This is a genomic window from Variovorax robiniae (assembly GCF_037889955.1).
Classification (GTDB): domain Bacteria; phylum Pseudomonadota; class Gammaproteobacteria; order Burkholderiales; family Burkholderiaceae_C; genus Variovorax; species Variovorax robiniae.
On the sequence record NZ_JBBKZS010000001.1, the window covers coordinates 1 to 115,343 of the forward strand.

Here is a 115,343-nt window from a genome sequence, read left to right on the forward strand (position 1 = left end):
AATCCTCATACCCCCGCCGCTTAAAAAAGCAGCAGGGTAGGCTGAACACCCGGGTCAAATTTGAACCGGCACAACCCTCACAGGTGGGTCAATTTTCGGCCGGCGCCAACACGCCTTGTCACATCGAGGGCACGATGAAGCGCAACGGCGAGGCTTGCGATTGGAAGATCCGGCCGGGGGCGACCGGCAGCATCCGGTGCAGGGAGAAGACCGAGTACTTCGTGTGCGACACCTGCACGGATTTGTTTGGCAACTGAAGGATCAGCCGATGCAATCGAGACAGGTCAGGAGAGCAATCGAGCCGATTGACCTCGTTCGTTGGCGAGCTTCACGGCTTGCTTATCGAACGACACGAAGGTCTCTCCGCCCAGCCATGAACCTTCGTAGGCCATGATGCCATCCGCGAAGTCGCCACCGCCTTCCAGAAAGGACAAGCCGAATTCCACGGCGGGGCGATTCATCACCACGTTGCCGGCATCGAACAGCAACCGGATGGCGTGTCCGATGCTGGCGCCATCGAGTTTGTAGCCACGGCTCAGCACCCAGACGAATTCGCACAGGGTGGGCAAGGACACAGCAACCAGTTCAGCAGATTGCAGAAGTTTGTCAGCGGCTCGCGTCTGCTTTGCGTCGTCGCGAACGGCCGCCCTGACCAGCACGTTGGTATCTACGATGACTTTCAACGCTCACCGGCCCATCCGGCCGCGATGGCCTCGTTGATTTCCTCGATCGTGAGTTTCCTTGTGGTCTTGTCTGCGAGGCAACCGAAGAATGCGCGAATATCGCCGGCAGGGCGCGAGGCCTTCACCCGCAGTTCGCCACCCGGCATCTTGTCGAACTCGATGCGCTCGCCAGGCTTGATGCCGAGGTGCTGAAGCAAGTCGCGCTTGAGCGTGACTTGTCCTTTCATGGTGACGACCAACGAAGTCATGGAAATCCTCCTGATGCAATTGGTGCAATGGTAATTGAAATTTGCATTACATGCAGGGTTCTGGATGCCATACGCCGAAACGCCGGCTCGTGCTCACCGCGCCCGCAAATGCAGCGCCCGCTGAATCTCCTCCAGGCGCTGCCCGCGCGTCTCGATCCCGCTGCGGATCAGCAGCGCGGCGGCCACCGCCATCGGCACCGCGATCAGCAGCGCCGAGGTCCCGAAATGGGTGAACACACCCATCACGCCGAGTCCCGCGCCCACGATGCCGCCGAACTTGGAACTGGCCGCGATCACGCCTGAGCCCGTGCCGCGCAGGTGCACCGGATAGATCTCGGCGGCATACGGAATCAGCATCGCGATCACGCCGCTGGAACTGACCAGCAGCAGCGCGGTCGCGGCGACGATGGCGAGGCTCGATTGCACCTTCACCATGCTCATCGCCACGAAGAGCAACAGGGTCGCGGTCGTGAGCACGATGAACAGCACCAGCGCCTTGATGCTGCTCCAGCGGTGGTAGAGCCAGATGACGAGGCCGATGCCCGGCAGCGCCAGCAGCGCGGAGCGTGCAAGCAGGGCGCTGGCGGCGCTGGTGTCCATGCCCATGGTGCCCAGGTTGGTCGGCAGCCACAGCAGGAATCCGAAGTTGACCAGGCCCCAGGCGATGCCGCAGACCATCAGGCCCCAGGTGATGCGGGCATGGCTGCTTCGGAGCAATTGGGCGAGGCCGGCGCCTGGCTCGTCCTCCACGGCCTCGACGACAACTGCTTCGCCCGTCGTGCCGGCGGCGCCCGCACCGGTGAATCGTTCGAGCACCTCGCGCGCCTCGTCCACAAGCCCCGCATTCGACAGGAAGCGTGGCGACTCCGGGATGTAGCGGCCGAGGAAGACGATGACCAGCCCGGTCGGCAGGCCCAGCAGCCACAGCGCCCGCCAACTGAATTCCGGCACCAGCCAGGCGGCCGAGCCGGCGGCCAGCAGGTAGCCGGCGGAGGTTCCGACACCGCCGAGCGCCACCAATAGCCAGCCGCGATGCGCCGCAGGCACCGACTCGGCCATCAGCGTGAACGTGATTGGCAACAGGCCACCGGCCGAGGCACCCATCAGGAAGCACATGGCCAGGTTCCAGCCGAAGGCCGGCATCGCGCCGCAGATGGCCGTGCCGATGAACATCAGCGCCGACAGCAGGATCGCCGCACGGCGTCCGAACACATCGGCGATTCGGCCCCAGACCACCGAGCCGACGGTCGTGCCGGTGAGCGCGACCAATGCCAGCACGCCGGCCGTCTCCTTCGAGATTTCATACTCGCGGGTCATGCCCGGCATCACGAAGCCAAGCGTGGCCGGCTTCAGCACGTCGACCGCGAGGGCGATGACCAGCACGATGACGAGCTTCCAATGCTCCGCATTGAGCGGCACGCCGTCGGCCACATGGAATTGCAGGTGGCTGCCGCCGTGCTCGCTCTTCGCCATGCGCCCGATGCGCGGCATGAGGCCGTAGGCCGACAGCAGCACTCCGAACGGGACCATCGCCATGCCAATGAGCATCGGCGTGTCCATCGGCATGCCGACCATTTGGTAGCCGTTGTGGCGGCCCATCATGAACATCGGCATGTGCGAGAGCACGCCGCCGATGATGGCAATGCAGCCGATCCAGAAGGCGACCGGGTGGTGGAAGGAGATCGAGCGGTTGCGGTTCATTCGAAGCGCCGTCCGCCCTGTCCGGTCAGCCCAGCGCCTTGTCCACGATCGCCTGCGCCTCGCTGATGATGCTGCGCAGGTGCGTCTCGCCCTTGAAGCTCTCCGCGTAGATCTTGTAGATGTTCTCCGTGCCCGATGGCCGCGCGGCGAACCATCCATCTGCCGATATGACCTTGATGCCGCCGATGGCCGCGCCGTTGGAGGGCGCATTCGAGAGCACCTTCTCGATCTTCCCGCCAGCCAGCTCGGTGCTGGTGACCTGCTGCGGCGTGAGCTTCGACAGCCTGGCCTTCTGCTCCGGCGTGGCCGGCGCGTCGACGCGGTCGTAGGCCGGATCGCCGAATTCCTGCGTCAGTTGCCGATACAGCTCGCTCGGGTCGCGTCCCATCTTCGCGGTGATTTCCGCCGACAGCAGCGCGGGAGCGAGGCCGTCCTTGTCGGTGGTCCAGACCGTGCCGTCGCGCCGCAGGAAGGAGGCGCCCGCGCTCTCCTCGCCGACGAATCCGAGGCTGCCGTCCATCAAGCCGTTCACGAACCACTTGAAGCCGACGGGCACCTCCTGCAACGGCCGGCCGAGCCGCGCAGTCACGCGGTCGATCATGGTGCTGCTGACCAGCGTCTTCCCGACTGCGGCGTTGGGGCTCCAGTTCGGTCGGTGCTGGAACAGGTAGTCGATCATCACCGCCAGGTAGTGGTTCGGGCGCATGAGGCCGCCGCTCTTCGTGACGACGCCGTGGCGGTCATGATCGGTGTCGCAGCCGAAGCCGACGTCGAACTTGTCCTTCAGGCCGATCAGGTTCTGCATCGCATAGATGGATGACGGGTCCATGCGCACGCGGCCGTCCCAGTCGCGCGGCATGAAGGCGAAGGTGGCGTCGACGTCGGGGTTGACCACGGTGAGGTCGAGCTTGTAGTGGTCGGCGATGCGGCCCCAGTAGTGAACGCCCGCGCCGCCCATCGGGTCCACGCCCATGCGCACGCCGGCGGCGCGGATCGCGTCGAAGTCGAGCACGTTGCCGAGCTCGGCGACGTAGTGGCTGAGGTAGTCGTGGCGATGCGTGGTCGCAGCGCGCAGGGCTTGCGCGTAGGGCATGCGCTTCACACCTTGCAAGCCCGCCTTGATGAGCTCGTTGGCCCGGTTCTCGATCCACTTGGTGACGTCGGTATCGGCCGGGCCGCCGTTGGGCGGGTTGTACTTGAAGCCGCCGTCATCGGGCGGGTTGTGAGAAGGCGTGATGACGATGCCGTCGGCCAGGCCGGCCGTGCGACCGCGGTTGTGGACGAGGATCGCATGCGAGATGGCCGGTGTCGGCGTGTAATCGTCGTCGGTGGCCAGCATCAGCTCGACGCCATTGGCCGCCAGCACCTCGATGGCGCTTGCAGCTGCCGGCTCGGACAAGGGATGCGTGTCGATGCCCAAGTAGAGCGGCCCGTCGATGCCCTTTTGCGCGCGGTATTCGCAGATCGCCTGCGAGATGGCCAGCACATGCCACTCGTTGAAACCGGCGGTGTAAGAGGAGCCGCGGTGGCCGGAGGTGCCGAAGGCCACGCGTTGGGCTGCCACCCCCGGGTCGGGCACCAGCGCGTAGTAGGCGGTGACCAGGCGCGGCAGGTTGGCGCGTAGGGAGGCGGGGGCGATCTTGCCCGCGAGTGGACTGTCGGCCATGGGTTTGCTTCTCCTTTGGGTGCTGTCGGCGAGATTGCTTTCGGACAGGAAGGCTGTCTTGGGCATGGCAGACATGCGCCGAGGTTAACGCCAATGGCCTACGCTCTCCTATACGAATCAGCGGGGTGCGGCAGCATCGGCAATCTGCTTGCGCCGATTGGCGCCCTGGCGTTCAAACATCCAGCCGGGGTATTCCGCGGGCAATTGGCCGGCGTCGGCGATCTGCTGCAACTCGGCCGCGCTCAGCGCCACTTGCGTGGCTGCCATGTTGTCGGCCAGTTGCTCGGGCCGCTTGGCGCCGACGATCACGCTGGTCACCTGCGGCTGGTGCAGCAGCCAGGCCAGCGCGACCTGCGCGACCGACACGCCGTGCGCGGCCGCAATCGGCCGCATCGCGTCGACGCAGGCCCAGGCCCGGTCGCGATTGACCGGCGGGAAGTCGAAGGTGGTGCGACGGCTTCCTTCCTCGCCCTGGTGCTCGCGGTCGTACTTGCCGCTGAGCAGGCCGCCGGCCAGCGGGCTCCACACCATGAGGCCGAGGCCTTCGCTTTCCAGCATCGGCACGATCTCGCGCTCCAGGTAGCGGCCGGCCACGGTGTAGTAGGCCTGCAGCGATTCGAAGCGCGACAGCCCCAGCAGCTCCGCGATGCCCAGTGCCTTGACGATCTGCCACGCTGCCCAGTTCGACACGCCCACGTAGCGCACATGGCCCTGGCGCACGAGCTGGTCCAGCGCCCGCACGGTTTCCTCCACGGGTGTGGCCGGGTCGAAGCCGTGGATCTGGTAGAGGTCGATGTGGTCCAGTTGGAGCCGGCGCAGGCTGCCCTTGACGCCGTCCATGATGTGGCCACGCGAGGCGCCGCGCGCATTGGGGCCGGCACCGGTCTCGCCGAAGACCTTGGTTGCGATCACCACGTTCTCGCGCGGTACCTTGAGGTTCTTCAGCGCCTGGCCGGTGATCTCTTCCGACTGGCCTTCCGAATACACGTCCGCCGTGTCGATGAAGTTGATACCGCCGTCGAGCGCCGCGCCGATCAGGCGTTCCGCATCCCCTTGCTGCACCTCGCCGATCTTGTTCCAGAAGCCGCCGGTGCCGCCGAAGGTCATGGTGCCGAGGCAGAGTTCCGACACGTAGAGGCCGGTGCGGCCCAGGGGATGGTTGCGCATGGGAGGGGCTCCGTTGGGAAAGCCCCGCAGCATAGGGCGATCCCGCGGATCCTGCTCTCACACGACTTCGCCTTCAGCCGCATCACTGCGTTGGATCGCCTTGCCGTGCTACAGCACTGTCTGCGGCGCTCCGCCTTGTCCTGCGACTGAATGCAAAGTCGTGTCAAACGCTGTCATAGGCTGATTTCAACGCTGCAACATCCAGCTTGACCATCTTCAGCATCGCCGTCATGACGGCGTTGGCCTTGCGCGGATCCTTGTCTTCCAGCATCTGGCCGAGCGCCTTGGGCACGATCTGCCAGGACACGCCGAACTTGTCGTCGAGCCAGCCGCACTGGCTGGGCTTGCCGCCTTCGAGCAGCCGGTGCCAGTAGTGGTCGACTTCATCCTGGGTTTCGCAACTCACGAAGAGCGAGATGGCCGGCGTGAACTTGTACATCGGGCCGCCGTTGAGGGCCATGAATTCCTGCCCGTCGAGCGAGACGTTGGCAGCCAGCACCGAGCCCTTCTTGCCGGGGCCGGCATCGCCGTAGCGCTTGACGTTGTAGACGCGCGAGTTCCTGAAGATGCCGGCATAGAAGTTGAGCGCTTCTTCGGCCTGGCCGTCGAACCAGAGGCAGGGGGTGATCTTTTGCATCGGGCTTTCCTTGGGTTGATCAGGGTTGCTGGAGGTGATGCGCGAGCTTTTCGAAGGACAGGGTCCATCCGCCTTCATGGCCGTCGCGCGCGGCCTGGTCGAAGAACTGGGTGTGCACGAAGTTCATCCGCGTGCCGGTCGGCGTCTTCACGAAATCGATGGTGACGAGCGACTCGCGTTCCGGCGTGCTGCGCCAGGCCCAGCTGAATTGCAGGCGCCGGTGCGGCACCACGTCGAGGTAGAAGCCGCTCACGCTGTGCAGTTCGCCGTCGGGCGTGACGAACTCGATGCGGAAATAGCCGCCCATGCGTACGTCGGTCTCGGCATGCGTGACCGAACCTGGCTCGCCGGTGCCGAACCAATGGACTAGCGCTTGCGGGTCGGTCCAGGCGCGCCAGACTTTTTCGGGCGGGACCGGGAAGTGGCGTTCGAGGCGGAGTTCGGGACGCTCGCGGATGGGGGCTTCGTCGAGGGCGTTGAAGTTGGGCATGGCGGGACTTCTTCCGTTTGTTGGAGGTAGCGGCCGAGCGCGTCGAAGCGCGCGTTCCAGAACTTTTCATAGCGGGACAACCACACAGCCGCCTCCTGCAATGGCGCGGCCGACAGCTCGCAGCGCACCACGCGGCCTTCCTTCGAGCGGGCGATCAGGCCGGCCGCTTCGAGCACGCGCAGGTGCTTCATGAAGCCGGTCAGCGACATGCCGTGCGGCTGTGCCAACTCCGAGATGCTCTGGTCGCCCTGGCCGAGCGCGGTCAGCACGTCGCGCCGCGTGCGGTCGGCCAGCGCGGTGAAGACGAGGTCGAGATCGGGATCTGATAGCTGAACCATTTGGTTCAGTATTGAGCCGATGCGCCCGGCTTGTCAAGCGGGCGTTGATTTCAGCCGCGCACGCGTCGGACGCGAACCGTCGCGGTCAGGCCTTCATAGGCCTCGGGCTTGCCGAACCAGCTTCCCGCGATGGGCGTGGCCAGGGCCGGGTCACGCGCCACGCCGACACGGATCAACTGGCTGCTGCCCATGAGGTTGTTGGTCGGGTCATAGGCGACCCAGCCGGCGCCGGGCAGGTAGGCGTGCAGCCAGGCGTGCGTGGAGCCGGCGCCGACCGTGACGCCGGTGTCCGCAGTCTCGTCCACTTCCGTGCCCGGCTCCACGTCTTCCGCGACCTCCGCATCCTTCGAAGGCGCGGGCTTGTCCAGCGCCGCGTCGTAGAGGTAGCCCGAGACGAAGCGCGTCGCCACGCCGAGTCGCCTGGCGGCTTCCATCATCAGCAATGCATAGTCGCGGCAACTGCCGGAGCCGAGGTTGAGGGTTTCGAGTGGGCTCTGCGTGCCTTCCTCGTCGCGCGCCTTGTAGGTCAGCGTCTTGCCGATGTGCGCGTTCATGCGGGCCAGGACCTCGCGCGTGCTGTTGGGCTCGTCGGTGTAGAGGAACTGGTGCGCCCAGCGGATCAGCGTGCCGTCGGGGTCGGGATGGTGCGGGCGCAGGTAGTGCTCGAGGTCGAGGCGGTCCTCGATCGAATAGGCGAAGGGCAGGAATTCGGCGGCAGGGTCGAGTTCGCTCAGCGGGTCGTCGGCCGCGGGCACCTGTTCGATGGTGAAGGAGCACACGACCTTGAGTTCGGTCGCTTCGCCGAGCGGCTGCACCAGCGCAACGGAGTTGGAGTGGGGGTCCTGGATCAGGCGCACATTGGCGGTGGGGCTGACTTGCAGGTCGGTGGCGAGCACGCGCAGGTCGTGGCTGTCGCGCGGGCGGAACATCACGCGGTGCAGCCCGAAGGTGACGGGCTGGTTGTAGCTGTAGATGGTGGTGTGTTCGATGTCGTAGCGGGTGGGCATGAGGGATTCTGACGGTTGGTCGGCGCCGCGGGCAACGGCAGAATGCGCGCACCGCATGACAAGCCTTTTGCTCTTCTACATCCTCGACCTGGCCGGGACGTTCGCGTTCGCCTTCAGCGGTGCCGTGGCGGCGCGCAACCGGGGGCTGGATGTGTTCGGCATCTTCGTCGTGGCCTTCCTGGTGGCCTGTGGCGGCGGCGTGCTGCGGGATGTCTGCATCGGCGCGGTGCCGCCGGCGGGGCTGTCGGATTGGCGCTACCTGGCGATTTCATCCGTGGCGGCGGTGATGGCGATGTACTCGCGCATCGTGCGGGAACGGCTGGAGGCACCCATCGTGCTGTTCGACAGCCTGGGGTTGGGGCTCTTTGCCGTGACCGGGGCGCAGAAGGCGATGATCTATGGGCTGACCTCGGAAGGTGCAGTCATCCTCGGCGTGTTGACAGCGGTGGGCGGCGGTATCGCGCGGGATGTGCTGCTCAATCGCGTGCCGGCCATCCTCAAGGGACAGATCTATGCATTGGCGGCGCTGGCCGCGGCCTTGATCGAGGTGGTGGGCCACCGGGCGAGTTGGCCGGCGGACCGGCGCGCGATGGCGGCGCTCGCGACCTGCTTCGTGCTTCGCTTCCTCGCCGTGCGCTATGACTGGCACCTGCCGCGCTTCGTCACGCCGCCGGACGACGAGGATCCGAGGAAGTAGCGCCTGGGCTTATCTCAGCACGAGCACCGGCGTGGTCGAGTGCGTCAGCACGTGAAGGGTTTCGCTGCCCATCAGCAGGCGCTTCAGGGTCCGTCGCCCATGCGAGGCCATCACGATCAGGTCGCAGTTGTGCGTGGTGGCCGTCTCGATGATGGACTCTGCCACCTGGTTCGAGGCGACGACCGCCACTTCGACATTGCGCACGCCCTTGTTCATGGCATTGGCCTTGACCGCGTCGACCAGGCCATGCGCTCCCGCGACCGACCGGGCGCGCACTTCCTCGACCTGCATCTGGCTCAGCACCGGAGAGCCTTCAAAATAACTGTGCGGTTCCAGGTGCGCCACGGTGACGACGCACAGGTCGCCGCCGCACAGCAGGGCCAGTTCGACAGCCTTGTCGACGGCCTGCTCGGACAGGGGGGAACCATCCGTGGCCACAAGAATTCGCTTGAACATGTTGCTTCTCCTCCGGGTGAATGGGGGATGCATTTGACAGCGATCTTCCGGGGAGCGAAAGCGATATTCGGTGGGGTACGGGCTTTGTTCGGGCCGCGGGGTCAGGGAAGGCGGCGCGTGTCGAGGGCTTGGGCGAGTGTTGCCGGCACGGGCAGGGGCTCGGCCTGCCAGTGCGCGGCCAGCAACTCGGCGCACAGTGCTGCAAAAGTCAGGCCGCGCGAGCCGAGCGCGGTGCAGGCCCACAAGCCCGGCCGACCGGACAGCGGGCCGACCAGCGGGCGGCGGTCTGCGGAGGCGCAGCGCACGCCGGTCCAGGGGGTCGCTGCTTCGAACTGACTTTCCAGCACCGATGCGGCCAATGGATGCAGGCGGGCGAGTCGTTCGCGATTGGCCTGCGTGTCCGTGGCGTTCGGTGCCAAGTCGGTGCTGTCGCGGTCGAAGGTGGCGCCGGTGAGCCACAGGACGCCATCGCCATCGGGGACACCCGCGATCAGGTGGCCGTCGCCGTTGATCGGGACTTGCGGCATGTTCGTGCCGGGCGGCAGGCGCCCCCATTGGACCTGGCCGCGCACCGGTTGCAAGGGCAGCGATGGCGTGAAGCGGGCGCTTTCGAAGCCTGCGGCGATCACCACGCGGTCGAATTCACCCAGTGATTGATCACCCCCGGCGAAGAGCTGCCAGTGGTCGCCGGTGGGCGCGAGGCGTTCGATGTCGCAGTCGGGGATCAGGTGTACGCCGGGTGTGGCCAGCCACGCTTCGACCAGCGCCCGTGGGCGCACCCAGCCGGCGCGACGGTGCCAGAGCGAGGCGGTATCGGTGGGCAGGTGCGCGGCCCCGAGTTGCGATGCACCTGCGGGCCACGAGAGGTTCGGGCCTTCCGCGTTCCAGCCTGCCGGCAGGCGTATGTCGCCATCGGGCCGGCGCTCCAGCACGCCGCTGGCGCGCCAGTCGTGTCCTTCGACGAGTCGCTCTTGCAACTGTTGCCACGTCGCGCGGATGCCTGCGCGCGTGAGGCGCGAGAGCAGGGCGTCGTCGGGCGAGGCATGCGGCGCGAGCACGCCGACCGGCAGGCCCGAGGCACCTGCCGCCGCGTGTGCGGCCTTGTCGAATACGTCGACCTGCCAGCCTCGTCGCGCCAGGCTGGCTGCGACGGCCGCGCCCGCGAGACCGGCGCCGATGACGGCGCAGCGCCCCGGCGTCGCGCATTCCGCGGGCGGGGTACGGCGGCGCGGTGTCCAGGCCGGGTCGAACACGCCGCGCAGGCAATCGCGCTTGGGTGGCAAGCCGGGCGACTTGCGCACCTGGAAGCCGTTTTGCGTGAGCGCATCCCGCACCGCGCGGGCAATGGTCCAGGTGGCAATGCCGGTGCCGCGCCGGGCAAAGCGCGAGACGGCCTTGAGCGTCTCGGGCGACCACATGGCGGGATTGCGGTCGGGGCTGAAGCCGTCGAGGTAGATGCTGTCGGCCTCGAAGCGCTGGGCGCGCAGCATGGCCTGCACGTCGCCGATGCACAGCGTCAGCAGCACATGGCCGCCTTCGAAGCTCATCCGGTGAAGGCCGGGCAGGAGTTCCGTCCATTGCGCGGCCAGCGACTGGGCGAGTTCAGCCAGTTCCGGGTAGGCCGAGGCGGCACGCAGCAGATCGTCGACGCCGACCGGATGTGCCTCGATCGAGACGAAGTGCAGCATGCGCGGCCGTGCCGGGTCCGTGCGCCAGGCCTGCCAGGTTGTCAGGAAATTGAAGCCAAAGCCGAAGCCGGTTTCGAGAATCCGCCATTGCGGCTGATCCTGCCAAGCCTCAGGCAGGCCGCAGCCGTTGAGGAACACATGGCGGGACTGGGCGAGGGCGCCGGTTTCGGTGTGATAGATGTCGTCGAAGCGCTCGCTGCGCGGAACGCCATCGGCGCGCCACTGGACGGGTTCGGGCATCAGGAGACGGGAACAGGGAAGCGGGCAATGCCCGCTTTCAAGGGAATGGGATCAGGCGCTCGGCGGCACGTAGCCTTGCGCCACGTCGGCGCCATCGCCGAAGAAGTGCTTTTCCATCTGGCGCTTCAAGTATTCGCGGGCGCGCTGGTCGGCCAGGTTCAGGCGGTTTTCGTTCACGAGCATGGTCTGCTGCTTGAGCCAGGCGGCCCAGGCTTCCTTGCTGACGCTTTCCCAGATCTTCTTGCCGAGTTCGCCGGGGTAGGGGGGAAAGTCGAGTCCCTCGGCTTCCTTGCCGAGCTTCACGCACTGAATCATTCGTGCCATTTGGAAGGGTCCTTAGTTGATTTGGCTATTTGGAACTGTGAAAACGGTAGTTCCAGTTTTGTAGGGTGGCTTTCAGAATCGGCAGCTTCTTAGTCAGATTGCCTTTCGAAAGACCGCCATGAGCCTTCGCCGCGACTTTATCAAGCTTTCCCTCGGTGCCACGCTGGGCGCGAGCATGGCCCTGACGGCGCTGCCGTCGTTCGCCCAGACCATCAACCTGCTCAACGTGTCCTACGACCCGACGCGCGAGCTCTACGTCGACTACAACAAGGCCTTCGCCGCCTACTGGAAGGGCAAGACCGGCCAGGACGTGGTGATCAAGCAGTCGCATGGCGGCTCGGGCAAGCAGGCCCGCTCGATCATCGACGGCATCGACGCCGATGTGGCCACCCTGGCCTTGGCCGGCGACACCGATGCGCTCGTCACGCACGGCGGCCTGGTCAAGCCGGACTGGCAGAAGCGCCTGCCGCACAACTCGGCGCCCTACACCTCGACCATCGTGTTCCTCGTGAAGAAGGGCAACCCCAAGGGCATCAAGGACTGGGACGACCTGGTCAAGCCTGGTACGCAAGTGATCACGCCGAATCCGAAGACCTCCGGCGGCGCACGCTGGAACTACCTGGCCGCGTGGGAGTTCGCCAAGCGCAAGTACGGTGGCGATGCGAAGGCGAAGGAATTCGTCGGCAATCTCTACAAGAACGTGCCGGTGCTCGACGCGGGCGCACGCGGGTCGACGATTACCTTCGTGCAACGCGGCGTCGGCGACGTGCTGCTGGCCTGGGAGAACGAGGCCTACCTGGCGCTGAAGGAATTCGGTGCCGACAAGTTCGACATCGTCGCGCCCTCGATCAGCATCCTGGCCGAGCCGACCGTGACGGTGGTCGACAAGGTGGTCGACAAGAAGGGCACGCGCGCCGTGGCAGAGGAATACCTGAAGTACCTGTATTCCGACGAGGGCCAGGACATCGCGGGCCGCAACTACTACCGGCCGACCTCGGACAAGGCCAAGGCCAAGTACGACAAGCAGTTTCCCAAGCTGACGCTGTTCACCATCGACCAGGCCTTCGGCGGCTGGGCCAAGGCGGACAAGGAGCACTTCGCCGATGGCGGCTCCTTCGACCAGATCTACACGGCGAAGCTGAAGTAGGCCGGCCGCCTCATTCCCTGATCGCCCCGATTCGTAGTGCGCCTGCACGGCAGGCGCCGGGGGCGAACTCACCTTGAAATTCCCGGAAAGTTTTGCGTGACCGTCCTCCTGATTGCCGGCAGTCCCTCGACGCCGTCCCGATCCACCGCCTTGCTCGAATCGGTGGGCGACCGGCTCCAAAGGCGCGGTGCGCGCATCGAGCGCATCACGGTGCGCGACCTGCCGGCACAGGCGCTGGTGCGCGCCGAGTGGGAGCATCCCGACATCGCGCATGCCATCGCCCAGGTGGCGCAGGCACGCGTCGTGGTGGTGGCCACGCCCGTCTACAAGGCGGCCTACAGCGGCGCGCTGAAGGTGTTCCTGGACCTGCTCTCGCAAGGTGCGCTGAAGGGCAAGACGGTGCTGCCGCTGGCCACCGGCGGCAGTGCACATCACATGCTGGCGCTCGACTATGCGCTGCGGCCGGTGCTGCAGGCGCTGGCGGCGCGGCACATCCTGCCGGGCATCTACGCGACCGACGCGCAGATCACGGCATCGCCGCAAGGCGAGTTCCGGGTGCATGACGACCTGGCGCATCGACTGGACGACGCGGCCGAGGTGCTGGCCGCCGAAGGGCTGAAACTGCCGCCGATGCGGGGCTTCGAGCCGATTCATTTCTCGCGGGTGCGATGTAGCGTCTGACGCCATCGCCGCGCCTGGGCTCCGAGGCGCGGCAACCGATTCCCCATTCATCGTCCCGATTTTTTCGCCGCTCGCTTGCGGCGCGGGACAAGGCTTGCCTGAAGGAATCCATCATGACCTCTTCGACTTCGATCCAACGCCGTCGCCTGCTTCAGGGCGCGGCCACCGCCATTGCGCTGCCGTCGTTTGCGGCGCTGGCGCAGGGCCCCTCGCGCACGCTGCGCGTCGGCAACCAGAAGGGCGCGCTGACCGTGCTCAAGGGCCGCGGCACGCTGGAGAAGCGTCTCGCGCCGCTCGGCGTGAACGTGACGTGGACAGAGTTCAACGCGGGGCCGGTGCAGCTTGAAGCGCTGAACGTCGGCTCCATCGACTTCGGCGACGTGGGCGAGGCGCCGCCGATCTTTGCGCAGGCCGCCGGCGCGCCGCTGGCCTATGTGGCCGCTACCGTGCAGCGGCCGAGCGCCGAGGCGGTGCTGGTGCCCAAGGACTCTGCGATCAAAAGCGTGGCAGACCTCAAGGGCAAGAAGGTCGCGCTCAACAAGGGCTCGAACGTCCACTACTTCATCGTCAAGCTGGCCGAGCAGGCCGGGCTGAAGTACAGCGACCTGAACGTCGTGTTCCTCGCGCCGCCCGATGCGCGCGCTGCCTTCGAGAAAGGCTCGATCGATGCGTGGGTCATCTGGGACCCGTTCCTCGCCTCCGCCGAACTCACGCTGGGCGCGCGCATCCTGGCCGATGGCAAGGGCGTGGTCGGCAATCGGGGCTACTACTTTTCATCGCTGCCCTATGTCGCGAAGAACGCCGACGTGCTCAAGCTGGTGGTCGAGGAGATCGACAAGCTCGACCAGTGGGCCGTGGCCAACAAGAGCGCCTATGCGCAGGAGCTGTCCACGCTGTGGGGCTTGCCGAAGCCGGTGGTCGACGTGTCCGTGGGCCGTGCGGCCTATGGCACGGCGCCGATCACCAAGGCCATCCTGGCCGAGCAGCAGCAGATTGCGGACACCTTCTTCGAACTGAAGCTGATCCCGAAGAAGATCAACCTGCTCGAGGCCGCTGGAGCGGGGATCGCATGAGCGTCTTGCACACATTCGGACGACGCGGCCTGCTGCGTCTGCTGGCCGTCACCGCGCTGGCCTGGGGCGTTGGCGGTCCCATCGCGCTGGCGCAGCCCGGGGGTACTTCAAAGCCGCTGCAGCAACTGCGCATTGGCTACCAGAAGTCGGCGGCCAACCTGGTGATCGTCAAGCAATCGGGGTGGCTGGAGAAGCGCTACCCCAACGCAAAGATCGCCTGGATCGAATTCCCCGCGGGTCCGCAGCTGCTGGAAGCGCTGGCGGTGGGCAGCCTCGAATTCGGGCTCACAGGTGATTCGCCGCCGGTGTTCGCGCAGGCGGCCGGCAAGGACCCGCTCTACGTCGGTGCCGAGCCATCGAAGCCCGACAGCTCGGCCGTGCTCGTGCTGAAGGATTCGCCGCTGAAGACGCTGCAGGACCTGCGCGGCAAGAAGATCGCGCTGCAGAAGGGATCGAGCGCGCACTATCTTCTGGTGCGTGCCGTCGAGAAGGCGGGGCTCCAGTGGTCCGACATCCAGCCCGTGTACCTCACGCCCGCCGATGCGCGCGCCGCCTTCGAGCGCAAGGCCGTGGACGCGTGGGTGATATGGGACCCGTTCTATGCCGCGACCGAGTTGGCCATCCAGCCGCGCGTGCTGGCCAACGGGCGCGGGCTGTCGGGCAACAACTCGTTCTACCTCGCCTCGCGTGCCTTCACCGAACAGCATGCGGACGTGCTCAATGCATTGTTCGAAGACCTCACCCGCGCCGACAAGCTGGTGCAACAGGACCGTGCCGGTGCGATCAAGCTCGTCGCTGATTTCAGCGGCCTCGATGCTGGCGTGGTGAGCCTGTTCCTGCAACGCCGCCCGCCGTCGCCCGTCGGCCCGATCCAGCCTGCCACGGTGCGCGACCAGCAACGCGTGGCCGATGCCTTCCATCAACTGGGGCTGATCCCCAAGCCCGTGAACGTGGCGCAAGCCGTGTGGCGCGGCACGCAACCTTGAACGCATCAACATGAAGATCTTCTGGTTCCTCCCCACCCATGGCGACAGCCGCTACCTCGGCAGCAGCGAAGGCGCGCGGCAGGTCGACCTGCCGTACCTGCAACAGATCGCCGGCGCCGCCGACCAGCTCGGCTATGAAGGCGTGCTGATCCCGACCGGCCGCTCCTGCGAAGACCCGTGGGTGATCGCGTCCAGCCTGATCGGCGCCACGCGCAAGCTCAAGTTCCTGGTCGCGGTGCGTCCGGGCCTGCACCAGCCGAGCCTCGCCGCGCGCATGGCCGCGACCTTTGACCGGCTCTCCGGTGGAAGGCTGCTGGTGAACCTGGTCACCGGCGGCGACCAAGCCGAGCTCGAAGGCGACGGCGTGTTCCTCGACCATGCATCGCGCTACGAGCAATCGGCCGAGTTCATCCGCATCTGGCGCGAGATCCTGGCGCGCAGCCATGACGGCGAGGCCTTCGACTACGAGGGCAAGCACTTGAGCGTGAGGGGCGCCAAGCTGCTGTACCCACCGGTGCAGGCGCCGTATCCGCCGGTGTATTTCGGTGGATCCTCGGAGGCGGCGCATGAGTTGGCGGCCGAGCAGGTCGACACCTACCTGACCTGGGGCGAGCCTCCGGCCGAGGTGGCGAAGAAGGTGGCCGACGTGCGAGCCCGTGCCGCGCGACGGGGCCGCACGGTGCAATTCGGTATCCGCCTGCATGTGATCGTGCGCGAGACCGAGGACGCTGCCTGGCAGGCCGCCGAAGAACTGATCAGCCGCGTCGACGACGACACCGTGATCCGCGCGCAAGCTGCTTTCGCGCGCATGGACTCCGAGGGGCAGCGCCGCATGGCCGCGCTGCATGCCGGCGGCCGGAAGCGCTCGCGCGCCGACCTGGAGGTGTCGCCCAACCTGTGGGCCGGCGTGGGCCTGGTGCGCGGCGGCGCGGGCACGGCGCTGGTCGGCGATGCGAAGACCGTCGCCGCCCGCATCGAGGAATACGTGGCGCTCGGGCTCGACAACTTCATCCTCTCCGGCTATCCGCACCTGGAGGAGGCCTACCGCTTCGCCGAGCTGGTGTTCCCGCTGTTGTCGCAGCGCGTGAAGCAGCAACTGCGCGGCGGGCCGCTCGGTGGTCCCTTCGGCGAAGTCGTCGCCAATCTCGATGCGCCATCGCGCCTTCACTCGCAAAGCTGAACACCATGAACGAACAAGTGCATACCTTGCCTGTCGAATCTCCATCGCCGACGGGAGCGCTCAAGGCCTTTGCCGGCAGCGTCGGCGCGCGGCTGGTGCCATGGCTGGTGCCCATCACGCTCATCGTCGTCTGGCAGATCGCCTCGTCGCTGGGCTGGCTGTCCACGCGCGTGCTGCCTGCTCCGATCGACGTGGTGAAGGCCGCCTGGAACCTGGCGCTTTCGGGCGAACTGTGGACGCATGTGAAGGTGAGTGCGGGCCGGGCGCTCGCGGGGCTGGCCATCGGCGGCGGACTCGGGCTGGCACTGGGGCTGCTGACCGGCTCGGTGAAGTTCTTCGAGACGCTGCTCGACTCCACCATCCAGATGGTGCGCAACATCCCGGCGCTGGCGTTGATCCCGCTGGTGATCCTGTGGTTCGGCATCGACGAGTCGGCCAAGCTGTTCCTCATCAGCGTGTCGGTGTTCTTCCCGATCTACCTGAACACCTTCCACGGCATCCGCAATGTCGATCCGCAACTGATCGAGATGGGGCGTACCTACGGGCTCAGCCGCTGGCAGCTGTACCGCGAGGTGATCTTGCCGGGGGCGTTGTCCTCGATCCTGGTGGGGCTGCGCTTCTCGCTCGGGCTGATGTGGGTGATCCTGATCGTGGCCGAGACCATCTCGGCGCAGGCCGGCATCGGCTACCTCACGATGAATGCGCGGGAGTTCCTGCAGACGGACATCGTGCTGGTGGGGATCCTGTTGTATGCGCTGTTGGGCAAGCTGGCCGATCTGTTTGCCCGAGGGCTCGAACAGTGGTGGCTGCGCTGGCATCCTGGGTATCAAAAGAAGACTGCTTGAAAGAAGCGCAATGACCGATCAAACGAATTCCAATGAGGGCGGCGTCAAGCTCGAAGTGCGCGGCGTCCACAAGCGCTACGGCCAGCGCGAGGTGCTGCGCAACACGCGGCTCGTCGTCGAGCCGGGCCAGTTCATCGCCATTGTCGGGCGCAGCGGATGCGGCAAGAGCACCCTGCTGCGCCTCGTCGCGGGCCTGGAGCAGGCGAGCGAAGGCGCGCTCTTCACCGATGGAAAGGCCATCGACGGCCTTCACGACGACACGCGGATCATGTTCCAGGAGGCACGCCTGCTGCCGTGGCGGCGTGTGCTCGACAACGTCACGCTGGGCCTGCCGGCGGAGGCGAGGGTGCGCGGCAAGGAAGTGCTAACGCAGGTCGGCTTGGCCGACCGCGAGAACGAATGGCCGGCGCGTCTGTCGGGCGGGCAGCGGCAACGCGTCTCGCTGGCGCGCGCGCTCGTGCACCACCCGCGGCTCTTGCTGCTGGACGAGCCGCTGGGTGCGCTCGACGCGCTGACGCGCATCGAGATGCACCGCCTCATCGAGGACCTCTGGCAGCGCCACCGCTTCACCGCGCTGCTGGTGACGCATGACGTGCAGGAAGCCGTGGCACTGGCCGACCGCGTGATCCTCATCGAGGACGGACGCATCGCGCTCGACGAGAACATTGCGCTGGCCCGGCCGCGCTCGCAGGGCGACCCGGCCTTTGCCGCGATCGAGAAACGCATCCTGGACCGCGTGCTGCAGAAGCCCGACGGCGAGCCGGCCAATGATCTTCACTGGGCCGACGGCCCGGCCCATGCATTGCGCTGGGCGCTCTGATTCATTTTTCAAACCAAAGGAGTAATCCATGTCCATCCAAGCCATCAACGTCCGCAACCAGTTCAAGGGCAAGGTCAAGGAAATCATCCGCGGCGACGTCGTCTCCGAAGTCGATGTCGAGACCGCCTGGGGCGTCGTCACCTCGGTCATCACCACGCGTTCGGTGGATGAACTGCAATTGCGGCCTGGCTCCGACGTCGTTGCGCTGGTGAAGTCGACCGAAGTGTCGATCGCCAAGCTGTAGCAGGCCGGACGCTCGCTTGCGCCGTGTAGGAACTTGCGAGCATCGACCTACGCGCATTGCGCCCCGGCACCCACATGGTGCCCGGGGTCGCGTGGCAACAGTGATCCATCGACACGGCGTGTTGCCGTTCGGAAATCACAGGAGTTGCCAAATGGATGAATTGCAGACGTACAAGACCCCCGCTCAATTGGCCGAAGATGCCCGCCGCGCAAGTCACGACGCCACGCTCGCCGCGTGGAATGTCGCGGCCGAAGCACGGACCACGGGGCAGCATGCCGCGCGCGTGGCACGGGATGCGGCCAGCGATGCCGGCGACATCGCATCGGACGCCGCGACGACGGGGCGGGTTTACGCAAGGAATGCGGCTGTCGCTGCGAGCGAGAAGTTCAACGAGAAGTTCGGCCAGTTGAGGCGCAGGGCGCACGACTTGAGGACGAACAGTGCGAGCTACGTCGCCAACCAACCGGTGCGCGCCGTCGCTTGGGCAATGGCAGGCGGCGCTGCCTTGATGGCCGTGCTGGTGGCGACTCGTCCGCGCCGGTACTGAAATAGCGCTCAGCGAGGCCGGCGCGCCCGGTCTGCCAGTACCCGCCGGATCCGCTTGGCCAAGGCGTCGTGCGTGTAGGGCTTGCCCAGCAACTCGACTCCGCTGTCCAGGCGCCCGCCGTGGACGATGGCGTTTTGCGTATAGCCTGAGGTGAAGAGCACGGCGATCCCGGGCAGCATCTGCTGCGCCATGCGCGCCAGTTCCGGGCTGCGCAGCTTGCCCGGCATGACCACGTCGGTGAACAGCAGGTCGACCTGGGCGCCGTCCTCGAGGATGGCCAGCGCGGCGCTCGCGTCGCGGGCCTCCAGGACGTTGTAGCCCAGTTGCCCGAGCAACTCGACCACCGTGGCGCGCACCGCATCGTCGTCCTCGGCGACCAGGATGGTCTCGTCACCGCCATCCATCGTGTCAGTCTCCACCGTGGGCGCGGTCACTTCGCCAATGGCGCGCGGCAGGTAGAGCTTCACCGTGGTGCCGTGCCCCGGCTCGCTGTAGAGCTTCACGTGTCCGCCCGATTGGCGCACGAAGCCATAGACCATCGACAGCCCCAGCCCGGAGCCCTTGCCCTCCGCCTTGGTCGAGAAGAAGGGCTCGAACACCTTGGTGAGGAGTTCGGGTGAGATGCCGCTGCCGGTGTCCGTCACCGCCAGCATCACGTACTGCCCCGCTGTCACGCCGGGATAGTCGCGCACGTAGCGCTCATCGAGCGAAGCGTTGCCGGCCTCGATGGTGAGGCGCCCTGAACCGTCCATGGCATCGCGCGCGTTGAGGGCCAGGTTGAGCAGGGCGTTCTCGACCTGCGCCGCGTCGACGTAGCAGTTCCAGAGTCCGCCCGAAATCACGCTCTCGATCTCGATGGCATCGCCGAGCGTGCTGCGCAGCATGTCTTCCATGCCGCGGATCACGCGGCCAATGCTGACCACCTTGGGGTCCAGCGGCTGGCGCCGCGCGAACGCAAGCAACTGGTTCGACAGCCGCGCGCCGCGTTGCGTGGCGGCGATGGCGTTCGCCACATAGCGCTCGGATGAGCCATTGGCGGCCATGGTCCGCGAGAGCAATTGCAGGTTGCCGGAGACCACCTGCAAGAGGTTGTTGAAGTCGTGCGCCACGCCACCGGTGAGCTGGCCGACGCTTTCCATCTTCTGCGACTGGTACAGCGCGGCCTGGGTGCGCTGGAGGGCCTCGGCGGCCTCGCGGTCGGCGGTGATGTCGCGGGCCACGGCATGGATGATCCGGCCTTCAGGCACGGCGGTCCAGCTGAGCAGGCGGTAGCTGCCGTCCCTGCAACGGTAGCGGTTCTCGAAGCCCAGGGTCGCGACGCCGTCGGTCAGTTCGGAGACCCCCGCCACCGTGGCGCTGCAGTCGTCCGGATGCACGAATTCCATGAAGCTGCGGCCGACGAGTTCGGCTTCGGTCCATCCGAGCACCCGCGTCCAGGCCGGGTTCACCGCGTGGATGCGTGCGTCGAAATCGGTGACCAGCATGATCTCTGTCGACAGGCGCCACATGCGGTCGCGGTCCGCGGTGCGCTCGGCCACCTGCTCCGCGAGCATCTGGTTCAGGTTGGCCTGCATCAGTGCGGCGGCCTTCTGGTCGTCGATGTCGGTGTTGGTGCCGACCCAGTGAATGATCGTGCCGGACTCGTCGCGCAGGGGCACTGCGCGGGTGATGTGCCAGCGGTACGCACCGTCGGCGCGGCGCAATCGGGCTTCGACCTCATGGGCGCGGCTCGCGGCCCGCGAGCGTTCCCATTCCTCGGCCACGCCGGGGATGTCCTCGGGATGCACCATGCTCGCCCAGCCATGGCCGGCCAGTTGCGCCTGTGTCATGCCGCTGTAGGTCTCGGCGGCGTGGTTGAACCAATTGACCAGTCCATCGGCCGGGGCGGCCCAGACGTGGCTGGGCACGGCTTCGGCAAAGGTCCGGAAGCGCGCATCGCCGTCGCGCACGGCCTGCTCGGCCCGCACCTTGCCCGTGGTCTCGATGACGATGGCCATCACGCCCGCCGGCTGGCCGGACTCGTCCAGCAGCGGCGAGTAGTCGAGGTTCATGAAGACCTGCTCGGCGACGCCTTTGCGGTAGAGCGTCAGCTCCTGGTCCAGGTAGCTGAGCGTGCCGCCCGCCAGGCAGACCTTCAGCACGTTGTCGTTGAAGTCGGCGACCTCGGGCCAGCCCTCGCGCACGTTCGAGCCGAGCACTTGCGGATGCCGCGCTTGCGCGAAGACGGCAAAGCCGTCGTTATAGACCATCACGCCATCCGAGCCCCAGAGCATGATGATGGGAACGGGCGAGCGCAGCATCAGCGATACCGCCGCCTTCATGAATGGCGGCCACCCGTCGATCGGCCCCACACCAGTGCTTGCCCAGTCGAAGTCAGCGATCAGACGCGCAGCCTCCCCACCACCATGGAGGAATGGATGCGTCGAGCTCTTGGGCTTCATGGCGTTCTACAGACGAAAGGTGTGACAGCACCTCGATTTTTAGCACCGCGCGGCGCGAATCCGAAGGGATAAAGCACGCGACCGTGCATTGAATTTTCAAGGCGGTGCGCAGCTGAGAACCATTGGCCTAAGAAGCTGCCGAGGCTGTGTCGCGCACAAGCATCGACCGTGTGACTGCGGGCTGCGCCTGGGTCCGCGGGCGCTCAGCGCGCGCGTCGCGCCTTGTCCGCCAGCACCCGGCGAATCCGCTTGGCCAGGGCGTCGTGGGTGTAGGGTTTGCCCAGCAGCTCCACGCCGCTGTCCAGTCGCCCGCCATGGACGATGGCGTTCTGCGTGTAGCCGGAGGTGAACAGCACCGCGATGTCCGGCAGAAGCTGTTGCGCCTTGCGCGCGAGTTCCGGGCTGCGCACCTTGCCTGGCATGACCACGTCGGTGAACAGCAGGTCGACTTTCGCGCCCGCTTCCAGAATGGCCAGCGCCGCGGCCGCGTCGCGTGCCTCCAGCACCGTGTAGCCCAGGTGCCCGAGCAGCTCGACGACGGTGGCCCGCACCGCATCGTCATCCTCCGCGACCAGGACGGTCTCGCTGCCACCATCCAGTTCGTCGACCTCCGCCGCGATGGGCGTCACTTCGCCGGCGGCGCGCGGCAGGTAGATCTTGACGGTCGTGCCGTCGCCCGGTTCACTGTAGAGCTTCACGTGGCCGCCCGATTGCCGCACGAAGCCATAGACCATCGACAGTCCCAGGCCGGACCCCTTGCCCTCTGGCTTGGTCGAGAAGAAGGGCTCGAAGACTTTCGCGAGGATCTCTGGCGGGATGCCGGTGCCGGTGTCCGTCACGGCCAGCATCACGTACTGGCCAGGGGCTACGCCGGGATAGTCGCGTACGTAGCGCTCGTCGAGCGACGCGTTGCCCGCCTCGATAGTGAGGTGGCCTGAGCCTTCCATCGCGTCGCGCGCATTGAGGGCCAGGTTGAGCAGGGCATTCTCCACCTGGGCCGCGTCCACGAAGCAGTTCCAGAGCCCGCCGGAGACGATGGTCTCGATCTCGACCGCATCGCCGAGCGTGCTGCGCAGCATGTCGCCCATGCCGGCGATCACGCGGCCGATGTTCACCACCTTGGGGTCCAACGGCTGGCGCCGCGCGAAGGCGAGCAACTGGTTCGACAGCCGGGCGCCGCGCTGCGTGGCGGCCACGGCATTCGATACATAACGCGCGGCCGACCCATCGACCCCGACGGTGCGCGACAGCAACTGCAGGTTGCCCGAGATCACCTGCAGCAGATTGTTGAAGTCGTGCGCCACGCCGCCGGTGAGCTGGCCGACGCTTTCCATCTTCTGCGACTGGTAGAGCGCCGCCTCGGTGCGCTTGAGCGCCTCCGCCGCCTCGCGGTCCGCCGTCATGTCGCGGCCCACGGCATGGATCAGGCGATCGTCCGGCACGGCGGTCCACATCAGCAGGCAGTAGCTGCCGTCCTGTCGGCGGTAGCGGTTCTCGAAGCGGAAGGTGGTGGCGCCACCGGCCAGTCCGGCGACTTCCGCGAGCGTGGCGCTGCGGTCGTCGGGATGCACGTAGTCGATGAAGCTGTGGCCGATGAGTTCGGTCGCGGACCATCCGAGCAGGCGTGTCCACGCCGGGTTCACGGAGACGATGCACGCGTTGAAATCGGCCACCAGCATGACGTCGGTGGAAAGCCGCCACATGCGGTCGCGGTCCGCGGTGCGCTCGGCCACCTGCTCCTCCAGCGTCTGGTTCATGTTGGCCAGCATCAGCGCGGCGGCCTTCTGGTCCTCGATGTCCGTATTGGTGCCGATCCAGTGGACGACGGCGCCGGCATCGTCGCGCAGCGGCACCGCACGCGCGATATGCCACCGATACGCGCCGTCGACGCGGCGCAGCCGGAACTCCACCTCGTAGCTGCTGCCATCGGTACGCGCGCGCTCCCATTGCTGCGCGGCATGGGGCAGGTCGTCGGGATGCACGATGGCGGTCCAGCCGTTGCCGGCCAGTTGCTCCTGCGACAGGCCGCAGTAGGCCTCGACGTTGTGGTTGAACCAGTCGAGCAAGCCATCGGGTGCCGACGCCCAGACGTGGTTGGGCATGGCCTCGGCAAAAGTCTGGAAGCGCGCATTGCGCAGGCGCACCGCTTCTTCGGCGCGCACCTTGGCCGTGGTCTCGACCACGATGGCGATCACGCCGGCGGGCTGGCCGAACTCGTCCAGCAGCGGTGAATAGTCGAGGTTCATCCAGACCTGCTCCGCCTGCCCCGTGCGGTAGAGCGTGAGTTCCTGGTCCTTGTAGCTGAGCGTTCCGCCTGCGAGGCCGACCTTCATCACGTTGTCGTTGAAGTCGGCCACCTCGGGCCAGCCTTCGCGCACGTTCGAGCCCAGCAACTGCGGATGGCGGGCGCTCGCGAAGACGGAATAGGCGTCGTTGTAGATCATCACGCCGAGCGGCCCCCACAGCATGACGATGGGAACGTCGGAGAGCAGCACCATCGAGATGGCGGCCTTCATGCCCTGGGGCCAGTCGCCGATGGGGCCGACGCCAGTGCGCGACCAGTCGAAGTCCGCGATCAACTGCGCTGCTTGCCCGCCGCCGGTGAGGAAGGGGTGCTTGGCGGGGCCGGTTTTCATAAGAACTTTGGCGTTCAGTTGGGGATGTGGATCGGATTTGTAACACTGGGGTGCGCGAATTCAGGTAGGCCAAATTCGCATCACGATCGCTCGCCCTTAAAGCATTGGTGCGGAGTGCCGAGGCCGGCCCCGGCCATGCGTCGTAAGAACAAGCCCACGAGGTGTCGCGGACAAAGTGGCCGGCGCTGCCATGCGGCGGCACTGCATGCTGTGCGGCTTCGGCCAAACAGTGAAGGACCACACCATGCGCAACCCCTGGACCACCAAGAACCCCTTCATGAGCATGTGGCTGAGCGCCGCGAACCGAGCGGTTGGATCGGCCAAGGGCCAGGCCACCGCTGCAACCAGGCGCAACATCGCGACAGCGCAGGCGGAAGCCACGCGGCAGGTGCTCGACTTCTGGGGCGGCAAGACGGCCACCAAGGCCGCCACGAGAAAGAAGACGCGTCGCTGAACGCGGATATGGCAAGGCGAAAACCAGTCCCGTCGTGGGCCTCCATCTTCCAGCGCAGCCTCGCCTCGATGACCCGGCTGGGCATGCGCGCGGGGCAGAGCGCGATGGCCTCGGTGGTCAATCAGGCGGTCAAGCAAACGGTGAAGCAGACGCTCAAGAAGCGCAAGCCGCCTGCGGGCGCCGGGCAATGGCTGCAAGGCGTGGCGATGGGGGCGGCCGGCATGCGCCGCTATCGACTCTACCGCCCGCCCAACGTCAAGGTGGGTGAGCGCCTGCCGTTGATGGTCATGCTGCACGGCTGCAGCCAGGACGCCAGGACCTTCGCCAACAGCACCCGCATGAATGTGATTGCGGCGCGCGAGCGCTTCATGGTGCTCTACCCGGAGCAGGACCGAGTCTCCAATCCGCAGGGATGCTGGAACTGGTACGACACCTCGGGAGGCAGGGCGTATGGAGAGGCCGCGCTCATCATGAGCGCCATCGACCAGGTGACGCTGCTGTACGGGGCGGACCGCGCGCGCGTTGCCGCGGTCGGGTTGTCGGCAGGAGCCAGCATGGCGGCACTGCTGGCCAGCCGGCATCCGGAGCGGTTCAAGGCGGTGGTGATGCACTCCGGGATTCCGCCCGGCACCGCGCATTCGACGATGTCCGCGGTGGGCGCGATGCACGGCCTGCGCTCCACCAAGACGCTGGCGGCCAGGCCGCTGACCGTGGTCGAGTCCTGGCCGCCGCTGATGGTGATCCACGGCAACCTGGACCGCGTGGTTTCCCTGCACAACGGCCACGCAGCCGTGCAGGCCTGGGCGAAGGCCAGCGGCGCCCGCGCCACCGCCACCCGCAGCGTGCAACGCGGCACACGCTATGCCACCAGCGTGACCGACTACAAGCGAAAGGGCAGCACCGTCGCCACATTGGTGGAGGTCGCGCGGCTGGGGCATGCGTGGAGCGGCGGAGCGGCGACGGAGCACTTCAGCGACGACAAGGGGCCGGATGCGTCGCGCATGGCCTGGACCTTTGCGTCGAAGCAGTTCCGCCGTTGAGGCTGGGCGCTGCGCGCCCGGCATTCCTGCCGAGACCCGGTGCGGGTCCGACGCCTGCCTGCAAGCGCCTTCATGACGCGCCGTGCGCCGAGGCGATTTGTCTGCCCGCGACTACAGGCCCCGCCACGTCGGGCGCACAGGATGGCCCGTCTTCACATCACCGAGTCCAGCATGACCTCACCCCGTCGAACGTTCCTGATGACCGCCGCCGGCCTTGCCCTTGGCACCACGCCCTGGCTGGCAATGGCCGCACAACGACAGCCTGCGGCTGGCCCCGCGTCGCTCGACACGCTCAACGCAGCCCGCGACACACCGCGCCTGGCGCAAGGCTCGCGGGGCGCAGCCGTCATGCGTGCACAGATCCTGCTCGACCGCGCCTGGTTCTCTCCCGGCGAGATCGATGGCGGCTTTGGCGCCAACATGCGGCGCGTCGTCGCGGCCTACCAGAAGGCCAACGGTCTCGCGGCCAGCGGCAAGATCGATGCGGACACCTGGGCTGCGCTCAACGCCGACACCACGCCGCCGTTCGCGCTGTACACGATCACCGCGAACGACGCGGCAGGCCCGTTCACTCCCACCCCCAAGGACATGACCGAGCGGGCCACGCTGAAGTCGCTGGACTACGAGAACCTCCAGGAGGCGCTCGCGGAGAAGTACCACATGTCACCCCGGGCGCTGCATGATCTCAACCGCGGAGGGCGCTTCCAGGCCGGCGATGAGATCATCGTCGCCAACGTTGCCGGCGCGGCGGATGCGGGCATCGTCAAGGCGGCCAGGTCCATCGAGATCGACAAGGGCGATCACATGCTCTACGTGCTGGACCGCGACGGCAAGCCCCTGGCCGGCTTCCCGATCAGCATCGGCGGCCCGCTTGATCCGTTGCCGCTGGGCAAGATGAAGATCACCAACGAGGTCGACAACCCGACCTTCACCTATGACCCTTCGATCCTCAAGAAAGTACCTGCGGACGCGAAGAAGGTCAAGGTCGCGGCCGGCCCCAACAATCCGGTCGGCAACGTCTGGATGGGCCTTTCGAAACCGCACTGGGGCATCCATGGCACGCCGACGCCGGAGCGTGTGGGGGATGAGGAAACGAATGGCTGCATCCATCTGACGAACTGGGATGCCGCGCGCGTCTCCAGGCTTGCCAAGGCCGGGTTTGCGGTCGAGGTGAAGGCTTGAGGTGAAGGTGATGGAACGGGCTGGGTGGGGGGCAGTGCTGTGCAGCCTGATGTCGGCAGGAGCGATGGCGCAGGGCATCGCTCCTGTGCTGCCGTCATCTCCGGCGTCGATTGCCGCCGACGGCTCTGCGCTGCTGGCCGCACGACCGCTTCGGTTCCCCCTCCAGGGCATGAATGCGGACAAGCTCAGGGACACCTTCGACGATGGACGGCCCGGTCACCGCCACGAAGCCATCGACATTGCAGCGCCGCGCGGCACCCCGATCCTTGCCGTGGACGATGGGACAGTGGTGAAGCTCTTCAGCAGCAAGCCCGGCGGCCTGACCATCTACCAGTTCGATCCGGGCGGAAGGCTGGCGTACTACTATGCGCACCTGGACCGCTACGCGGACGGCCTGGAGGAAGGCAAGGTATTGCGGCGTGGCGAACTCATCGGGTACGTCGGCACGACCGGCAACGCGCCACCGGATGCGCCCCATTTGCACTTCGCCGTGTTCCTGCTGGGGCCTGCGAAGCAATGGTGGAAGGGCGAGGCGATCAATCCCTACGAGGCACTGCGGCAAGCGGGTCACTGACACCCGGCACACGGCTGGCCGCGATCGCATTGCCTCGCGGAGAATCCCCGCGTGTGTTTGCAGTTCGCATGAACAAAAGGCCAGAAAGACCACGATGCCCGCCTCCCCCTTTGAGCCCACCGACCCGCCCGACAACTCCGGCATGCGCAAGGGCCTGACCAGCTACGGCGACCAGGGCTTCTCGCTGTTTCTGCGCAAGGCCTTCATCAAGGGCGCGGGCTTCACCGATGCGGCCCTCGACCGCCCCGTCATCGGCATCACCAACACCGGCAGCGCCTACAACCCCTGCCACGGCAACGCGCCGCAACTCATCGAGGCGGTGAAGCGTGGCGTCATGCTGGCGGGCGGGCTGCCGATGGACTTTCCAACCATCTCCATCCACGAGAGCTTTGCCGCGCCGACCAGCATGTTCCTGCGCAACCTCATGTCGATGGACACCGAGGAACTGGTGCGCGCCCAGCCGATGGACGCGGTGGTGCTCATCGGCGGCTGCGACAAGACGGTGCCCGCGCAGCTCATGGGTGCGGCCTCGGCAGGCATTCCGTCGATCCAGCTCATCACCGGCTCGATGCTGACGGGCAGCCATCGCGGCGAGCGCGTCGGAGCGTGCACCGACTGCCGGCGCTACTGGGCCCGCTACCGCGCGGACGAGATCGACGCGGAGGAGACGGTCGACGTCAACAACCAGTTGGTCGCGAGCGTCGGCACCTGCTCCGTGATGGGCACGGCCAGCACGATGGCATGCATCGCCGAGGCGCTGGGCATGACCGTGCCCGGCGGCGCATCGCCGCCGGCCGTCACCGCGGACCGCATCCGCATCGCCGAGCAGACCGGTGCGCAGGCGGTGCAAATGGCGCGCGACCGGCGGACCATCGACAAGGTGCTGACGCCGGCCGCCTTCGAGAACGCGATGCGCGTGCTGCTGGCGATCGGCGGCTCGACCAACGGCATCGTCCACCTCACGGCGATCGCCGGCCGCATGGGCCTGGAGATCGACCTGGCCGCGCTCGACCGCATGGGCCGCGACACGCCGGTGCTGCTGGACCTGAAGCCGTCGGGCCAGCATTACATGGAGGACTTCCATGCCGCGGGCGGCATGGCGACCTTGCTGCGTGAACTCAAGCCGCTGCTGAAGCTCGACGCCATGACGGTGACCGGCCGCACGCTCGGCGAGGAGATCGAGCGGGCCGGGCCGGGGTTCAGGCAGGACGTGGTGCGCTCCATCGCGAACCCGATCTATCCGCAAGGCGGCATCGCCGTGCTGCGCGGCAACCTTGCGCCCGGCGGCGCGATCATCAAGCAGTCGGCCGCCGATCCTAAGCTCATGGAGCATGAAGGCCGTGCCGTGGTGTTCGAGAACATCGAGGACCTGGTGACGCGCATCGACAGGGACGACCTCGACGTGACGGCGCAGGACATGCTGGTGCTGAAGAACATCGGGCCGAAGGGCGCGCCGGGCATGCCCGAGGCCGGCTACATCCCGATCCCGCGCAGGCTGGCACGGGCAGGCGTGAAGGACATCGTGCGGATTTCCGACGGGCGCATGAGCGGCACGGCCTTCGGCACCATCGTGCTGCATGTGACGCCGGAGTCCGCGATCGGTGGGCCGCTGGCGCATGTGCGCAATGGGGATCGCATCCGGCTGAGCGTTGCGAACCGCGAGATCAGCTTGCTGGTGTCGGACGAGGAATTGGCGCGACGCGCCAAGGAATCGCCGGTGGTCGAGCCGACGGCCGAGCGCGGCTATCGCAAGCTGTTCCTGCAGTCGGTGATGCAGGCCGACAAGGGGGTGGACTTCGACTTCCTGCGGGCGGCGAAGATGGCGGGCAAGGCGCCACGCGAGGGTTGACGCGCGTGCCCGCAGTGCTGCAAACCTGAACCATTGCGCCTACATTCACGCTACCAATCGACTGCTCAACGAAAGTTCTCATGAAGATCAGCGCGCGCAACGTTCTCACCGGCAAGATCGTCAAGATCGTCAAGGGTCCTGTCACCACAGAGGTCACCCTCGAAATCGCTGACGGCGTCCAGATCGTCTCGACCATCACCTCCACCTCGGCCGAAAGCATGAACCTGGTCGAAGGCGGCAAGGCCCACGGCGTCATCAAGGCGTCCAGCGTCATGATCGCCACCGACTGAAGAAGGCGCGAATCTTCCTACTGCGGACGCCGATCTCGGGCCTGGCGTCCTCACCGCACGAGAGTGCGGTTCCGGGCGCCAGACCCGACCTCGGCGCCCTCGCTACCGAATCTTCACGCCTTCTTCGGCTCAGCCGTGCCGGAGGCACATCCTGAAGGCGGGCCTTGCCGGAACCTGTTCCTCTGCGAGCGCGAGGAGCGCCGCCGCGAAGCAGGTCACGCTGGCGGTGCGCAGCGGCAGGAACGGAACCTCGTGGCGGGCGCAGAGGCGCTTGAGGTTGGTCACGGAGTCGTGGTCGACGCAGTCCACGGGAAACGCGACCACGTGCGCGCCGGCGAGAGCGCTGGCGAGGAGGCCCTTGCGGTCTTCCATGCCGCCGTCGTGATGGACGAATTCACCGCCGGAGTCGGTCACCAGCTTGCGGATGGCGGGCGTCGAACTGGGGCGACCGCCGACGTAGAGGATGCGCTGGCCCTGGATGGCTGGTTGCAGGCTCTCCGAGGTGCCGTGTCCGGGTGCGGCGAGCGCTTGCAAGTGCGCTTCCGCGCCACGGAGTTCGCGGCTCAGCATGTCGATCTGACGCCTCGCGCCATCGAGTTCGGCCTGAAGACGTTGCTCGTTGGCTTCGCTGGCGGCCTGCTGGCGCTCCGCCGCTTCGCACCGCTGCATCTGCAAAGTGCTGAATTGCAACTGCGCCAAGAGCTCTTGCTGCAATGACTCGACTGCGCCCGCGGGCTCCGTCGGCTTGGCGCGGGCCAACGTGATGTCCATCTCCAATTCTCCGACCCGGCGTCGCAGTTGCTGGTTCTCCTGAAGCAGCTCGGCGATGCGCGCCTGCTGGTGTTCGGACTGTTCGCGCCAATCCCCTGTTTCCTGTTCCAGCGCGGCCAGGCGCCGGATGTCGGCCCGGTTGGCGGCGCCAACGAGGTGCGACAGCATGTGCACGTCGCCGAAGGCGCGTTGCCGCAGCTCGGCCGTCACGTGGCGGTGCGACATCAGCGCCCAGTAGGCCCCGGCGATGGAGCCGCCTTGCAGCGCCTGCTGCCAGAGCGCCTCCAGTGCCTCGGCATCCTTGGCCTTCTCGAAGCTGCGGATGACGAGTTCATGGCGCTTGTCCAGCGCCTTCGACAGCGCCTTGCCACCGCCGGTCTGGCTGGCGATCGACACGCCTTCATGATGAATCTCGACATCCGACGCACGCGCCGCATCGATGTGGCCGTGCTTCGCGACGATCTTGCGAAGCTCCGCCGTGCTGAGGCAGGTGCCGATGACCGAGCAATGCACATGCGGGTTGAGTTGCTGCACACGTGATCTTCCCTTGCCTTCGGGCTCGGCCTCGGTGGTGTTGTCCTCGCAGCAGGCGACCTGGCGATAGACATTGGGAACAGGTCCCGTGGCAAAGCCGGAAGAACGCGACAGGTTCAGCGCGAAGGGGGCGGACATGCATCGGACGCTCCATCGATACACGGAAGAATCGCGCAAGCTTGCCACGGCGTGGAGTCTGTGCGATATGTTTTGCCGGATATTACGATAACTCTGCCGATTCGAGTTGTTGCCACTCCTTGTCCATGAAAAGGCGGGACCGCGCGAGGAGGGCCCGTCCGGACCTTCCAGCGAGAACATTCGCTGCGCGCCGGCACAGATTTCCCCTATGTTCCAACGCACCAAGGTCGGGGTAACCTGCGGGGCAACAACTCCCACGATCCGCCGAAATGCCCAGAGCCCCTGCGAAATCCGCGCCCCCGACTGCAAAAGCCGCCAAGGCCGCCGTCAAGCCCGTCAAGTCCGCGAACGCGACGCCGGTCAAGCCGAACGTCCGCTTCCGTATGCGCATCACCACCGGCGACACCATTGCCATCGGCCCGGGCAAGATCCAGTTGCTCGAAGCCATCCTCGAGACCGGTTCGCTCACCGCCGGCGCGAAGAAGATCGACATGTCCTACCGGCGTGCCTGGCTTCTGATCAACGAACTCAACAGCGCCCTGAAGAAGCCGGCCGTCGAGTCCGGCAAGGGTGGCGAGCACGGTGGCGGCAGCGTGGTCACCGACGTGGGTTGCCGGCTGATCGAGCACTATCGCAACATCGAGACGACGGCCGCGGAGGCCTGCAAGGCGGAGATTCGCGCGCTGACCGGCCTGATGGCGGCCGTTGATTCGCAGGTAGCCTTCAAGCCGCCGGCGCGGCGCCCGGCGTGAAGCTCAGCGCCAGCCCATTCATGCAATAGCGCAGCCCGGTCGGCTTCGGCCCATCGTCGAACACGTGCCCCAGGTGCCCGCCGCAGCGCCGGCACAGGACTTCGTCGCGGCTCATTCCGAAGCTGTTGTCGGCGGCCTTGACGACGGCATTGTCGAGCGGCTTCCAGAAGCTGGGCCAGCCGGTGCCGCTGTCGAATTTGGTCGCGGACGAGAACAGCGGCAATTGGCAACCCGCACAGGAGAACACACCGGCGCGGTGCTCCTTGTTGAGCGGGCTGGTGAAAGGCGCTTCCGTGTCGGCCTGGCGCAGCACGGCGTATTGTTGCGGCGACAGGCGCTTCTTCCATTCGGCGTCGCTGAGCGTGACCTCAAAAGTCGCCTTGGCGGCCCGCGCCGTGGGGGTCAGCAACATGCCTGGCAGCGCGGCCAGCGACGATGCCGCGAGGGTGTTCAGGAAATGCCTGCGGTGGTACATACGAAGTCTCCGGGGGGTCCGTTGAATTGGACTCGCGTGGCAATGGTCCGCGCTCCGGAACAACCCTGTGGCTGCAAAGGAATCGGAATGACGGATGTACACGGTGAAAAGGCGCGCGACTTGGCGGCGGCGGTGCTGGAGCAGGTGCTGAAGTGGAAGGATGGCGGCGCCGGCGTGGTGCTGGCCACGGTGGTGAAGGCATGGTCCACCGCCCCGCGGCGCGCCGGCACGCAGATGGCCGTGCACGAGAACGGCACGCACTTCGGAACCCTGTTCGGCGGCAGCGTCGACACGCTGGTGGTGTCGGCCGCGCTGGGGGTGCTGGCGGAGGGCAAGGACGCGATGGTCAACGTGTCGGTGGACGACGCGACCGCCTCGGCCGCTGGGATGGCATGTGGCGGCGGGTTGGAGATCCGGCTGGAATGCATCGATGGCATCGGCAGAGGTGGGCAGGGCGGGCAGGTCGACGTGCTGCGCGAGGCTTTGGATGCGATGCGCAGCGGCCACAGCGTCGTGCTGTGCACCGGGCTGGCCGACGGGCGGCGCCTGCTGATCTCGGGGGACGGGCCGGCGTCGGGCGCATGGGCGAGCGAGGCGCACAAGCGGGCGCGCATGGACGACACCGCCATCGCGCTGGTGGATGGGGACGAGGTGCTGTTCCAGGTGTTCAACGCGCCCTTGCGGCTGTTCGTGGTGGGGGCGGTGCGCACGGCCCGGGCACTGCGCGATGCGGCGCAACTGATCGGCTTCGAGGTGACCATCATCGAGCCGCGAGACGCCCATGCGGCAGGGACGGAGTTCGCGGGCGCCAACATGCTGGTGGGCGACGTGGGCGCGACCCTGCGCTCCCTGCACCTGGACAGCCGCTGCGCGGTGGTGGTGCTGGCGCACATGCCGGAGATCGACGACCCGGCGCTGATCGAGGCGGTTCGCAGCCACGTCTTCTATATCGGTGCGCTGGGCAGCCGGAAGTCGCATGCGGCCCGGCTGGCGCGGCTGGAGCAGGCGGGCGTGACGGCGGAGCAGAGCGCGAGGATCCATGGGCCGGCGGGGCTGGACATCGGTGCGATCGGGCCGGCGGAGATCGCGGCGTCGATCGTGGCCGAGATGGTGTCCGTATTGCGCAAGCCGCATTGAGGGCGCTATTCGATCAATACATCCGCGCGCAGCAGTAACGCTTGGCGCAGCGTCAGCCCGATCGCCTTTGCGGTCTTGCGGTTGATGACCAGTTCGAAGGTGGTGGGTTGCTCTACCGGAAGATCGGCGGGATGCGCGCCGCGAAGGATCTTGTCGACGTAGCTCGCGGCCCGGTAGAACTGCTCGGCCAGGTTGGGGCCGTAGCTCATCAGCCCGCCGGCCTGCACGGGCTCGCGCGTCGAGAACAGCGTGGGCAGGCGTTGCGGGATGGCCAGGTCGGCAATGCGGCGCGCCTGTGCGAAGAACAACCCGTCGCCCAGAACGATCAGCGCCTGCGCGCGACCCTGCCGGATCGCGTCGAAGGCCGCGTCGATCTGGCCGGGGTCCGCCGCCTGGAGCGGCAGCACGCGCACCGACGCGGGGGCTGCCGCCTGGATGCTGCGCAGGTAGTCGGGGTGGCCCGGATGCCCCGGATTCATCAGCACCGCGACCGTCGAGAGGCCCGGCAGCGCTTCGCGAAGGAACTCCAGGTACTTGCCGCTGAGGTCGGCGCCGACGCTGGACACGCCGGTCACGTTGCCGCCGGGCCGCGACAGGCTCTGCACGAAGCCGAAGACCAGCGGATCGCCGCTGGCCGCGAACACGATGGGCACGGTGCTCGTTGCCTTGCGCATGGCCTGGATGGCGGCCGGCCCCGCGGCCACGATGAGGTCCGGCTGCTGCGCCAGCAAGGCCGCGGCGAGGGCGGGCAGGCGGTCGTACGCGCTCTCCGCCCATTGCGCATCGATGGCGATGTCCTTGCCTTCCGCGTAGCCGAGGTCGCGCAGTCCCGCGCGGAGCCGATCCAGCCGCTGGCTGCCGATGCTGGCCGAACTGGTGTCCACGTAGCCGATGCGCAGCGGCCTCGACGCCTGCCGTTGCGAGAGCGAAGCGCGGGGGACGCAGGCCGCGCCCATCGTGAGCGTGAGGAGGATTCTTCGGTGCATGTTCACGACCGTCACGTCCCTTTCTTCCGGAAAGAGTGCGGCGAGTATGGGCCGTGATGGGTCATTGCGCCACGTCAAACCCCGTGGAAGCACGACTGCGATAGTCGCCAAGCCCACCTATATTCGACGATCGCAACGGTCCACAGGAGCAACTGCATGTCTTTCGAGGCGCTGTACCAGGAAAAGCGGACTTCCGCGGCGCAGGCCGTGCGGCATGTCCGCGATGGCGATTTCATCATCGTGCCCACCGGCGTCGGCGAGCCGCCGGCCTTGCTGACGGCGCTGTCCGAGCGGCGGCTTGACTTCCGCGACGTGAAGGTGGCCCAGATCCTGGCCGTCCGCAAGTACGCATACATCGACCCTGAGACGACTCAGCATGTGCGGCACGTCGCCTTCTTCTACGGCGGCGCGACGCGTGCCGGTGGGCAGGCCGGCTGGATCGATTTCATCCCCAACTATTTCTCCGAGATCCCGCGAATGATCGAGCGCGGGCAGATCCCGGCGGATGTGGTCTTCAGCATGGCCTCGCCGATGGACGAGGAGGGCTACTTTTCCCTGAGCCTCGGCGCCGACTACACCATGGCCGGCGTCGCCAGGGCACGCGCGGTGGTGCTGGAGGTGAATCCGAACGTGCCCTTCGCCTTCGGCGATTGCCGCGTGCACGTCTCGAAGGTCGCGGCGCTGGTGGAGAGCAGCGAGCCGGTGCTGGAGGTCGGCCTGCCGGTCATCGGCCCGGTGCAGGAGGCGATCGGCAAGCATGTGGCCGAACGCATCGACGACGGCTCGACTTTGCAGATCGGCTATGGCGGTATTCCCGATGCGGTGGTCATGCAGTTGACGCACAAGCACGACCTCGGCATCCACACCGAGATGATCGGCGACGGCATCCTCTCGCTGCTGGAAAGCGGCGCCGTCACCAACAAGCGCAAGAACTACCTGCCGGGCAAGTCGGTCGCGACCTTCGCGCTCGGCTCCCGCAGGCTGTACCAGTACATGCACCGCAACCCGGCGCTGGAAATGCACCCGGTGGACTTCACCAACGACCCGGCGCTGGCGGGGCTGAACGACAACCTGGTCTCCATCAACGCCACCTTGCAGATCGACCTGCTGGGCCAGTGCGGCTCGGAGAGCCTGGGGCTGTCACCCTATTCAGGCACGGGCGGGCAGTCGGACTTCGTGCGCGCGGCCAATCGCTCGCGCGGCGGCAAGTCCTTCATCGTGCTGCCGTCGACGGCCAAGGGCGACACCATTTCGCGCATCGTGCCGGTGCTGTCACCGGGCACCCATGTGACCACCAGCAAGAACGACATCAGCTACGTCGTCACCGAATACGGCGTGGCCCAGTTGCGAGGGAAGTCGGCGAAGCAGCGGGCGCTGGAACTCATCGGCATCGCGCATCCGGCGTTCCGAAGCGAGCTGACGGATCAGGCCAGGTCGCTGCGCATCCTCTGACCTTCACTTCATGTTCCGCAACTTCACGAAGGCCAGGCCCGCCATCACGGCGTCGTTCAGCGCATCGTGCGCGTCGCGCAGTGGCAGGCCCAGGTCATTCATGATGGTCTGGAAGCGCAGGTCGATCGTGCCCCCACGCTCGTGGGCGGGCAACTGGCGGCTCTTGTAGTCGTAGTACATCGCCGAGACCTCGACCATCGGCTGTGGCAGGCGCACGCCGAGCATGGGAAAGACTTCGCGGTTGAGCATGGCCACGTCGAACTCCAGGTAGTAGCCCACCAGCGGCCGGCTGCCGATGAAGTCCAGCAACCGGCGCACCGCTTGCGCCGGGTCCATGCCGAGCGCGACGTCCTGCTCGCGCAGCCTGTGCACGATCACGCTCTCGCTCTTCAGCGCACGCTCGGGCCGCACCAGCAGTTGGAGCCGCTCGCTGGTCAGCAGGCGATTGCCGACGATGCGCACCGCGCCGATCGAGATGATCCGGTCGCGCCGCACATCGAGGCCGGTGGTCTCGCAGTCGAGCGTGACCCACTCGTCCTTCGGGGGCGTGTCGTACATGAAAGCGAAGTGCGCATCCGCCAGGTGATGCAGCATCCAGCGACGGCGCAGCGCGCCCAGCCAGCGCGGCGTCATGCCGTGTCCAGGTGGAACTGGTGGCGCACCAGCAACTTGAACCGCTTGACGACCGCCAGCGCATCCTTCAGCAGATCGCGTTCGAGGCTGCTCAGCCGGCGGGTCGAGATCGCGCTGCTGACCGCATGCCCCGCGTCCAGTTCGGCCAGGCCGGCCTCCAGCTTCAGCCCCATCATGAAATGCAGGCTGTCGAGCAGGTCGTCGGCAAGGTCCTGCGACAGGCGGCCGATGGCGACGAGCGCGTCCAGGCGCGCGGCCGTGCCGGTGGCCTGCACATGGTCGCGCAATGCCAGGCTGCGCACGCCGTGCACGATCGGGAAGATGCCGGCCTTCTTCAGGTCGAGTGCCTGCTTGTCGTGTTCGCCGAGGAGCAGCCTGTTCCACCAGCCTCCGCCCGCGTCGGGGAACGCGTCGATTGCCGCAGCAAAGCGGCTGAGCCATGCGTCGTCCGACGCAACGAGCTCATCGACCTGCCTGCGCACGCCGGCCAGCAGCGCCGCGTCGCCTGCCACGGCATGCGCGTCGATGAAGATGGCAAGCGCCATCAGGCCCTCGGCATCGGGCTGCCTCAGCCAGTGGCGCACGACGGCCGCGAACTCGTTCGCGCCGTGGCGCCAGGCGGGGTTGCTGACCATGATCCGGCCCGGACAGTCCGGGTAGCCGAAGTCGCGCAATGCGGCAGAAAAGCGGGCGCAGGCATCCTCCACCACGTCGTCGGCGATGCGGGTGTCGTCGCGCAGGACCAGGCCGTTGTCCTGGTCGGTCTTCAGCAACTGCTCGCCGCGGCCCTCGCTGCCCATGACGAACAGGCAGCTGTCGGCCAGCAGTTTGGGCGGGGCCACCAGTTGCCAGGCGCGCTCGAACAGCTTGGCGTTGAGCGCCTGCACCAGCCCGCCGATCTGGCCGACCCGCGTGCCGCCGCGATGGAGCAGGGCGACGAAGCGAGTGATCTTCTCCGCCTCGGTGCGCAGCGCGTCGAGGTCCTGCGCCCGTACGATCCGCACGGTGATGAGGTAGGAGTGATTCGACAGGAAGCTCAACAGGTCGAGTTGCTCCAGCAGCCCGACGATGCGCCCATCATCCGACACGACCAGGCGGTGCACCTGGTGCTGGATCATGAGGGCCAGTGCGTCGAACAAGGGGGCGGACGGCGCGATGCTGACCAGCGAGAACGCGGCCAGATCGCGCACCGGCCAGGCGGCAAGCGGCCGGCCGTCGGCCACTGCACGCTGCAAGCCGGTATTGGTGAAGATGCCGAGCCGCCCGCCATCGCGCACCAGCACGCTGCTCGAATGGTTCGCCTGCATCACCCGGGCGACCTCGACGATGCTTGTCGTGCCCTCGACGACATGCGCCGGGCGCAGGAATGCGTTCTCGACGCGCGACATCGCCAGCGCCTGCATTTCGCGCTGGCCGTGGCGCTGCGACAGCGCGCCGAGCTTGCTGGACAGGTCGGAGAACAACAGGGCACCAAAGCCCGCGTTGCGCGCGATCAGGTCGCTGACGGTCGCTGCGGCAAGCTGGTAGGCCAACACCTCCTCGGCGGCGACGAAGTGGCTGATGACCCGCCCGGCGACCAGCGCGCGGCCGTCGAAGCAGTCGTTGGGGCCGTAGCTGGCGATGGCTTCATGCCCGTCGAACTGCGCGACGTGGCCCTTGATGAGCACGAACAGGTGCAGCGGCTCGATGCCGGGCGCCAGCAGCGTCTCGCCCTTGCGGAAGTAGGCGATGTCGACGCTGTCGCGAACCATCCGCTGCTCGGTGGCATCCAGGCAGTCGAATGGCGAGGCCGTGAAGTCGAATGCGTTGGGCATGGCTGCCAATGATGGCGGCATTCGACGCGCTTGTCAGTGGCCGGAACGTCCCGGTGCCTGGACACGCCCTCTCGCTATTCCGGCGCCGCAGCGGCATCCCGCTCGCGGCGCCAAACGCCTGGCGGCTTGCCGACCATCCGCTTGAAGGCACGCGCAAAAGCGGCCTCGGAGTCGTAGCCCACGTCCAGCGCAATGGCTGCCACGGTGGCGCGCGTCTCGAGCAGCATTCGCGCGGCGGCCTGCATGCGCCATTGCGCCAGGTACTGCATCGGCGCCACGCCCACCAGTTGCACGAAGCGGTCATGCAGCGCGGAGCGTGACAGCCCGGCGTGCCGGCCGAGTTCCTCGACCGTCCATTCCTTTGCGGGATGCTCGTGCATCAGCGCGAGCGCCCGGCCGACGAAGCGATCGCGCAGGCCGGCCAGCCATCCCGCGCTCTGAGTCGGTAGCTGGTCCGCATAGCGCCGCACCGCATCGACGAACATCATCTCGCTCATGCGCGCCAGCATGGCCTCGCCGCCGGCGCGTTGCGCATGCGACTCGGCCACGGCCTGTTGCGTGAACTTCGCGATCCAGGCGCCGTCCTCGCTGGCGCGCAGGTGCAGCAGGCGCGGCAGTGCGTCGATCAGCGGATTGAAAGGCTGCAGGTCCAGGCCGAGGAAGCCGCAGACGATGTTCACGTCGGCACCGTCGGCGGCCGTCCCTGCCGGCGGCAGCAGCACGTTGTTGCCGTTGTAGTCCACCCGCAGCGGCAGCCGGCCCGCGCCCTCGACTCCGGGGAACCAGCTGAAGTCGCCACTGCCGCGCAGGCCCGGTGCGCTCGACACCACGTGCGCATCGCCATGCGGAAACATCACGACGTCGCCGGCCGACAGTTGCACCGAAGGCCCGCCCGGAATGCCGGCCCAGCAACTGCCTTGCGCCACCGCGTGGTACTCGATCACGTGGTCGACGCCGCGCATCAGCATCGGCGCGAGTTCCTTCGCGGAAGGCGCCTCCGCGGCCCAGTCGCTCTGGGCGCTGATGTTGAAGAACACCGCGCCGCGCAGGCGCACGCCGCGCAGCACGTCGGACAGCGTGTCCTGGCTCATGCGTGCGTCACCGCGGTGGCGTTTCGATCAAGTCGCGCGGACGCGCGATCAAGCCGGCGCCATGCGCACGCACAACAACGGATGCGCGATCAAGTGCGGTGGACGCGCGGTGAAGCGCGCAAACCGCCCCGGCAAAAGAATGACTGCACCCGTCGAGAACCCATCGCGGTGGCTTGTTCTTCAACATGTTTGTCACAGGAGCACCTCATGCAATCTCTCACTTACCTCACGCTGGACAAGGATGTCCGGCAAGTTCGGCAGCAAGACGTCGATGCCTTCGCAGCGCAGGTCAGCGGCGGCGTATTGACCGCCGTCGATGCGGCCTATGACGAGGCACGCAAGGTCTGGAATGGTACCGTCGATCGCCGACCGGCGCTGATCGCGCGCTGCATGAACGACAGCGATGTGCAGGCCGGCGTGCGCTTCGCGGCGGCGCATCGCATGCTGATGAGCGTGCGCGGCGGCGGACACCACATCGCGGGCAACGCGGTGGCGGAGGGCGGCTTGATGCTCGACATGTCGGGCATGCGCGCGATCGAGATCGATGCGGCGAAGCGCACGGCCCGTGTCGGCCCCGGCGCCTTGCTCGGCGATTTCGACCGCGCCGCGCAGGCGCATGGCTTGGCCACCCCGCTGGGCATCAACTCCACCACCGGCGTGGCCGGGCTCACGCTGGGCGGCGGCTTCGGCTGGCTGACGCGCCGCCATGGCATGAGCATCGACAACCTGCTGAGTGCCACCGTGGTGACCGCCGACGGCGCGCTGCGCGTGGCATCGGCGACTTCGCAGCCCGACCTGTTCTGGGCGCTGCGTGGTGGCGGCGGCAACTTCGGCGTGGTGACCTCGTTCGAGTTCCAGCTGCATCCGGTCGGGCCGGAGGTCTACAGCGGCCTGGTGGTCTACCCGTTCTCGCAAGCCCGTCAGGTGCTGCGTGCATGGCGTGATTTCACGATGAACGCGCCCGATGAGTTGAGCGTGTGGGCCGTGCTGCGCAAGGCGCCGCCGCTGCCCTTCCTGCCCGAGTCGGTGCATGGCAAGGAAGTGGTGGTGCTGCCCCTGGTCTACTGCGGCAAGGTCGAGGACGGTGAGCGGGTGGCGGCGCCGGTGCTGAAGTTCGGCGACCCCGTAGGTGTGCATGTCGGCCCCACGCCCTATGCCGGCTTCCAGACCGCGTTCGACCCGCTGCTGGCGGCGGGTGGTCGCAACTATTGGAAATCGAACAACTTCAGCAGCCTGAGCGATGCGGCGCTCGATACGGTCATTTCATCGACCGCCTTCCTGCCGGGACCGGAGTGCGAGATCTTCATGGCCCAGCTCGGCGGCGCGATGGGCCGCGTGAAGATGACGGCCACCGCCTTTGCCGGCCGCGACGCGCGCTACATCATGAACGTGCACGGCCGCTGGTCGGACCCGCAGGACGACGACAAGGTGCGCGCCTGGGCCCGGCGCGCCTTCGAGGAAGCCGCGCCGCACGCCACCGGTAGCGGCTACGTCAACTTCCTGACGGAGGACGAGGCCGAACGCGTGAGCATGAGCTACGGCGTCAACTACGCGCGGCTGCAGGAGATCAAGCAGCGCTTCGACCCGGACAACCTGTTCCGCATGAACCTCAACATCGCGCCGGCGGCGCCTCCGTTTCGGCGGGTGGCGATATGAGTGCGACGCACGGCGTGGAAGCGGCGCGGTGTGCCGCACCTGGGGCACTCATGAGCGGGGCCACGGACGCGCGGGGCTGCCGCATCACCGGCGCCACGCCCGCCGCCCTGCTTGCCTACGAGCGTTCGCTGGCTGCCTTCCAGAACTGGCGCGCCGGCGCTGAGGTGGACGTGAACCTGGCGCTGGAAGCGGCGCCGGGCTTCGTCATGGCGCACGTGTTGAGGGCGTGGCAGTTCCTCTGCAGCCGTGACCCGCGGCGCGTTCGGCTGGCCCGGCCGCTGTTCGCAAGCGCTGCGGCGCTGCCGTCCAGCCTGCGCGAGCAGCGGCACCTCACCGCCATCGCCGCCGTGCTGGGCGACGACTACGAAGGCGCGAAGGCGGCGCTCGGCGCCTTGCTGAAGCTGCACCCGCGCGACGTGCTGGCCCTGCAGGTGGCGCATGCACTGGACCATGTGACCGGCGACCTGGTCGCGATGCGGGAGCGCGTGGCCGCGGTGCTGCCGCATTGGTCGTATTCCATGCCCGGCTATCACGCGGTGCTGGGCATGCACGCCTTCAGCCTGGAAGAAAGCGGCGAATACGAACGCGCCGAGGCCGCGGCCCATGCCGCCTTGAACGCCAATGCGCTGAACGCACGCGCGCACCACGCCCTGGCGCATGTCTTCGAGATGACCGACCGGGCCGACGAGGGCGTGCGCTGGCTGGACCGGCATGCCGACGCCTGGGGCACGGACACCGTGGTCGCGACGCATTGCCGTTGGCACCTGGCGCTGTTCCACCTGGCGCGCGGCGATGTCGATGCGGCGCTGGCACTCCATGACCAGTACATGGGGGCCGGGCCCGCCGCCGACCTTTCCGACCTGATCGACAGCGCCGCGTTGCTGTGGCGCGTGGAACTGGCGGGCGGCGATCCGGGGGCGCGCTGGGCGCCGCTCGCGCAGGCCTGGGCGCCACGCATCGACGATGGCTTCTGCAGCTTCAACGACCTGCATGCGGCGCTGGCCTTCGTCGGCGCGCGCGACTGGGACAGCGCGAAGCGGTTGGAAGAGTCGCTGGTGCGCGCGCAACGGTTGCCCACGCGGCACGGCGAGACGACGCGACAACTCGGCCTGAACGCATGCCGCGCGTTGATCGCCTTCGGCCAAGGCGACGACGCGCTGGCGATCACGCTGCTGGCCAGCCTGCCCTTGATGGCGCACCGGCTCGGCGGCAGCCATGCGCAGCGCGACGTGCTGCACCTGACGCTGCAGAAGGCCATCGATCGCATGCGGCGGCCCGCAAGGCGGCTCGTCCACTTTGGATCGGCAACGAACTGGGAGGAGCCCGAGGCACTTGCGGGACTTCGTTAGCGGGCCTGGCGGCCTAGAATTTTTGCGAACCCTTCCACCTCGCCAGGCCCACCATGACCCAACCCTTCGCCGATACCCCGTTCCTCTGCGGCCCCCTGCGCAAGCCCCGCCAGATGCTGGCCGACCAGCGCTACGACGGCCACAAGTCCATCCACGACGACGCCATGGCGGAAGGCCTGGGCCTGCGCGCGGGTCCGATCGAAGGCCCGACGCATTTCAGCCAGTTCGATCCGCTGCTCTACAAGGTGTTCGGCCAAGCCTGGTTCGAGACGGGCTGCATCAGCGCGCACTACCAGAACATGGTGGTCGAGGGCGAGGAGGTGCGGGCATTCGTCGAAGCGGCGCCGTCGCAGCATCCGCGCTTCGTGCGCATCTGGGCCGAGAAGCGCGACGGCACGCCGGTGCTGACCGGCTCGGCCTCCATCGGCGACGCGAATGGCCTGCCGCACGAGATCCAGAATCGCATCGCCAAGCTGCGGCCGGCCACCGGCTTGGTCATCAACCGCGACCTCAAGGTGGGCCAGCGCGGCGCGGTCGTCGAGAAGATCCGCATGGGCTTCGACGACCACATGGGTGACCACTATCCGTTCACGCTGGCCGACAAGTTGAAGGTCATCACCGAGCCCTGCGCCTGGTATTCGCGTGAGACCGGCGGCCAGTCGCCCTGGGGCCGGCCGATCATCCCGATGGAGATGATCAGCGTGCTGCTCGGGTCTACGTCAGCTCAGGCCCAACTGAGCGGGCGCAAGCCGGCCGTCGGGCTGTTCGCGGGGCAGGAGATCCGCTTGCTGAAGGGGCCGCTGTTCGTCGACCAGGACTACGAACTGGAGCGCGAGATCGTCGCGTTGAGCGAGAGTGCGCGCACGGAGTCGGTGTGGATTCGCACGCGCGTTGTCGAGGCAGGCTCGCGCGACGCGGTGGCGGAGATGATCCTCAACGGCGCGGTGATGAAGGCGTCGTATCCGACCTATGAGGAAGAGGCGCGCGCGCTCGGCTTGGGGTGACCGGACGCTCCGGTTCGCAGCCGGGATGCGATCGACGAATCCCTCTGCTCTGAAAAGCCCAAGCCCGACCGGCAGGAATCGGGCTTGATCGACTGCCTGCCTTCCCGGTTCCCATCGAACGGGTCGTCGCTTCGACACTTGCCGATGTGCGGGTGAGCGCGCAGCGCTTGTTCTCCCCATCGATCGCCAACGCGACTTCTGGCGATCCGAAAGTCTCCGCATCGCACTGAACCCGCCCGGCCGCCCAGGCTGCCGCTGCGGTGCACAGGGTCGTGCGCCATCTCCGGAGCCATACAGAAAACGTTTGCCAAACAGACATAAATGATATTTGTCATATGGATGTAGCTCGCTGACCATCACGGCTCCCAGCGCCCAAACCGGCCGGCGATCGAGTCGGGCCCGGCGCGGCGCACCAGATACGAGAGGCATTCCATGACAAGCGACTGTTCCAACCTTCCCTTCGAGGCCCGTGACGCCTTCCAGAAGCGCATGCCGGGCTTCGTGCCTCGCGTGGCGATGGTGCTGGGCTCCGGCCTCGGTGCGCTCGCCGAGCAGATCAGCGACGCGGTGACCTTCTCCTATGCGGACCTGCCGGGCTTCCCGATTTCGACGGTGCACGGCCATGCCGGCGAACTCGTGGCGGGCCGCCTCGCCGGCGTGCCGGTGGTGTGCATGAAGGGCCGCAGCCATTTCTACGAAGGCAAGGGCACGGCGGTGATGAGCTCGGCGATTCGCACCTTCAAGCTGCTTGGTTGCGAATCGATCTTCCTGACCTGCTCCGCCGGCTCGCTGCGCCGCGAGGTGGGCCCGGGGCAGTTGGTGGCGTTGACCGACCACATCAACACCATGCCGGGCAATCCGTTGGTTGGCCTGAACGACGAGCGCTTCGGCCCGCGCTTCATGAGCATGGCGAACGCCTACGACGCCGGCCTGCTCGCGATCCTCAGGGACGCCGCCGCCGAACTCTCGGTGCCATGGCACGAAGGCGTCTACGTCTCGTACAGCGGCCCCAGTTTCGAGACGCCGGCCGAGATCCGCATGATGCAGGTCATCGGCGGCGACGTGGTCGGCATGTCGACGGTGCCCGAGGTCATCACGGCGCGCCACTGCGGCCTCAAGGTCACGGCGGTCGTGACCATCACAAACCTGGCCGAGGGCCTGTCGGACTTCCAGCTGTCGCATGAGCAGACGCTCAAGTACGCGGCCATCGGTGCCAAGGACCTGACGCGCTTGATCCATGGGTACCTGGCACGGATTGCGCGCATCGAAGCCGTGGCTGCCTGATCCACCATGACACGCAGTTTCATCCTCGTGCTGGATTCGCTCGGCGTCGGCGCCGCACCCGATGCAGCGGCCTTCGGCGACAGTGGTGCGAACACACTCGGAAGCATTGCCGGATGGCGCGCGGCCCAGGGCCAGCCCCTGCGCATTCCGCACCTGGAAAGTCTGGGCCTGGCGGCGGCGTCGCATGCGGCCAGCGGCACCTGGCCAGCCGCATGCGCGCAGCGCGATGGCTTCACCGGCGCATGGGCTGCGGCGGCGGAGCGCTCGCGTGGCAAGGACACGCCCAGCGGTCATTGGGAGATGAGCGGCGTGCCGGTCGATTTCGACTGGGGCCTGTTCCCGGCGCCGGACCCGTGCTTTCCGCCGGAACTGATCCGTGCCTGGACCGAAGCCTGCGGCCTGGACGGCATCCTCGGCGACTGCCATGCGTCCGGCACGGAGATCATCGCGCGCCTGGGCGATGAACACGTCGCCACCGGCCGGCCCATCGTCTACACCTCGGGCGACTCGGTGTTCCAGGTCGCCGCGCACGAAACGCACTTCGGCCTGGAGCGCCTCAACAAGATTTGCAAGGTCGCTTTCGAACTGCTGCAGCCGTACCGCATCGCCCGCGTGATCGCGCGCCCCTTCACCGGCGCCAATGGCGAATACAAGCGCACCGCCAACCGCAAGGACATCGCGGTGCCGCCACCCGGCGAGACCCTGCTCGACGTGGCCTCGCGCGCAGGCCGCGAGGTGATTGCGCTGGGCAAGATCGGCGACATCTTCGCGATGCGCGGGGTGACGCAACTGCACAAGGCGCCGGACAACATGGGCATGTTCGACCACCTGATGACGCAGGTCGACGCCGCCCCCGAAGGCGCGCTGGTCTTCGCCAACTTCGTCGATTTCGACCAGAACTACGGCCACCGCCGCGACCTGGCAGGCTACGCGCAGGCGCTGGAGGAGTTCGATGCGCGCCTGCCGGCCTTCATGGCGAGGTTGCGCCCCGGCGACCTCTGCGCCTTCACGGCGGACCACGGCTGCGATCCGACCTTTCCGGGCAGCGACCACACGCGCGAATACGTGCCGCAGCTCTTCGCCGGCCCCGGCGTGAAATCGCAATCGCTGGGCCTGCGCGAATCCTTCTGCGACCTCGGCCAGACGGTCGCCCACCACCTCGGTCTGCCGGCACTGGCGCACGGCACCCCGCTTTCCCTGAGCGCATGACCATGACTTCCCATTTCCGTCCGGGCGGCATGCCGCTCGACCTGTCGCTCGTCGAATCGGTGCGCGTCAACCAGCCCGCGGTACGGCGCCGCATCGATTCGCTGAACGCCCGTCGCTCGCAGAAGAAGGACTGGCAGGCGGCCTGGCTGGTGAAGGCCATCCAGTGCATGGACCTGACCACGCTGGCCGGCGACGACACGCCCGGCCGGGTCGCGCGCCTGTGCGCCAAGGCGCGCCAGCCGCTGCGCCGTGACCTGATGGCCGCGCTAGGACTGGACGCGTTGCAGACCGGCGCCGTCTGCGTCTATCACGAGATGATCGTGCCGGCCGTGCGCGGCTTGCAGGGCAGCGGCATTCCGGTCGCGGCGGTGTCCACCGCGTTCCCTGCGGGCCTGTCCAGCATGGAGACCAAGCTGCGCGAGATCGAACTCTCCGTGCAGGACGGCGCACAAGAGATCGACATCGTGATCAGCCGCCGCCACGTGCTCACGCAGGACTGGGCCGGCCTCTACGACGAGATGAAGGCATATCGCGCCGCCTGTGGCGAAGCCCACGTCAAGGCCATCCTCGCCACCGGCGACCTGCAGACGCTGGACAACGTCGCCAAGGCAAGCTGGGTCTGCATGATGGCCGGCGCCGACTTCATCAAGACCTCGACCGGCAAGGAAGGTGTCAATGCCACGCTCGACGTATCGCTGGTGATGGTGCGTGCCATCCGCGACTACCAGGCGCTCACCGGCGACAAGGTCGGCTACAAGCCCGCGGGCGGCATCGCCACCGCAAAGATGGCGTTGCAGTACCTCACGCTGATGAAGGAAGAGCTGGGCAACGACTGGCTCCAGCCCGACCTCTTCCGCTTCGGTGCCTCCAGCCTGCTGACCGACATCGAACGGCAACTCGAGCACCACGTCACCGGCAGCTATTCCGCGGCCCATCGCCACGCCATGCCCTGAGCGAGATCCCCATGTCCCACATCAACGAAATCCTCCAGACCATGGACTATGGCCCGTCGCCCGAATCGGCCGCCGCAGCGCAGCAGTGGCTGGACCGCCATCAACGCAGCTTCGGCCTTTACATCAACGGCGCCTGGACGCCCGCGGCCACACAGTTCGAGACGCGCAATCCGGCCACCGGCGACACGCTGGCGCAGGTGGCACAGGCCAGCGACGCCGACGTCGACGCAGCCGTTGCCGCGGCCACCGCGGCGCTCGGCCCATGGCAGAAGCTCGGCGGTCACCGCCGTGCGCGTTACCTCTACGCCCTGGCGCGCGCCCTGCAAAAGCACAGCCGCCTGTTCGCGGTGCTCGAATGCCTGGACAACGGCAAGCCCATCCGCGAGACGCGCGATGCCGATGTGCCGCTGGCCGTGCGGCATTTCTATCACCATGCGGGCTGGGCGCAGTTGCTGGACACCGAGCTGCCGCAGCATCGCGCGCTGGGCGTGGTCGGGCAGATCGTGCCGTGGAACTTCCCGCTGCTGATGCTGGCCTGGAAGATCGCGCCGGCGCTGGCCTGCGGCAACACGGTGGTGTTCAAGCCGGCCGAGTTCACGCCGCTGACGGCGCTGCTTTTCGCCGAGATCTGTACCGAGGTGGGCTTGCCGCCGGGTGTGGTCAACATCGTCACGGGCGATGGCAGCACCGGCCAGCGCATCGTGTCGCATCCGGTCATTGCCAAGATCGCCTTCACCGGTTCCACCGAAGTCGGCCGGCTGATCCGCGAGGCGACGGCCGGCAGCGGCAAGAAGCTGAGCCTGGAGTTGGGTGGCAAGTCGCCCTTCATCGTGTTCGCGGATGCGGACCTCGATGCCGCGGTGGAAGGCCTGGTCGACAGCATCTGGTTCAACCAGGGGCAGGTGTGCTGCGCCGGCTCGCGCCTGCTGGTGCATGAAGCCGTGGAACAACGCTTCCTCGACAAATTGCGCCGTCGCATGGAAAACATCCGCGTCGGCAGTCCGATGGACAAGTCCACCGATATGGGCGCGCTCATCGATGCGAGCCAGCAGCAGCGCATCGCGCGCTACGTGGCGCAGGCACGGGAGGAGGGCGCGACCGTGTGGCAACCCACCGGCGAACTGCCCGGCGCCGGCTGTTTCTACCCGCCGACGCTGATCACCGACGTGAGCACCAGCGCGACCGTGGTGCAGGAAGAAATCTTCGGCCCGGTGCTGGTGGCGATGAGCTTCCGCACGCCGGCTGAAGCCGTGGAGTTGGCGAACAACACGGTGTACGGCCTCGCGGCCTGCGTGTGGTCCGAATCGATCAGCCTGGCGCTGGACGTGGCGCCGCGGCTGAAGGCCGGCGTGGTGTGGATCAATACCGCGAACCAGTTCGATGCGGCCTGCGGCTTTGGCGGCTATCGCGAATCGGGATACGGTCGCGAAGGCGGTCGTGAAGGGCTGCTGGAGTACCTGGTCGCGTGCACCGAGGACGCACGGCCCGCCTCGCCGAAGAAGCTGGCAGCAACGCAAGGCACGACGGTCGATGCAAGCGCCATCGACCGCACGCCCAAGCTCTACATCGGCGGCGCGCAGGTGCGGCCGGACAGTGGCTACAGCGTGGAAGTCCGCCTGGGCGACCAGGTGCTGGGCCAGGTGCCGGAAGGCAACCGCAAGGACATCCGCAATGCGGTCGAAGCGGCACGCAAGGCGGTGGGCTGGGAGCGCAGCACCGGCCATGCCCGTGCGCAGGTGCTGTACTTCATCGCGGAGAACCTCGAGGCGCAGCGCGCGCGCTTCGTGGCGGCGCTGGCGCAAGTGCAGCCCGTCGTGGATGCGCAGCGCGAGTTCGACGCCAGCATCGAGACCTTGTTCCACTACGCCGCGTGGGCCGACAAGTTCGACGGTGCGGTCCACCAGCCTCCGATGCACGGCATCGTCGCCGCGCTGAACGAGGCCCTGGGCGTGATCGGGATCGTGTGCCCCGACGAGGCACCGCTGCTGGGCCTTGTCGCTTTGGCCGCACCGGCCATCGCCCTGGGCAATCGCGTGGTCCTGCTGCCGTCCACGACGCTGCCGACCATCGCCACCGACCTCTACCAGGTGCTGGACACCTCGGACCTGCCGGGCGGTGTGCTCAACATCGTCACCGGGCCCGTGGCGGCGCTGGCCAGCACGCTGGCCTCGCATGCGGACGTGGATGCCATCTGGCGCCACGACGGCGATGCGGCCGGTTGCGCCGAGGTCGAGTGCCTGTCCATTGCCAATCTCAAGCGGACCTGGGTCGGCGGCGGCAAGGGGCGCGTGTGGGCCGATCCGGCGCAAGGCCGCGGTCCGGAATTCCTGCGTCACGCGAGCCAGGTCAAGAACATCTGGGTGCCCTACGGAACTTGACCCGCATCACAAGAAAACGATTCGACAACAAAGGAGGAGAAGACAGTGAGATTCCGTATTCACGTTGCCATGAGCGCGATGGCGCTTGCATCCATGGCCAATATTTCATCGGCCCAGTCACTTGCGACAAGCGGCCCTGCTGGCGATTACCTCAGGTTTTCAGGACTGCTGGACCTCGGCATCGGCCAGGTGATCAACAAGTCGGCTGCGGGAATCAAGGGGACAGTCAACGAAGTGCACCAGGCTGGCAGCGGCGGCTCCGTGCTGGATTGGATGGGACGCGAAAACCTGGGCGGCGGCATGTATTCCGGCTTCTTCCTGGAGACATCGGTCCAGACCGACACGGGCGGCATTGGCAGCCCGCCGCCGGGCCCGTATTTCAACCGGACGTCGGCTGTCTACCTCGGCAACCAGTGGGGCGAACTGGCGCTGGGCCAGGTCCGTGCGCCCACCTATTCGAACCTCGTGTTCCACGATCCGATGTTCAACAACGGCTACAACGGGGGCATGAAGCTTGTCAGTGCACTGGGTACGAAGGTGAACTCGCTCTACCAGAACATCAATTCGATCAACTACTTTCTGCCGCCGGGCGCCGGCGGGGGCTTCTACGGGCATGTGCAAGGGACGCTTGGCGAAGGGCAACCCAACCAGAAATATTTTGGCTGGAACTTCGGCTACGCGAGCGGTCCGGTGGACGTCGGTGTGGCGCGGGGAACGACCCAGACCACGCCGGGCAATCCCAACTACGTGATGACCAACGTGGGCGGTTCCTACGATTTCGGCGTCCTCAAGCTCATCGGCTTCTACGTCAACTCGAAATACGGCGCCGCGTCCCAGAACGTCTATCTTGCGGGCATGACCTTCCCCATCGGAGTCAACCAGGTCAAGCTGACCTATTCCAGGGGTCTGTACTCCGGCGGCATCCTGGACGGTGCGCGAGCGAATGCCGCAGGCGTGCAGGTGATCCACTTCCTGTCGAAGCGGGTGGGCATCTACGGCAACCTTGCCCGTGTCAACAACTCCGGGGCGGCCGCGTTCCGGTTGCCGACGCCGCAGAACACGTCGTCAACGCTCGGGGGCTCCTCGACTGGGTTCGACGCCGGCTTTCGCCTCGCGTTCTAGAAGGGCTGCGGGAGTGCCTTCAAACAGGCGCTCTCAGAGCTTCGCCACGTCCCGCATGACCTCGATGAAGCGTGCGACGGCGGGGGACGGCGCCTGTTCGCGGACATGCAGGTAGAGATCCGCCGCCGGCAGTTCCTCCTCGACCGGCTTGAACACGACGCCCGGCCAGGAGATGCGGGCAAGTTCGCCCGCCAGCAACGCAAAGCCCAACCCGTTGGCCGCTAGTGCCAAGAGGGTCTGGGGTTCGCGCGCCACGTGGGCCACTTCGGGTGTGAGACCGAGGCCGCGCATCGCAGTCATGGAGTCAGCCGCAATGCTCGACATGGTCGTGTTCAACGACAGGTAGGGCAGGGACTTCAGCGCCAGCAGGCTGACCTTGCGTCGGCGCGCCTGCGGGTGGTCGGCCGGCAGCACCACCATCAGCTTGTCCTTGCTGATCAATATGCGTTCGAGGCCGGGAAAGGGCTGGCTGTCGCCGCGCCAGACGCCTACGTCGATGCGGTGGTCGTGCAGCGCTATTACCTGGTCGGCGGGGTTGGATTCGCGCAGCGACCACTGGACCTGCGGATAGCGCAGGTGGAACGCCTTGAGCATCTGCGGGAAGTCGCCCCACATGATCGAGCTGACGATCCCCACGCGCACTTCGCCCATCTCTCCCCGCCCGATCTGCATCACATGCTCGATGCCACGCGCCGCGCGCGCAAGCACCGAGCGCGCTTCCTCCAGCATCGCCTTGCCCGCTTCGGTGAGGAAGATGCCGTTGCGGTGGCGCTCGAACAACTGGACGTCCAGCGTCTGCTCGAGTTCCTTGATCGTCACGCTGAGCGGCGGTTGCGAGAGATGCAGGCGCTCGGCGGCGCCCGTGATGCTGCCAGCCTCGGCCACCGCCACGAAGTAGCGCAGATGGCGCAGGTCGATCCGGCTCGACAGTCGGTTTGCATCGGGTGATGACATATGTGAATCCTATGGCAACGGTACGAATTTGATATTTGATGGAGGCGTGACCACAGCACATCATCGAAGTCCCAAGCGGTCGAGCAAGCATCGCGCCACCCCTGCGGAATCCTACATTCCGTCGCATCGAGGCCCACTGATTCAACATGTCTGCGAACAATTCATCCAACCGGGCCTTGACCCTCCAATCGACCTATCAAGGCGTGTTCCCTGTCGCGCCGACGCCATTCACCGAGGCGGGTGCGCTGGACATCGCCAGCCAGAAACGCTGCATTGATTTCATGATCGACGCAGGCTCCGACGGAATCTGCATCCTGGCGAATTTCTCGGAGCAATTCCTGCTCTCCGACGACGAGCGCGAGTTGCTCACGCGCACTGTGCTCGAACACGTCGCGGGCCGCGTGCCGGTGATTGTCGCGACCAGCCACTTCAGCACCTCGGTCTGCATGGAGCGCAGCAGGCGAGCCCAGGCGATGGGCGCCGCGATGGTCCTGGTTGCGCCGCCCTACCACCGCGCGACATTCCGCGCGACCGAGCCCGACATCCTGAGTTTCTATGCGCGCCTTTCGGACGCACTGGACATCCCGATCATGGTCCAGGATGCAACGGCCAGTGGCGAAGTGCTTTCCGCTTCGTTCCTGATGGAGCTTGTGACGGCAATCGAAAGGGTCGCCTACGTCAAGATCGAGACGGCCGGCGCTGCATTGAAGTTGCGCGAACTCATGCGCCTTGGCGGCAAGGCGATCCAGGGGCCCTGGGTTGGCGAGGAAGCTGTGACGCTGGTGTCGGATTTCGAAGCAGGTGCAACGGGATCCATGACGGGCGCGGCCTATCCGGATGGGATGCGCGCGATTGTCGATGCCTGGCGGACGGGTGACCGCGAAAAGGCCGTGGCGCTGAGCCGCCTGTGGTTGCCGCTCCTGAGCTACGAGAATCGCCAGACCGGCCTGCTGGGAGCCAAGGCCCTGATGAAGGAAGGTGGCGTCATTGCCTGCGAGGCACCGCGCCATCCAACGCCCCTGATCGATCCGGAAAGTCGCAAGGGGCTCATCGAGACTGCAAGCAGGCTCGATCCGCTGGTGCTCCGTTGGGGCCGGTGAGGGCGCAGGGGGATGCGCCGGGCTCGCCAGCGCGCGATGCGGGTGGCGCCGTGCATCGGATGGCCACGCCCCTTCCACTAAGGGATTTCCAGCATACGTATCGCATAGGTCAGATCAATGAACTTGATATTTGATATATGCGATGGCGCCGCGCATCATTGAAACCAAGGTGGTAAGCATGGATCGTGCAACCCACCCAAGGCGTTCCGCATTCCAACTTGAGGCCATCTGATTCATCATGTCTGCTGCCATAACGTACAAGAAGGTGTCACGCCGATACGGCGATGTCATCGCATTGAGTGAGACCGATCTGAACATCGGTGCCGGGCAATTCGTCGCGCTCGTCGGCCCTTCGGGCTGCGGCAAGACGACATTGCTCAGGCTCACCGCGGATCTCGACCAGCCGAGCACCGGCCAGGTCGCGATCGGCGACATGCCACCGGCCGCCGCGCGCAAGCAACGTCGCCTGGGCCTGGTGTCCCAACGGCCCGCGGTGCTGCCCTGGAAGCGTGCGATCGACGATATCCGCTTCACGCAAATCGCCACGCAGAAATCCGGTATTGCCGCGGAGGACCTGCTGCGCGATTTCGGGCTGGCGCAGCACGAGAAGAAGCTGCCGCACCACCTCTCCGGCGGGATGCTGCAGCGGGTCAATTTCGCGAGCGCCATCGCGCATGACCCCGACGTTCTGCTGATGGACGAGCCTTTCTCCGCGCTCGACGAGATGAAGCGCGAGGAACTGGGCCTGTGGCTCGGCAAGGTGCTGGCGGAGCGGCCGAAGACGGTGCTGTTCGTGACGCACCATGTGGACGAGGCTGTGCTGCTCGCCGACCGCGTGCTCGTGTTCTCGGCCTCGCCCGGCCGCATCGTTGCCGACATTCCCGTCACCACCCCGCGCCCGCGCACGGCTGCCTTCCGCACGCACCCCGAGTTCGTCGAATTGACCAACCAAGTGCGCGGCCTGCTGTTCGGCAAGCAGGAGGCTCATGCATGAACGCCGTCCCCTCGTCCCAAGGCATTCGCACCGCAGTACGCAGCACGGAGGTCACCCCCATGAGCCAGGCAACCCACAACAACGAGGCACGCAAGCCCGGCATGCGCGCACTGGCGATCGCCGGCCGCGTGCTGTTCCCGCCGCTGTCGATCTTCGGCTTCTGGTATCTCGCGGTGGCCTTCCTGGGACTGCCCGACTTCGTGATCCCGCGCCCGGGCGCCGTGCTCGGCGTGCTGATCAACGAGAACCACTTCATCCTCGAGAACCTCTGGCCCACGCTGCAAGCCGCGGCGATGGGTTACGTGCTGGCCAACGTGGTCGGCATTGCACTGGCGGTGATCGTGACCTCGGTGCCCTTCCTCAACCAGTTGCTGATGCCGGCCGCGATCACGCTGCGCAATGTGCCCTACGTGGCCCTGGCAACGGTGCTGGCGCTGGCCATCGGCGACACGATGCTGTCGAAGGTGCTGATCCTGACGATCGCCGGCTTCTTCCCGGTCATGGTCAACACGGTGCGCGGCATCCAGTCGGTCGACTCGGTGGTGCTGGACCGCATGCGCATCCTCGACGTCAGCCCCTGGCGCGTGTTCTGGCAGGTGCGCCTTCCATACTCGCTGCCCTTCATCATGGCCGCGCAGGAAATCGTCGGCAGCGCCAGCATCTCGATCGCCATCGCGGCCGAATGGATGCTGTCGTCGAGCGGACTCGGCTACGTCATCAACCGCGCCATGTCGCAGTACCGCGGCGACGAGGTCTATGCGGTCGCGCTGCTGGCCGCACTCATTTCCTACATCGTCTACCTGCTCATCCAGTACGCGAGCCGCAAGCTCGACTGGCTCGGCAAGACACGTCCCACCAAGTAACCCGTTTCCGGAAAAGATAGCCATGTTCAAGATGCTCAAGAAATCCGTGCTGGCCCTCGCCATCGGCACGGCCGCGGCCCTCGGCCTCCATGCGGCGGCGCAGGCGCAGCCCAAGCTCGAGGAGGTCAAGGTGGCCTTGTTCTGGCTGCGCAATGGCGAGGTGTCCGCACTGATGGTGGCCGATGCCAAGGGCTACTTCGCGGAGCAGGGACTGAAGCTCACGCTCGTCGATGGCGGACCAGGCCGCAACCCGGTGCCCACCGTCGGTGCCGGCCAGGCCGACTTCGGCGTGGCGCCGGGCTCGGAGGTGGTTCGCGCCAGGCTGGCGCCAGCGCCGGTGGACGTTGTCGCGATCGGGTCGATGGAGCAGGTCATGCCGCTGGCCTACATCAAGCTGGGCAATCCCGGCGATCCCGATCCGACGCCGAAGGACCTGGAAGGCAAGACAGTCGGGATCCAGGCGCCGGGCAAGTTCTTCCTGGAGTCGATGCTCAAGCGCAACAACATCGACCCGGCGAAGGTGAAGACTTCGATCGTGCTGGGCACGCCCGAGCCCCTGATGGTCGGCAAGGTGGATTACTTCGCCGGCTTCCTCACCAACCAGACCTACCAGATCGAGCAGGAAGCCCTCAAACCGACCGCGCCGCCGGCCGTGAAGGGCAAGACCTGGAAGGCGATCCCGTTCTACAAGTACGGCTTGGCCATGCCGACCAACGTGGTCTTCGCCACCAACAAGACCCTGAAGGAGAGGCCCGAGACCGTCCGCAAGTTCATGCGCGCGCTGGCGATGGGCATGAAGTTCGACCACGAGCACACGGCGGAAGCCATCAAGCTGGTCGATGCCTATCCGGCCCAACTGGAACGCGTCGACAAGCTCGCTTGGCGCGCGAAGATCCAGCATCCGCTGGAAGTGAATGAAGGCACGAAGGCCAACGGCCTCTTGTGGACCGACCCCAAGGTGTGGACAGACATGATGGACTTCTACAAGGAAGCCGGTGAAATCAATCGCGTGGTCCCGGCATCGGAAGTGATGACCAATGCCTTCAACGCCGGCGTCAAGCTCGCGAACTGAAGGCGCCACGACCATGACGACAAAGAAGCCCGCAGCGGCGTCTGCGAACCCGGCTGCGCCCCAATCCGCCGCCAGGCCGCAGGATGATTTCCCCACCAGCGGCCACATCGGTCGCAGCCACCTCGAATCGAGCCCGTGGTTCGATCCCAAGCCCAAGCCATCCGCGGGCGCGCGGAACGTGATCTATGTGGTGCTCGACGATGTGGGCTATTCCGACCTGGGCTGCTTCGGCTCCGAGATCCGTACGCCGCACATGGACGCGCTGGCGCAGAAGGGTCTTCGCTTCTCCAACTTCCACACCACGACGCTGTGCTCGCCGACGCGGGCCTGCCTGTTGACCGGCCGCAACCATCATTCGGTGGGCATGCGCTACCTGTCGAACTTCGACATGGGCTGGCCCAGCGGGCGCGGCGCCATCTCGCACAAGGCCGCGACCATCGCGGAGATGCTGCGCGACGTGGGCTACGGCACCTTCGCGGTCGGCAAGTGGCACATCGCGCCGACCGACGAGGCCAGCGCCGCCGGCCCCTTCGGGCAATGGCCGCTGGGACGCGGCTTCGACCGCTTCTACGGCTTCATGAACGGCAGCACCGATCACTACCATCCGGAACTGATCGAGGACAACCACCCGGTGAAAGCGCCAGACAGCCCGGAAAACGGCTACCACCTGAGCGCCGACCTGGTCGACCAGGCGATCCGCATGCTGTCGAACCAGGTGTCCCTGCTGCCGGCCAAGCCTTTCTTCCTGAATCTTGCGCTGGGCGCGGGCCATTGGCCGCACCAGGCGCCTGCGGAATATCTGGCGCGATACGACGGCGTCTATGAACCGGGCTGGGATCGCATCCGCGAGCAGCGCCTCGCGAAGCAGAAAGCCATGGGCCTGGTGCCGGCGGCGACCGAACTGCCTCCCTCCAACCCGGGTGTGCAGCCTTGGGCTGATTTGAGCGACGACCAGCGCCGCGTCAGCGTGCGCTTGCAGCAAGCCTATGCGGGCTTCCTCGAGCACGCGGACGAGCAACTGGGCCGCCTGTTCGCCTTCCTCGACAAGACCGGCCTGCGCGACAACACGATGATCGTGCTGCTGTCCGACAACGGCGCCTCCACCGATTGCGGCCCTGAAGGCACGACCAACATCCTGCGCTGGTTCAACCAGATCCCGGACAGCACCGAGCGCAACCTCGCCGACCTCGACGACATCGGCGGCCCGCGCAGCGCCAGCAACTACCCCTGGGGTTGGGCACAGGTCAGCAACACGCCGACGCGCCTCTACAAGGGCTACACGCACGGCGGTGGCGTTCGCGATCCGCTCATCGTCTCGTGGCCCGGCCACATCGCGGACGAGGGTGCGATCCGTCACCAGTTCCATCACGTCACCGACGTGGTGCCGACGGTGCTCGAGCTCTGCTGCGTGAAGGCGCCCGAGGTCTACCGCGGCACACCGCAACTGCCGATCCACGGCACCAGCTTCGCTTACCTGTTCGGGAAGGGCGAAGGCGCGTCTCGCAAGGACGTGCAGTACTTCGAGATGTACGGCCATCGCGGCATCTGGCACAAGGGCTGGAAGGCCGTGACCTGCCATGCGCCGGGCCAATCCTTCGAACTGGAGGACTGGGAGCTCTATCACCTCGACGAGGACTTTGCGGAGACCCGCAACCTCGCGAAGGAACATCCGGCCAAGCTGCGCGAACTCATCGAGCGGTGGTGGGCCGAGGCCGGCAAGTACGACGTCATGCCGATGGACGACCGGCGCGACCTGCTGTTCCGCCCGCGCCCCAAGCCGGGCTCGATCCGCGCGCAGACGCGCTTCACTTTCTATCCGGGCATCGCGCCCATTCCGGCAGAGTCGGCACCGCTGACGCAGGACGTGTCGCATCGCATCGCGGCCGAGGTCGAGTTGCGCGAGGGCGACGAAGGCACGCTGGTTTCCTTCGGCAATTGCAATGGCGGCTATTCGATGTTCGTCAAAGGCGGGCAGCTTTTCTACGCCTACAACCGTTGCGGCGAGATGACCCGGCTGGCGTCGAGCGGCGCCTTGCCGCTGGGGCGCGTGACACTGGCCTTCGAGTTCCGCAAGACCGGCATCCTGAAAGGCGTGGGCACATTGCTTGCCAATGGCGAGCAGGTCGCGGAAGCCCGCTTCGACACGACGATGCGGCGCCTGTCGATCCTGCCGATGCACATCGGACGCAGCGGGTTGCCGGCTGTGGCGGATGAGGTGGCGGATGCGTTTCCGTTCAGCGGGCGCCTGGAGAAGATCACTTATGAGCTCGGTGGTGACCGGGACATCGTGCCGCCGGACGGCGACATCGATTGATTTCAGAGCAGTTCGATGCCCGGCAGCGTCTTGAAGCAGGTCTCGCGCGTGATGCGCACGAAGTCGTCCAGCCATGGCCGGCTTGATGTGGCCGCGCTGCATGCCATGTGCAGTTCCCCGGTCAACCCCTTTCGGCCCACCGGCCTTGCTGTCACATAGCCGCGCTCCAGGTAGCCCTGCACCGCCCACAAGGGCAGGGTGGCGATGCCACGTCCGCTGGCCACCAGTTGCAGCATCGCGACCGTGAGCTCGGTCGTGCGGCGATGCGCCGGCTCGACACCGGCCGGCGCCAGCACCTGCCGAACGATGTCGAGCATGTCGTCCGGCACCGGGTAGGTGATCAGCGTCTGGTCGGCGAAATGGCGAGCCGTGAGGTTCTCCTTCGCGGTGAGCGGATGGTCGTTGGCCAGCAGGGCCATGATCTCGAAGCGGAACAGCGCGTGGTAGTCGACGGCTTCGCCCGCGTCCTGCTCGGAGACGATCGCGACCTCCGCGCGGTCCTGCAACACCAGCGCGATCGGGTCCGGGTGGAAGCCCGAGACGATGTCCAGTTCGATCTCCGGCCAGCGGTTGCGGAACTCGTCCATCGCCGGCATGAGCCAGTCGAAGCAGGTGTGGCACTCGACCACGATACGCAGTTGCCCATCCGCGCCCTGCGCCAGTCGTGAGACATCACGCTCGGCCTCGTCGACTAGGGCCAGCGCGGCATCGGCCAGTTGCAAGATGCGCTGGCCCGCGCCGCTGAACTGCGGCGGCACCGACTTGCGCTCGAACAAGGCGATGCCGAAGTGCTCTTCCAGCAGCTTGACCTGATGGGACAGCGCCGACTGGGTCAGGTTGAGCATCTGCGCCGCGCGCACCAGGCTGCCGGTGTCACGCAGCGCGGCCAGCGTGCGAAGGTGGCGGATCTCGAGAATCGAGGAAGGCATCTTGAAATGCTTTCATGTTGTGACGCAATAAGTTTCGTTTGAATCATACGACGTGCCACGGGATGATCGGCGGATGACACGTACACACACCCTCGGCTTCCCTCGCATGGGCGCCCAGCGCGAGCTGAAATTCGCCCTTGAAAAGCACTGGCGCGGCGAGATCGACGCCGCTGAACTCGAAGCCATTGGCGCCGAGCTGCGCGAGCGGCACTGGCAGGCGCAGCGCGATGCCGGACTCGACTTCGTGACCGTCGGCGACTTCGCCTTCTACGACCACGTCGCCAACCACATCCAGCTGCTGGGCTGCGAGCCTTCTCGCTTCGACTTTCCCGGTGACGAGCCCGAGTTGTCGCGCTACTTCACGATGGCACGCGGCGTGGCCCATGAGGCCGGCCACGAAGGCTGCACGCATGGCAGCCACGACAGCTTCGCGCTGGAGATGACCAAGTGGTTCGACACCAACTATCACTACCTCGTGCCGGAGTTCGGCCCCAATACGCGCTTCAGCCTGGCCTCGGTGCGGCTGTTCAACGAGGTGGCGCAGGCGCAGAAGCTGGGCCACCCGGTCAAGGTGGTGCTGCTTGGGCCGCTGAGCTTCCTGTGGCTCGGCAAGGAAAAGCAGGCCGGCTTCGATCGCTTCGAACTGCTCGAGTCGCTGCTGACCGTCTATCAGCAGATCCTGGTCCGGCTGAAATGGCAGGGCGTCGAATGGGTGCAGATCGACGAGCCGATCCTCGGGCTCGACCTGCCCGAGGCCTGGCGCAATGCCTTCGAGCGCAGCTACTGGCAACTTGCCCGGAGCGCGCCCAAGCTGCTGCTGGCGACCTACTTCTCGCCGCTGTCGGAAAACGTGCGCCTGGCCTGCCAGCTTCCCGTGGCGGGCCTGCATGTGGACGCGGTGCGCGCGCCGGCCGAGCTCGTCGGCGTGGCCGACTGGCTGCCGGCGCACAAGGTGCTGTCGGTGGGCATCGTGGACGGCCGCAACATCTGGCGCACCGATGTGGATGCGGCGTTCGCGCGGCTGGTGCCCGTGGCTGCCAAGCACAAGGGCGAGCTGTGGATCGCGCCTTCCTGCTCGCTGCTGCATGTGCCGGTCAGCCTGGAGGGCGAGCATCGGCTCGATGCGGAGGTGAAGTCCTGGCTTGCCTTCGCGATCGAGAAGCTCGATGAACTGCGCGTGCTGCGCGCCGCCCTGGATGGCGAGGAAAGCGCGGTGGAAGCAGAGCTGATCGCCGCCCGTGCAGCAGTCGCCGCCCGCCGCAGCAGCCCGCGTGTGCACCGCGCCGATGTGGCCTTGCGCCTCGCGCGCAGCGTGGCCGGAGATGACCGCCGCGCCTCAGGCTTTGCTGAACGCCAGGCCGTGCAGCGTGTCCGCTTCGCGCTGCCGCCGCTGCCTACCACCACCATCGGCTCGTTCCCTCAGACGAGCGCCATCCGTGCCGCCCGCGCCGCCTTCAAGCGCGGTGAACTCGATGCCACTGCCTACCGCGAGAAGATGCAGGCCGAGATCACCTTGGCCGTGCGCAAGCAGGAAGACCTCGGCATCGACGTGCTGGTGCATGGCGAGGCCGAGCGCAACGACATGGTCGAGTACTTCGGCGAGCAGCTCGACGGTTTCGCCTTCACCGCCAACGGCTGGGTGCAGTCCTATGGTTCGCGCTGCGTGAAGCCGCCGATCATCTTTGGCGACGTGGCCCGTCCCGCGCCGATGACGGTCGAATGGACCGCCTACGCCCAGAGCCTGACGAGGCTGCCGATGAAGGGCATGCTCACCGGCCCGGTCACGATCCTGCAGTGGTCCTTCGTGCGCGACGACCAGCCGCGCAGCGTCACGACCGAGCAGATCGCCTGGGCCATCCGCGACGAAGTGGTCGACCTGGAAGAGGCCGGCATCGGCATCATCCAGATCGACGAGCCTGCGATCCGCGAGGGCCTGCCGCTGCGCCGCGCGGGCTGGAAGAGCTACCTGGAAGGCGCGACGCGCGCATTTCGCATCAGCGCCAGCGGCGTCTCGGACCGCACGCAGATTCACACCCACATGTGCTATTCGGAGTTCAACGACATCCTGCCGGAGATCGCCGCGATGGATGCCGACGTGATCACCATCGAGACCAGCCGCTCCGACATGGAGCTGCTGCGCGGCTTCGGCGACTTCAGGTATCCGAACGAGATCGGCCCCGGCGTCTACGACATCCACTCGCCGCGCGTGCCGACGACCGACGAGATGGTGCGTCTGATGCGCAAGGCCGCCGCCGTCGTGCCGCCTGCCAATCTCTGGATCAACCCGGACTGCGGACTCAAGACCCGCGGATGGCCGGAGACCGAGGCGGCGCTGGCGAACATGGTCGCTGCTGCCAAGTTGTTGCGCAGCGAACTCGCCGCAGCCTGATCAGCCTGCGCCCTTGTCCTTGCGCGCGGCGGCCGGGGTGGTGTCGGCCACCGCATAGGGCGTGAACCGGCTCTCGTTCTCGTTCACGTCCAGCGGCCGGCCGACGAAAGGGAAGGCCCGTTGCGGGCAGGCCGTGCGCTCGCAGACCTTGCAGCCCATGCCGATTGGCGTGGGCACCTCCGGGTCCTTCAGGTCCAATCCCTTGGCATAGACCAGGCGCGGCGCGTAGCGCACATCGCAACCCAGCCCGATCGAGAAGGTCTTGCTCGGCGAGCCGAAGCCGCGCTGCCCATGCGAAACGGTGCGCGCGATCCACAGGTAGGCCCGGCCGTCGGGCATGCGCGCGAGCTGGGGCAGGATGCGGCCCGGTTGCGCGAAGGCTTCGTACACGTTCCACAAGGGGCAGGTACCGCCCGTCTTGGAGAAGTGGAAGTGCGTTGCCGACTGGCGCTTGGAGATGTTGCCCGCCCGGTCCACCCGAATGAAGAAGAAGGGCACGCCGGGCGCATCGGGACGCTGCAGCGTGCTCAGGCGGTGGCAGACCGTCTCGAAGCCGACGCTGAAACGCCGCGCGAGTTGGTCGATGTCGTAACGCTGGGTCTCCGCCGCTTCGAGGAAGGCACCGTAAGGCAGCAGCAGTGCGCCCGCGAAATAGTTGGCCAGGCCGATGCGCGCCAGTCCGTGTGCGGCGGCATCGCCGAAGCCGGCGTCCTGCACGAGTGACTCGATGAGCGTCGATTGCTCGAGCAACGCGAGTTGCGTGGCGAGTTGAAAGGCCTGCTGCCCCGGCTCCAGCGCGGACGACAGCCGCAGCACGCGGCTCGCGGGGTCGTAGCGGCGCTGGCTCGGCTCGGCGCCTTCCTCCGCCGCAACCACGCGCACGCCGTGCTGCTTCATGAGCCGCTGCATCAGCCATTCGCCCAGTGGTCCGCCATGTGCGCGCGCCTCGCCGGCCAAGGCTTCCGCCGACACGTCCAGCGCGTCGAAGTAGTTCTGATGGGCAAAGAAGAAGTCGCGAACGACCTCGAAGGGCATTGGGCGCCCGCGCGCCAGGTCGCCACGCCCGTCGCCCAGTTCGCCCGCCATGGCTTCCAGGCGTTCCAGCGCCTCCTGGTGGCGGCGATGCAGCGCGATGAGGGCGCGTCCCACCGCGGGCATCTGCGAGGCGATCTCGGTAAGTTCGGGCAGCGCGATGACTTCGCCGCCGGGGTTGTCGGCCACGGCATCGCGCATGCCGGCGACCAGGCGCGCTTCCTCGTCGTCGGAGAACTGCTGCACGTCGACGCCGAGCGCGCGGCTGATCTTGAGCAGGACCGCGACGGTCAATGGACGCTGGTTCTGTTCGATCTGGTTCAGGTAGCTGGGCGACAGGTCGAGTGCATTCGCCAGCGCCACCTGGCTCATGCCGCGCTCGCTGCGCAGCTTGCGCAGGCGCACGCCCATGAAGGTCTTGCGCATCATTCGCTCCTGCACGGATTGTTCGCAAACTTCGCAAATTCGAGGCAGTTCATTTGCAATCATTCGCCATTTCAGTCCTTCATTATGGCGCTGCATTTGCGTAAATTGCGAAGCATGACGCAAGACACCCACGCCATCGAGATCACGGAGATCGTGTTCCCCGAGCACGCGAATCACTACGGGACGCTGTTCGGCGGCAACGCATTGCTGCTGATGTCCAAGGCCGCCTTCCTGGCGGCGCGCCAGTACGCGAAATCGGATGTCGTGATGGCACGTTGCGCCGACGCGCAGTTCGTGGCCCGCGTGCCGATCGGCAGCGTGCTGCGCCTGCGCGCCTTCGTGAGCCGCGTCGGACGCAGTTCGATGACCGTCTGCGTCACCGGCATCGCCGAGCGTCTCGGCGAAGAAGCCAAAGTCGCGCTCAAGGGCGTCTTCGAAATGGTGGCCGTCGATGCCCAAGGCAGGCCCGCCAGGATTCCCCACACCTACCTGCACAAAGAACTGGAGACTGCATGAACGCCCTCACTTCGCCCGCCGGCTTCAAGCCGAAGAAGTCCGTTGCCCTGTCGGGCGTGACCGCCGGCAACACCGCGCTGTGCACCGTCGGGCGCACCGGAAACGACCTGCACTACCGCGGCTACGACATCCTCGACATCGCGGAGGTCTGCGAGTTCGAGGAGGTCGCGCACCTGCTGGTGCACGGCAAGCTGCCGACTGCCGCTGAACTGCGCGCCTACAAGGACAGGCTCAAGGCCATGCGCGGCCTGCCTGCCAGCGTGAAGCAGGCGCTGGAGCAACTACCCGCCGGCGCGCACCCGATGGACGTGATGCGCACCGGCGTCTCCACGCTCGGCTGCGTGCTGCCCGAGAAGGACGATCACAACCTGCCCGGCGCGCGCGACATCGCCGACCGCCTGATGGCTTCGCTCGGCTCGATGTTGCTGTACTGGTACCACTGGTCCACGCAGGGCCGGCGCATCGAGGTGGAGACGGATGACGACTCGATCGGCGCGCACTTCCTGCACCTCTTGCACGGCCGGATGCCCTCGGCAAGCTGGGAGCGCGCGATGCACACCTCGCTCAACCTCTACGCCGAGCATGAGTTCAACGCCAGCACCTTCGCCGCCCGCGTGGTGGCCGGCACGGGCTCCGATGTCTACTCGGCCATCACCGGCGCCATTGGCGCGCTGCGCGGCCCCAAGCACGGCGGTGCGAACGAGGTCGCCTTCGAGATCCAGAAGCGCTACGACTCGCCGGATGAAGCCGAAGCCGACGTGCGCCGTCGCGTGGAGGCGAAGGAAGTCGTGATCGGCTTCGGCCACCCCGTCTATACGGTGAGCGACCCGCGCAACGTGGTCATCAAGGGCGTGGCCAGGTCGCTGTCGCAGGAAGCAGGCTCGACCAAGATGTTCGACATCGCCGAGCGGCTGGAGCGCGTGATGTGGGAGGCGAAGAAGATGTTCCCCAACCTCGACTGGTTCAGCGCGGTGAGTTATCACATGATGGGCGTGCCCACGGCCATGTTCACGCCGCTGTTCGTGATCGCGCGCACCTCCGGCTGGGCCGCGCACATCATCGAGCAGCGCATCGACAACAAGATCATCCGCCCGAGCGCAAACTACACCGGCCCGGAAGACCTCGCCTTCGTGGCGATCGGCGACCGCAAGTAATCTCCCTCTGCTCACGATGAACACGAAGCACAGAAAACGACTGCCCCACACGACGCTGGACTACTTCGATGCGCGCGAAGCCGTCGATGCAATCCAGCCCGGCGCCTGGGCCAGGCTGCCCTACACCTCGCGCGTGCATGCCGAGAACCTGGTGCGCCGCTGCGACCCGGCCATCCTCGTCGACTCGCTCACGCAACTGATCGAGCGCCGACGCGACCTCGACTTCCCGTGGTTCCCGACGCGCGTGGTGTGCCACGACATCCTCGGCCAGACCGCGCTGGTGGACTTGGCCGGCCTGCGGGACGCCATCGCCGACATGGGCGGCGATCCGGCGCAAGTGAACCCGGTGGTGCCGACGCAGCTCATCGTCGACCATTCGCTGGCGGTGGAATTCGCCGGCTTCGACCCCGATGCGTTCGAGAAGAACCGCGCAGTGGAAGATCGCCGCAACGAGGACCGCTTCCACTTCATCGAGTGGACGAAGAAGGCGTTCAGGAACGTCGAGGTGATCCCGCCGGGGAACGGGATCATGCATCAGATCAACCTGGAGCGGATGTCGCCCGTGATCCATGCGCAGGGCGGCGTGGCCTTTCCCGACACGCTGGTCGGCACCGACAGCCACACGCCGCACGTCGATGCGCTGGGTGTCATCGCGATCGGCGTGGGTGGGCTGGAGGCGGAGAGCGTGATGCTGGGGCGTGCCTCGTGGATGCGCCTGCCGGACATCGTCGGCGTGGAGCTTGCCGGCAGGCCGCAGCCCGGCATCACCGCGACCGACATCGTGCTGGCGCTGACCGAGTTCCTGCGCAAGGAGAAGGTGGTCGGCGCGTATCTCGAATTCTTTGGTGAAGGTGCGTCGGCCCTGACGCTTGGCGACCGCGCAACCATTTCCAACATGACGCCGGAGTTCGGCGCCACGGCGGCGATGTTCTACATCGACCAGCAGACCATCGACTACCTGCGGCTGACCGGAAGGGAAGACGCGCAGGTGAAGCTGGTGGAGCGCTATGCGAAGGAAGCTGGCTTGTGGGCGGATGCGCTGGTGACCGCGGAGTACGAGCGGGTGATCCGCTTCAATCTGTCCGGCGTGGTGCGCAACATGGCCGGCCCTTCGAACCCGCACAAGCGCCTGCCGACTTCCGAACTGGCCGCGCGCGGCATCGCGGCGCCATGGCAAGAGATGCCTGGCCAGATGCCCGACGGCGCGGTGATCATCGCGGCGATCACCAGTTGCACGAACACCAGCAATCCGCGCAACGTCATCGCGGCCGGCCTGCTGGCGCGCAATGCCAATGCGCGCGGCCTGGTTCGAAAGTCATGGGTGAAGTCGTCGCTGGCGCCGGGCTCGAAGGCCGTGCAGCTCTATCTCGAAGACGCCGGGTTGCTGCCCGAGCTGGAGAAGCTCGGCTTTGGCATCGTGGCCTTCGCTTGCACCACCTGCAACGGCATGTCGGGTGCGCTCGATCCGCAGATCCAGCAGGAGATCATCGAGCGTGACCTGTATGCCACAGCGGTGCTTTCGGGCAACCGCAACTTCGATGGCCGCATCCATCCGTATGCGAAGCAGGCCTTCCTGGCCTCGCCGCCGCTCGTGGTGGCCTATGCGATTGCCGGCACCGTACGCTTCGATATCGAGAAGGATGTGCTGGGCATCGATGCGAACGGCCAACCTGTCACGCTGAAGGACATCTGGCCGAGCGACGAGGAGATCGACGCCATCGTTGCCGCCAGCGTGAAGCCCGAGCACTTCCGCCGCGTGTACGAGCCGATGTTCAAGGTGGGGGTGGCAACCGACGACCAGGTCAGCCCGCTGTACGACTGGCGCCCGCAAAGCACCTACATCCGCCGCCCGCCGTACTGGGAAGGCGCGCTGGCCGGCGAACGCACATTGCGAGGGCTGCGCCCGCTGGCCGTGCTGCCAGACAACATCACGACCGACCACCTGTCGCCGTCCAACGCCATCCTGCGCGACAGCGCAGCGGGGGAGTACCTGCACAGGATGGGCCTGCCCGAAGAGGACTTCAACTCCTACGCCACGCACCGCGGCGACCACCTGACGGCGCAGCGGGCCACCTTCGCCAACCCGCAACTGGTCAACGAGATGGCCGTGGTCGATGGCCAGGTGAAGAAGGGTTCGCTGACCCGCATCGAGCCCGAGGGCCAGGTCGTTCGCATGTGGGAAGGCATCGAGACCTATTTGCAACGCAAGCAGCCGCTCATCATCATCGCGGGCGCCGACTATGGCCAAGGCAGCTCGCGCGACTGGGCCGCCAAGGGCGTGCGCCTCGCAGGTGTGGAGGCCATCGCGGCCGAAGGCTTCGAGCGCATCCACCGCACCAACCTGATCGGCATGGGCGTGCTGCCGTTGGAGTTCAAGCCCGGCGTGAATCGCTTGACGCTGGACCTGGATGGCACCGAGACCTATGACGTGGTGGGTGAGCGTCGTCCGCGTGCCGACCTCACGCTGGTCATCCATCGCCGGAATGGTGAACGCGTCGAAGTGCCCATGTCCTGCCGGCTCGACACGGCCGAGGAGGTCTCGATCTACGAAGCGGGCGGCGTGCTGCAGCGCTTTGCCCAGGACTTCCTCGCATCCGCAGGAGTGCCCGCCTGATGCCACACCTTCCACAGACCAGGATCCCCGCCACCTACATGCGCGGCGGGACCAGCAAGGGCGTGTTCTTTCGCCTGCAAGACCTGCCCGAGGCCGCGCAAGTGCCAGGCAAAGCGTGCGACGCCCTGCTGCTGCGCGTGATCGGCAGCCCCGACCCGTATGGCAAGCAGATCGACGGCATGGGCGCGGCCACGTCGAGCACCAGCAAGACGGTCATCGTGTCGAAGAGCGCGCGGCCCGACCATGACGTCGACTACCTGTTCGGCCAGGTGTCCATCGACCAGCCTTTCGTGGACTGGAGCGGCAATTGCGGCAACCTGTCGGCGGCCGTTGGACCGTTCGCGATCAGCAATGGTCTTGTCGATGCGAGCCGCGTTCCGTGCGATGGCGTCGCCACGGTCCGCATCTGGCAAGCCAACATCGGCAAGACCATCATCGCGCATGTGCCGATCACCGACGGTGCCGTGCAGGAGACGGGCGACTTCGAACTGGACGGCGTGACCTTTCCGGCCGCCGAAGTCCGGCTGGAGTTCATCGACCCGGCTGACGAAGGCGAGGGCGATGGTGGCGGCGCCATGTTCCCGACCGGGCATGTGGTCGATGACCTGGAGGTGCCCGGCATCGGCATGCTGAAGGCCACGCTGATCAACGCCGGAATCCCGACCATCTTCGTCAACGCCGACGCCATTGGCTACACGGGCACCGAGTTGCAGGACGCGATCAATGGCGATGCGAAGGCGCTGGCCATGTTCGAAACCCTCCGCGCACATGGCGCGCTGCGCATGGGGCTGATCCGGCACCTCGACGAGGCGGCCAGGCGGCAGCACACGCCCAAGATCGCTTTCGTCGCCCGGCCCGCCGGCTACACGGCGTCCAGCGGCAAGGCCATTGGAGAGGGCGATGTCGACCTGTTGGTGCGGGCGCTGTCGATGGGCAAACTGCACCACGCGATGATGGGCACGGCTGCCGTGGCCATCGGCACCGCGGCCGCGATTGCTGGCACGCTGGTGAACCTCGCGGCCGGCGGCGGCGCACGCCAGTCCGTGTGCTTCGGCCATCCCTCGGGCACGCTGCGCGTGGGCGCCGAGGCTGCGGTGGTCGACGGCCAGTGGCGCGTCACCAAGGCCTTGATGAGCCGCAGCGCCCGCGTGCTGATGGAAGGCCATGTCCGCGTGCCGTTTTCGAATCCCTGAGGAACCCCGAATGTCCACCCGCAAGCAACTCAAGACCCTCGTCGAAGCCCGTCGCGGCGTGATCGTGCCCGGCGCGTTCAACGCGCTGTCAGCCAAGGTCATCGAAGACCTGGGCTATGAAGCCATCTACGTCACCGGTGCCGGCGTCACCAACATGTGGTTCGGCATGCCGGACCAAGGCTTCATGGGCCTGCACGAGATCGCCGAGCACACGGCGCGCATCCGCGATGCCGTGAGCCTCCCGCTGATCGTGGATGCCGATACAGGATTCGGCAACGCGCTGAACGTGCGCCACACGGTGCGCGTGCTGGAGCGCGCCGGCGCCGATTGCATCCAGCTCGAAGACCAGGTCGCACCCAAGCGCTGCGGCCATTTCTCCGGCAAGGAAGTCATTTCCACCGAGGAGGCTGTCAGCAAGATCAAGGCGGCGGTGGATGCCCGGCACGACCCCGACTTCCTCGTCATGGCCCGCACCGATGCCTGTGCCACGCAGGGCTTCGAGGCGGCCATCGAGCGCGCCGCGAAGTTTGCCGAGGCCGGTGCCGACATCCTGTTCGTCGAAGCAGTCACCACGGCCGAGGAGATCCGCGCCTTGCCGAAGCGCCTGGGCAAGCCCCAATTGATGAACATGGTGATCGGCGGCCGCACGCCGATCTTTGGCGCGGAAGAACTGGGCGCGCTGGGCTACGGCATCGTGCTGTACGCCAACGCTGCGCTGCAAGGCGCGGTGGCTGGCATGCAGAAGGCGCTGACCGTGCTGCGCGAGACGCGGCGCATCGACGAGGATCCGGCCCTGGTAACGCCCTTTGCCGAACGCCAGCGCCTGGTTGGCAAGCCGGAATGGGATGCGCTGGAGAAGCGATACGCCTGATTCAGCAGCGGCGGCTCATTGGACAACGAGCGGCGGCGGGAAGTACGTGCGTGCCGCCACGCCACCCTTGGGCCGATAGAACCGGAACGTCAGGCTGTAGCGCGAGCCCTTGGGCGTGGGCAGCCAGTTGCCATTCGGAACCCCTTCAGGTTGCGCATCGGCGAAGTAGAGCGTCAGCGACCCATCCGCGCCGTATTGCAGCTTGGATTCCTTGTTGAGCAGGTAGCGCTTCAGAGGGTTGGGCAGTACGCGCCGCTGGACCGAATCGACGGCGATCACCGACCAGAAGTGCGTCGCGTACTGGGCGGGCAACTGCTCTTTCGTGAAGTGCAGGATGTAGCCATGGTCCCCCGACAGCGGCTTGCCCGCCGCGTCCGCAAAGGATTTGTAGTAGATGACTTCCTGCGGGGTGTTGGCCCAGATGCCACCGTAGTTGATGAGCGTGCGCACCAGCCAGTCGTCGCCGTAGATACCCGAGGTCGACGGCAGCGACCAGCCATCGCGCGTCGTGCCGTGCCCGAGATTGGGCAGCGCCTTCTTGATGTCGGCGAAGGCCTGGCTTCGGATGACCTCGTCGATGCGCTTGCGCTCCTCCGGTTGCTGGATGGCCTTGGCGATCGCGCGCACGTCGGCTTGCAACTTCTCCATGCCGGGATTGATGTCCGCCTCGCTGTCGAGCGCCAGTTCGGCCGACTCGAAGGCTTCGACGCCCGGCAGCGCATCCATCTCGAACATCACCGTCTCCGGTATGGCGGGCAGGGGCGGTTGACCCGACGCGCGGATCTCGAACTGCTGCTGCAAGGCGATCGCCTCGTCCCAGTTTGCGCCCAGTTCGACCCGCGACAGCACACGCATGGCCTTGACCGGCACGTCGACGCGCTGCGTGTCGGCCGGCACCTCCACGCTGCTTCCCTCCAGGCACACCGCGAACTTGCCGCTCGGGTGTTGGGGGAATACGCGCTCGTTGAGGTTGGCAACGGTCTCGCCCCAGCCGTTGAGGAACTGGACCGTGTAGTAGCGGCCCGTGATCTTCGGCACTGTCACCAGTGCGCAACTCGTCTCGTCGATAGCGACCCAAGCCTCCGAATAGGCGACATCGAGATTCGGGTTGGGCCAGTCGACTTCGCCGGGCTTGCGGTGGACGAGCCCGTTCCATTGGAAGCCCTCCTTGAAGTCCAGTTGCTGCTGCCGAAGCACGAGCAGTCGGCTCAGGAGGTAGATCCAGGCGTCGCTGACCTGCTGGTCCGTCAGGGTCGGGGTGCTCATTGGCGGTCTCCAGTCACTTGGAGCGAACCACGTTCGGCAGCTTGTAGCTGCGGTCGAGCAGTGCTTGCGTCGGCACGTACGCACGCACGAGCAGCGCGAACTGCCCGTCGGGCGCGGGCAGCCAGTTGGCCTGCGCATCCTTGTCGGACGGCGGATCGCGGGACAGGTGCAAGGTCAGCGAGCCATCGTCCGCAAACTTGAGTTCGTTGGCGTCCAGGTTCACCGTGCCGATGTTGGTGCGCCCATTGGGGCTCTTCGCGAGCATGAAGTAGTCGCGGTCGTACATCGTCAGGGACCAGAAGCCGCCGCGCTCGCGATCCACCGGCGGCAGGGCGTCCTTCGGGAAGGTCACGGTGTAGCGGTAGCGCCCTTGCAGCAGCGCGCCCTTGTCGTCGGTGCCGCGGATGAAGTAGATCGCCTCGTGGAAGTCGTTGACGTAGATGTAGATGACGGCGGCCTGGGCGCGGCCGAACCAGTCGGTGCCCCAGGCGCCGCCGTTGTCCTGGCATTGCCAACCATTGCCCGCATCGACACCGACCTGTTCGTATTTGGCGCTGTCGTGCAGTTCGGCATCGGCGGCGAGGGCGGTGCGGTCGAGCAGGGCCTTCCATGCGGGGTCGGAGGCGCGCAGCGCCAGCAGCGTGCGGGCCTGCGCGGCCATCGGCGCGTCGTCGGCGCTGACCTCGGAGTTGAAGTCGAGTGCCTTGGCCAAGGTGTCCCAGAAATGGGTCGGGTCCACGGGCTTCGCACGCAGCATGTCGGGGTCCGCCGCCACCATCTCGGGCGTGACACCGGGCGGGAACACCTTGTTGCGCGCACTGGCCTCGCAATCGAAGCGAAGCGGGCCGGGCTTGTCGAGGCTTTGCGCGACCATGCCGATCTGATTGAGCACGGTCCGCGCAAGCGCCTTCGATTCGCCGGTGTTCGCGGCGAAGCTTCGCCCGAACACACCGACGACGTTGGTGGGACTGCGCAGCACGTCGATGTATCCGCTGGGCGTTTCACCCGTCCAGTTCGGCCCGACCAGCAGGAACTTGCCGCCCGGCGTCTTGCTGGCCGAGCCCAGTTGGTGGATCACGGTGGTAAACAGGTCGCAGATCTGGATCGTCCAGTAGTGTCCTGGGGGTGCGTCGCTGGGTGTCTGGACCACGACCGGTCCGTCGGTGAGATCGGCGAAGCCGGCGCCGTAGATGGTGTCGCGTTGGGCGTGACGACCTTGCGTTGCGCGGATGACATGTGGTCGTCGAGGTAGCCCATCATGTTCTTCGGTGCACCGGGGAACAGGCCCATGGTCGCGCCGGGGCCGGCGGCCTTCATCACATCCCAGCTGCTGGTGCGGCCGAAGGCGTCGACGGCGGGATAGGCCCAGTAGTAGACGATGCGGGCCAGCGATTCGATGTACTTCTCGTTGGCCAGGCGGGCGGGCACGCCGGCCGCATTGGCGAGATCGGGGTGCGCAGGATTCAATGCCCTCACGGCATAGGACGCGTTCATGGTCGACTCCATCAGGACATTCGGGCGCAGGGCTCGGCCCATTGCCGTGGGCTCGGGGCAGCGGACATGCTAGGAGCCGGGAATTCCTTGCGCAACGGCCCTTTGGTGCATGCGGGCCATGCGCGGATCAAGGGTCGCTCGGAGCCGTGTCCAGATCGATGGGATCGCCGCAAGCGGCGCTATGAAAAGCCTGCCAGCTCGCTGGCCACCAACTCGAGGAATGTCTGCCCAAGCTGCGAGGGTGGCCGGTTGACATTGGTCACGCTGTAGATCGCGAACCGGGGCGCGTCCGGGATCTCGATCAGCGTGAGGTTCTCCGAACGATGGGCCCGCGCCGACAGGTTGTCGACGAACGCGACACCTGCGCCGCTCGCGGCCATCGCGCAGGCCGCATAACCCGAGCGCACCTCCACCGCGACCTGCCGCGCAATGCCGAATTTTTCCAGCCAGCCATCGATGACCCGGCTCTGGGGTGCTTCAGGGCTGTAGACGACCAGCCGCTGGCGCAAGGCCGTCGCCAGGTCGAACTTCTTCTTCCCCAGCAATGGGTGGCCCTTGGGCACGACGCACTGCAAGGTCCAGCGCCCGATCTCGCGCACCTCCAGCACGGGATGGTCGAGCGGGGCGCTGGAGATCGCCACATCCGCCTCCTCGGCGACCAGCGTCTGGACGATCTCGCGCGTCGGCAGCGACTCGAAGAACACCTTCGAATGCGTGAAGCGTTGCAGCAGCTTCGCGGTGGCGCCAGGCACGAGTTGCAGGGCGGTATTGGCACTCGACAACACCCGCAGCGTGGCATGGTCGCCGAAGCGCAAATGGGCCGCCACGTTCTGCACATGCTGGACGCCGCGATACACCTTGTCGACCTCAGCCTGCAAGGTGTGCGCCTCCGGCGTGGCGATGAGGCGGGCATTGCGACGTTCGAAGAGCGTGACGCCCAACTGGATTTCAAGGTGCCGGATGAGCCGGCTGACCCCCGGCTGCGACACATGCAGCAGCCTGGCCGCATTGGTCGTGGAGCCGGTCGTCATGACGGCGCGAAAGACGTCGATCTGGCGCAGGTTCACGCTGAGCCTCGTACTACTGTCTGGTCGGTGGAAACCCGGATCAAGAACCTCATGTTATAGCCTGGGCCGTGATTGGTATTGGACCGGGGTGGCATGCGTTCCTAGCATCGATGCCATTCACACCATCCTTGCAAAGAGACAAACATGAACCCGATCTTCCGCCCCGTGGCCAAAGGCCTCCTGGTCGCCGCCGCCGCATTGACGCTTTGCACCACGCAGGCACAGACCTGGCCTGCCAAGCCCGTGTCCCTGGTCGTCGGCTTCGCGGCCGGCGGCTCGGCGGACAACCTGGCGCGCCTGTTGGCGCAGAAGCTCGGCAGTTCGCTCGGCCAGCCTGTCATCGTCGACAACAAGCCGGGGGCGGGCGGCACCATTGCAACCGCTGCGGTGGCCGCGTCGAAGCCGGATGGCTACACGCTGCTGATGGTCACCAGCGGCCATGCAGGCAGCGCGGCGCTGTACCCCAAGCTCAGCTACGACACGCAGAAGAGCTTCGAGCCCGTGGCCAAGGTCGGCGCATCGCCGGTCGTGATCGTGGCGCCGGCCTCGGCGCCCTACAAGCAGTTGAAGGACGTGATCGATGCGGCCCGCAAGAGCCCCGGCAAGCTCAACTACGCGGCGGGCGGCGGCGGCGCGACCACCACGAGCCTGGCGGCCGAGTTCCTGAAGAACGAAGCGAAGATCGACATGGTCATGGTGCCGTACAAGGGCTCCGGCCCCGCACTGACGGCGCTGCTGTCGGGCGAGGTCGACCTGGGCTTCGACATTCCGTCGAGCGCACTGCCGCACATCAAGGCCGGCAAGCTGCGCCCGCTGGCGGTGACCACGAAGACGCGATCGAGCGTGCTGCCCGATGTACCGACGGTGGCGGAGCAGGGCATGGCCGGATTCGAGGTGACCGGTTGGTTCGGCGTGCTGGCGCCGGCCGGAACGCCTGCCGCGGTGGTCGCGCGGCTCAACAAGGAAATCAACGCCGTGCTGGGCGATCCGGAAACGAAGGCCAAGCTCCAGGCCATTGGCGTCGAGGCGGCCCCGGGAAGCCCTGCCGATTTCGGCAAGCTGATGGCCAGCGAGACCGTGCGCTACGGCGACGCCATCCGCAAGCTCGGCATCAAGGCGGAGTGAGCCGCGACATGAATGCCACTGAACGAACTGCCGACGTCGTGATCATCGGCGGCGGCCTGGGCGGCGTCTCCGCCACGCTGGCGGCGGCACGGCTGGAAGCGAAGGTCATCCTGGTGGAGGAACTCGACTGGCTCGGCGGGCAATTGACTTCGCAAGCCGTTCCGCCCGACGAATATCCGTGGATCGAGTACCTGACGGCGTCGCAGAGCTATGCCACGTTTCGTGAAACGATCCGCGACTACTACCGGCGGCACATGCCGCTCACGGACGCGGCGCGCACCCGCATTCGCCTCAACCCGGGGCAGGGCAACGTCAGTTCGTTGTGCCACGAACCGTGGGTTGCGGTGAAGGCGATCGACGAGTTGCTGGCGCCGCACCTTGCGGCGGGCCGCGTGACCGTGCTGCGCAAGCATCGCGTGCTCCAAGCCGAGACCGACCGGGACCGCATCCGCGCGGTGCATGTGCGCGACCTGGAGGCCGACACGGAGCTTGTGCTGACCGCCCCGATCTTCATTGACGCCACGGAGATCGGCGACTTGCTCGAACTGGCCAAGGTCGAGCATGTGTTCGGCGCGGAAGCGCAGTCGCTGACCAATGAACTGCACGCACTGCCTGAAGCGGACCCTTTCGACCAGCAGGCCATCACCTGGTGCCTGGCCGCGGACTACCTGCCCGGCGAGGACCACACCATCGACAAGCCGCGCGACTACGAGCGGCTCAAGACACTGCAACTCGACTGCTGGCCGGGCCCGCAACTGAGCTGGACGCTGAGCGACTTCGTCACGCACCAGCCGCGCGAACGCCCTCTGTTCGTCGGACCCACCGACACCGACTCGCTCTACGACCTGTGGCACGCGCGGCGCATCGCGTACCGGCAAAACTTCGTGCCGGGCAGCTATGCCAGCGACATCACGCTGGCCAACTGGCCTCAGATGGACTATTGGGAAAAGCCAGTCGTCGGCGTGCCACCCGAGGCGCAGGCGCTGGCGCTGGAAGAAGCGCGCCAGTTCAGCCTGGCCTTCTTCTACTGGATGCAGACCGATGCACCGCGTCACGATGGCGGCTACGGCTACCGCGGCCTGAGGTTGCGCGGCGACGTGCTGGGCACGACCGACGGATTGGCCAAGCAAGCCTACTACCGTGAAGGGCGGCGGATCCAGGCGGAGTTCACCGTGCTGGAACAGCACATCGGCGTGGCGGCGCGACCGGGCGAGACACGCGCCGAGCACTTTGCCGACAGCGTGGGCATCGGCGCCTATCGCATCGACCTGCATCCGAGCACGCGCGGACGCAACACGGTGGACATCGACTCGTTCCCTTTCCAGATCCCGCTCGGCGCGCTGCTGCCGGTGCGTGTCGAGAACCTGCTGCCGGCCTGCAAGAACCTGGGCACCACGCGCATCACCAACGGCGCGTACCGCGAGCACGCGACGGAATGGAGCATCGGTGAAGCGGCCGGCACGCTGGCGGCGTTCTCTCTCGCGCGCAAGCAACCCTTGCGTGCAGTCCGCGCCGACAAGGGCCTGCTCGGTGACTTCCAGCGCACGCTGGAAGGGCAAGGTGTGCTGCTGGCGTGGCCAAGCTTCGGTGCATTGACGCCTGTTCAGCGCGTGGGCTACCAGCACGCCAAAAGTTGATGAGACGAACTTGTCAGCCGCTTCAGATGCGCGTGGCGATCAGCGGCGAATAGCGGTTGGACGTGGCGTTCATCTTCGTCGCGCGGGCGTAGGCGTTGTAGAAGGTCTCGCGCGTCGAGCCGCCGTCCATCGGGTTCCAGTCGATGACGATGGTGGCGGGGCTGGCATAGGTGTAGTTGCCGGTGTTCAGCGGATGCGCCGGCGGTGGCGAACTGGAAGTGGGTTGCGTCTTGATGTACTGCACCGTGCCGTTCGGGAAGAAGTAGTAGTAATAGTCGCTGCCATCCCAGACCTTCCACCAGCCGTACAGCCAGGCCATCGCGGCGTCGCCGGCAGTCGGCGAGACAGCGGCATCGAAGTAGGTGTCGAGGTCGATCCAGCCGACCAGCTTCTTGAAGTCGTAGGGGCCGTTGCCGCGCACGCGCTTGATGACGTCGCAGCCCATGCTCTTGCCGCCTTGGCCCCCGGCCGCGCGCAGCAGCACATCGCCATCGAAGCCAAGGCACACGTCCACATGGAAGGACGCGTGGCGAAGAATGTCGCCATAGGAGCCGGTTGTTCTGCCTCGACACCACCCACGATGTCGGCTTGCCGGCCTTCTTCACGATGCCTTCCAGGTCGAAGCCGCCGAGGTAGGTCTTCGAGCCCATCTTTGCGCCGTACCAGCCGGTGAAGCCATTGCAGCCGGTCATGATGCCGCCCTTGGCCCAGTTGTCGGACATGACCTTCTGCGAGAGGCCGGTCATTTCCGTGTACTTGGAAGCCGTTGCACCGTTCGAGGTGATGACGGTGTTGCCGGGCAGGACCGAATCGAGCAGCTTGCGCGCGTTGTCGCGGACAGTGGACATGGGTGCCTCCTTGAAGGTTGACTGATCGCCGGTTCGAAATCAGTCTAGGCAAGGGAGGCCGACACTGAAAGAGCCGAGGGGCTGTTGGGTCACCAATCCATGGGAGGTAATAGTGCCCAAATCGGGCACGTCCGATGGGCGTTCTACCGCGTCATCGGCAGCGCCACGCCCATTGCCGCGAACATCCCGCCGCACACGCGGTTGAAGTTGCGCCCCGCGCGCTCCAGCAGCGGACGGATGCGATGCGCCAGCAAGGCCAGCAGGTATTCCACGATCACCTCGATCGTCACGAAGACCACGGCCATGATGACGAGTTGCGTGGCCAGGTCGCGCGCCGGGTCGATGAACTGCGGCAGGAAGGCGCCGTAGAAGAGCAGGGCCTTCGGGTTGGAGACGGCGGTCAGCAGGCCCTGGCGGAACATCGTGGCGCCGCGCGTGTCGGAGGTCGCGGCATCGGCCCGCAGCTGGATGGCCGGTGCGCGCCAGAGCTGGATGCCGAGCCAGATCAGGTAGGCGCCGCCGACGAACTTGAGCACGACCAGCGCATGCGCCGAAGCTTGCAGCAGGGCGCCGATGCCGAGCATCGAGAGCGCGATCAGTGCCGTGAAGCCGACGGCGCCGCCGGCCACGGTGAACAGCGTCTTGCGGTGGCCGTGCAGCGCGCCATGCGTGAGCACGAGCAGGCTGTTGGGCCCGGGCGTGAGCGACAGGCCGGTGGCGGCGACGAGGTAGAGCAACCAGGTGTGAAAAGTCATGCGGGGATTGTGTGCGTTTTGCGGCGGCGCACATGGACAGCCGGGTCGCCAGCGCCTATTGTTCTGGCCGGAAGTCGACGATGAGGCAACTATTGCGAGGGATGCACGATGAAGCTCCACTACCACCCGATCTCCACCACCAGCCGTCCGGTCATGCTGTTCGCCGCGGAGAGCGGCATTCCGCTGGACATGCAGGTGGTCGACATCTTCACCGGCGAGCACATGAAGCCGCCCTACACCGGCCTCAACCCGAACAAGCTGATTCCGACGCTGGAGGACGGTGATTTCGTGCTGACCGAGAACTCGGCGATCCTCAAGTATCTCGCCGACAAGACCGATTCGCCGGCCTACCCGAAGGACCTGCAGAAGCGCGCCCGCGTCAACGAGCGCATGGACTGGGTCAATACGCAACTGTGCATCGACCTGGTCTACAGCCTGGTCTATCCGCAGATCTTCGACACCCACAAGCGGCGCAGCGACGAGGCGCAGGCCGCCACGCTGGAGCGGGGACGCGAGCGGGCACTGGGTTGGCTGAAGGTGCTGGACGAAAACGTGCTGGGCCAGGGCAACAAGTACCTGTGTGGCGACGACATCACCATCGCCGACTACCACGCCGTGTCCTACGTGGCGCTGGCCGAGGTGATCGGCAGCGACCTGGCGGCGTTTCCGAACGTGAAGGCCTGGCTCGGGCGAATGAAGGCGCTCAAGAGCTGGGGCAAGGTCTTCGAAGTGATCGACGGCTATGCCGCGTCGCTGAAGAGCAAGCAGATGATGGCCGTCTGAGCCATCGTCATTACCGCAGGAGCACCCCATGATCCGCAAGCTGCACCACAACGCCTACCGCTGCCGCGACTCGGAAGAGACGCGCGCCTTCTACGAGGACTTCCTGGGCCTGCCGCTGGTGACCACCCTGGAACTCGGCCAAACCAAGACCGGCCGCGAGACGCATGCGCTGCACACCTTCTACCGGCTGGACGACGGCTCGCACCTGGCCTTCTTCGAAGTCGACGACATGCCTTTCGAGTTCAAGGAGCAGCACGACTTCGACCTGCACATCGCGCTGGAGGTCGGCGCCGATGTGCTGCAGCCGATGATGGCCAAGGCGCGCGAGAAGGGCATGGAATGCCGTGGCCCTTCGGACCACGGCATCATCGACTCGATCTACTTTCGCGACCCCAACGGCTACGTGATCGAGTTGTGCGCCAAGCGCGCCAACCATGACGAGATGATGGACCCGGCGAAGAACGGTGCGCGCGAAAAACTGGAGCACTGGACGGCTGCAAAGGCTGGCACGCCTGCTTGAAGGCTCCCTCTCCCCTCCGGGGAGAGGGCTGGGGTGAGGGGCCACCTCGCCAGCGGTCACCAACCGTCCGTGCACCGCGCTCCACCCAATGGCATGATCGCCGTCCCACCTGGAGCACAACCCCATGATCGTCGAGCGCATCTGGACCGGCAACGCCTATCGCAACTACAACTACCTGATCGCCTGCCCCGAGACCGGCGAGGCCCTGGCCATCGACCCGCTGGACCACCAGAAGTGCCTGGCCGCGGCCAAGGACAAGGGCTGGGACATCACGCAGATCCTCAACACCCACGAGCACCACGACCACACCGGCGGCAACGAGGCCGTGGTCGCGGCGACCGGTGCCAAGGTCATCGCGCACCACCAGTCGGGCTCGCGCATCGCGGGCGTGGACCGCGGCGTCAAGGCGGGCGACATCATCAAGGTCGGGAAGACCGTCGAGCTGGAATGCATGGACACGCCCGGCCACACGATGTGCCACATCTGCCTGCTCGCGCACACCGACCAGCCGGCCCTGTTCTCCGGTGACACGCTGTTCAACGCGGGCGCCGGCAACGTCCACAACGGCGGCAATGTGGAGAGCCTCTACAGCACTTTCGTCGACCAGCTCGCGAAGCTGCCCGGCCACACGCGCGTCTATGCCGGTCACGACTACATCGAGAACAACCTGCGCTTCACGCTGGCGCGCGAGCCGGACAACGCGGCCGCGCAGGCGCTGCTGTCGCAGGTCGCCGGGCACGACCCGGCGACGGTGCATGTGACGACGCTGGACGAGGAGAAGCGCATCAACACCTTTATGCGCCTGGCCAGCCCGAGCGTCATCGCGATCCTGCGCAAGGAGTTTCCGGACCTGCCGGAGCAGCCGGATGCGAAGACGGTGTTTGTGAAGTTGCGCGAGCTGCGCAACAAGTGGTGAGCTGAGTTGGTCGGGCCGGCCGTTCACTCACACCGGAAATCGACGCCGGTATCGCCCGGGGCCTTGCCCAGCATCTTGGCGGTCAGCTGCTTGTTCTCGCAATAGGTCGCGGCGCCGTTGTAGCTCGATGAGCGCAGGTTGCCGTTGCGCAGGTGAATGACGTCGTTCGGCACGACGCCGCAGCCGGCGAGGGCGAATCCGAACAGAAGGGCGGCGAGGTACTTGGTGAGGCAGGTCATGGAGCCGGTGAGGGTCAGGCGGAGATGGGGCGTTGCCCGCATCGTACCGGACCAGGCCGGCGTGCAGGCAACTATGGGCGCGACGGATAGACGCCTGCCGTGCAGATGCAGTAGATCGCACCCGGAACCGGCTCCTTGCCCTTGAGGTTGGGCAAGGCGAAGGTGCTCTTGCCGTCGCCGCCGTACGTGGTCCCCAGCAACGAGAAGAGCGCCGTGTTCTGCCCGATCTGGTGCAGCGATCCATCGCACAGCATCCAATCCTTGGGGGCGTAGTTGAAGGCGAAGAGCTGAATCGATCCGAGGAAGTAGTCCATGTGAGTCCTTTGGGAGGTGGCCGGGGATGCTACTGCTGGGAGCTGGTTTGCCGGGGACTTTGCGGCGGCCTACATCATGTGGCCAGCGGGCAAGGCGACGGCGCTTTCAGGCATCGTGCACCCGCACCGATCGCACCGCCACGTTCGCGTTGTTCATCGCGAGTGTCTGCAATGAACCCGCGGCGAGCGTCACATCCGCACCAGCCCGAATCACCGCCACCAGCAGTACGACCGAATTCGGTGTCACACCGGTCAGGTCCAGGTCAAAGGTCGCGACGCCGGCGTGCAACGCATCGAGGGTCTGGCCCGCAAGGTTGACGCGCCGCGTCGCATCGGTCGTTCCGACAAAGCGCCACCCATCCCCGAAGGTCAGCGCCGTGGTCCCGCCGGCCGAGTTCAGCACCTCGTTGACCGCCCCCGTCCATGGCACCGTCGCCGTCCCCCACGTGGATGCATCGGCCCAGTTCGCCGGGCTGTTCGGATCCGGGTCGACGCGTCGAAGCAGCGTCACGCGCACGTCTGCTCCGGGCCTCGGGGTGAGGCCGCGGTGGTGGACCACGACATCGACCTTCACGGGCGCAGGTGGCAGGGTGCATGACGTGCTGGTCGCCTCGCCTTCGCTGAGCGAGGGCGTCAGTTCGTAAAGGTCCGCCTCGCTCGGCATGCCGGTGCCCCAAGGTTCGGCCAGGGCGTTGGTGCCGGTCACATGGGTGGTCCAGAAGTCAGCGTCGATGCCGACCATGCCGGGCGCCTGCTCCGGTGCGCCGTGGTAGCTCAGCACCTCCTCGAAGTACGGGCTCCATTCGCCGGTCGCGCGAATGCGCGCGTCGCCGGTGGAGGCGCGGAAGGCGGCCTGGAAGCGGCGCAGTTCCTCGGTGTCGAGGATGAAGCTGACGCGGGTCCACGGCAGCGACGTCGGCACCGGGATGACCGCCGGTGCGACGCGCGGTCTCACGTCCGGGCTGCCGTGCCATGAGCGCGCCGTGAGGCCGTCGCGTTGCAGGGCCAGGGCACTGGCGCGGTGGCGCTGGTCGTCGTCGTGTGCGCGCAGGTAGCTGAGCGCTTGCAGGTCCGCGATGTCGAGCCTCACCTCCCACACGCCGCGGCCGGCGATGCCCGCGCGCAGGAGGCGCAGGCCGCCGTCGCTGAAGATGCTCAGGGTCTCGACGGGCGCCTCGGGCAGGCCGTTGAGGCGTGCCTGCCAGGTCCAGGTGGGATCGGCGTCGCCGGCCTGTGCGCGGGTGCCTTTCCACACGCCGATCGTCGTACCGACGAAGACCTCCAGGGGGAAGGCCGGGTCGCAGACGATCGCGGTGACGGGGGCGCCGGCCACGGCCGCGCGCAGGCCCGTGGGAAACCACGTGTCTGTGCCGTTGAACCACCACAGCGTGTCCACCTCCGCCTCGGTCGGGTGGCCGTTGGTGCCGAGGTAGACCGCGCCGCGCGTGCCGTGCATGGCGGGCGGCTGGCCGGCGGCAGGCGGTGCGTCGAGGTTGACGGCGATGTCGGTCCAGATGCCGGCCTTGCGGATCGGGCCTTCCGCGGAGGTGGCGTCCTTCTTGGGCTTGATGTTGCGAAGCAGAATGAGTTCGGAGGTCCAGGTGCCGGGGCCGCTCGTGGCATCCGTGGCAGCAGTGCGCGCATAGCGCACGACGCGCCTTTCGCCGAGCACCCAGGCCACTTCGGAGCCTTGCCAGGTGCAGACGGTGATGGGTTCCTCAAAATCGTCCTGCGTGAGGTTGCCGGGCAGCGGGTCGGTGCCGGTGGGCAACGTGACCCAGCTCAGGCCGAAGTTCTCCGAGTACCACAGGCGTTTGGTGCCGACGAGCAGCTGGCCGACGTTGGGCGTGGTGGGGGCTGGGGTGCCGCGGCTCTTGGCGATGGTGGCGGGCACGGAATAGGGCGCGCTCGAGGTTTGCTCGGTGCGCGCGGACGCGGCGCCGCGCGTGACCAGTTCGTCGCCGGTCAGTTGCCCATCAGACGTGGCCCAGCGCCCGGCGCCGCGCTGCACGATGTAGTCGCGCGGGAACAACGGGTCAAAGGCGATGCCGCCGGCGCCTGTGCCTTCGAGCTGCGTCCACACGCCGCTGGATTGGCGCTCCGCCACCACGTCGCCGCGCAGGCTTGCGACGAGCCGGCCTTCGCAGGTCGGATGGCAGCCGAGTTGCACCACCTCCGCTGCGCCGATGCCGTCGTTGCGGGCGTAGAAGCCCTCCGCCACCGAGGGCAGGTCCGAGCGGAACACGCCGCCGTCGCAGGCGGCCCACAGCCGGTCGCCGTTGTTGCTGAACTTCAGGTCGTGCACGGTCGGGGGCACGCCGATGCCGTTCATGTTGAAGTTGTTGGGCGCGGTGCCGAATTGCAGCGCGCCGGGGATGGCTGTCACATCCGCCCACACGATGGCCGCGTTGCCGCTGACGGGCACGATGCTGTCGGTCAGGGTGTCCATGTCGGCACCGCCGAGCACGACGCGGTCGGGCGTATGCGGGTCGACCGCCATCGCGATGGCGTCGAAGCCTTGTTGTTTCAACACGTCCGGCAGGCCGATCACCCGTTGCGCAACCGGCGTGGCCGCGCCCGCAGCCGACACGCGGAAGAGCAGCGGGCGCTTCATGTTCGGGTAGATGGCGTTGATGGTCGAGATGTCGCCCGCCGACAGGCTGGTCCGCTGCCCGATGGCCTGGCCGCCGAGCGGGACGATCGTGTCCTCGCCGTTCTTGCTGAAGTCCTTGCGGCCGTAATGCATGATCGAGCCGTAGTTGTAGGGGCCGACGTCATCGCCGTCGTCGATCTCCTGGTCGAAGTTGTGCCCCTTGCCGTCGATCACGTTCTCCATCTGCACGCGCACGTAGGTGTCGCGGTCTTCGCGGCTCTGCTCGTGCCACAGGCCCAGCGCATGACCGAGTTCGTGCACGGTGGACATCACGGTGCAACCGGGTGCCAGTTCCAGCACCTGCTGTCCGGTGTTCTGCATCCCCGCGTCCGACGCGCAGCGGGTGCCGACCTGGGCGGAGATGTAGTTCGGATACAGCGCCTGGTTGGTCGCGGTGCGCTCGACGAACGTGATGCGCGATTTCTGCTCCCAATGCGCGATGGCGCCGACGACCCGCGCGCGGGTGTCGGCCTGCGAGTCCCACGGCACGATGCCACCGGGCCACCGGTACTCGTCGCCCGAGCGTACGACGCCGCGCAACACACCTGGAGGTGCGATGTGCGCTTCATCGGGCCGGATGCTGGCGGCGGCCAGGCTCTTGCGCACCTTCGCGCTGAAGGCTTCCACCTGCTTGACCGTGCCGAGATGGATGCAGCCTTGGTAGTAGGCCTTGCCGTTGACTGCTTCGTAGGTCACCGGCTTGATCACGCGGCCGCCGCGCAATCGGATGTAGCCTTCGCGCAGTTCGGCAGGCGGCTCTTCGTTGCACTTGTCGTCTTCGGGTGTCGAATGCTGCATCGCGACGGAGAAGGCGGCGCGCGCGGCGGCACTGGCGCCGACGGCGGCGGTGGGACCGATGGTCGTGTCGTCGGGCTGGTCGGCGAAGACCCAGACCTGGTCGGGTGGCGTCGAGGCCGCGAGCACGGCGCGCCGGCCGCGCGAGCCGGGGGTCTCGATGCGGGAGAAGTTGGCCTGACCCGTGGCGCGCACCCACAGGCCCGCGTTGGCACCGCCCTGCACCCAGGCCCAGACGCGGGCGGGACGTGCGCCCGCAGCGGGCGTCCACATCACGTCGGTGCATTCGACCTCCAGCGTGTCGAAGGGCGTGCCGGTGAGGCGCACCCAGTCGCCGCCTGCGGCAGGGCGCTGGTAGAGGCCGGTGAGCGTGGCTGCGATGGCGCCGGTGCCCCCGGGTTCCAGCGCGATACGGTAGACGCCGTTGCCGACGAGGTTGCTGGCCTCGCGTGTCCAGGTCACGGGTGAGCCCGCAGCCGGCGCGTGGGTGCCGCGCAGGATGCCGATGCCGCCGAAGGGCCTGCCCGTCTGGCCCGACATCCAGTCGCGGGCCTGCACGCCGTAGGGGTGCGTGACCTCGCCGGTGCCGACGTAGACCACGTCCGGGTCCGCGCCGCTGCCGAAGGCCACGGCGATCGCGCTGCAGGCGTTGCGTGTCACGGCGCCATTGATGCCGGCGATGGGCGTCGCATCGGTGCCGCCGAGCGACTCCCAGCTTGTGCCGCCATTGGCCGAGTACCAGACGCCGCCGTTGGCCGAGGCGGCGTAGATGCGGTCGCCGTCCGGGTGCACGCAGAGGGCGTTGATTCGGCCGGTGACGCGGGGCTTGCCGGTGGCGTGGCCACCCAACATCGTCGCGGGGCCGAGGGGTTGCCAGAGATTGGCGAGGCCGCTGGCGGGGGCGCGTGGGGCGACGGGCGTCTTGCCTTTCGTGGCGGTCGCGGGGGCGGTCGGTTCAACGCGGTCCGGCGATGAACGACGGCGCGCAATGAAGCGGTCGCGTTGCAATGCCTTCTCGAGGGCTTTCGCGTCGGTGCCGGCTGGCGGCCATTGATAGCGGCTCATGTGGAAACCTCCGCGCAGTGCGCTGCGGCATTCGTCTCGGGAGCGGCCCGGCGGCTCATGTCGCACTCCCCGGTGTCGTAGGCGCCACCCGGATCCACCCCTCGCGCAACTCGGCCGGCGTGTCCGGCAGCAAGGCGGTCTGCGTGGCGGCCAGGATCGCATCGGTGCGCCAGGTCGCGGGCGTGTCGCGCCACAGGAAGTTCTGGTCCTTGCCGAACACCGACACCTTGGGCAGCCGCACCTGGCCTTGCGGGTCGAGGTCCGTCTCCACCATCACCGGCCCGGTGCGCAGCGAGGGCGCGATGGCCGCAAGCCCCGGCCCGACCCAGTCGCGCGCCAGCGCCACCGCCTTGCGCGGCAGCAGGCCCGAGGTCAGCGAAGCCTTGCCTGCAGGGTGCATGAAGATCGTCAGCGTGACCGTCTGGCCGATGTGCAGGTTGAGCGTGTCGGCATCGTCGGTACCGGCGATGTAGGGATGCTTGATCGTGGTCTTCGGCGGCATGCCGGTGACGGTCGAATACAGGCCCAGTTGGCCGCGGCTGCGCCCGGCATCGGTGGCGGTGCCGGCGATGGCCTTGTCGACCAGGCGGAAGCGCGAGTAGTCGTCGTCGACGAAGAAGCCGAGCACGCCGTCGTCGCTGCGCGTGAGTTCGCCGATGCGCACCGGAAAAGCGAAGCGCGCGGCCTCGCGTTCGGCATCGGCCCATTCCTTGGCGCGGTCCGCGTTGCTGAGGTTGACGTCGTCCGGCGGTTTCAGCTCCAGCCGCAGTTGTGCACGGACTACCGCGGCCGGGCGGCCCACCAAGCCTGCGACATGCTCGCTGCCCATCGATGCGAAGGTGTCGACGGTCCACAGCGTGGTGTCGATCGCGCGCAGCAAGGCCGACAGTGCGGACTCGGGGCTGACGTCAGGAACTAGCGGCGCACCGGCGCGGCCGGCCGCATCGGCAGCGACCAGGCCGGCGGCAAAGCGGCCGAGCGCCAGTTGCTCGGGGGCCAGGCCATACAGCGGCCCCGAATCGGCCGGGCCTTCGCGGCCTGCCGCGATCTCCCACATCACGCCGCCGCTCACGGCCTCGTGCAGCAGTTCGCCGACGGGCGAGCCGTCGACGCTGAACACTTCGAGGCTTTCATCGAGATGGTCGGGCATCACGAAGCCGGCGACAGGGTTCACCTGCAATGAGGCCTCGATCTGGTCGACGCGCGCCTCCGTGCCTTCGGTGCCGACAGCGGTCTTCGCATCGACCAGGCGGAACTGCCAGCGCGAGGGCCGCAGCAACCGCGGCGCGACGGCGAGCGCGCCAGGGGCAGAGGGCAGGGTGCCGTGCATCGGCGTGGACACCTTGTTCACCGGCACGTCGAGCGTGCGGCCGAACACGTCGAGCAGGCGGGCGCGGCTGAGTGTGACCGCACCCGCCAGCAGCATGCGCGGCGCGCCAGTGGGCGCTGGATTGTTGACGGTGCCGCCGCTGCCCGGACGGCGCAAACCATCGCTCACCGGAAAGCCGAGCAGTTGGGTGCGCACGCCATCGAGCGCGGCGGTGACGATATCCAGGTTCTTGATCGCCTCATCGAGCGTGCGGAAGGCGTCCTCGGTGGCTTCGTCGACCAGGCCCGCGCCGACCTTGTCGAGCGCATCCTCGCGCTTGAGCCAGTCGGTGATGGCATCGTGCAGCGTGCTGGCCGCGCCGGTGGTGAGTTGCGCGCGGCCGCTCAGTGTGACGCTGTCGCCATCGAAGGTGGTGGTCGACGATTCGAGGTCGACCTCGGCCAGTTGCCAGGCTTCGAGCGTGGGTGGGTCCAGGCCTTCGACCTTCACCTCCCACTCCAGCCACATCGGCACCCACGGCTGCGCCCAGGTCGTCACGCCGACCAGATCGGGGTCCACGCCCTGGTACAGCGAGAACTTGCGCACCTCGTCGGCCACCATCGTCTGCTGTTGCTGCTTGCCGGGCGTGATCGGGTTGTTGGCTGCAGCGGCCCTGGCGCGGCGCGTGTTCGACGTGGCCACCGCGCCGGTGAAGGCGACCGTGGCGCCGTCATAGGTGCCGTCCGCGCCGAAGCGCAGCACCGACTCGGCCTTCAGCCGGTTGAAGATGCCGGTGCGGTCGGCCTTGGTGGGTGAGACGGCGGTGGCGATCCAGTCGTCGTGATACGGGTCGTGCAACACGGCCTCGCGTGCCAGCGTCAGCACCTCGCCGGGCACCGAGCCGCTGCCGAGCGAGCGGATGAAGCGGTCCTTCGCGATGACGCCGGTGATCTCCTGGATGACGTGCGTGGGCCAGCGGCAGGTGAGCTTGCCGTCGGCCGAGCCGCGACCGTCGCCACCATGGCGCAGGCTGCGCGCGGCGCCGCGAATGGCGACCATCGGCTCGTCGGGGAAGGTGAAGCGCGCGGCCGGGCGGTTGACCACGCGCGCCTCGGTGGGCGCCAGCACATCGCCGACACGCGAGCGGGCGGTGTCGTTGATCATCATCTCGGTGGCCTTGACCAGGTTGGGCTTGGCGCTGCTGGCGAAGACGGTCGTGCTGTTGAGCGATTGCTGCTTGGGTGCGCCTGCGCGGGCGACCTTCGGCTGCGCTTCGAAGACAGGCTTCTGGACATCGACCGTGGTTGCATGCTTGCCGCGCTGCTTGCCGATGTTGAGCCCGCCCACGCCGCCGGTCTGCACGCGTTGCAGGAAGCGGTCGGTGCCGGCCGTGCCGCCGGGCATGGAGGAGAAGGCGGAGGCATGCTCATGCTCCTCCAGTTCGACCAGGCCGTCGGCGGAGCCCAGGCGGTCGATCTTCTGTGCGGTGAAGGCGGTCAGCAGGCGCTCGGAGGCGCGGCGCTGTTCGGGCGTGGCCTGCGGCGCGGCGGAGAGCGCGGCGAGCATCTCGTCCTCATGCTGGCCGATGGCGACGGACAGCGCGTTGGCGCTCGGTCGCCTGTCCACCGGTGGCTTGCCGGCCACGGGCACGCCATAGATGGCGCCGTGCAGGAGCGACGAACGCAACTGCCAGGCCGGTGCGACGAAGCGCTTGGCCGCATCGGTGGCAAAGGCCGACGTGGCCGTCAGCGTCTGCGCATCCATGAAGGTCTTGTCGACCGGCATGTAGGTCACGGGCGCCGCAGCAGCCGCAGCGGCCTTGGCCACGGGGCTGCGGGCCACGGTCGGCACGTTCAGGGGCCGCTTGCTCATCCACCGGTCCTCGGTGGTCAGGCCGAGCGCCTTGCGCAGTTCGAACTCCGCGGCCTGCTGCTGCAGCGCCCATTGCTCGTCGCCCCATTCGGCCAGCAGGCGCCAGCGCAGGCGGTCGAGCAGTTCATGCAGGCTGTCGTTGCTGCGCGCCTTGTCGAGCGGGTCGCTGGCCGCATCGCTCCACCAGCCAGCCACGACATAGGCGGCGCAGTTCTCGTCGACGCCCTTGGGCGCGAGCGCGGCCACGTCGGCGAGCGGGTCGTGGAAGGCAAAGCGGTTGAGCACCGCGTCGTACACGCCTGACCAGCTGATCGCGCCGCCCACGGTGCCGGTGAGCTGGCCCTTGTCGATGGCGACGCCGGCCGGTACGGCGCTCTTGTTCGGCCCTTCGGTCCAGGAGCCGAGCGGCACGGCGATGGCGCGATCGGCCTCCAGCACCCAGCCGGTCATGACGGCGTCGGTGCCGCCGGCGGGCAGCAGGATGCGCAGCACCACCCAGCGGTCGGGCAGGAGGGGCAGTTGCAGGCGATTGGCCGAGCCGCTGTCGCGTTGGGCGAAGGTGCCGCGCAGCAGGGCGTCTGGCATGGCCCAGTGCAGGTGCACGCCAGGCTCGCGCGGCGTCCCTTCGGTGAAGGGGTCTGGCATGCCGTCTTCCGGGTTGCTCACGCCGACGCCGTTGGCGCCGGCCACGAGCATCGGCAGGCGCACCATCTTCTCGGCATTGCCGGGCTCGATGTAGAGCGCCTGCACGTCGATGGGCACCAGCAGGCGGCGCTCGCGCAGCAGGTACTTGTCCCAGGTGGCGATCTCGCCAATGTCGAGTTGCGCGCGGTCGGCGGCAAGGAAGCGCTTGCCGTACGTCAGCGTGCGCGTGTCGGCGGCACTGATCCTGAGTTTCGTGGCCATCACTCCACCGCCTTGTTGACGTTGACGGCCACAGTCGTCTTCCAGTCCACCAGCGACACGCTGGCCTTGAACTGGTCGATCGCGTAGAACTGCTTGCCCTCGGTGTTCTTGGGGTCGCCGAACACCTGCCGGTAGGGGAAGCGCAGCATCTGCAACGCGTATTCGTTGGGCTCCAGCGAGCCGCCGGAGTTCGGCGACTTGGCGGCCAGGCGCTTGCGCAATTCGCCGACGTTGATGACGCCCGACGAGTTGCGGCGGAAGGGCACGTCGACCGAATTGGCCGGCGTGATGTCGTCCACCGGCGGCACCGAATTGCCATTGGCGTTGTCGCGCACATGGACCTTGGCGGTGCGTTGCGCTGGCGGCGCGTCGGTGTCCACGCGCACGCCGAACTGGATGCCCTGGCGCGGCTCCTCGATGTGGACCACGGCCGGTTCACCGTCGATCAGGACCAGCAGCACGGCCGGCGCGAGGCGCTCCATGCGCAGGATCTTCAGGCGGCTCGGGTCGGACTCGGCGGCGGTGGTCAATGCGTCATCAGGCAGCAGGTCGCGCGAATAGGCGCGCACATGCAGGTTGGGCCAGCCCGACACAGCCCGCGAGCGCAGCAGGAATCCGGTGATGGTGCCGCCTGCGCCTTTCAATGGTTGCTCGCCCTTGGGCCGGCGGATGGCGCGCTCGGCCTCGTCGACCTCGTCGCGGATGTGCGGGTACACCGCCTCCAGTTGCGCACGGTCGGCGCTGGTGATGGTGCCGATGCTGAGCGCGCCTTGCACCATCGCGTCGGTCCATTGGCGGTCGATGTAGAAGAAGCGGATCGACTCGATCGGCAGCAGTTCGGCATCGGGCACCAGGTAGTTGAAGGGCACGCCGTGCAGCAGGCGCAGGCGGGCCATGAAACGGCGCAGCTCGCCGGGTACCACGTGGTCGCCGTCGTCGGGGTCGTGGTCGGTGACGATAGCGGCGTAGTTCACCGAGGCCGACAGCGCCGCGTCGAGTGCGACGGCGGCGGTCATGTAGTTTTTCATGGGGTGTCCTCCTCTTCGTTGTCGACCTGGGCTTCGGCGTCTTCGATGAGGGCGTCGAGTGCGTCGCGGTGTGGGGCAGCGGCCTGTGCTGCGCGCGCAACGGGTCGAACCGCTATGACCGGGCCGGTGGGCGTGACGGGTGTGACGGGCCGCGTCGGTTGGACGGGTGTGACAGGGGTGACGGGTGTGACAGGGGTGACGGGTGTGACCGGCGTGAGCCCGCCCTTGGGCATTGCCACCCCCAGCGCATGCGACAGCTCACCTTGCAATGCACTGCGCAAGCCCGCCACCGCCTTGTCGTCGAAGCGCATGCCACCGTCCTTGCTGGCCACAGGCACGCTGGCCTGCGCGACAGCCGCGAGCAGCCCGACCCGGTCGCTGTTCTTCTTGATCGCCGCGAGATCGAAGCCCATGCCCGCCGCAATCACCTCGTCGAGCGCGCCTTTCACGGCAATCGGCCGCCCCGGGTCCGCCACGGGCCGGCGCGGGCCGATGATCTTCTCGGGGTACTTCGCCATCTCGCCCATGGCCTGCAACGCGACATAGCGTCCCAGGTCCACATAGCCGTTCGTGAGCTTCGGCATCTGGTAGGGCAGGCTCTGCGCCAGGATCTCGCGCACGCGGCCGACGCCAAACTGTTCGCTGCGAAAACGCATCAGCGCCGACACCACCGACAGTTGCGATAGCCCGATCAGCCGACCGATCTCGAAGCCAGCCGCCAGCGACAGGTCTTCGCGCCCATCGGGCACCACGCGACGGATCTGGTCGGCCGAATGCGCGAGCGGCGGCAGGCCGGACCCTGCCGCGGCATCGCGTGCGGTGGGAAAGGGCACACAAGGCCCCCGGTACCAGGCCCGCACCGGATCGCCGCGCCGCGTGCGATTGCCCAGGCCGATGTGCCCCGTCTCGACCACCTCCGGCCCCGGCCCGGGCTTGGGCGGCGCGCTGGCCGGCGGCGCGACTGGCATCGTGCCGAGCAGGCCGACATCGAGGTCCTGCATCAGGCTTTCGAAGGTGGCGCCTTCGCTGGTCGTGAAGGACCAGTGCGCGAGCACCGGGAAGCGCAGCACCTTCTCGACTGCATAGGCCTCGATCGGGTAGCGGAAGCCGATGCCCATGGTGTCGCGGACCATCTTCTTCGCATCCGGGTCGAGGGCCGCGGCCTTGGTTGCATCGGAGGCGGAGAGCCACTGCGCGCCTTTCGCGGCCTGCTTCATGGTCTGCGAGCCGTCGAGCGCGTTGCCGACCTTGGCGGGTGCTTGCGACTGCAACGCTTGCTTCGCAGCCAGCGCCGCCGCAGCCGGTGCGTGGGCCGCCTGCGCCGCCTTGGCACCCTTGCGCGGAGCCGCACCGTGCGCGATGTTCCCGCCGACGGCAGGCAGGACCACATTGCCCAGCCCAGTGCCGCCCATCACCAGGGGATCGGGCCCGCCCAGCGGATTCACCGTGGCCAGCACCGACCAGTCCTGCGCCAGCTCGAAGTGGAAGTGGTCTTCATTGACCGGCTCCGGCGGCGGCAGCGCATCGAGCTGGCCTTCCAGGTTCACCAGGCAGGCCATGTAGCGCACCGATGCGTTCTTCACCTTGTCGAACACCGGCAGCCGATTGGCCAGCACGACCGCCAGCCAGCCATCGTCGTCGCCGTTGGCCAGTTCGGTGTCGTTCACGTCTACCTCACGCACATGTACCAGCAGTTCCAGGTCTTCCTTACAGGGAAAGATCTTCTTGACCACCGTCTCGGTCACGCCAAGGTAGAGGCCCTGCTCGACGTCCTTGTCCTGCGGGTCCAGCAGCGTGGTGCCTTGTGTCACGCATTGCGCCACCGGCGTGGCGGTTGAGAGCGCCGCTTCGCCCTCGGCCACCACCACCAGCGCGAGCCAGGGCGTGGTCGACACTGCGACCTGTCCGGCCGGGTTGCGTTCCCATGGCAGCGTGCGGCGCTTGAGCACGATCTGCGGCAGGCGGTCGCCAAACGCCCCTTCGCCATTGGCCGGCGGGAAGCTCGACAGGATCTGGTCCGTCGGCATGGTGAAGCGCGGCGCGGCGATGGTGACGTGCGTGTGCTCGGCCTCCACGTCGAAGGGCAGGCCGGTCTGGTCGGTGACGAGGTCGTACTTCCCGGCCGTCACCTTCGGCATCACGTTCGAATGCAGCACGAAATATCCGGTCTTGGGCATCAGCGGTGCCCTCCCTTCTTGCGTCGGATGGGTTTGTCTGGGCCTGTGGCAGTGACCAGCCGCCGGCCTTGGGCCATGGCGCGGGCGGCATGGCGTTGCGAATCGTTGCGTACCGGGCCGTTCCACGCGAGCCGCGAGGCTTGCGGGTTGGCCGGCGCCGCGGCAAACGGGCGAATGGCGGCATCGAGCCCGCGCGCGGAGATCGTGGAGACGGCGCCGGTCGCATCCAGCTTGGCCGAGCCCATCACGCCGACCAGCGACCAGCCCGCCTGCGTCGCGATGGTCACCATCACCGGCTTGCGGCCATCGGGCACGATGTCGTAGGCGAGCACGCTGCGGTTCTCCATCGACAGCAGCACGGGCGGCACATCGTTGCCGAGTGCGTCCTGCACGCGGGCGGCGCCGTCCAGGCCCATCAGCAACTGGCGTGCATCGATGGTGTCGCCGAAGGCGGCCGGATCGTCCAGCACGATGACCACGGTGCGCAGCGCTTCGCTGAAGGTCGTCGCCACGGTGCTGACGCCGCGCGCCAGTTCGGCGCCGTTGATCCAGCCCGCGTCGAGCCGCTCGCGATGCAGCTTGATCGTCTCGCCATTGGCCCGCACCACGCAGCCTGGCGCCACCGCGCTCGACCAACCGCAGTAGGGCATGCGCAGGCCCGCGTGCCAGCCGGCCAGGCCCGCATCGATGGCCGCGCCGGCCTGGTCGCTCTGGCCGATGGCGACGATGCGCTCGGTGCCAGCGGGGATCCCGATGCTGCCGGGCTTGCCGGTGACGTCCGGTCCCGCCAGTTGATCGGCCATCAACGTGCCGCCGTGGCCGAGCAGCACCATGCGCACCGGTGCGCCGCTGATGGTGATCTGCGGACGCGGGGCATCGATGTCGGCATCGGCATGTGCGTTTGGCATTTTCAGCACCACGGTCTGGCCGGGCATCAACACCGCATCGGCGACCGCACCGACGGCGGCCGGTGCCGCTGCACGCGCGACACCCGAGGGCGTGGCAATGCGCTTGCCAGCCGCCAGTGCAGCGGTGAAGCTGCCGAGCATCCCGCTGGCCGCGCCGCTGCGCGCCACCACCACCGGCGCGGCATGCGCCACTGCCGTCAGCGGCACGCTCACCGCGCCGATCACGGTATTGCCCGTCTGGTCCGTGCGCACGGCTTGCGGCTCGGCCAGCACCAGCCGTGCGGCAATCGACTTGCTGCGGCTGGCCTCCACCTTGGCCATCGTCGGCGGTGCCACGCGCCAAGCCTTGGCCGAGCCCTTGACCGTGGTGCGCGTCGGCGAGGCCACGCGCAAGTCCACCGTTGCGCCGGACATGAAGCCCACGGCAATCGGCGCATCGATGAAGTGGTCGTAGACCTTCTGCACCGGCCCCGTGCCCACGCCCGGCACGACCGTGGACGGGTCGATCATCAGGCCCTCGGTGAGCGTCCCGAGCAGCGGCGGCGACTGCCGCTCGCCGCGCAGTGACGCGGCAGCCGTCGGCGATGCGGTCAGGAACTTCTTTGCATCCTGGAAGGCCGCCGCCACCGTCACCGGCGCGGTGATCAATCCGGCCACCGCCTGCGCCTGCGACTTGAGCGTGCTCACATCCACCGCGCGGCGCGAGAAGGGCAGCGGCTTGCGCTTGCCGATCTCCACTTGGTAGTACGGAATCTCCGGCCCGCCGGGCGATTTGGTGGCGACGCAGACGAGGTCGAGCTCGTTCAATGCCTCGACCATCTCGGCCTTGGGCACCTTGCGGTTGTTGGCATCCTGCGCCGGACCCCAGATGCCGACCGGGAAGGCGCCGAAAGGCCGTGCCGTGGCCACGAAGGGGAAGGGCTGCGTCGCACCGTTGCGCGTCCAGGTCAGGACGATGGTGTTGGCATTGATGTTCGACTCGAACATCGCGGCCACACCCAGCGTGCGGCTCGGTGCATGCGTCGTCAGCGACCCTTGCGTGCGCTGCACCTTGCCGGCCGGCACCGTGCTGGTGAAGGTCATGCCGAACTCGACCACCACCACAAAGGGCCGCGCCTCCGAACCATCCGGCGTCGAGTCCTCGCCCTTGGCCGGCAACGCGCCGAAGGCGGTGATGAGCGCATGCGCCTTGGCCCCGCCACTGTCGCCCGTCTCCAGGTACTTGGCGATGAAGTCGGGCGCCGGCAGCGGCTGCTTCTGCGCACGGTCGCTGCCGCCGAACTCGACCGTCAGCTCGACCGGCCCGACCTCGAAGGTCGCCTTGCCATGGAAGTCCGGCCCGGTGACTTCGATGCGCGCACCGAGGCTGATCGAGATCGTGATCTCGCCGAAGATCCAGGTGTCGATGGTGATGCCCGCGGCGATGCGCGCATAGGCATCCACGTCGTAGTGGAAGGGGTCGAAGTAGACGATGCCGTTGGCGCCGAACTTCACCTCCGCCCAGGCCGGGCCAAAGGTGGCCGAGGCTTCGAAGGCACCACCGGCCATCAGCGCCTCTGAGGTCAGCGCGAAGTAGCTTTCCGCCTTGATGACGATGTAGTCGCCGATGGTCCAGCGCAGGCCGAGCCGCGGCACGACCGGGTAGCCATCGCGGTGGAAATCGGGGTGGTAGCCGCCCAGCGTGATGACGAACTCGCCCTTGTGCTCGCCCTTCCACCACATCACGTAGGCAAAGCCGCCGGTGAGCTTGATGTCGGGGTAGAGCAGCCAGGAGTTGTCGGTGAGCTGGCCCTGCACCCACAGCACGCCTTCGCTGCTGGAGAAGTGCACCAGCAACGCCAGCTCGATCGACACCAGCGCCGCCTGCGGACGCGGCAGCGCCATGCGCGCCAGGCCCAGCAGGTTGATGTCCAGCCCGTCGCCGATCTCCACCGCCAGCACCGCGATGCCATCCACCAGCGCGAAGCTGTTGAACGAGATGCCCGCCGCGAACCAGAAGGTGCCCTTCTGCATCGGGAAGTACTCCCCGAGCTTGCGCAACTGCGTCATCGGGTCCTGCGGCTGCGCGGCGATGTCCAAGGCTTGAATCAGCGGGTAGTCGCCAAAGCGCGAGAGATCCGTCGGCACGATCAGCTTGCGATTGATGCCGAAGCCGCCGCCGATACCGGTGAGGAAGAAGGCCGGCGGTCCGCCGATCGGCCCATTGACCGCACCGACCGCGAAGAATGCGGTGAACTTCTCGTCGGTGCCCGGCACCTTGCCCTCGCCATAGCCGCCGTAGATGGTGATGCCGTAGACGCCGAAGCGGCCCAGCAACATGCCCAGGTACTCGATGCCGGCCGGCGTCTGCTGCTTGAGCAGGCCGCCCGCGATCGACACGCCCGCCATGTTGGCCGACACCGCGAGGCCGGCCAGGTCGATGGCCCAGTTGTTGGGGTTGAAGAAGTCGCCGTTGGCGGTGACGTAGGTGATCTGCAGGTCGTCGACCGTGCAGCTCAGGCCGAACATCGAGACCGAGCCGTCCATCAGCAGCGAGACGCGCTCCAGCTTGCCGTTGGGCATGGTCGCGCCAAAGCCGATCTGCTCCAGGTACAGCGGGCCGAAGCCCTTCTGGATCGCGATCCACCACGGACCGTCGCCGTCGCCTGCGCGCAGCGAGACCTGCACGTCGCCGTTGCCATGCTTCTGGATCGCGATGGCGGGCGAGAAGGCGGGCTTGGGTGGCGTCGGGCCGGTGTCCTTCATCACGCCTTGCGCGATGCCGTTGTCGCCCTTGGCGCCGCCGGCCGACACGGCGAGGTTGGAGAACTGCAACTGCACGCCGCCGCTCGGCGGGCCCGAGGACGTGATCTTCGCGTAGGCATGCAGCGCGATCGATTCGAGCGTGATGCCGAAGTCCAGCAGCGGCCCGGAACTCTTGCCGATGCGCAGGCCCACGCCGTTCACGGCCAGCGTCGGCGTGAAGCGCAGCGGCAGCGTGGAGGGCAGGAAGCCGACGAACAGGCCGCCCTTGTTGCCGTTCGGGTTGCCGTTGTTGGTGATCCAGGTGGCATCGTTCTCCAGCCACAGCATCACGTCGCCGGAGATGAGTTCGAAGCGATCCTTCAGCCCCAGTTGCAGGCCGATGGTGAGGTCCTCGTCGCGCGTGAAGGAGAGCTTGAAGTCGCCCATCGTGATCGCGAACTGCGCATCGGCGATGTTGCCGAACAGCTTGTGCACGCGCGGGAGCAATGAGTCCGGGTCGAACATGCCGGTGATGAGTTGCGTCGGATTGGCCACGTCCTGCAGCACCACGCCGCGCATGAGCTTGCGCACGGTGGTGCTCGGCGTGACCTGCGTGTCGAGGAGTTGCGCGACCGCGGGCTGGGCCATCGCGACGCCGGCCACCAGGTCCGCCACCACCTCGACCACACGCAGCGCGACCGCGCCCGGGTCCAGGGTGTCGACGCCGCCGATCATCGGCCCGTCGGTGGCGACGATCGCGAACTGGTGCGTGTCCAGCAGCCAGCGCACGGCGAAGCGATGCGTGGCATCCACCGTCATGCCGATGGCCACGCGCCGCGTGTGGGCCAGTTCGAGCGCCTTGCCGACCGCCACGGTGACGAAGGGCCGCAGCTCCACGCCGCCGGCATTGATCGACGCAGGGCCGGCGGTGATGCTCAGTTCCTCGATGCCGGTGTCGGCCAGCGAGAGGGTGAAGCTCACATGCTCGATGCCTGGCACAGGGACGTTGTTGCCGGTGAGCGAGACCACGCCAGTGGCCGGGCTCCATGCGAGGCCGAAGGCGCCGACGCTGACGGTGAGCGTATTGGCATTGGCCGTGGCGTTGACGGTCGCGGGCAGGAAGTCGTCGAGCAGCGGGGCGAGGGTGGTCAGCCCGGTCGAGACGATGGTGGGCAGCGATTGCACCAGTTCGCCGACCGGGTTGATGGCCCAGTCATGCAGGGCCGTGGCGTCGAACTTGCGCGGAGCGCCGCTGCGCAGGCCGAAGGCATCGCCGACGGTGCCGACCAGGTCGCCGACGGTGCCGTTGATCTCGGCCAGCTTGTCGAGCAGGAAGGGCAGGGCCGCTTCCGCCGCTGCAGCAAGGGAGCCGAGGCCGGCGAAGGGGACCAGCGAGATGTCGTTGCCGACGGCGGGGCGCACGAACAGTTCGATGCCGGACGCGCCGATGCGTGCGTAGACGGCTTGGCGGCCCGGTGTCGCTGCGCCGCTGATGCCGACGTGCAGTTCAAGGCCGAGGCTGGGTGCGCCGGATGGGCCCAGCGTGAGGCTGGCGCCTGCGCCGGCAGCCAGCCTTCCGGCGACGCCGTTGGGTGCGGTCCAGGCGGTGGCATCGACGTCGAGCGCCAGGCGTGCGCCCGGGCCTGCGGCGGTCACGCTGAAGCTGACGCCGCTGCCTAGCGCCAATGGTGTGCCGGCTGCGCCCGGTGCGCCGAGCAATGGGCGCAGCGCATCGAACAGCGACTGGATCTTGGCCGGATTGGCGCCCAGCGAGATGGAACTGCGCAGGTAGCCGGCCGGGTCGGCGAGCAGCCCGGCGATCGGACGGATGGCGCGCTGCGCATCGCCGATGGTGCCGGCGAGCAGGCCCAGCGCATCGAGGGCCGCATCGATCAGCGGACGCACCGTGTCGTCTGCGCGGCGCATCAGTTCGAGCGCTGCGTGGCCGCCGATGCTCGGTGCGCTGCGCGCGATGGCGCGGCCGATGGCGGCCGGGTCGGGGATGGGCCAGAGCGCCACCGCGTCGGTGCTGCCGCCGGCCTGGTGCCATTGGAATGACGCGGTGAGCGGCTTCAGCCCCAACACCAGGTTAAGGTTGCCGCCGGGCAAAGCACCGTCCGCGCCGATACGCAGTTCTCCGTCGATGCCGGTCGGCGAAGCGGTGATGTCTGCATGCCAGCCGAAGCGCCCGCTGGCATTGCCGCCGCCCACGACATGGACCGAGCGCGTCGCCAGGTTCACGCTCGCGCCCAGCGGGCCGAGAAGGACGGACAACGCCTCCGACACATCGCTGCCGGCCGCGGCCATGCGCTGTCGCAGCAGGCCGCCGGCATCGTGCAGCAACTGGTCGAGCGCATCGCCGGCCAGGCCGCCGGCGGGGTCGGCGATGCCCAGCGCCGTGAGCAGTTCGTCGAGCGCAAGCGATGCGATGCCGATGTCCGCGCTGATGCGTTGCAGGGCCGCGGCGAGCAGCACGCGCGCCTCCGGCATGAGCGGCACGGTGCCGGGGCCAGTGCCCAGCACCAGGCGCTCCCACGACTGGCCGAACACGCGGGCGTCATGCAGCGTGACCGTTGCGGTTCCGGAGGAAGTGCCGTCGAGTGGCAGCGAGATATCCGCAGAAACACTTCGCAGTTCGAGGTCCGGCGTGGCGCTGAGCCAGCCTGTGCGGTCACCCACGCGCAGTTGCACGCGCAGGTGGCGACCCCTGTCGATGCCCGCGGACTCGTCGAAAGAGAACAGCGTCAGCAGCGCGTTGCCCTGGATGCGCAAGCTGCCGCTGTTGGTCGGCGGAAGCACAAGGCGCAGGCCGGCCCTGACGCCGGTGGCATCCGGCAGGTCCGTGGTGGCGCGTTGGCGGGCGCGCTCCGACAGGCCTGCCGCGACGATCGCCGTCAATGCCCGCGCAACCTGGCTGTCCGTGACGGCGCCGAACACGGCCTTGACCGCGAGGCCGGCCCGCGGCGCCGCGGGCGCAATGGCGGGCGGGCGCAGGTCGGCCGACGGATCTGCGAGCGCGACCAGTTCCATCATCGAGCCGACCAGCGCACGTCCGAGCGAAAGGTCAGCGTCTTCAGCACCTTGACCTGCAGCGGGTGCAGTGGGCAGCAACCGGTGCAGCAGCCGCAACGCATCGGCCGTCGGTTGCGTGGAGAGGGCTGTCAGCGCAATCGGCGACAACGGCGTGCCAAGCGTGACGAGGTCGGTCACGGCGCTGGCGCCCGCGCCGGTCCCCTGAGTCGCCAACCGCGCCGCGTGCCCGGCGCCAGCGACCGCGATCAGCGCGATGTCGCTGCTGACGTTGGCCAGCGCATCGAGCAGGCGCGCCAGGCGCGCGGCCTGCTCGGGCGTGCCGTCAGTGGCGCTGCCGGTGACCAGGCAATCGGCGCGACTGCCCAGCGAGACGAACCATTCGCCGGTGGCCGCGGTTGGCGCAGCGAACATCGACGCATCCAGATGCGGCGTGCTCAGGTCCACGCGCCGATTGGCCGGTGCATCGGGCCACGCTGCGGCACCGATCGAAACGCGCACCGTCGTGGTGGGCGTGCGGCCGATGAGTTGCTGCAGGTTGAGTTGCGCATGCAACTGCCCGGCCGCAAAGCCGACGCGGCTCACGGTCACGCCCGCAGGCGCCGATGGCGGAGGCGCGATGCGCCCGTCGCCACCCGACCAGCGTTGCGCCATCGCAGCCAGGCCGCCGGCCACGTCGCGGTCTGCGATCAGGTCGCGCACATCGACGCCCACCGTCGCCTCGGCGGCCAGCCCCGCAGCCAAGGCCGATGCGGAAAGTCCCGTATCGCCGGGACGCCAGCGCCGCAGCGCATCGGGTACAGCCACCTGCCGCGCGTCCAAACCCGCAGGCGGGAACCACACGGCCAGGTTCGGCAGCTCGGGCGCCAGCGCCAACCTGTACGGATCGTCCGGATGCCCGGTGCCCTCGATGAAGCCACGGTTCGCCCCGCTGCCGCCGAACAGGTCCGCGAGCAGCGTCAATGCCTCCGGCCCCAGTTCGCTCATCGCCAGGCGTGGCAGCCAGTCGCGCAGCGCCATTTCCGGGTCGTTCACCAGGTCGCTCAGCCGCAGGCGTGCATGGCCGGTCGGCAAGACATCGTTCGACCAGCCCAGCACCGAGGTGAAGTTCCCCACGAAGCCGCCGACCAGTTCGCCCAGGTAGCTGACCAGTGCCTCGACGCCGTCCCATGCGGCCGCTGGCAGCGTGACCGTGCCGTCGGCGGCGATCTCCGGCATGGCGATGGGCACGCTGAGATCGCCCGTGACCAGTTGCAGGTTGGGCGCGCTGACGCCCGCAGAAAGGCCGCCCGCCGGCGTCCAGCCCAGCCGCAGCCCGACGCCGGAGGCCGTGAGCGACGTGCCGCTGCCCAGTTGCAAGGTGACGCGCGGCGGATTGACCCCACGCTCGCGCGCCGACAGTACGCCTTCAACGCCCGGCAGCAGGCTGGCCGATTTCGTCTCCAGGTTGATGACGGCCAGCGTGGCCGCGATGCGCGTGTCGATCACGGTGCAGCGCTGGCCCAGCGTGTCGATGCTCGTGCCGACCGCGAGTCCGATGGTCAGCTCCGTGCCGTCGGATGAGAACTCCAGCCCCAGCACGCCCAGCAGCGGCACGCGCCACGGGTCGACCGGATTGCCGGTGCCCAGGATGGCCGAGGCGGCAGACCCGGCATCGGCCAGCGCATTGCGCAGTTCGGACAGCACGGTGGTCACCGCAGTACCCGCCGCCCCGAACAGCGCATGCCAATAGCCCGTGATCGCATCGACCGGGTTGGTCATCAGCGCGGGCAGGGTGATGGGCGTGATGCCCGGTGGCGCATCGAGCCCGATCAGCAGGCGCACCGTCGGCAGCACGCCGCCGAGGTTGCCGAGCAGTTGCGCGGCCACGTCGCTGACGGTGTTGCCGACAGCATCCATCACCGCGTCGGGCGAGGTGAGGTCCAGCGTCGGATAGGTGTGCGCGCCCAGCACCACGTTGTCGGCGGCGAGCACGAAAGTCAGGCGGCGCTGTGCGTCCAGCGCGAAGCCGATGCGCAAGGTGTCGGCGCGTGCGATCGGCGGCCCCGCGACATCGAGCACGCGCGATGCGGCGGTGCCGGCCGCGGCCCACACGCCGAACTGCGGCAATGCCCGCGCCGCGCCCGTGACGAGGTCCACGTCGAACAGGTCGGCGCGAGCTTCCACGCGCGCCGTCGCATTGCCGAGCGTGAGGCCGAGCGTGGGCGTGAGGCGGGGATTGCCGGTCGGGCCGGTGTCCACGCGCAGGTTGATTTCGAGCTTGGCGCCGCCGCCGAGGTTGAAGCTGACCGGGGCGCCCGGAGCCGGGGGCGCAACGCCGAACAGTCGCGCCAGGTAGCCGAGCCATGCGTTGCGGCTGTCGGTGCTGGTGATGAGGCCGTGCAGCCAGTTCGCGATCGCCTGCACGCCCTGCGTGGGCAGCGTCGTGATCGGAAAGTCTGGGATCGCATCGCCGCTCTTCAGCCCGAGCAGGCCACCCACCGCGGCGATGACCGAGTTGGGCGCGGCGCTGTCGGCCGCGGACTTGACCAGCGACAGCACCAGGTCGAGCAACGCATCGTCGAGTTCATCGAGCCCGTCGGCGGCCACGCGAATGTCGCGCGGACTGGTCGCACCCGGCAACTGGAAGCCGGTGAGGCTGAGCCCGAACACCGGATCGACCGGGTCGCCGCTGGGTGCGGTCGGCAGGTCGACGTCGATGCCGATCGCGCCGATGCGCGCCTCGCCCGGCACCGGCGCATTGCCGTCGATGGTGATCGCCGTCGACAGCCGGATGCGCCCGCCCGCCGACCCCAGCAGCAGCGGGTTCGACACCGACGGCCCGCCGTTCTTCTTCGTGCGGAACAGCGGCACGGACAGCGAACTCGTCGACGTCGGCCCCGTGGTGCGCACCAGCAAGGCGATGCCGATGTGGATGCCGTCCGGCTTCTCGGCAACGGTGATCGAGACGGTCAGGTCCGGGTCATCGATGTGCACGATCGGCAGCCAAACCACGCCGCTCGGGTCCGTGGTGCGGTCCGCGCCGCCCATGGCATCGTCGACGAAGGCGATCAGCGCATTGCGCTGGTCGGGGTCGGCGAGCATGGTCTTGAGGGAATCGCCCGGGTCGCCGAACCAGTCCGGGTTCGGATCGCCGTCCTTGTCGAAGATGCCGAGGGCCTTGGCCAGGTTGCCCAGCACGCCGAGATCGCCTGCGCCCATGGTCATGACAAGGCCTCCGCGCAGTAGAAGTGTTGGAGATGCCCGTTCATGCTTTCACCTTCAGCCCGCTGGAGCCGGCAAAACGATGACGCGCCATCGGCACGATCCGCATCGCCCCATTGGCCGCGATGAGTTCTGCCGGTACCAGCACGTTGCCGCGCGTGTCCTTGCCCACTGCGCCCGCGATGCCGCTCACCATCCCCAGCACGCATTGCCAGGCAAAGGCCACCAGCGCCTCGCCCCAGGTGTCGACGATCACCGCCGGCCCGTTGGGGCGCCGGTAGGTGGAGGCATACAGGCCCGAGGGCTCCCTGGCAGAGCCCACGGCAAAGACCACCTCGATGACCGCATCGCCTGTCTGGTCGCAGCGCACCGGCAGGGTCACGCGGATCAGGCCATCGAGAAGCTGCACGTCCATCTTCGTGAGGCTCACGGCCAGTTCGCTGTCGCCCTGGACCCAGACCACTTCGTCATGTTTGCTGGGACGGAACAACCCGCTCGCGCGTCGGGCGGCGACCTGGAGGAAGGTGGTGGCCTGCTTGCCTTCGAGGGTGACTGGCTTGAAGACCTCGCCCTCGGCCATCGGCCGGGCCACGGCCTCGACCCGCTTGGCACGACGTTCGTCGGCGATGAAGCGGGCGTACTCGGGCGCGACAGCATCCGTCATGTGGACTCCTCCTCCAGCCAGGTCTTCTTGCGCGAGAACGATGGCTCGCGGCCGCCAAGGCGGTTGCCGCCCCGGTTGCGGGCAAAGCGTACGTGTGCGCTCGCTGCACAACAATCGCCGCGATGGCCGTACCACTTTTGGCCGGCTTGCCGATGTGACACTCGCGGCCTAAATCGCGCGCAAGGCACGTCCCGGCAAACGGTGCGAGGATGCGCACGTTTTTGCAGATTCCCGAATGCGCAAACCGAATGCGCGGAGAAATGACATGTCAGCTTTCCAGGTCGATGAAGTCGTCGCAGCGCTCCAGGGCGCGCGGCGCGAATGGCGCGAGTCGCAGCAGCGCAACCAGACTGGCGGCGAGCGCGAGCTGCCGTCGCGCCAGGTGGTGGAGGAGGTGGTGGAGTCGCTCATCGGCGCGCTGTTCCCGATGCGGCTCGGCCCGACCGACCTGCGCCAGGAGAGCGAGGATTTCTACGTGGCGCATACGCTCGACAACGCGCTGCACCACCTGCACACCCAAGCCACGCTGGAGTTGCGCCACGCGCGCCGCCACACGCCTGCGGAACTGGCCGGTCTAGGCGCCGACGCTCAGCAGCGCGTGCGCGAATTCGCCGCCGCCTTGCCGGGCATCCGCAGGATGCTCGACACGGACGTGATGGCCGCCTTCCACGGCGACCCGGCCGCGCGCAGCGTCGACGAGGTGCTGCTGTGCTACCCCGGCGTGCTGGCGATGATCCACCACCGCCTCGCGCACCAGCTCTACAGGCTCGACCTCACGCTGCTCGCGCGCATCGTGGCAGAGCGGGCCCATGCGCAGACCGGCATCGACATCCACCCCGGCGCGCAGATCGGCGCGGGCTTCTTCATCGACCACGGCACCGGCGTGGTCATCGGCGAGACGGCCATCCTCGGCGAGCGCGTGCGGCTCTACCAGAACGTGACGCTCGGCGCCAAGCGCTTCCCGACCGACGCCGACGGCCACCTCAAGAAAGGCCTGCCGCGCCATCCGGTGCTGGAGGACGACGTGGTGATCTACGCCGGCGCCACCATCCTCGGCCGCGTGACCATCGGCAAGGGCGCCACCGTGGGCGGCAATGTGTGGGTCACGCAGGATGTGCCGCCGGGTTGCAGCGTCACGCAGGCCCTCGCCCGCGAGCTGGCACGCGACCCGACGGCCGTGCCCGGCGTGGCGCCAGCGAAGTAGCGCGAACTCGCACATACTGCGCGGTTCCCGATGGCTTTCCTGTCCGGAGACGTTCCATGACCACTGCGTTCAACCCCGCCAGCCTGCTGGCCGTCGATTCGGCCACCGACCATGCGCGCGGCCCCGCCGCGGCCCGCGTCACGGTGGTCGAGTACGGTGATTTCGAATGCCCTTCGTGCCGCCAGGCCCAGTCCGCGCTGAAGATCGTGCTGGCCCATTTCGGCAACGACCTGCGCTTCGTGTTCCGCCACTTTCCGCTGCGCGAGGTGCATCCGCATGCGGAGTTCGCGGCGGAGGCCGCGGAGGCTGCGAGCGCGCAGCACAAGTTCTGGCAGTTCCATGACCTGCTGTTCGCGCACCAACTCCAACTCGACGAGAAGCATGTGCGGCAGTACGCGCAGCAGGCCGGGCTCGACATGCCACGCTTCGCCAACGAGATGAGCGACCACGTGTACCTGCAGCGCGTGCGGGAGCAGATCGAGAGCGGTCGCCGCCTGGGCGTGCGCTCGACGCCGACCTTCTATGTCAACGGCGCGTTCTGCGATGTGTCCTTCGGGCTCGATCACCTGCACAAGGTGATCGACAAGGCATTGTCAGACTCCTCACAGTAACCCCTTCATCCATCCACCGGAGAACTCATGAGCACTTTCAAGATCGGCGTTGTCATCGGCAGCCTGCGCAAGGATTCGTTCAATCGCAAGCTCGCCCTCGCGCTGGCAGCCCTCGCGCCCGAGGGCTTCGTGTTCGAGCACCTGCGCATCGACGACCTGCCGCTCTACAACCAGGACCAGGACGGCAACCAGGCCGAGTCGGTCAAGCGCTTCAAGACAGAGATCGCGTCTTGCCAGGGGCTGCTGTTCGTCACGCCGGAATACAACCGATCGATCCCCGGCGTGATGAAGAACGCCATCGACAACGCCTCGCGCCCCTATGGCCAAAGCGCCTGGGCTGGCAAGCCTGCCGGCGTCGTCGGCATTTCGGTAGGCGCCATCGGCACTGCCATGGCGCAGCAGCATTTGCGCAACGTGCTGGCGTATCTCGACGTGCCCACCATGGGCCAGCCCGAAGCCTTCGTGCAGGCCAAGGACGGCCTGTTCGACGACAAGGGCCACATCGGCATCGAGAGCACGAAGAAGTTCCTCCAGGGCTGGATGGACAAGTACGTCGCCTGGATTAAGACCCACAACGCCTGAAATAGGCTCACCCCCGAAGCGCCTGCGGCGCTCGGGCGGCCGCCAGAGGCGGCTGCTCTTGCGGGCCGTCCAAGCCTGCGCAGGCAGGCTTGGAGCCGCGGCCCTCAGCCCCTTCAAGGGGGCGCACCCAGCGGCCCGGCGGAAGCGGTTCCGCGGGTGCCCCCGAACTTGCATGGCTCGTCCCACGGTACTTTGGTCGCGGTCGCGCGCAATCCAAATCTGTCCAAAGCATGACACTCTCGCACCGGCCGCATGCGCAGGTGACGCCCTGCACCAGCAAACTTGCTTCTCCAGGAAAGATGAATCCACAGGAGACAAGATTTGACCCCCGCACTCGCAAGCGCCACCGCGCCGGCCACCGGCCATTCCACCCAGTCCCCAGCGCGAGCGCCGCAAGGCAGCGCAGCGACGCCTGAGTACACCCACGCCTGGCGCTGGTACAACCAGAACCCGGACTTCAAGCCAATGACCTTGCCGAACGGCACGATCATCAACTTCAGCGAGTGGGCCAAGGCCTTGCCCTTCGTGCGCATCGATGCAAGCAAGGCACCGCATGCCCAGCCGGTTGCCGACAAGGTCTGGATGATCCACGGCTTCTTCTACGGCCCGGTCGTCATCGAACGGCCCAACGGCCTGATCGTGGTCTCCACCGGAGAGAACGCCGACGACGGCAAGATGTTCCGCGACATCATCCGCCGCGACGTCAGCACCAAGCCGATCATTGCCATGTTCTACGACCATGCGCATTACGCCAAGGGCGCCGAGACGCTGCTCGACGGCGACAAGGCGATGATCATTGCGCACCCCGATTCCGACCGGACGGTGCAGGAGTCGGGCTTCCTCGGCAACCCCACCATCCCCGAGATGATGCCGGCCCTCGACGGCCGCGCGCGCATCCACTTCGGCACCGACATGCCGAGCACAGGCCCCGACGCCAAGGTGGGCGCGGCCTCGCTGGAACTGGGCAAGAAGAGCGCCTGGCTGCCGACGACGCGCACGCTGGCCGACGGCGAGACCATCACGGTCGACGGCCTCGAGATCCAGGCCTTCCACTGCATCACCGATGCCGAGGACTCGCTGACCTTCTGGATTCCGAGCATGAAGCTCGTCATCGACAACGTGCTCTGGCCCTGCCTGCCCAACCTCTACACGCTGCGCGGCGATCGCTATCGCGGACCGGAGAACTGGATCGCCGCGATCAAGAAGATCCGCGACCTTGCACCCGAGATCGTGCTGGACGTGGGCGGTGGCGCCAAGGCATTGGTCGGCAAGGACCTGATCAAGGACACCACCAATGCCGTGATCGATGCGTCCTCCTTCGTGTACGACCAGGCGATCCGCCTCACCAACAAGGGCGTGCGCATGCAGGAGCTGCGCCATCACATCCTGCTGCCCGCGCATCTGCGCGACAACCCCTATGTGAACGAGCTCTACGGCCAGTGCGACACCTTCCCCGAGGCCTTCGCCGGCCAGGCCCATGGCTGGTTCTCCGGGCATGCGGAAGACCTGCACGCCTTGCCGCGCGCGGTCGCTTCCGGCAACTTGCTCCAACTCGCTGGCGGCGAGGACAAGGTCTTCGAAGCCTACAAAGCTGCCGTCGCGAAGGGCGAGCATCTCTGGGCCAAGGACCTGGCCGTGATGCTGACCGACGTGGCCCCCGGCAACAAGACCTACCGCCAGGCGCTGGCCGACACCTTCCGCACCCTGGGCCGCTACAGCGCCGGTGCGATCACGCGCAATTTCTACCTCGCCGCCGCGCGCAGCCTGGAAGGCGAGACCACCCACACGCTCGGTGCGGTGCAGGACGCGGAATGGGTGGTGGCCGACCCGGCCCGTGCGGTGAATCACCTGCGCACGCGCCTGGATCCCGACAAGGCAGCGGGCCGGGAAGGCGTGCTCGCCTTTGACGTCGCCGGCAAGCGCTCGGCCCTGCACATCCGCAATTCGGTGGCCGAGTTCGTGAGCCAGCCCGACCAGCACTACCGCAAGGCGGACGCCACGCTGACGACCAGCGCCGACATGTTCGCGCGTTACTTCCGCGGCGAGCTGAGCGCCAAGGCATTCGTCGAGGCCGCGGGTGCGAATGACCATGCTGCGACCCTGTTGAGCCTGTTCGACGAGTACCGTCAATTGCCGATGTACCCCTGAACGGCAGTTCCGGCGCGGGCGCAGAATCGGCGCAACCCCATCCTGCATCCCGCGCCGTGAATCTCCATCGCCTGGACCTGTTCTCGCTCTCGCTGTTCAGCCTCGTCGCGCGCAGCGGCAGCATCAGCAAGGGCGCCGAACTGGCGCACCTTGCGGTCGGCGCCGCCAGCAAGCGCATCACCGACCTGGAGGCCGCCGTCGGTGCCGCGTTGCTGGAGCGCCATTCGCGCGGCATCACCCTGACGGTGGCCGGTCAGGCGCTGCAGGTGCATGCGCAACGCATCCTCAGCGACGTCGATCAACTGGCCGCGGATCTTTCGGACTACGCGACCGGTCTGGTCGGCGTGGTGCGGCTGTGGGCCAACACCTCCGCGGTCACGCAGTTCCTGCCGGCGGACATCTCGTCTTTCGTGCGCGCCAACGCGGGCATCCGCATCGAGATGGAGGAAGAAGACAGCGGCGAGATCGTGCTGGCCGTGCTCGACGGCCGTGCCGATGTCGGCATCTTCGCGGACCGCACGCCGGCCTTCGGGCTGCACCAGATGAGCTACCGTGAAGACCGCCTGGTGCTCGTCGTACCGCAGGGCCATCCGCTGGCGCGCCGTCGCACGGTGCGCTTCGAAGAAGTCATCGACTACGACTTCGTCAGCCTGCCCAAGAGCACCTCGCTCGCCAAGCGGCTGCAGGCCGAGACCAAGGCGTTGGGCCGCAGCCTGAAGATGCGCCTGCAGGTGCGCAGCTTCGATGCGATGTGCCAGATGGTGGCGGCGGGCCTGGGCGTCGCGGTACTGCCGCGCGATGCGATCCAGCCGCACCTGCGCTCGATGAACCTGCGGCAGATCGCGCTGCAGGATGCATGGGCTTCGCGCCGCCTGCTGATCGGCGTGCGCGATGCCAATGCGGTGCCCCGACACGTGCGCCTGCTGATCGACCACCTCTGCACACCTTCTCCTGGGTAAACCCGGCCTGGCTTTCGCGTTCCGCGAAAGCTGGCGTGGCGGCTTTGTCGTTCCCTAGCCGAGCCTGCAATTTGAGAATTCATGCTACCCCTCAAGGAGACATGCATGAGTTCCATCATCCAATCCCTCGCCAGCGCCGGCAGCGGCGCTGAAGCACCACCCAGCGAAGCCGCCATCGTCCGCAAGGTCGCGTGGCGAATCATGCCGCTGATCATGGTGTGCTACCTCTTCGCCTTCTTCGACCGCATCAACATCAGCTTTGCCAAGTTCGCGCTGCAAAGCGACCTGCACCTGAGCGATACCGCCTACGGCTTCGGCGCCGGCCTCTTCGTCGTGGGCTACGTGCTGTTCGAAGTGCCGAGCAACCTGATGCTCTACAAGGTCGGCGCGCGGCGCTGGATCGCACGCATCATGGTGTCGTGGGGCATCGCCACGGCGCTGATGGTGTTCGTGCAAAGCGAATGGCAGTTCTATGTGCTGCGCTTCCTGATCGGCGCGATGGAAGCCGGCTTCGCGCCGGGCGTGCTGTTCTACCTGACGCTGTGGTTTCCGGTGGCCTATCGCGGTCGCATCACGTCGACGCTGTTCCTGGCTTCTGCGTTCGCCGGCTTGGTTGGTGCACCTGCTGCGGGACTGGTGCTGTCGCATCTGGACGGTGCGCTCGGCATGGCGGGCTGGCACTGGCTCTTCCTCGTCGGTGGCTTGCCGTGTGTCGTGCTTGGCTTCCTCGTGTTCAACGTGCTGAAGGACCGCATCCAGGACGCAGGCTGGCTGACCCAGGAAGAGCAAACGCTGCTGTCCAGTCGCATCGCCGACCAGAACAAGCACATCGGCAGCCACTCGCTGCTCGGCGCGCTGAAGACTCCCGGCTTCCTGACGCTGGGGCTGGTCTACTTTCTCATCCAGGTGGCGTCCTATGGCCTGAACTTCTGGGCGCCGCACCTGATCCGCACCTCGGGCACCACCAATCCCACGGTCATCGGCCTGCTGACGGCTGTGCCTTATCTCTGCGGCGCCATCGCGATGCTCGTGGTCGGCAAGTTGTCGGATGTCACCGGCGAGCGGCGCAAGTTCGTCGCGGGGCTGATCACGCTGTCGGCCATCGGCTTCTTCGCGGCGGGCTTCTTCGACAAGAGCACGACGCTGCTGGTGGTGGCGCTGGGTGTGATGGGTGCGGGCGTCATCGCCTCCATCCCGGCCTTCTGGGCCTTGCCCCCGCGGCTTGTGACCGGTGCGGGTGCGGCCGGTGGCATCGCGCTGATCAACACGCTGGGCCAACTGGGAGGCATCGTCAGCCCGGTGATGGTCGGCCACATCAAGGACATCACCGGCAGCACCACGCCGGCCCTGTATGTCATCGGCGCCTTGGGTCTGGTCTGCGCGGCGATCCTGATGTATGGACTCCCCGCCACGCTGCGCCGCAAGGAAGAGCGCACGCCGACGTTGACGGGCTTCGCCACGGAAGCCGCCCCCTGATCACCCACCGATTCAAGGAACCTCACCATGACCGATTCCAACACCAACGGCGCACTCCACGGACTGCGCATCCTCGACCTCACCCGCGTCCTCGCCGGCCCCTTCTGCACCATGATGCTGGCCGACATGGGGGCCGAGGTCATCAAGATCGAGCAGCCCGGCAAGGGCGACGACACGCGCCACTTCGCGCCCTTCCAGAACGGCGAAAGCGCCTACTACATGAACCTCAACCGCGGCAAGAAGGGCGTGACGCTCGACCTCAAGGGCCAGGGCCGCGAGATGTTCCTGGAGCTCGTCAAGACGGCGGACGTGGTGGTGGAGAACTACCGCCCCGGCACCATGGACAAGCTCGGCTTGGGCTACGAGACGCTGAAGGAAATCAACCCGGGCCTGGTCTACGCGGCTGTCTCCGGCTTCGGCGACACCGGCCCCTACCGGCTGCGCCCGGGCTACGACATCATCGCCCAGGCCATGGGCGGCCTGATGAGCACCACGGGCTGGCCGGGCGGCGAACCCACGCGCTCCGGCACGGCCATGGGCGACGTGCTGGCGGGCCTGTCGGTCACGATCGGCCTGCTCGCGGCACTGCGCCATCGGGACAGGACAGGGGAAGGCCAGAAGGTCGATGTCGCGCTGGTTGACTCGGTCGTGGCGAGCCTGGAGATCATCACGCAGATCTACCTCGCCGACGGCCGCGTGCCCGAGCGCATCGGCAACCGCTACGAGTCCTGCTACCCCTACGACTCGTTTGCGGCGCGCGATGGCAGCGTGGTCATCGCGGCGGCGAACGACAAGCTCTGGCGCCTCGTATGCGGTGCCATTGACCAACCGGCACTGGCCGATGACGAGCGCTTCGACACCAACGCCAGGCGCGTGCAGCGGCATGCGGAGATCAAGCCGCTGATCGAGGCCTGGACACGCGAGCGCGGCATCGACGAGATCGTCGAGGCGATGCTCGCAGCGGGCGTGCCAGCCTCGCCGATCAACACCGTCGACCGGCTCGTGGACTGCCCGCACATCGCCGGTGCGCGAGAGATGTTTGTCGATGTCGAGCATCCGACCGCCGGCAAGACGAAGCTCACCGGCGCCCACATCAAGCTGAGCGCAACGCCCGCGCGCCTGCGAACCGCTGCCCCGCGATTGGGAGAACACAACGACAGCGTCTTCGGCGGCCTGCTGGGCCTGCCGCCCGAACGCCTTCAAGCCTTGCGCAGCGAAGGCGTCATCTGATCCATCCACGCCAAGGGTTTTCCAGCACGCGCTTTCGCGGATCGAGAAAGCTCGGCTCGCGACTGTGTCATTCCCCGCAAGGCCCCCTTTTTGAACAATCGAATCATGAACACAACGACTGAGACAAGCACCCCGCCGCGCGGCGCCCTGCAAGGCGTGCGCGTCATCGAAATGGGCCAGCTGATCGCCGGCCCCTTCGCCGGCAAGACGCTCGGCGAATTCGGCGCCGACGTGATCAAGATCGAGGCGCCGGGCGCGGGCGATCCGCTGCGCAACTGGCGCCTGATCCAGGAGGGCACTTCCGTCTGGTGGCAGGTGCAGTCGCGCAACAAGCGCTCGATCGCGCTGGACCTGCGCAGCACCGAAGGCCAGGAGATCGCGCGCCAACTGATCGCCGAGGCCGACGTTCTGATCGAGAACTTCCGTCCCGGCACGCTGGAGGGCTGGGGCATGGGCTACGACGTGTTGTCGAAGCTCAACCCCGGCCTGGTGATGTTGCGCATCTCGGGCTACGGCCAGACCGGCCCGTACCGCGACCTGCCGGGCTTCGGCGCGATCGGCGAGGCCATGGGCGGCCTGCGCCACTTGACCGGCGAGCCCGGTCGCGTGCCGGTCCGCTGCGGCATCTCGATCGGCGACACGCTGGCCGCGCTGCACGGCACCATCGGCATCCTCACGGCGCTGTACCACCGCAAGGTCAACGGCGGCCAGGGCCAGGTGATCGACGTGGCACTGCACGAGGCGGTGTTCAACGTGATGGAAAGCCTGGTGCCCGAATACAGCGCCTTCGGTGCGGTGCGCGAGGCGGCCGGCAGCGCGCTGCCGGGCATCGCGCCTTCCAATGCGTATCGGTGCACCGATGGCTACGTGCTCATCGCTGGCAACGGCGACAGCATCTTCAAGCGGCTGATGCAGACCATCGGGCGCAACGACCTCGGCGAGGACGAGGGCCTGGCCAGCAATGCCGGCCGCGTGGCCCGCGTCGCTGAACTGGACGTTGCCATCGAGTCCTGGACGCATGCCCGCTCCATGGCCGAGGTGCTCGACATCCTCGGCAAGGCCAAGGTGCCCGCCGGCAAGGTCTACACCGCCAAGGACATCGACGAGGACCCGCACTACAGGGCGCGCGACATGATCCTGCAACAGACCACGCGCGACGGCCATGTCATCGACGTGCCCGGCGTGGTGCCCAAGCTGCTCGGCACGCCGGGCACGGTCCGGACATCTGCGCCGCGCCTGGGCGACGACACCGATGCGGTGCTCGGTGAGCTCGGCTTTTCAACGCAAGACATCGTCGCACTGCGCGACAGGAAGGTGGTCGCATGAACACGAATGACATGCCCTGGAACGGCGCCGGCCGGCGCATCTACATGCAGGAAGTCGGCACGCGCGACGGCTTGCAAGTCGAGGAGGCCTTCGTGCCGACGGAGGAGAAGATCGCGCTGGTCAACGCGCTGTCGCAGGCCGGCATGGCCAAGATCGAGGTCACGGCCTTCGTGTCGCCCAAGGCGATCCCGGCCCTGCGCGATGCGGAGGTGGTGCTGCGCGAGATCGATCGCAAGCCCGGAGTGGTCTACAGCGCGCTGGTGCCGAACGTGCGTGGTGCGGAGCGCGCCATCGATGCCCGTGCCGACGAATTGAACCTCGTGATGTCGGCCAGCGAAAGCCACAACCTGGCCAACCTGCGCATGACGCGTGAGCAGTCCTTCGCGGCGCTGTCGGAAGTCAATGCGCTGGCGCGGCAGGCGGGCAGGGCCGTCAACGTCTCGCTCTCCTGCTGCTTTGGTTGCCCGATGGAGGGTGACGTCCCGGTGAGCACCGTGCTCGAATGGTGCGAGCGGTTCGTCGAAGGGCTCGGTGCACGCGGCGTGACGCTGTGCGACACCACCGGCATGGCCTACCCGGGGCAGGTCGCGGCGCTCACCGCGGCGTTCCGCGCGCGCTGGCCGCACACCGAAGTCACGCTCCACTTCCACAACACCCGCGGCATGGGCCTGGCCAATGTGCTGGCGGCGATCAGTGCCGGTGCGGACCGCTTCGACGCCTCGCTCGGTGGCATCGGCGGTTGCCCCTATGCGCCCGGCGCCACGGGCAATGTCTGCAGCGAGGAGATCGTGCACGCGCTGGCACTGATGGGCTACGACACCGGCGTCGACCTCGGGCGGCTGATCGCTGCGTCGAAGCGCCTGCCCGCGCTCATCGGCCACGACATCCCCAGCCAGATCGTCAAGGCCGGCCGCCGGCTCGACCTGCATCCGCTGCCCGCCGACTTTTCCGCCATCCGCGAACGTGCGGTCGCACGTGCCGCCTGAGATTTCCAAACAATCATCGAGAGAGACAACCATGACCAACCACCATCACGTACGCCGCGCCATCGCGCTCCTCATCGCATCCTGCGGCTTGGCCGCCACCACCTTGGCCATCGCGGAAGACGCGCCATATCCGAGCCGCCCCATCACGATGGTGGTCCCGACCGCCCCCGGTGGCACCACGGACATCTCCGCCCGCATGCTCGCCGACCCGCTGGGCAAGGCACTCGGCCAATCCGTCATCGTCGACAACAAGGGCGGCGGCAACGGCGCGATCGCGGCCCTCGCGGTGAAGCGCGCCGATCCGAACGGCTACACCCTGCTGATGCAGTACTCCGGCTACCACGTCATCACGCCGCATGTGAGCCAGCAGAAGCCGCAATGGACCGCCGAGGACTTCCGCCCGGTCGCCAACGTGCTGAGCGCGCCGCAGGTGATCGTGGTGCGCGACGGCGTTCCGGCGAAGAACCTGGCCGAGCTGATCGCCTATGCCAAGGCCAATCCGGGCAAGCTGACCTATGCGTCCTCGGGCAATGGTTCGCTGCAACACGTGACCGGCGCGATGCTGGAACAGCAGGCGGGCATCCAACTCACCCATGTGCCGTACAAGGGCACCGGCCCCGCGCTGACCGACCTGCTGGGCGGCCAGGTCGACATGACCTTCGGCACGCCACCGCCCTTTATGCAGCACATCCAGGCAGGCAAGCTGCGCGCGCTGGCCGTCACCGGCAAGTCGCGCCTGCCTTCGCTGCCCAACGTGCCCACGGCCGCGGAAGCTAGCATGCCCAAGCTCGATGCCACCTCATGGTTCGCCGTGTTCGCACCGGTCAAGACGCCCCAGGCCATCGTCGACCGCCTGAGCGGAGAGATCGCGAAGATCACGGCCACGCCCGCGTTCCAGCAGAAGGCCGCGGAGCAGGGCGCCACGGCCGACTACATGGACCCCAAAAAGCTCGCGGATTTCAGCAAGGCGGAGCTGGTGCGTTGGGGGCAGGTCGTCAAGGCGTCCAGGATCGAAGCGGACTGACCTCGCAAACCGCGAGCGGGTTGCCCCGCTGACCGGGCACGCGCAAGATGTCGCCCTGGTCGCGCGGCCATCGTCGGATACCGTGCGAGGCATGAACCTGGACGGAGGTCCGCGTGACGCAGTACCGCAGCTTCGAACAGCACCTGTCCCCCGACAGCGGGCCCAAGCGAATCCTGTCGCTCGATGGCGGCGGCCTGCGCGGCATGATGACCGTGCAGGTGCTGCGCAAGATCGAGTCGGTGCTGCGCGATCGCTTCAACGACAAGGACATGCGACTCGGTGACTACTTCGACCTGATCGCGGGCACCTCGACCGGCGCCATCATCGCGGCCGGCCTGTCCCTGGGCATGACGGTCGACGAAATCGAGAAGCACTACCTCGATCTCGGCGCCACGATCTTCAAGCGCAGCTTCTGGCGCATCGGCTACGTGAGCGACAAGTACGACGCCAAGGCAGTCGCCACGGCCTTGCAGAAGGTCTTCGGCACGCGCACCCTCAATTGCACCGACTTCCGCACCGGCCTGCTGGTGGTGGCCAAGCGCCTGGACACCGGCAGCACCTGGGTGCTGACCAACAACCCGAAGGCGCGCTACTTCAAGCCCGACCGCGCGACGACGATTCCCAATGGCGAATATCCGCTGTGGCAGGTGGTGCGCGCGAGCACCGCGGCGCCGACCTACTTCGCACCGGAAGAGATCCGTATCCATTCCGATGCGGACCCGGCGCGCAAGGACACTGTGGGGCAGTTCATCGACGGCGGCGTGAGCCCGCACAACAATCCGGCGCTCCAGGCCCTGATGGTGGCCACGATGGAGGGCTATCGCTTCGGCTGGCCGGCCGGGGCCGAGAAACTATTGCTCATCTCCGTCGGCACGGGCAAGGCGAATCCCGCCGTGAATACCTCGGGCGCCCTCGGCGGCGTAGCGGCCGTCCAGGGACTGCTGGCGCTCAACAACCTGATGGAAGATTGCTCGGACCTGGTGGAGACCATGCTGCAATGGCTCTCGACCACCGGCACCGCGCGCATCATCGACCGCGAGATGGGGCTTGCCAATCCAGTACCCGGCGGAAGCCCGCTGCTGACCTACCAGCGCTACAACGCCTACTTCACATCGGCATGGTTCAAGGACGGGCTTGGCCGGGACGTGGATGCGAGCTACCTGAGCAACATCCAGGCGATGGACATACCGGCGAACATCCCCGAACTCCAGGCCCTCGGCCGCGAAGTCGCCGAAAGGCAAGTGCTGGACAAACATCTGCCGGCTGCATTCGATGCCGGCGTGCGGATATAGGAGATCTCACCATGGCTGACAGCGACAAGGTGTTCGGAGGCTCGATCCCGAAGTTCTACGACACGCTGATGGTCCCGCTGATCTTCCAGGCCTATGCCGACGACATGGCGGCGCGGGTGGCCGCCTTCTCGCCCGGCGCAGTGCTGGAGACGGCGGCCGGCAGCGGCGTGGTGACGCGGGCGCTGGCGCCACGGCTCAGCGCCGGTGCGCGCTACGTGGTGACCGATCTCAACCAACCGATGCTCGACTATGCCGCCAGCCGGCAGGGGCCCGACGGCCGCATCGAATGGCAGCAAGCGGACGCACTCCGCCTGCCTTTCGAGGATGCTTCCTTCGACGTGGTTTGCTGCCAGTTCGGCGCGATGTTCTTTCCGGACCGTATCGCCGGCTATGCCGAGGCGCGCCGCGTGCTGAAACCGGGCGGGCGCCTCGTCTTCAGTGTCTGGGACCGCATCGAGGACAACGCCTTTGCCGACGAGGTCACCAATGCCGTCGCCACGGTGTTCCCGAGCGACCCACCACGCTTCCTCGCCCGCACGCCGCACGGCTATCACGACATTGCCCAGATCCGCGACGATGTGAGCCGCGCAGGATTCACCGACATCGTGATCGACACGCGCGCGGAAGTGAGTCGCGCCCCCTCGGCACGCGACGTCGCCACCGCCTATTGCCAGGGAACACCGCTGCGCAATGAAATCGAGGCACGTGACGCCAGC

At 67.2% G+C, this 115,343-nt stretch carries 91 protein-coding genes and 2 pseudogenes (1 of these 93 running past the window's edge); 56 read left to right on the forward strand and 37 right to left on the reverse strand.

What is annotated here, in order from left to right:
• A pseudogene (locus WKW79_RS00005) lies at positions 1-257 on the forward strand (hypothetical protein); the annotation flags it as partial.
• 27 nt (positions 258-284) lie between these two features.
• Here WKW79_RS00005 and WKW79_RS00010 read toward each other — a convergent pair.
• The 9 genes from WKW79_RS00010 to WKW79_RS00050 all read right to left on the reverse strand — a co-directional run bounded on the left by WKW79_RS00010 (position 285) and on the right by WKW79_RS00050 (position 7,937).
• Complete coding sequence (locus WKW79_RS00010; protein ID WP_340333044.1) at positions 285-683, reverse strand: type II toxin-antitoxin system VapC family toxin; 399 nt, start codon at positions 681-683, stop codon at positions 285-287.
• Entirely contained in the window at positions 680-931 is a 252-nt protein-coding gene (locus WKW79_RS00015; protein WP_340333045.1) for an AbrB/MazE/SpoVT family DNA-binding domain-containing protein, read from the reverse strand. The genes WKW79_RS00010 and WKW79_RS00015 overlap by 4 nt, the downstream gene beginning before the upstream one ends.
• 93 nt (positions 932-1,024) lie before the next feature.
• Positions 1,025-2,632, reverse strand: coding sequence for an MFS transporter (locus WKW79_RS00020; RefSeq protein ID WP_340333046.1), 1,608 nt, complete (start codon positions 2,630-2,632; stop codon positions 1,025-1,027).
• 25 nt (positions 2,633-2,657) lie between these two features.
• Positions 2,658-4,298, reverse strand: coding sequence for a phosphoglucomutase (alpha-D-glucose-1,6-bisphosphate-dependent) (gene pgm / locus WKW79_RS00025; RefSeq protein WP_340333047.1), 1,641 nt, complete (start codon positions 4,296-4,298; stop codon positions 2,658-2,660).
• 117 nt (positions 4,299-4,415) lie between these two features.
• The gene (locus WKW79_RS00030) at positions 4,416-5,465 is read right to left on the reverse strand and encodes an aldo/keto reductase (RefSeq protein WP_340333048.1); all 1,050 of its coding nucleotides are present in this window, start codon (positions 5,463-5,465) and stop codon (positions 4,416-4,418) included.
• A 163-nt stretch (positions 5,466-5,628) separates the two neighbouring features.
• Complete coding sequence (locus WKW79_RS00035; protein WP_340333049.1) at positions 5,629-6,102, reverse strand: VOC family protein; 474 nt, start codon at positions 6,100-6,102, stop codon at positions 5,629-5,631.
• Between the two features lie 19 nt (positions 6,103-6,121).
• Positions 6,122-6,559, reverse strand: coding sequence for an SRPBCC family protein (locus tag WKW79_RS00040; RefSeq protein ID WP_340333820.1), 438 nt, complete (start codon positions 6,557-6,559; stop codon positions 6,122-6,124).
• A complete protein-coding gene (locus tag WKW79_RS00045) occupies positions 6,469-6,930 on the reverse strand; it encodes an ArsR/SmtB family transcription factor (protein WP_340333050.1) in 462 nt (153 codons plus the stop codon). The genes WKW79_RS00040 and WKW79_RS00045 overlap by 91 nt, the downstream gene beginning before the upstream one ends.
• Positions 6,931-6,980: 50 nt before the next feature.
• Positions 6,981-7,937, reverse strand: a complete 957-nt coding sequence (locus WKW79_RS00050) for a transglutaminase family protein (RefSeq protein ID WP_340333051.1) — start codon at positions 7,935-7,937, stop codon at positions 6,981-6,983.
• Between the two features lie 55 nt (positions 7,938-7,992).
• Between WKW79_RS00050 and WKW79_RS00055 the strand changes: the two genes are divergently transcribed.
• Positions 7,993-8,634: a trimeric intracellular cation channel family protein gene (locus WKW79_RS00055; RefSeq protein WP_340333052.1), complete on the forward strand. Its 642-nt coding sequence runs from the start codon at positions 7,993-7,995 to the stop codon at positions 8,632-8,634.
• Between the two features lie 9 nt (positions 8,635-8,643).
• Here the strand turns inward: WKW79_RS00055 and WKW79_RS00060 are convergent, their stop codons facing one another.
• The 3 genes from WKW79_RS00060 to WKW79_RS00070 all read right to left on the reverse strand — a co-directional run bounded on the left by WKW79_RS00060 (position 8,644) and on the right by WKW79_RS00070 (position 11,342).
• A complete protein-coding gene (locus tag WKW79_RS00060) occupies positions 8,644-9,090 on the reverse strand; it encodes a universal stress protein (RefSeq protein ID WP_340333053.1) in 447 nt (148 codons plus the stop codon).
• A 101-nt stretch (positions 9,091-9,191) separates the two neighbouring features.
• Positions 9,192-11,018: a bifunctional tRNA (5-methylaminomethyl-2-thiouridine)(34)-methyltransferase MnmC2/FAD-dependent 5-carboxymethylaminomethyl-2-thiouridine(34) oxidoreductase MnmC1 gene (mnmC, locus tag WKW79_RS00065; RefSeq protein ID WP_340333054.1), complete on the reverse strand. Its 1,827-nt coding sequence runs from the start codon at positions 11,016-11,018 to the stop codon at positions 9,192-9,194.
• 51 nt (positions 11,019-11,069) lie between these two features.
• Positions 11,070-11,342, reverse strand: coding sequence for an oxidative damage protection protein (locus tag WKW79_RS00070; protein ID WP_213959084.1), 273 nt, complete (start codon positions 11,340-11,342; stop codon positions 11,070-11,072).
• A 118-nt stretch (positions 11,343-11,460) separates the two neighbouring features.
• Here WKW79_RS00070 and WKW79_RS00075 point away from each other — a divergent pair, with 118 nt between their 5' ends.
• From WKW79_RS00075 to WKW79_RS00115, 9 genes are all read left to right on the forward strand, one after another.
• Positions 11,461-12,489 carry a sulfate ABC transporter substrate-binding protein gene (locus tag WKW79_RS00075; protein ID WP_340333055.1) on the forward strand — a complete coding sequence of 343 codons (1,029 nt, stop codon included), beginning with the start codon at positions 11,461-11,463 and terminating at the stop codon, positions 12,487-12,489.
• Positions 12,490-12,585: 96 nt separating this feature from the next.
• Positions 12,586-13,170 (forward strand): NADPH-dependent FMN reductase, encoded by a 585-nt coding sequence (gene ssuE, locus WKW79_RS00080; protein WP_340333056.1) that lies wholly within the window; start codon positions 12,586-12,588, stop codon positions 13,168-13,170.
• Positions 13,171-13,283: 113 nt separating this feature from the next.
• Positions 13,284-14,243, forward strand: coding sequence for a sulfonate ABC transporter substrate-binding protein (locus tag WKW79_RS00085; protein ID WP_340333057.1), 960 nt, complete (start codon positions 13,284-13,286; stop codon positions 14,241-14,243).
• A complete protein-coding gene (locus WKW79_RS00090) occupies positions 14,240-15,229 on the forward strand; it encodes a sulfonate ABC transporter substrate-binding protein (RefSeq protein WP_340333058.1) in 990 nt (329 codons plus the stop codon). The genes WKW79_RS00085 and WKW79_RS00090 overlap by 4 nt, the downstream gene beginning before the upstream one ends.
• A 10-nt stretch (positions 15,230-15,239) precedes the next feature.
• Positions 15,240-16,409, forward strand: a complete 1,170-nt coding sequence (gene ssuD / locus WKW79_RS00095; RefSeq protein ID WP_340333059.1) for an FMNH2-dependent alkanesulfonate monooxygenase — start codon at positions 15,240-15,242, stop codon at positions 16,407-16,409.
• Positions 16,410-16,414: 5 nt separating this feature from the next.
• Positions 16,415-17,254 (forward strand): aliphatic sulfonate ABC transporter permease SsuC, encoded by an 840-nt coding sequence (ssuC, locus tag WKW79_RS00100; protein ID WP_340333060.1) that lies wholly within the window; start codon positions 16,415-16,417, stop codon positions 17,252-17,254.
• A 10-nt stretch (positions 17,255-17,264) separates the two neighbouring features.
• The gene (locus WKW79_RS00105; RefSeq protein WP_340333061.1) at positions 17,265-18,074 is read left to right on the forward strand and encodes an ATP-binding cassette domain-containing protein; all 810 of its coding nucleotides are present in this window, start codon (positions 17,265-17,267) and stop codon (positions 18,072-18,074) included.
• Between the two features lie 28 nt (positions 18,075-18,102).
• The gene (locus WKW79_RS00110) at positions 18,103-18,318 is read left to right on the forward strand and encodes a TOBE domain-containing protein (protein WP_213959091.1); all 216 of its coding nucleotides are present in this window, start codon (positions 18,103-18,105) and stop codon (positions 18,316-18,318) included.
• Between the two features lie 151 nt (positions 18,319-18,469).
• The gene (locus WKW79_RS00115) at positions 18,470-18,865 is read left to right on the forward strand and encodes a hypothetical protein (RefSeq protein WP_340333062.1); all 396 of its coding nucleotides are present in this window, start codon (positions 18,470-18,472) and stop codon (positions 18,863-18,865) included.
• An 8-nt stretch (positions 18,866-18,873) separates the two neighbouring features.
• On the opposite strand, the gene WKW79_RS00120 is transcribed toward WKW79_RS00115, so the two are convergent.
• Both WKW79_RS00120 and WKW79_RS00125 read right to left on the reverse strand, forming a co-directional pair.
• Entirely contained in the window at positions 18,874-21,306 is a 2,433-nt protein-coding gene (locus WKW79_RS00120) for a PAS domain S-box protein (RefSeq protein WP_340333063.1), read from the reverse strand.
• 203 nt (positions 21,307-21,509) lie between these two features.
• On the reverse strand, positions 21,510-23,942 hold the full coding sequence (locus WKW79_RS00125) for a PAS domain-containing protein (protein WP_340333064.1): 2,433 nt from the start codon (positions 23,940-23,942) through the stop codon (positions 21,510-21,512).
• Positions 23,943-24,186: 244 nt separating this feature from the next.
• Here WKW79_RS00125 and WKW79_RS00130 point away from each other — a divergent pair, with 244 nt between their 5' ends.
• From WKW79_RS00130 to WKW79_RS00155, 6 genes are all read left to right on the forward strand, one after another.
• Entirely contained in the window at positions 24,187-24,396 is a 210-nt protein-coding gene (locus WKW79_RS00130; protein WP_340333065.1) for a hypothetical protein, read from the forward strand.
• Between the two features lie 8 nt (positions 24,397-24,404).
• Positions 24,405-25,436 (forward strand): extracellular catalytic domain type 1 short-chain-length polyhydroxyalkanoate depolymerase, encoded by a 1,032-nt coding sequence (locus WKW79_RS00135; RefSeq protein WP_340333066.1) that lies wholly within the window; start codon positions 24,405-24,407, stop codon positions 25,434-25,436.
• Between the two features lie 171 nt (positions 25,437-25,607).
• Positions 25,608-26,618, forward strand: coding sequence for a L,D-transpeptidase family protein (locus WKW79_RS00140; RefSeq protein WP_340333067.1), 1,011 nt, complete (start codon positions 25,608-25,610; stop codon positions 26,616-26,618).
• A gap of 10 nt (positions 26,619-26,628) precedes the next feature.
• On the forward strand, positions 26,629-27,192 hold the full coding sequence (locus WKW79_RS00145; protein ID WP_340333068.1) for a M23 family metallopeptidase: 564 nt from the start codon (positions 26,629-26,631) through the stop codon (positions 27,190-27,192).
• A 94-nt stretch (positions 27,193-27,286) separates the two neighbouring features.
• Complete coding sequence (locus WKW79_RS00150; protein ID WP_340333069.1) at positions 27,287-29,041, forward strand: IlvD/Edd family dehydratase; 1,755 nt, start codon at positions 27,287-27,289, stop codon at positions 29,039-29,041.
• Between the two features lie 80 nt (positions 29,042-29,121).
• Positions 29,122-29,331 (forward strand): TOBE domain-containing protein, encoded by a 210-nt coding sequence (locus WKW79_RS00155; RefSeq protein ID WP_340333070.1) that lies wholly within the window; start codon positions 29,122-29,124, stop codon positions 29,329-29,331.
• Between the two features lie 129 nt (positions 29,332-29,460).
• Here WKW79_RS00155 and WKW79_RS00160 read toward each other — a convergent pair whose 3' ends face one another.
• Positions 29,461-30,774 carry a DUF2325 domain-containing protein gene (locus WKW79_RS00160; RefSeq protein ID WP_340333071.1) on the reverse strand — a complete coding sequence of 438 codons (1,314 nt, stop codon included), beginning with the start codon at positions 30,772-30,774 and terminating at the stop codon, positions 29,461-29,463.
• 269 nt (positions 30,775-31,043) lie between these two features.
• Here WKW79_RS00160 and WKW79_RS00165 point away from each other — a divergent pair, with 269 nt between their 5' ends.
• The gene (locus WKW79_RS00165; protein ID WP_340333072.1) at positions 31,044-31,526 is read left to right on the forward strand and encodes a winged helix-turn-helix domain-containing protein; all 483 of its coding nucleotides are present in this window, start codon (positions 31,044-31,046) and stop codon (positions 31,524-31,526) included.
• Here the strand turns inward: WKW79_RS00165 and msrB are convergent.
• Positions 31,498-32,001, reverse strand: a complete 504-nt coding sequence (gene msrB / locus WKW79_RS00170; RefSeq protein WP_340333073.1) for a peptide-methionine (R)-S-oxide reductase MsrB — start codon at positions 31,999-32,001, stop codon at positions 31,498-31,500. The two genes, WKW79_RS00165 and msrB, sit on opposite strands and share 29 nt — an antisense overlap.
• Positions 32,002-32,088: 87 nt before the next feature.
• On the opposite strand from msrB, the gene WKW79_RS00175 reads away from it, so the two are divergent.
• Positions 32,089-33,138, forward strand: a complete 1,050-nt coding sequence (locus WKW79_RS00175; protein WP_340333074.1) for an XdhC family protein — start codon at positions 32,089-32,091, stop codon at positions 33,136-33,138.
• Between the two features lie 5 nt (positions 33,139-33,143).
• Here the strand turns inward: WKW79_RS00175 and WKW79_RS00180 are convergent, their stop codons facing one another.
• Positions 33,144-34,139, reverse strand: a complete 996-nt coding sequence (locus WKW79_RS00180) for an ABC transporter substrate-binding protein (protein ID WP_340333075.1) — start codon at positions 34,137-34,139, stop codon at positions 33,144-33,146.
• Between the two features lie 141 nt (positions 34,140-34,280).
• On the opposite strand from WKW79_RS00180, the gene WKW79_RS00185 reads away from it, so the two are divergent.
• Entirely contained in the window at positions 34,281-35,576 is a 1,296-nt protein-coding gene (locus WKW79_RS00185) for an acetyl-CoA hydrolase/transferase family protein (RefSeq protein WP_340333076.1), read from the forward strand.
• A 3-nt stretch (positions 35,577-35,579) separates the two neighbouring features.
• Here the strand turns inward: WKW79_RS00185 and WKW79_RS00190 are convergent, their stop codons facing one another.
• From WKW79_RS00190 to WKW79_RS00200, 3 genes are all read right to left on the reverse strand, one after another.
• Positions 35,580-36,209 (reverse strand): 3'-5' exonuclease, encoded by a 630-nt coding sequence (locus WKW79_RS00190; RefSeq protein ID WP_340333077.1) that lies wholly within the window; start codon positions 36,207-36,209, stop codon positions 35,580-35,582.
• Complete coding sequence (locus WKW79_RS00195; RefSeq protein WP_340333078.1) at positions 36,206-38,023, reverse strand: putative nucleotidyltransferase substrate binding domain-containing protein; 1,818 nt, start codon at positions 38,021-38,023, stop codon at positions 36,206-36,208. Before WKW79_RS00195 ends, WKW79_RS00190 begins: the two co-directional genes overlap by 4 nt.
• A 74-nt stretch (positions 38,024-38,097) precedes the next feature.
• Positions 38,098-39,114, reverse strand: a complete 1,017-nt coding sequence (locus WKW79_RS00200) for an AraC family transcriptional regulator (protein WP_340333079.1) — start codon at positions 39,112-39,114, stop codon at positions 38,098-38,100.
• 207 nt (positions 39,115-39,321) lie between these two features.
• Between WKW79_RS00200 and WKW79_RS00205 the strand changes: the two genes are divergently transcribed.
• From WKW79_RS00205 to WKW79_RS00240, 8 genes are all read left to right on the forward strand, one after another.
• Positions 39,322-40,770 (forward strand): FAD-binding oxidoreductase, encoded by a 1,449-nt coding sequence (locus WKW79_RS00205; RefSeq protein WP_340333080.1) that lies wholly within the window; start codon positions 39,322-39,324, stop codon positions 40,768-40,770.
• 50 nt (positions 40,771-40,820) lie between these two features.
• Positions 40,821-42,119 carry a tetratricopeptide repeat protein gene (locus WKW79_RS00210; protein ID WP_340333081.1) on the forward strand — a complete coding sequence of 433 codons (1,299 nt, stop codon included), beginning with the start codon at positions 40,821-40,823 and terminating at the stop codon, positions 42,117-42,119.
• Between the two features lie 53 nt (positions 42,120-42,172).
• Entirely contained in the window at positions 42,173-43,123 is a 951-nt protein-coding gene (locus WKW79_RS00215) for a hypothetical protein (protein ID WP_340333082.1), read from the forward strand.
• 432 nt (positions 43,124-43,555) lie between these two features.
• A complete protein-coding gene (gene xapA, locus WKW79_RS00220) occupies positions 43,556-44,407 on the forward strand; it encodes a xanthosine phosphorylase (RefSeq protein ID WP_340333083.1) in 852 nt (283 codons plus the stop codon).
• A gap of 6 nt (positions 44,408-44,413) precedes the next feature.
• Complete coding sequence (locus tag WKW79_RS00225) at positions 44,414-45,616, forward strand: phosphopentomutase (RefSeq protein ID WP_340333084.1); 1,203 nt, start codon at positions 44,414-44,416, stop codon at positions 45,614-45,616.
• Complete coding sequence (gene deoC, locus WKW79_RS00230) at positions 45,613-46,569, forward strand: deoxyribose-phosphate aldolase (RefSeq protein ID WP_340333085.1); 957 nt, start codon at positions 45,613-45,615, stop codon at positions 46,567-46,569. The genes WKW79_RS00225 and deoC overlap by 4 nt, the downstream gene beginning before the upstream one ends.
• 11 nt (positions 46,570-46,580) lie before the next feature.
• Positions 46,581-48,947: an aldehyde dehydrogenase family protein gene (locus tag WKW79_RS00235; protein ID WP_340333086.1), complete on the forward strand. Its 2,367-nt coding sequence runs from the start codon at positions 46,581-46,583 to the stop codon at positions 48,945-48,947.
• Between the two features lie 45 nt (positions 48,948-48,992).
• Entirely contained in the window at positions 48,993-50,069 is a 1,077-nt protein-coding gene (locus tag WKW79_RS00240; RefSeq protein ID WP_340333087.1) for a porin, read from the forward strand.
• Positions 50,070-50,102: 33 nt separating this feature from the next.
• On the opposite strand, the gene WKW79_RS00245 is transcribed toward WKW79_RS00240, so the two are convergent.
• Positions 50,103-51,023 (reverse strand): LysR substrate-binding domain-containing protein, encoded by a 921-nt coding sequence (locus WKW79_RS00245; RefSeq protein ID WP_340333088.1) that lies wholly within the window; start codon positions 51,021-51,023, stop codon positions 50,103-50,105.
• Positions 51,024-51,199: 176 nt separating this feature from the next.
• On the opposite strand from WKW79_RS00245, the gene WKW79_RS00250 reads away from it, so the two are divergent.
• The 5 genes from WKW79_RS00250 to WKW79_RS00270 all read left to right on the forward strand — a co-directional run bounded on the left by WKW79_RS00250 (position 51,200) and on the right by WKW79_RS00270 (position 57,366).
• Entirely contained in the window at positions 51,200-52,123 is a 924-nt protein-coding gene (locus WKW79_RS00250; RefSeq protein ID WP_422823777.1) for a dihydrodipicolinate synthase family protein, read from the forward strand.
• A gap of 238 nt (positions 52,124-52,361) precedes the next feature.
• Complete coding sequence (locus tag WKW79_RS00255; protein WP_340333090.1) at positions 52,362-53,117, forward strand: ABC transporter ATP-binding protein; 756 nt, start codon at positions 52,362-52,364, stop codon at positions 53,115-53,117.
• Positions 53,114-53,980, forward strand: a complete 867-nt coding sequence (locus tag WKW79_RS00260; RefSeq protein ID WP_340333091.1) for an ABC transporter permease — start codon at positions 53,114-53,116, stop codon at positions 53,978-53,980. Before WKW79_RS00255 ends, WKW79_RS00260 begins: the two co-directional genes overlap by 4 nt.
• A 22-nt stretch (positions 53,981-54,002) precedes the next feature.
• Positions 54,003-55,052 carry an ABC transporter substrate-binding protein gene (locus WKW79_RS00265; protein ID WP_340333092.1) on the forward strand — a complete coding sequence of 350 codons (1,050 nt, stop codon included), beginning with the start codon at positions 54,003-54,005 and terminating at the stop codon, positions 55,050-55,052.
• Between the two features lie 13 nt (positions 55,053-55,065).
• A complete protein-coding gene (locus tag WKW79_RS00270) occupies positions 55,066-57,366 on the forward strand; it encodes an arylsulfatase (protein ID WP_340333093.1) in 2,301 nt (766 codons plus the stop codon).
• A 2-nt stretch (positions 57,367-57,368) separates the two neighbouring features.
• Here WKW79_RS00270 and WKW79_RS00275 read toward each other — a convergent pair whose 3' ends face one another.
• On the reverse strand, positions 57,369-58,295 hold the full coding sequence (locus tag WKW79_RS00275) for a LysR family transcriptional regulator (protein ID WP_340333094.1): 927 nt from the start codon (positions 58,293-58,295) through the stop codon (positions 57,369-57,371).
• A gap of 73 nt (positions 58,296-58,368) precedes the next feature.
• Between WKW79_RS00275 and metE the strand changes: the two genes are divergently transcribed.
• A complete protein-coding gene (metE, locus tag WKW79_RS00280; RefSeq protein ID WP_340333095.1) occupies positions 58,369-60,684 on the forward strand; it encodes a 5-methyltetrahydropteroyltriglutamate--homocysteine S-methyltransferase in 2,316 nt (771 codons plus the stop codon).
• On the opposite strand, the gene WKW79_RS00285 is transcribed toward metE, so the two are convergent.
• The gene (locus tag WKW79_RS00285) at positions 60,685-62,142 is read right to left on the reverse strand and encodes a short-chain fatty acyl-CoA regulator family protein (RefSeq protein ID WP_340333096.1); all 1,458 of its coding nucleotides are present in this window, start codon (positions 62,140-62,142) and stop codon (positions 60,685-60,687) included.
• 114 nt (positions 62,143-62,256) lie between these two features.
• On the opposite strand from WKW79_RS00285, the gene WKW79_RS00290 reads away from it, so the two are divergent.
• From WKW79_RS00290 to WKW79_RS00310, 5 genes are read left to right on the forward strand one after another with little or no spacing between them, the layout of a single operon-like run.
• A complete protein-coding gene (locus WKW79_RS00290) occupies positions 62,257-62,658 on the forward strand; it encodes an acyl-CoA thioesterase (RefSeq protein WP_340333097.1) in 402 nt (133 codons plus the stop codon).
• Positions 62,655-63,812: a bifunctional 2-methylcitrate synthase/citrate synthase gene (gene prpC / locus WKW79_RS00295; protein ID WP_340333098.1), complete on the forward strand. Its 1,158-nt coding sequence runs from the start codon at positions 62,655-62,657 to the stop codon at positions 63,810-63,812. The genes WKW79_RS00290 and prpC overlap by 4 nt, the downstream gene beginning before the upstream one ends.
• Before the next feature lie 16 nt (positions 63,813-63,828).
• A complete protein-coding gene (gene acnD / locus WKW79_RS00300; protein ID WP_340333099.1) occupies positions 63,829-66,426 on the forward strand; it encodes a Fe/S-dependent 2-methylisocitrate dehydratase AcnD in 2,598 nt (865 codons plus the stop codon).
• Positions 66,426-67,619 carry a 2-methylaconitate cis-trans isomerase PrpF gene (gene prpF, locus WKW79_RS00305; RefSeq protein ID WP_340333100.1) on the forward strand — a complete coding sequence of 398 codons (1,194 nt, stop codon included), beginning with the start codon at positions 66,426-66,428 and terminating at the stop codon, positions 67,617-67,619. Before acnD ends, prpF begins: the two co-directional genes overlap by 1 nt.
• A gap of 10 nt (positions 67,620-67,629) precedes the next feature.
• Positions 67,630-68,490 carry an isocitrate lyase/PEP mutase family protein gene (locus tag WKW79_RS00310; protein WP_340333101.1) on the forward strand — a complete coding sequence of 287 codons (861 nt, stop codon included), beginning with the start codon at positions 67,630-67,632 and terminating at the stop codon, positions 68,488-68,490.
• Between the two features lie 15 nt (positions 68,491-68,505).
• Here the strand turns inward: WKW79_RS00310 and WKW79_RS00315 are convergent, their stop codons facing one another.
• The 4 genes from WKW79_RS00315 to WKW79_RS00330 form a co-directional block, all read right to left on the reverse strand.
• Positions 68,506-69,756 carry a DUF1214 domain-containing protein gene (locus WKW79_RS00315; protein ID WP_340333102.1) on the reverse strand — a complete coding sequence of 417 codons (1,251 nt, stop codon included), beginning with the start codon at positions 69,754-69,756 and terminating at the stop codon, positions 68,506-68,508.
• 13 nt (positions 69,757-69,769) lie between these two features.
• The gene (locus WKW79_RS00320; RefSeq protein ID WP_340333103.1) at positions 69,770-70,906 is read right to left on the reverse strand and encodes a DUF1214 domain-containing protein; all 1,137 of its coding nucleotides are present in this window, start codon (positions 70,904-70,906) and stop codon (positions 69,770-69,772) included.
• Positions 70,831-71,250 (reverse strand): hypothetical protein, encoded by a 420-nt coding sequence (locus WKW79_RS00325; protein ID WP_340333104.1) that lies wholly within the window; start codon positions 71,248-71,250, stop codon positions 70,831-70,833. Before WKW79_RS00325 ends, WKW79_RS00320 begins: the two co-directional genes overlap by 76 nt.
• Positions 71,251-71,429: 179 nt before the next feature.
• On the reverse strand, positions 71,430-72,317 hold the full coding sequence (locus WKW79_RS00330) for a LysR family transcriptional regulator (RefSeq protein ID WP_340333105.1): 888 nt from the start codon (positions 72,315-72,317) through the stop codon (positions 71,430-71,432).
• A 144-nt stretch (positions 72,318-72,461) separates the two neighbouring features.
• Between WKW79_RS00330 and WKW79_RS00335 the strand changes: the two genes are divergently transcribed.
• Positions 72,462-73,442 (forward strand): tripartite tricarboxylate transporter substrate binding protein, encoded by a 981-nt coding sequence (locus WKW79_RS00335; protein ID WP_340333106.1) that lies wholly within the window; start codon positions 72,462-72,464, stop codon positions 73,440-73,442.
• Positions 73,443-73,450: 8 nt separating this feature from the next.
• On the forward strand, positions 73,451-75,079 hold the full coding sequence (locus tag WKW79_RS00340) for an FAD-dependent oxidoreductase (protein WP_340333107.1): 1,629 nt from the start codon (positions 73,451-73,453) through the stop codon (positions 75,077-75,079).
• A gap of 22 nt (positions 75,080-75,101) precedes the next feature.
• Here WKW79_RS00340 and WKW79_RS00345 read toward each other — a convergent pair whose 3' ends face one another.
• A complete protein-coding gene (locus WKW79_RS00345) occupies positions 75,102-75,593 on the reverse strand; it encodes a hypothetical protein (RefSeq protein WP_340333108.1) in 492 nt (163 codons plus the stop codon).
• Positions 75,594-76,070: 477 nt separating this feature from the next.
• Positions 76,071-76,682, reverse strand: a complete 612-nt coding sequence (locus WKW79_RS00350; protein ID WP_340333109.1) for a LysE family translocator — start codon at positions 76,680-76,682, stop codon at positions 76,071-76,073.
• A 108-nt stretch (positions 76,683-76,790) separates the two neighbouring features.
• On the opposite strand from WKW79_RS00350, the gene WKW79_RS00355 reads away from it, so the two are divergent.
• From WKW79_RS00355 to WKW79_RS00365, 3 genes are all read left to right on the forward strand, one after another.
• Positions 76,791-77,465: a glutathione S-transferase family protein gene (locus WKW79_RS00355; RefSeq protein WP_340333110.1), complete on the forward strand. Its 675-nt coding sequence runs from the start codon at positions 76,791-76,793 to the stop codon at positions 77,463-77,465.
• 28 nt (positions 77,466-77,493) lie between these two features.
• On the forward strand, positions 77,494-77,985 hold the full coding sequence (locus WKW79_RS00360) for a VOC family protein (protein ID WP_340333111.1): 492 nt from the start codon (positions 77,494-77,496) through the stop codon (positions 77,983-77,985).
• A 124-nt stretch (positions 77,986-78,109) separates the two neighbouring features.
• Positions 78,110-78,901 carry a hydroxyacylglutathione hydrolase gene (locus tag WKW79_RS00365; RefSeq protein ID WP_340333112.1) on the forward strand — a complete coding sequence of 264 codons (792 nt, stop codon included), beginning with the start codon at positions 78,110-78,112 and terminating at the stop codon, positions 78,899-78,901.
• Positions 78,902-78,924: 23 nt separating this feature from the next.
• Here the strand turns inward: WKW79_RS00365 and WKW79_RS00370 are convergent, their stop codons facing one another.
• The 8 genes and pseudogenes from WKW79_RS00370 to WKW79_RS00405 form a co-directional block, all read right to left on the reverse strand.
• On the reverse strand, positions 78,925-79,140 hold the full coding sequence (locus WKW79_RS00370; protein WP_340333113.1) for a hypothetical protein: 216 nt from the start codon (positions 79,138-79,140) through the stop codon (positions 78,925-78,927).
• Positions 79,141-79,265: 125 nt separating this feature from the next.
• Positions 79,266-79,454: pseudogene (locus tag WKW79_RS00375) on the reverse strand (phage tail protein); the annotation flags it as partial.
• Between the two features lie 106 nt (positions 79,455-79,560).
• Positions 79,561-83,967, reverse strand: coding sequence for a M12 family metallopeptidase (locus WKW79_RS00380; RefSeq protein WP_340333114.1), 4,407 nt, complete (start codon positions 83,965-83,967; stop codon positions 79,561-79,563).
• Positions 83,968-84,022: 55 nt separating this feature from the next.
• Positions 84,023-88,054, reverse strand: coding sequence for a hypothetical protein (locus WKW79_RS00385; RefSeq protein WP_340333115.1), 4,032 nt, complete (start codon positions 88,052-88,054; stop codon positions 84,023-84,025).
• Entirely contained in the window at positions 88,054-89,082 is a 1,029-nt protein-coding gene (locus WKW79_RS00390) for a hypothetical protein (protein ID WP_340333116.1), read from the reverse strand. Before WKW79_RS00390 ends, WKW79_RS00385 begins: the two co-directional genes overlap by 1 nt.
• Positions 89,079-91,259 carry a hypothetical protein gene (locus WKW79_RS00395; RefSeq protein WP_340333117.1) on the reverse strand — a complete coding sequence of 727 codons (2,181 nt, stop codon included), beginning with the start codon at positions 91,257-91,259 and terminating at the stop codon, positions 89,079-89,081. The genes WKW79_RS00390 and WKW79_RS00395 overlap by 4 nt, the downstream gene beginning before the upstream one ends.
• Positions 91,259-101,128, reverse strand: coding sequence for a DUF6603 domain-containing protein (locus WKW79_RS00400; RefSeq protein WP_340333118.1), 9,870 nt, complete (start codon positions 101,126-101,128; stop codon positions 91,259-91,261). Before WKW79_RS00400 ends, WKW79_RS00395 begins: the two co-directional genes overlap by 1 nt.
• A gap of 40 nt (positions 101,129-101,168) precedes the next feature.
• Positions 101,169-101,789, reverse strand: a complete 621-nt coding sequence (locus tag WKW79_RS00405) for a hypothetical protein (protein ID WP_340333119.1) — start codon at positions 101,787-101,789, stop codon at positions 101,169-101,171.
• 265 nt (positions 101,790-102,054) lie between these two features.
• Here WKW79_RS00405 and epsC point away from each other — a divergent pair, with 265 nt between their 5' ends.
• From epsC to WKW79_RS00465, 12 genes are all read left to right on the forward strand, one after another.
• Positions 102,055-102,993 (forward strand): serine O-acetyltransferase EpsC, encoded by a 939-nt coding sequence (gene epsC / locus WKW79_RS00410; RefSeq protein WP_340333120.1) that lies wholly within the window; start codon positions 102,055-102,057, stop codon positions 102,991-102,993.
• 56 nt (positions 102,994-103,049) lie between these two features.
• Complete coding sequence (locus WKW79_RS00415) at positions 103,050-103,604, forward strand: DsbA family protein (protein WP_340333121.1); 555 nt, start codon at positions 103,050-103,052, stop codon at positions 103,602-103,604.
• A gap of 27 nt (positions 103,605-103,631) precedes the next feature.
• Positions 103,632-104,186, forward strand: coding sequence for an NADPH-dependent FMN reductase (locus WKW79_RS00420; RefSeq protein ID WP_340333122.1), 555 nt, complete (start codon positions 103,632-103,634; stop codon positions 104,184-104,186).
• 321 nt (positions 104,187-104,507) lie between these two features.
• On the forward strand, positions 104,508-106,334 hold the full coding sequence (locus WKW79_RS00425; protein ID WP_340333123.1) for an alkyl sulfatase dimerization domain-containing protein: 1,827 nt from the start codon (positions 104,508-104,510) through the stop codon (positions 106,332-106,334).
• A 56-nt stretch (positions 106,335-106,390) separates the two neighbouring features.
• On the forward strand, positions 106,391-107,293 hold the full coding sequence (locus WKW79_RS00430) for a LysR family transcriptional regulator (protein ID WP_340333124.1): 903 nt from the start codon (positions 106,391-106,393) through the stop codon (positions 107,291-107,293).
• A 105-nt stretch (positions 107,294-107,398) separates the two neighbouring features.
• A complete protein-coding gene (locus WKW79_RS00435) occupies positions 107,399-108,769 on the forward strand; it encodes an MFS transporter (RefSeq protein ID WP_340333125.1) in 1,371 nt (456 codons plus the stop codon).
• Between the two features lie 27 nt (positions 108,770-108,796).
• A complete protein-coding gene (locus WKW79_RS00440; RefSeq protein WP_340333126.1) occupies positions 108,797-109,999 on the forward strand; it encodes a CaiB/BaiF CoA transferase family protein in 1,203 nt (400 codons plus the stop codon).
• Positions 110,000-110,104: 105 nt separating this feature from the next.
• Positions 110,105-111,325 (forward strand): CaiB/BaiF CoA transferase family protein, encoded by a 1,221-nt coding sequence (locus WKW79_RS00445; RefSeq protein WP_340333127.1) that lies wholly within the window; start codon positions 110,105-110,107, stop codon positions 111,323-111,325.
• Entirely contained in the window at positions 111,322-112,311 is a 990-nt protein-coding gene (locus WKW79_RS00450) for a hydroxymethylglutaryl-CoA lyase (RefSeq protein ID WP_340333128.1), read from the forward strand. The genes WKW79_RS00445 and WKW79_RS00450 overlap by 4 nt, the downstream gene beginning before the upstream one ends.
• Positions 112,312-112,342: 31 nt before the next feature.
• Positions 112,343-113,335, forward strand: coding sequence for a Bug family tripartite tricarboxylate transporter substrate binding protein (locus WKW79_RS00455; protein ID WP_340333129.1), 993 nt, complete (start codon positions 112,343-112,345; stop codon positions 113,333-113,335).
• A 113-nt stretch (positions 113,336-113,448) separates the two neighbouring features.
• Entirely contained in the window at positions 113,449-114,627 is a 1,179-nt protein-coding gene (locus tag WKW79_RS00460; RefSeq protein WP_340333130.1) for a patatin-like phospholipase family protein, read from the forward strand.
• 11 nt (positions 114,628-114,638) lie between these two features.
• Positions 114,639-115,343, forward strand: partial view of a class I SAM-dependent methyltransferase gene (locus WKW79_RS00465; RefSeq protein ID WP_340333131.1) — the 5' portion only. It continues 108 nt past the right edge of the window; the window shows 705 of its 813 coding nt (coding positions 1-705); its start codon is at positions 114,639-114,641; its stop codon lies beyond the right edge, outside the window.

Bases quoted from the DNA above. Each gene is read 5' to 3' on its own strand.
- WKW79_RS00275 (WP_340333094.1), bottom strand. From the start codon at position 58,295: ATGCCTTCCTCGATTCTCGAGATCCGCCACCTTCGCACGCTGGCCGCG.
- WKW79_RS00440 (WP_340333126.1), top strand. From the start codon at position 108,797: ATGACCGATTCCAACACCAACGGCGCACTCCACGGACTGCGCATCCTC.
- WKW79_RS00415 (WP_340333121.1), top strand. From the start codon at position 103,050: ATGACCACTGCGTTCAACCCCGCCAGCCTGCTGGCCGTCGATTCGGCC.
- WKW79_RS00200 (WP_340333079.1), bottom strand. From the start codon at position 39,114: ATGAGCCAGGACACGCTGTCCGACGTGCTGCGCGGCGTGCGCCTGCGC.
- WKW79_RS00075 (WP_340333055.1), top strand. From the start codon at position 11,461: ATGAGCCTTCGCCGCGACTTTATCAAGCTTTCCCTCGGTGCCACGCTG.
- WKW79_RS00190 (WP_340333077.1), bottom strand. From the start codon at position 36,209: ATGACGCCGCGCTGGCTGGGCGCGCTGCGCCGTCGCTGGATGCTGCAT.
- msrB (WP_340333073.1), bottom strand. From the start codon at position 32,001: ATGTACCACCGCAGGCATTTCCTGAACACCCTCGCGGCATCGTCGCTG.
- xapA (WP_340333083.1), top strand. From the start codon at position 43,556: ATGACAAGCGACTGTTCCAACCTTCCCTTCGAGGCCCGTGACGCCTTC.
- deoC (WP_340333085.1), top strand. From the start codon at position 45,613: ATGACCATGACTTCCCATTTCCGTCCGGGCGGCATGCCGCTCGACCTG.
- WKW79_RS00310 (WP_340333101.1), top strand. From the start codon at position 67,630: ATGTCCACCCGCAAGCAACTCAAGACCCTCGTCGAAGCCCGTCGCGGC.
- WKW79_RS00015 (WP_340333045.1), bottom strand. From the start codon at position 931: ATGACTTCGTTGGTCGTCACCATGAAAGGACAAGTCACGCTCAAGCGC.
- prpC (WP_340333098.1), top strand. From the start codon at position 62,655: ATGAACGCCCTCACTTCGCCCGCCGGCTTCAAGCCGAAGAAGTCCGTT.
- WKW79_RS00145 (WP_340333068.1), top strand. From the start codon at position 26,629: ATGGAACGGGCTGGGTGGGGGGCAGTGCTGTGCAGCCTGATGTCGGCA.
- ssuD (WP_340333059.1), top strand. From the start codon at position 15,240: ATGAAGATCTTCTGGTTCCTCCCCACCCATGGCGACAGCCGCTACCTC.
- WKW79_RS00070 (WP_213959084.1), bottom strand. From the start codon at position 11,342: ATGGCACGAATGATTCAGTGCGTGAAGCTCGGCAAGGAAGCCGAGGGA.
- WKW79_RS00395 (WP_340333117.1), bottom strand. From the start codon at position 91,259: ATGCCCAAGACCGGATATTTCGTGCTGCATTCGAACGTGATGCCGAAG.
- WKW79_RS00175 (WP_340333074.1), top strand. From the start codon at position 32,089: ATGACGGATGTACACGGTGAAAAGGCGCGCGACTTGGCGGCGGCGGTG.
- WKW79_RS00390 (WP_340333116.1), bottom strand. From the start codon at position 89,082: ATGAAAAACTACATGACCGCCGCCGTCGCACTCGACGCGGCGCTGTCG.
- WKW79_RS00210 (WP_340333081.1), top strand. From the start codon at position 40,821: ATGAGCGGGGCCACGGACGCGCGGGGCTGCCGCATCACCGGCGCCACG.
- WKW79_RS00165 (WP_340333072.1), top strand. From the start codon at position 31,044: ATGCCCAGAGCCCCTGCGAAATCCGCGCCCCCGACTGCAAAAGCCGCC.
- WKW79_RS00215 (WP_340333082.1), top strand. From the start codon at position 42,173: ATGACCCAACCCTTCGCCGATACCCCGTTCCTCTGCGGCCCCCTGCGC.
- WKW79_RS00130 (WP_340333065.1), top strand. From the start codon at position 24,187: ATGCGCAACCCCTGGACCACCAAGAACCCCTTCATGAGCATGTGGCTG.
- WKW79_RS00455 (WP_340333129.1), top strand. From the start codon at position 112,343: ATGACCAACCACCATCACGTACGCCGCGCCATCGCGCTCCTCATCGCA.
- WKW79_RS00090 (WP_340333058.1), top strand. From the start codon at position 14,240: ATGAGCGTCTTGCACACATTCGGACGACGCGGCCTGCTGCGTCTGCTG.
- WKW79_RS00270 (WP_340333093.1), top strand. From the start codon at position 55,066: ATGACGACAAAGAAGCCCGCAGCGGCGTCTGCGAACCCGGCTGCGCCC.
- WKW79_RS00370 (WP_340333113.1), bottom strand. From the start codon at position 79,140: ATGACCTGCCTCACCAAGTACCTCGCCGCCCTTCTGTTCGGATTCGCC.
- WKW79_RS00405 (WP_340333119.1), bottom strand. From the start codon at position 101,789: ATGACGGATGCTGTCGCGCCCGAGTACGCCCGCTTCATCGCCGACGAA.
- ssuC (WP_340333060.1), top strand. From the start codon at position 16,415: ATGAACGAACAAGTGCATACCTTGCCTGTCGAATCTCCATCGCCGACG.
- WKW79_RS00445 (WP_340333127.1), top strand. From the start codon at position 110,105: ATGAACACAACGACTGAGACAAGCACCCCGCCGCGCGGCGCCCTGCAA.
- WKW79_RS00360 (WP_340333111.1), top strand. From the start codon at position 77,494: ATGATCCGCAAGCTGCACCACAACGCCTACCGCTGCCGCGACTCGGAA.
- WKW79_RS00385 (WP_340333115.1), bottom strand. From the start codon at position 88,054: ATGGCCACGAAACTCAGGATCAGTGCCGCCGACACGCGCACGCTGACG.
- WKW79_RS00120 (WP_340333063.1), bottom strand. From the start codon at position 21,306: ATGAAGCCCAAGAGCTCGACGCATCCATTCCTCCATGGTGGTGGGGAG.
- WKW79_RS00380 (WP_340333114.1), bottom strand. From the start codon at position 83,967: ATGAGCCGCTATCAATGGCCGCCAGCCGGCACCGACGCGAAAGCCCTC.
- WKW79_RS00205 (WP_340333080.1), top strand. From the start codon at position 39,322: ATGCAATCTCTCACTTACCTCACGCTGGACAAGGATGTCCGGCAAGTT.
- WKW79_RS00020 (WP_340333046.1), bottom strand. From the start codon at position 2,632: ATGAACCGCAACCGCTCGATCTCCTTCCACCACCCGGTCGCCTTCTGG.
- WKW79_RS00155 (WP_340333070.1), top strand. From the start codon at position 29,122: ATGAAGATCAGCGCGCGCAACGTTCTCACCGGCAAGATCGTCAAGATC.
- WKW79_RS00060 (WP_340333053.1), bottom strand. From the start codon at position 9,090: ATGTTCAAGCGAATTCTTGTGGCCACGGATGGTTCCCCCCTGTCCGAG.
- WKW79_RS00265 (WP_340333092.1), top strand. From the start codon at position 54,003: ATGTTCAAGATGCTCAAGAAATCCGTGCTGGCCCTCGCCATCGGCACG.
- WKW79_RS00085 (WP_340333057.1), top strand. From the start codon at position 13,284: ATGACCTCTTCGACTTCGATCCAACGCCGTCGCCTGCTTCAGGGCGCG.
- WKW79_RS00035 (WP_340333049.1), bottom strand. From the start codon at position 6,102: ATGCAAAAGATCACCCCCTGCCTCTGGTTCGACGGCCAGGCCGAAGAA.
- WKW79_RS00105 (WP_340333061.1), top strand. From the start codon at position 17,265: ATGACCGATCAAACGAATTCCAATGAGGGCGGCGTCAAGCTCGAAGTG.
- acnD (WP_340333099.1), top strand. From the start codon at position 63,829: ATGAACACGAAGCACAGAAAACGACTGCCCCACACGACGCTGGACTAC.
- WKW79_RS00260 (WP_340333091.1), top strand. From the start codon at position 53,114: ATGAACGCCGTCCCCTCGTCCCAAGGCATTCGCACCGCAGTACGCAGC.
- WKW79_RS00055 (WP_340333052.1), top strand. From the start codon at position 7,993: ATGACAAGCCTTTTGCTCTTCTACATCCTCGACCTGGCCGGGACGTTC.
- WKW79_RS00115 (WP_340333062.1), top strand. From the start codon at position 18,470: ATGGATGAATTGCAGACGTACAAGACCCCCGCTCAATTGGCCGAAGAT.
- WKW79_RS00225 (WP_340333084.1), top strand. From the start codon at position 44,414: ATGACACGCAGTTTCATCCTCGTGCTGGATTCGCTCGGCGTCGGCGCC.
- WKW79_RS00335 (WP_340333106.1), top strand. From the start codon at position 72,462: ATGAACCCGATCTTCCGCCCCGTGGCCAAAGGCCTCCTGGTCGCCGCC.
- WKW79_RS00135 (WP_340333066.1), top strand. From the start codon at position 24,405: ATGGCAAGGCGAAAACCAGTCCCGTCGTGGGCCTCCATCTTCCAGCGC.
- WKW79_RS00350 (WP_340333109.1), bottom strand. From the start codon at position 76,682: ATGACTTTTCACACCTGGTTGCTCTACCTCGTCGCCGCCACCGGCCTG.
- WKW79_RS00195 (WP_340333078.1), bottom strand. From the start codon at position 38,023: ATGCCCAACGCATTCGACTTCACGGCCTCGCCATTCGACTGCCTGGAT.
- WKW79_RS00435 (WP_340333125.1), top strand. From the start codon at position 107,399: ATGAGTTCCATCATCCAATCCCTCGCCAGCGCCGGCAGCGGCGCTGAA.
- WKW79_RS00325 (WP_340333104.1), bottom strand. From the start codon at position 71,250: ATGAACGCGTCCTATGCCGTGAGGGCATTGAATCCTGCGCACCCCGAT.
- WKW79_RS00160 (WP_340333071.1), bottom strand. From the start codon at position 30,774: ATGTCCGCCCCCTTCGCGCTGAACCTGTCGCGTTCTTCCGGCTTTGCC.
- WKW79_RS00420 (WP_340333122.1), top strand. From the start codon at position 103,632: ATGAGCACTTTCAAGATCGGCGTTGTCATCGGCAGCCTGCGCAAGGAT.
- WKW79_RS00125 (WP_340333064.1), bottom strand. From the start codon at position 23,942: ATGAAAACCGGCCCCGCCAAGCACCCCTTCCTCACCGGCGGCGGGCAA.
- WKW79_RS00365 (WP_340333112.1), top strand. From the start codon at position 78,110: ATGATCGTCGAGCGCATCTGGACCGGCAACGCCTATCGCAACTACAAC.
- WKW79_RS00290 (WP_340333097.1), top strand. From the start codon at position 62,257: ATGACGCAAGACACCCACGCCATCGAGATCACGGAGATCGTGTTCCCC.
- prpF (WP_340333100.1), top strand. From the start codon at position 66,426: ATGCCACACCTTCCACAGACCAGGATCCCCGCCACCTACATGCGCGGC.
- mnmC (WP_340333054.1), bottom strand. From the start codon at position 11,018: ATGCCCGAACCCGTCCAGTGGCGCGCCGATGGCGTTCCGCGCAGCGAG.
- WKW79_RS00355 (WP_340333110.1), top strand. From the start codon at position 76,791: ATGAAGCTCCACTACCACCCGATCTCCACCACCAGCCGTCCGGTCATG.
- metE (WP_340333095.1), top strand. From the start codon at position 58,369: ATGACACGTACACACACCCTCGGCTTCCCTCGCATGGGCGCCCAGCGC.
- WKW79_RS00045 (WP_340333050.1), bottom strand. From the start codon at position 6,930: ATGGTTCAGCTATCAGATCCCGATCTCGACCTCGTCTTCACCGCGCTG.
- WKW79_RS00450 (WP_340333128.1), top strand. From the start codon at position 111,322: ATGAACACGAATGACATGCCCTGGAACGGCGCCGGCCGGCGCATCTAC.
- pgm (WP_340333047.1), bottom strand. From the start codon at position 4,298: ATGGCCGACAGTCCACTCGCGGGCAAGATCGCCCCCGCCTCCCTACGC.
- WKW79_RS00050 (WP_340333051.1), bottom strand. From the start codon at position 7,937: ATGCCCACCCGCTACGACATCGAACACACCACCATCTACAGCTACAAC.
- WKW79_RS00255 (WP_340333090.1), top strand. From the start codon at position 52,362: ATGTCTGCTGCCATAACGTACAAGAAGGTGTCACGCCGATACGGCGAT.
- WKW79_RS00235 (WP_340333086.1), top strand. From the start codon at position 46,581: ATGTCCCACATCAACGAAATCCTCCAGACCATGGACTATGGCCCGTCG.
- WKW79_RS00285 (WP_340333096.1), bottom strand. From the start codon at position 62,142: ATGCGCAAGACCTTCATGGGCGTGCGCCTGCGCAAGCTGCGCAGCGAG.
- WKW79_RS00110 (WP_213959091.1), top strand. From the start codon at position 18,103: ATGTCCATCCAAGCCATCAACGTCCGCAACCAGTTCAAGGGCAAGGTC.
- epsC (WP_340333120.1), top strand. From the start codon at position 102,055: ATGTCAGCTTTCCAGGTCGATGAAGTCGTCGCAGCGCTCCAGGGCGCG.
- WKW79_RS00400 (WP_340333118.1), bottom strand. From the start codon at position 101,128: ATGACCATGGGCGCAGGCGATCTCGGCGTGCTGGGCAACCTGGCCAAG.
- WKW79_RS00030 (WP_340333048.1), bottom strand. From the start codon at position 5,465: ATGCGCAACCATCCCCTGGGCCGCACCGGCCTCTACGTGTCGGAACTC.
- WKW79_RS00315 (WP_340333102.1), bottom strand. From the start codon at position 69,756: ATGAGCACCCCGACCCTGACGGACCAGCAGGTCAGCGACGCCTGGATC.
- WKW79_RS00150 (WP_340333069.1), top strand. From the start codon at position 27,287: ATGCCCGCCTCCCCCTTTGAGCCCACCGACCCGCCCGACAACTCCGGC.
- WKW79_RS00140 (WP_340333067.1), top strand. From the start codon at position 25,608: ATGACCTCACCCCGTCGAACGTTCCTGATGACCGCCGCCGGCCTTGCC.
- WKW79_RS00245 (WP_340333088.1), bottom strand. From the start codon at position 51,023: ATGTCATCACCCGATGCAAACCGACTGTCGAGCCGGATCGACCTGCGC.
- WKW79_RS00340 (WP_340333107.1), top strand. From the start codon at position 73,451: ATGAATGCCACTGAACGAACTGCCGACGTCGTGATCATCGGCGGCGGC.
- WKW79_RS00185 (WP_340333076.1), top strand. From the start codon at position 34,281: ATGTCTTTCGAGGCGCTGTACCAGGAAAAGCGGACTTCCGCGGCGCAG.